103 protein-coding genes, 4 pseudogenes and 1 riboswitch (2 of these 108 cut by a window edge) are annotated in these 115,343 nt (G+C 32.2%); of the genes and pseudogenes, 77 read left to right on the top strand and 30 right to left on the bottom strand.

From position 1 onward, the window contains the following. The 21 genes and pseudogenes from adcA to KA824_RS13000 form a co-directional block, all read left to right on the top strand. Positions 1-748, top strand: partial view of a zinc ABC transporter substrate-binding lipoprotein AdcA gene (gene adcA / locus KA824_RS05560; RefSeq protein WP_210133244.1) — the end only. It extends 785 nt beyond the left edge of the window; 748 of the gene's 1,533 nt are visible here — the last part of the coding sequence; the start codon falls outside the window, past its left edge; the stop codon is at positions 746-748. A gap of 182 nt (positions 749-930) precedes the next feature. Then, a complete protein-coding gene (locus tag KA824_RS05555; protein ID WP_107384359.1) occupies positions 931-1,446 on the top strand; it encodes a YceI family protein in 516 nt (171 codons plus the stop codon). A gap of 123 nt (positions 1,447-1,569) precedes the next feature. Next, positions 1,570-2,148, top strand: coding sequence for a helix-hairpin-helix domain-containing protein (locus tag KA824_RS05550; RefSeq protein ID WP_213014036.1), 579 nt, complete (start codon positions 1,570-1,572; stop codon positions 2,146-2,148). 15 nt (positions 2,149-2,163) lie between these two features. Further along, on the top strand, positions 2,164-2,643 hold the full coding sequence (locus KA824_RS05545) for an SRPBCC family protein (RefSeq protein WP_107384357.1): 480 nt from the start codon (positions 2,164-2,166) through the stop codon (positions 2,641-2,643). A 70-nt stretch (positions 2,644-2,713) separates the two neighbouring features. After that, the gene (locus KA824_RS05540) at positions 2,714-2,896 is read left to right on the top strand and encodes a hypothetical protein (protein WP_107384356.1); all 183 of its coding nucleotides are present in this window, start codon (positions 2,714-2,716) and stop codon (positions 2,894-2,896) included. Between the two features lie 235 nt (positions 2,897-3,131). Continuing rightward, the gene (locus tag KA824_RS05535; protein ID WP_419110015.1) at positions 3,132-3,953 is read left to right on the top strand and encodes a formate/nitrite transporter family protein; all 822 of its coding nucleotides are present in this window, start codon (positions 3,132-3,134) and stop codon (positions 3,951-3,953) included. Between the two features lie 176 nt (positions 3,954-4,129). Continuing rightward, complete coding sequence (locus KA824_RS05530) at positions 4,130-4,666, top strand: GNAT family N-acetyltransferase (protein ID WP_107384355.1); 537 nt, start codon at positions 4,130-4,132, stop codon at positions 4,664-4,666. 135 nt (positions 4,667-4,801) lie between these two features. Next, complete coding sequence (locus KA824_RS05525; protein WP_107386395.1) at positions 4,802-5,542, top strand: sirohydrochlorin chelatase; 741 nt, start codon at positions 4,802-4,804, stop codon at positions 5,540-5,542. After that, entirely contained in the window at positions 5,523-5,987 is a 465-nt protein-coding gene (locus tag KA824_RS05520; RefSeq protein WP_181187369.1) for a precorrin-2 dehydrogenase/sirohydrochlorin ferrochelatase family protein, read from the top strand. The genes KA824_RS05525 and KA824_RS05520 overlap by 20 nt, the downstream gene beginning before the upstream one ends. After that, complete coding sequence (nirB, locus tag KA824_RS05515) at positions 5,980-8,385, top strand: nitrite reductase large subunit NirB (protein ID WP_181187370.1); 2,406 nt, start codon at positions 5,980-5,982, stop codon at positions 8,383-8,385. Before KA824_RS05520 ends, nirB begins: the two co-directional genes overlap by 8 nt. 3 nt (positions 8,386-8,388) lie before the next feature. Next, on the top strand, positions 8,389-8,703 hold the full coding sequence (nirD, locus tag KA824_RS05510; RefSeq protein WP_107384351.1) for a nitrite reductase small subunit NirD: 315 nt from the start codon (positions 8,389-8,391) through the stop codon (positions 8,701-8,703). Beyond that, positions 8,694-9,635 (top strand): uroporphyrinogen-III C-methyltransferase, encoded by a 942-nt coding sequence (gene cobA / locus KA824_RS05505; protein WP_107384350.1) that lies wholly within the window; start codon positions 8,694-8,696, stop codon positions 9,633-9,635. The genes nirD and cobA overlap by 10 nt, the downstream gene beginning before the upstream one ends. 397 nt (positions 9,636-10,032) lie before the next feature. Beyond that, positions 10,033-13,716 (top strand): nitrate reductase subunit alpha, encoded by a 3,684-nt coding sequence (locus KA824_RS05500; RefSeq protein WP_107385704.1) that lies wholly within the window; start codon positions 10,033-10,035, stop codon positions 13,714-13,716. Further along, positions 13,706-15,274, top strand: a complete 1,569-nt coding sequence (gene narH, locus KA824_RS05495) for a nitrate reductase subunit beta (RefSeq protein ID WP_107384348.1) — start codon at positions 13,706-13,708, stop codon at positions 15,272-15,274. The genes KA824_RS05500 and narH overlap by 11 nt, the downstream gene beginning before the upstream one ends. Then, positions 15,267-15,842, top strand: a complete 576-nt coding sequence (gene narJ, locus KA824_RS05490) for a nitrate reductase molybdenum cofactor assembly chaperone (RefSeq protein ID WP_107384347.1) — start codon at positions 15,267-15,269, stop codon at positions 15,840-15,842. The genes narH and narJ overlap by 8 nt, the downstream gene beginning before the upstream one ends. Next, positions 15,835-16,512, top strand: a complete 678-nt coding sequence (narI, locus tag KA824_RS05485; protein ID WP_107384346.1) for a respiratory nitrate reductase subunit gamma — start codon at positions 15,835-15,837, stop codon at positions 16,510-16,512. Before narJ ends, narI begins: the two co-directional genes overlap by 8 nt. Positions 16,513-16,526: 14 nt before the next feature. Further along, entirely contained in the window at positions 16,527-16,979 is a 453-nt protein-coding gene (gene nreA, locus KA824_RS05480) for a nitrate respiration regulation accessory nitrate sensor NreA (RefSeq protein WP_107384345.1), read from the top strand. A gap of 3 nt (positions 16,980-16,982) precedes the next feature. Beyond that, positions 16,983-18,023 carry a sensor histidine kinase gene (locus tag KA824_RS05475; protein ID WP_181187372.1) on the top strand — a complete coding sequence of 347 codons (1,041 nt, stop codon included), beginning with the start codon at positions 16,983-16,985 and terminating at the stop codon, positions 18,021-18,023. A gap of 20 nt (positions 18,024-18,043) precedes the next feature. Next, positions 18,044-18,697 carry a nitrate respiration regulation response regulator NreC gene (gene nreC, locus KA824_RS05470; protein ID WP_107384344.1) on the top strand — a complete coding sequence of 218 codons (654 nt, stop codon included), beginning with the start codon at positions 18,044-18,046 and terminating at the stop codon, positions 18,695-18,697. Positions 18,698-19,423: 726 nt separating this feature from the next. Further along, positions 19,424-20,575 (top strand): nitrate/nitrite transporter, encoded by a 1,152-nt coding sequence (locus tag KA824_RS05465; protein ID WP_107384343.1) that lies wholly within the window; start codon positions 19,424-19,426, stop codon positions 20,573-20,575. A 200-nt stretch (positions 20,576-20,775) separates the two neighbouring features. Continuing rightward, a pseudogene (locus tag KA824_RS13000) lies at positions 20,776-20,916 on the top strand (IS5/IS1182 family transposase); the annotation flags it as partial. 115 nt (positions 20,917-21,031) lie between these two features. Here the strand turns inward: KA824_RS13000 and KA824_RS05460 are convergent. The 3 genes from KA824_RS05460 to KA824_RS05450 form a co-directional block, all read right to left on the bottom strand. Beyond that, entirely contained in the window at positions 21,032-21,466 is a 435-nt protein-coding gene (locus KA824_RS05460; RefSeq protein ID WP_107385345.1) for an Hsp20/alpha crystallin family protein, read from the bottom strand. Positions 21,467-21,506: 40 nt separating this feature from the next. Continuing rightward, positions 21,507-21,878 (bottom strand): Hsp20 family protein, encoded by a 372-nt coding sequence (locus KA824_RS05455; RefSeq protein ID WP_107385346.1) that lies wholly within the window; start codon positions 21,876-21,878, stop codon positions 21,507-21,509. Positions 21,879-22,116: 238 nt separating this feature from the next. Continuing rightward, positions 22,117-22,557: a MarR family winged helix-turn-helix transcriptional regulator gene (locus KA824_RS05450; RefSeq protein WP_107385347.1), complete on the bottom strand. Its 441-nt coding sequence runs from the start codon at positions 22,555-22,557 to the stop codon at positions 22,117-22,119. A 279-nt stretch (positions 22,558-22,836) separates the two neighbouring features. On the opposite strand from KA824_RS05450, the gene KA824_RS05445 reads away from it, so the two are divergent. Then, on the top strand, positions 22,837-23,193 hold the full coding sequence (locus tag KA824_RS05445; RefSeq protein WP_107385348.1) for a DUF3139 domain-containing protein: 357 nt from the start codon (positions 22,837-22,839) through the stop codon (positions 23,191-23,193). A 543-nt stretch (positions 23,194-23,736) separates the two neighbouring features. Further along, a pseudogene (locus KA824_RS05440) lies at positions 23,737-25,010 on the top strand (cation:dicarboxylate symporter family transporter). Between the two features lie 166 nt (positions 25,011-25,176). Here the strand turns inward: KA824_RS05440 and KA824_RS05435 are convergent. Together KA824_RS05435 and rsp are read right to left on the bottom strand one after the other, a co-directional pair. Beyond that, entirely contained in the window at positions 25,177-25,518 is a 342-nt protein-coding gene (locus KA824_RS05435; protein WP_107384834.1) for a DUF4889 domain-containing protein, read from the bottom strand. Positions 25,519-25,665: 147 nt separating this feature from the next. Beyond that, positions 25,666-27,765 (bottom strand): AraC family transcriptional regulator Rsp, encoded by a 2,100-nt coding sequence (gene rsp, locus KA824_RS05430; RefSeq protein WP_107384833.1) that lies wholly within the window; start codon positions 27,763-27,765, stop codon positions 25,666-25,668. A 213-nt stretch (positions 27,766-27,978) separates the two neighbouring features. On the opposite strand from rsp, the gene KA824_RS05425 reads away from it, so the two are divergent. Beyond that, positions 27,979-28,554 (top strand): peptidoglycan recognition protein family protein, encoded by a 576-nt coding sequence (locus tag KA824_RS05425; RefSeq protein WP_107385703.1) that lies wholly within the window; start codon positions 27,979-27,981, stop codon positions 28,552-28,554. Positions 28,555-28,720: 166 nt separating this feature from the next. Here KA824_RS05425 and KA824_RS05420 read toward each other — a convergent pair whose 3' ends face one another. Further along, entirely contained in the window at positions 28,721-29,659 is a 939-nt protein-coding gene (locus KA824_RS05420) for a magnesium transporter CorA family protein (RefSeq protein ID WP_107384832.1), read from the bottom strand. A gap of 297 nt (positions 29,660-29,956) precedes the next feature. Here KA824_RS05420 and KA824_RS05415 point away from each other — a divergent pair, with 297 nt between their 5' ends. The 4 genes from KA824_RS05415 (at position 29,957) to KA824_RS05400 (ending at position 35,806) form a co-directional block, all read left to right on the top strand. Next, positions 29,957-31,624, top strand: coding sequence for a Na/Pi cotransporter family protein (locus tag KA824_RS05415; RefSeq protein ID WP_181187374.1), 1,668 nt, complete (start codon positions 29,957-29,959; stop codon positions 31,622-31,624). A 341-nt stretch (positions 31,625-31,965) separates the two neighbouring features. Next, complete coding sequence (locus KA824_RS05410) at positions 31,966-32,982, top strand: MsnO8 family LLM class oxidoreductase (RefSeq protein ID WP_107384830.1); 1,017 nt, start codon at positions 31,966-31,968, stop codon at positions 32,980-32,982. Continuing rightward, on the top strand, positions 32,979-34,310 hold the full coding sequence (locus KA824_RS05405; RefSeq protein ID WP_107384829.1) for an LLM class flavin-dependent oxidoreductase: 1,332 nt from the start codon (positions 32,979-32,981) through the stop codon (positions 34,308-34,310). The genes KA824_RS05410 and KA824_RS05405 overlap by 4 nt, the downstream gene beginning before the upstream one ends. Before the next feature lie 29 nt (positions 34,311-34,339). Then, positions 34,340-35,806 carry a Na+/H+ antiporter NhaC family protein gene (locus tag KA824_RS05400; protein WP_107384828.1) on the top strand — a complete coding sequence of 489 codons (1,467 nt, stop codon included), beginning with the start codon at positions 34,340-34,342 and terminating at the stop codon, positions 35,804-35,806. 101 nt (positions 35,807-35,907) lie between these two features. On the opposite strand, the gene KA824_RS05395 is transcribed toward KA824_RS05400, so the two are convergent. Then, positions 35,908-36,669 carry a DeoR/GlpR family DNA-binding transcription regulator gene (locus KA824_RS05395; protein WP_107384827.1) on the bottom strand — a complete coding sequence of 254 codons (762 nt, stop codon included), beginning with the start codon at positions 36,667-36,669 and terminating at the stop codon, positions 35,908-35,910. A gap of 174 nt (positions 36,670-36,843) precedes the next feature. Between KA824_RS05395 and KA824_RS05390 the strand changes: the two genes are divergently transcribed. The 11 genes from KA824_RS05390 to KA824_RS05340 all read left to right on the top strand — a co-directional run bounded on the left by KA824_RS05390 (position 36,844) and on the right by KA824_RS05340 (position 46,994). Further along, positions 36,844-37,926, top strand: a complete 1,083-nt coding sequence (locus KA824_RS05390) for an MDR/zinc-dependent alcohol dehydrogenase-like family protein (RefSeq protein ID WP_107385701.1) — start codon at positions 36,844-36,846, stop codon at positions 37,924-37,926. Between the two features lie 49 nt (positions 37,927-37,975). Beyond that, positions 37,976-38,974 carry a dihydroxyacetone kinase subunit DhaK gene (locus tag KA824_RS05385; protein WP_107384825.1) on the top strand — a complete coding sequence of 333 codons (999 nt, stop codon included), beginning with the start codon at positions 37,976-37,978 and terminating at the stop codon, positions 38,972-38,974. Between the two features lie 12 nt (positions 38,975-38,986). Next, complete coding sequence (gene dhaL, locus KA824_RS05380; RefSeq protein ID WP_210133243.1) at positions 38,987-39,619, top strand: dihydroxyacetone kinase subunit DhaL; 633 nt, start codon at positions 38,987-38,989, stop codon at positions 39,617-39,619. Between the two features lie 36 nt (positions 39,620-39,655). Next, the gene (rpiB, locus tag KA824_RS05375; protein WP_107384823.1) at positions 39,656-40,102 is read left to right on the top strand and encodes a ribose 5-phosphate isomerase B; all 447 of its coding nucleotides are present in this window, start codon (positions 39,656-39,658) and stop codon (positions 40,100-40,102) included. A gap of 302 nt (positions 40,103-40,404) precedes the next feature. After that, positions 40,405-41,655: a copper resistance CopC/CopD family protein gene (locus tag KA824_RS05370; RefSeq protein ID WP_107384991.1), complete on the top strand. Its 1,251-nt coding sequence runs from the start codon at positions 40,405-40,407 to the stop codon at positions 41,653-41,655. 11 nt (positions 41,656-41,666) lie between these two features. Beyond that, entirely contained in the window at positions 41,667-42,251 is a 585-nt protein-coding gene (locus tag KA824_RS05365; protein ID WP_107384990.1) for a YcnI family copper-binding membrane protein, read from the top strand. A gap of 117 nt (positions 42,252-42,368) precedes the next feature. After that, positions 42,369-42,782 carry a DUF2871 domain-containing protein gene (locus tag KA824_RS05360; RefSeq protein WP_107384989.1) on the top strand — a complete coding sequence of 138 codons (414 nt, stop codon included), beginning with the start codon at positions 42,369-42,371 and terminating at the stop codon, positions 42,780-42,782. A 193-nt stretch (positions 42,783-42,975) separates the two neighbouring features. Further along, the gene (locus KA824_RS05355) at positions 42,976-44,007 is read left to right on the top strand and encodes an NAD(P)/FAD-dependent oxidoreductase (protein WP_107385700.1); all 1,032 of its coding nucleotides are present in this window, start codon (positions 42,976-42,978) and stop codon (positions 44,005-44,007) included. A gap of 58 nt (positions 44,008-44,065) precedes the next feature. After that, on the top strand, positions 44,066-44,467 hold the full coding sequence (locus KA824_RS05350) for a GNAT family N-acetyltransferase (protein WP_107384987.1): 402 nt from the start codon (positions 44,066-44,068) through the stop codon (positions 44,465-44,467). A 331-nt stretch (positions 44,468-44,798) separates the two neighbouring features. Continuing rightward, on the top strand, positions 44,799-45,035 hold the full coding sequence (locus tag KA824_RS05345; protein ID WP_001159903.1) for a hypothetical protein: 237 nt from the start codon (positions 44,799-44,801) through the stop codon (positions 45,033-45,035). A gap of 6 nt (positions 45,036-45,041) precedes the next feature. After that, complete coding sequence (locus tag KA824_RS05340) at positions 45,042-46,994, top strand: hypothetical protein (protein ID WP_000163792.1); 1,953 nt, start codon at positions 45,042-45,044, stop codon at positions 46,992-46,994. Positions 46,995-47,065: 71 nt separating this feature from the next. Here the strand turns inward: KA824_RS05340 and dfrG are convergent, their stop codons facing one another. The 3 genes from dfrG to KA824_RS05325 all read right to left on the bottom strand — a co-directional run bounded on the left by dfrG (position 47,066) and on the right by KA824_RS05325 (position 51,000). Further along, positions 47,066-47,563: a trimethoprim-resistant dihydrofolate reductase DfrG gene (gene dfrG / locus KA824_RS05335; RefSeq protein ID WP_000868795.1), complete on the bottom strand. Its 498-nt coding sequence runs from the start codon at positions 47,561-47,563 to the stop codon at positions 47,066-47,068. 868 nt (positions 47,564-48,431) lie between these two features. After that, positions 48,432-49,796 carry a glucose transporter GlcP gene (gene glcP, locus KA824_RS05330; protein ID WP_154409439.1) on the bottom strand — a complete coding sequence of 455 codons (1,365 nt, stop codon included), beginning with the start codon at positions 49,794-49,796 and terminating at the stop codon, positions 48,432-48,434. A gap of 214 nt (positions 49,797-50,010) precedes the next feature. Further along, positions 50,011-51,000: an acrylyl-CoA reductase family protein gene (locus KA824_RS05325; protein ID WP_107384986.1), complete on the bottom strand. Its 990-nt coding sequence runs from the start codon at positions 50,998-51,000 to the stop codon at positions 50,011-50,013. Between the two features lie 253 nt (positions 51,001-51,253). Between KA824_RS05325 and KA824_RS05320 the strand changes: the two genes are divergently transcribed. Next, positions 51,254-51,772 carry a GNAT family N-acetyltransferase gene (locus KA824_RS05320; RefSeq protein ID WP_107384985.1) on the top strand — a complete coding sequence of 173 codons (519 nt, stop codon included), beginning with the start codon at positions 51,254-51,256 and terminating at the stop codon, positions 51,770-51,772. A gap of 269 nt (positions 51,773-52,041) precedes the next feature. Next, positions 52,042-52,896, top strand: coding sequence for a hypothetical protein (locus KA824_RS05315; protein WP_107385699.1), 855 nt, complete (start codon positions 52,042-52,044; stop codon positions 52,894-52,896). A 255-nt stretch (positions 52,897-53,151) separates the two neighbouring features. Here the strand turns inward: KA824_RS05315 and KA824_RS05310 are convergent, their stop codons facing one another. Next, positions 53,152-54,849 carry a CDP-glycerol glycerophosphotransferase family protein gene (locus KA824_RS05310; protein ID WP_107384983.1) on the bottom strand — a complete coding sequence of 566 codons (1,698 nt, stop codon included), beginning with the start codon at positions 54,847-54,849 and terminating at the stop codon, positions 53,152-53,154. A gap of 275 nt (positions 54,850-55,124) precedes the next feature. Here KA824_RS05310 and KA824_RS05305 point away from each other — a divergent pair, with 275 nt between their 5' ends. Then, complete coding sequence (locus tag KA824_RS05305) at positions 55,125-56,729, top strand: L-lactate permease (protein WP_107385698.1); 1,605 nt, start codon at positions 55,125-55,127, stop codon at positions 56,727-56,729. A gap of 380 nt (positions 56,730-57,109) precedes the next feature. Here the strand turns inward: KA824_RS05305 and KA824_RS05300 are convergent, their stop codons facing one another. After that, complete coding sequence (locus KA824_RS05300; RefSeq protein ID WP_107385697.1) at positions 57,110-58,261, bottom strand: glycosyltransferase family 4 protein; 1,152 nt, start codon at positions 58,259-58,261, stop codon at positions 57,110-57,112. Between the two features lie 394 nt (positions 58,262-58,655). Between KA824_RS05300 and mqo the strand changes: the two genes are divergently transcribed. Beyond that, the gene (gene mqo / locus KA824_RS05295; protein ID WP_107385138.1) at positions 58,656-60,134 is read left to right on the top strand and encodes a malate dehydrogenase (quinone); all 1,479 of its coding nucleotides are present in this window, start codon (positions 58,656-58,658) and stop codon (positions 60,132-60,134) included. A 215-nt stretch (positions 60,135-60,349) separates the two neighbouring features. Here the strand turns inward: mqo and KA824_RS05290 are convergent, their stop codons facing one another. Together KA824_RS05290 and KA824_RS05285 are read right to left on the bottom strand one after the other, a co-directional pair. Beyond that, positions 60,350-61,714, bottom strand: a complete 1,365-nt coding sequence (locus KA824_RS05290; protein ID WP_107385137.1) for a sensor histidine kinase — start codon at positions 61,712-61,714, stop codon at positions 60,350-60,352. Next, positions 61,707-62,381, bottom strand: coding sequence for a response regulator transcription factor (locus KA824_RS05285; RefSeq protein ID WP_107385696.1), 675 nt, complete (start codon positions 62,379-62,381; stop codon positions 61,707-61,709). Before KA824_RS05285 ends, KA824_RS05290 begins: the two co-directional genes overlap by 8 nt. A 155-nt stretch (positions 62,382-62,536) precedes the next feature. On the opposite strand from KA824_RS05285, the gene KA824_RS05280 reads away from it, so the two are divergent. Both KA824_RS05280 and KA824_RS05275 read left to right on the top strand, forming a co-directional pair. Continuing rightward, positions 62,537-63,589, top strand: a complete 1,053-nt coding sequence (locus KA824_RS05280; RefSeq protein WP_107385695.1) for an ABC transporter permease — start codon at positions 62,537-62,539, stop codon at positions 63,587-63,589. Further along, the gene (locus KA824_RS05275; protein ID WP_107385134.1) at positions 63,589-64,257 is read left to right on the top strand and encodes an ABC transporter ATP-binding protein; all 669 of its coding nucleotides are present in this window, start codon (positions 63,589-63,591) and stop codon (positions 64,255-64,257) included. Before KA824_RS05280 ends, KA824_RS05275 begins: the two co-directional genes overlap by 1 nt. Before the next feature lie 164 nt (positions 64,258-64,421). Here the strand turns inward: KA824_RS05275 and KA824_RS05270 are convergent, their stop codons facing one another. Beyond that, positions 64,422-65,393, bottom strand: a complete 972-nt coding sequence (locus KA824_RS05270) for a YdcF family protein (RefSeq protein ID WP_107385133.1) — start codon at positions 65,391-65,393, stop codon at positions 64,422-64,424. A 223-nt stretch (positions 65,394-65,616) separates the two neighbouring features. Here KA824_RS05270 and KA824_RS05265 point away from each other — a divergent pair, with 223 nt between their 5' ends. From KA824_RS05265 to KA824_RS05255, 3 genes are all read left to right on the top strand, one after another. Next, entirely contained in the window at positions 65,617-66,081 is a 465-nt protein-coding gene (locus tag KA824_RS05265) for a MarR family transcriptional regulator TcaR (RefSeq protein ID WP_107385132.1), read from the top strand. 363 nt (positions 66,082-66,444) lie between these two features. Next, positions 66,445-67,833, top strand: coding sequence for a membrane-associated protein TcaA (locus tag KA824_RS05260; RefSeq protein ID WP_181187375.1), 1,389 nt, complete (start codon positions 66,445-66,447; stop codon positions 67,831-67,833). A gap of 268 nt (positions 67,834-68,101) precedes the next feature. Then, positions 68,102-69,310, top strand: coding sequence for a putative multidrug effflux MFS transporter TcaB (locus KA824_RS05255; RefSeq protein WP_107385106.1), 1,209 nt, complete (start codon positions 68,102-68,104; stop codon positions 69,308-69,310). 351 nt (positions 69,311-69,661) lie between these two features. On the opposite strand, the gene KA824_RS05250 is transcribed toward KA824_RS05255, so the two are convergent. Continuing rightward, on the bottom strand, positions 69,662-70,210 hold the full coding sequence (locus KA824_RS05250; RefSeq protein WP_107505327.1) for a TetR/AcrR family transcriptional regulator: 549 nt from the start codon (positions 70,208-70,210) through the stop codon (positions 69,662-69,664). 126 nt (positions 70,211-70,336) lie between these two features. Here KA824_RS05250 and KA824_RS05245 point away from each other — a divergent pair, with 126 nt between their 5' ends. Both KA824_RS05245 and KA824_RS05240 read left to right on the top strand, forming a co-directional pair. Next, on the top strand, positions 70,337-70,984 hold the full coding sequence (locus KA824_RS05245; protein ID WP_107385104.1) for an HlyD family secretion protein: 648 nt from the start codon (positions 70,337-70,339) through the stop codon (positions 70,982-70,984). Positions 70,985-70,996: 12 nt separating this feature from the next. Next, a complete protein-coding gene (locus KA824_RS05240) occupies positions 70,997-72,871 on the top strand; it encodes a DHA2 family efflux MFS transporter permease subunit (RefSeq protein ID WP_107385692.1) in 1,875 nt (624 codons plus the stop codon). A gap of 394 nt (positions 72,872-73,265) precedes the next feature. Here KA824_RS05240 and KA824_RS05235 read toward each other — a convergent pair whose 3' ends face one another. Then, the gene (locus KA824_RS05235) at positions 73,266-73,901 is read right to left on the bottom strand and encodes a hypothetical protein (protein WP_107385102.1); all 636 of its coding nucleotides are present in this window, start codon (positions 73,899-73,901) and stop codon (positions 73,266-73,268) included. 272 nt (positions 73,902-74,173) lie between these two features. On the opposite strand from KA824_RS05235, the gene KA824_RS05230 reads away from it, so the two are divergent. Then, positions 74,174-75,079 carry an alpha/beta hydrolase fold domain-containing protein gene (locus tag KA824_RS05230; RefSeq protein ID WP_107524484.1) on the top strand — a complete coding sequence of 302 codons (906 nt, stop codon included), beginning with the start codon at positions 74,174-74,176 and terminating at the stop codon, positions 75,077-75,079. A 136-nt stretch (positions 75,080-75,215) separates the two neighbouring features. On the opposite strand, the gene KA824_RS05225 is transcribed toward KA824_RS05230, so the two are convergent. Together KA824_RS05225 and KA824_RS05220 are read right to left on the bottom strand one after the other, a co-directional pair. Then, a complete protein-coding gene (locus KA824_RS05225; protein WP_107384612.1) occupies positions 75,216-75,623 on the bottom strand; it encodes a hypothetical protein in 408 nt (135 codons plus the stop codon). A 12-nt stretch (positions 75,624-75,635) separates the two neighbouring features. Next, positions 75,636-76,103, bottom strand: coding sequence for a thioesterase family protein (locus KA824_RS05220; RefSeq protein WP_107384613.1), 468 nt, complete (start codon positions 76,101-76,103; stop codon positions 75,636-75,638). A 143-nt stretch (positions 76,104-76,246) separates the two neighbouring features. Here KA824_RS05220 and corA point away from each other — a divergent pair, with 143 nt between their 5' ends. Together corA and fni are read left to right on the top strand one after the other, a co-directional pair. Next, complete coding sequence (gene corA / locus KA824_RS05215; protein ID WP_107384614.1) at positions 76,247-77,194, top strand: magnesium/cobalt transporter CorA; 948 nt, start codon at positions 76,247-76,249, stop codon at positions 77,192-77,194. A 74-nt stretch (positions 77,195-77,268) separates the two neighbouring features. After that, positions 77,269-78,315, top strand: a complete 1,047-nt coding sequence (gene fni / locus KA824_RS05210; protein WP_107384615.1) for a type 2 isopentenyl-diphosphate Delta-isomerase — start codon at positions 77,269-77,271, stop codon at positions 78,313-78,315. Positions 78,316-78,448: 133 nt separating this feature from the next. On the opposite strand, the gene gltS is transcribed toward fni, so the two are convergent. Continuing rightward, the gene (gene gltS / locus KA824_RS05205; RefSeq protein ID WP_107384616.1) at positions 78,449-79,654 is read right to left on the bottom strand and encodes a sodium/glutamate symporter; all 1,206 of its coding nucleotides are present in this window, start codon (positions 79,652-79,654) and stop codon (positions 78,449-78,451) included. Positions 79,655-80,011: 357 nt separating this feature from the next. On the opposite strand from gltS, the gene KA824_RS05200 reads away from it, so the two are divergent. The 4 genes from KA824_RS05200 to KA824_RS05185 all read left to right on the top strand — a co-directional run bounded on the left by KA824_RS05200 (position 80,012) and on the right by KA824_RS05185 (position 83,275). Continuing rightward, a complete protein-coding gene (locus KA824_RS05200; RefSeq protein ID WP_107384617.1) occupies positions 80,012-80,335 on the top strand; it encodes a PadR family transcriptional regulator in 324 nt (107 codons plus the stop codon). Beyond that, the gene (locus KA824_RS05195) at positions 80,328-80,888 is read left to right on the top strand and encodes an HAAS signaling domain-containing protein (RefSeq protein WP_107384618.1); all 561 of its coding nucleotides are present in this window, start codon (positions 80,328-80,330) and stop codon (positions 80,886-80,888) included. The genes KA824_RS05200 and KA824_RS05195 overlap by 8 nt, the downstream gene beginning before the upstream one ends. Next, positions 80,885-81,685, top strand: coding sequence for a DUF4097 family beta strand repeat-containing protein (locus KA824_RS05190; protein ID WP_107384619.1), 801 nt, complete (start codon positions 80,885-80,887; stop codon positions 81,683-81,685). The genes KA824_RS05195 and KA824_RS05190 overlap by 4 nt, the downstream gene beginning before the upstream one ends. Positions 81,686-81,946: 261 nt before the next feature. Beyond that, positions 81,947-83,275 carry a Na+/H+ antiporter NhaC family protein gene (locus KA824_RS05185; protein ID WP_181187376.1) on the top strand — a complete coding sequence of 443 codons (1,329 nt, stop codon included), beginning with the start codon at positions 81,947-81,949 and terminating at the stop codon, positions 83,273-83,275. A gap of 148 nt (positions 83,276-83,423) precedes the next feature. Here KA824_RS05185 and KA824_RS05180 read toward each other — a convergent pair whose 3' ends face one another. Continuing rightward, entirely contained in the window at positions 83,424-84,032 is a 609-nt protein-coding gene (locus KA824_RS05180) for a DNA-3-methyladenine glycosylase (RefSeq protein ID WP_107505086.1), read from the bottom strand. Between the two features lie 210 nt (positions 84,033-84,242). Here KA824_RS05180 and KA824_RS05175 point away from each other — a divergent pair, with 210 nt between their 5' ends. Continuing rightward, positions 84,243-84,821 (top strand): DUF805 domain-containing protein, encoded by a 579-nt coding sequence (locus KA824_RS05175; RefSeq protein WP_107384622.1) that lies wholly within the window; start codon positions 84,243-84,245, stop codon positions 84,819-84,821. A 71-nt stretch (positions 84,822-84,892) separates the two neighbouring features. Here the strand turns inward: KA824_RS05175 and KA824_RS05170 are convergent, their stop codons facing one another. Next, complete coding sequence (locus tag KA824_RS05170) at positions 84,893-86,512, bottom strand: ribulokinase (RefSeq protein ID WP_107505084.1); 1,620 nt, start codon at positions 86,510-86,512, stop codon at positions 84,893-84,895. Between the two features lie 243 nt (positions 86,513-86,755). On the opposite strand from KA824_RS05170, the gene KA824_RS05165 reads away from it, so the two are divergent. The 3 genes from KA824_RS05165 (at position 86,756) to KA824_RS05155 (ending at position 90,489) form a co-directional block, all read left to right on the top strand. Continuing rightward, the gene (locus KA824_RS05165) at positions 86,756-87,655 is read left to right on the top strand and encodes an ABC transporter ATP-binding protein (RefSeq protein WP_107384623.1); all 900 of its coding nucleotides are present in this window, start codon (positions 86,756-86,758) and stop codon (positions 87,653-87,655) included. After that, positions 87,648-88,886 carry an ABC transporter permease gene (locus KA824_RS05160; protein ID WP_107384624.1) on the top strand — a complete coding sequence of 413 codons (1,239 nt, stop codon included), beginning with the start codon at positions 87,648-87,650 and terminating at the stop codon, positions 88,884-88,886. The genes KA824_RS05165 and KA824_RS05160 overlap by 8 nt, the downstream gene beginning before the upstream one ends. Positions 88,887-89,460: 574 nt before the next feature. After that, the gene (locus KA824_RS05155; RefSeq protein WP_181187377.1) at positions 89,461-90,489 is read left to right on the top strand and encodes an aldose epimerase family protein; all 1,029 of its coding nucleotides are present in this window, start codon (positions 89,461-89,463) and stop codon (positions 90,487-90,489) included. 275 nt (positions 90,490-90,764) lie between these two features. On the opposite strand, the pseudogene KA824_RS05150 reads toward KA824_RS05155, so the two are convergent. Further along, a pseudogene (locus KA824_RS05150) lies at positions 90,765-91,420 on the bottom strand (MOSC domain-containing protein). Between the two features lie 158 nt (positions 91,421-91,578). On the opposite strand from KA824_RS05150, the gene KA824_RS05145 reads away from it, so the two are divergent. Further along, the gene (locus KA824_RS05145; protein ID WP_181187394.1) at positions 91,579-92,265 is read left to right on the top strand and encodes a ribose 5-phosphate isomerase A; all 687 of its coding nucleotides are present in this window, start codon (positions 91,579-91,581) and stop codon (positions 92,263-92,265) included. A gap of 117 nt (positions 92,266-92,382) precedes the next feature. Here the strand turns inward: KA824_RS05145 and sdpC are convergent, their stop codons facing one another. After that, on the bottom strand, positions 92,383-93,693 hold the full coding sequence (gene sdpC, locus KA824_RS05140) for a peptidoglycan release complex CPBP-like subunit SdpC (protein WP_107386227.1): 1,311 nt from the start codon (positions 93,691-93,693) through the stop codon (positions 92,383-92,385). Positions 93,694-93,948: 255 nt separating this feature from the next. Between sdpC and hutG the strand changes: the two genes are divergently transcribed. After that, positions 93,949-94,878: a formimidoylglutamase gene (hutG, locus tag KA824_RS05135; RefSeq protein WP_107384914.1), complete on the top strand. Its 930-nt coding sequence runs from the start codon at positions 93,949-93,951 to the stop codon at positions 94,876-94,878. Here hutG and KA824_RS05130 read toward each other — a convergent pair. Further along, the gene (locus KA824_RS05130) at positions 94,868-95,743 is read right to left on the bottom strand and encodes a LysR family transcriptional regulator (protein ID WP_107384915.1); all 876 of its coding nucleotides are present in this window, start codon (positions 95,741-95,743) and stop codon (positions 94,868-94,870) included. The genes hutG and KA824_RS05130 overlap by 11 nt on opposite strands. A gap of 144 nt (positions 95,744-95,887) precedes the next feature. Between KA824_RS05130 and KA824_RS05125 the strand changes: the two are divergent. From KA824_RS05125 to KA824_RS05085, 9 genes and pseudogenes are all read left to right on the top strand, one after another. Continuing rightward, positions 95,888-97,161: pseudogene (locus KA824_RS05125) on the top strand (YjiH family protein). Between the two features lie 47 nt (positions 97,162-97,208). Next, a complete protein-coding gene (hutU, locus tag KA824_RS05120) occupies positions 97,209-98,873 on the top strand; it encodes a urocanate hydratase (protein ID WP_107386225.1) in 1,665 nt (554 codons plus the stop codon). After that, positions 98,870-100,102 carry an imidazolonepropionase gene (hutI, locus tag KA824_RS05115; RefSeq protein ID WP_107384918.1) on the top strand — a complete coding sequence of 411 codons (1,233 nt, stop codon included), beginning with the start codon at positions 98,870-98,872 and terminating at the stop codon, positions 100,100-100,102. Before hutU ends, hutI begins: the two co-directional genes overlap by 4 nt. Before the next feature lie 228 nt (positions 100,103-100,330). After that, complete coding sequence (locus KA824_RS05110) at positions 100,331-101,497, top strand: SulP family inorganic anion transporter (protein ID WP_233422648.1); 1,167 nt, start codon at positions 100,331-100,333, stop codon at positions 101,495-101,497. 6 nt (positions 101,498-101,503) lie between these two features. Next, positions 101,504-102,628, top strand: a complete 1,125-nt coding sequence (locus KA824_RS05105) for an amidohydrolase (protein ID WP_107384919.1) — start codon at positions 101,504-101,506, stop codon at positions 102,626-102,628. 77 nt (positions 102,629-102,705) lie between these two features. Next, positions 102,706-103,587 (top strand): SDR family oxidoreductase, encoded by an 882-nt coding sequence (locus KA824_RS05100; RefSeq protein WP_107384920.1) that lies wholly within the window; start codon positions 102,706-102,708, stop codon positions 103,585-103,587. Positions 103,588-103,691: 104 nt separating this feature from the next. Further along, positions 103,692-104,303 (top strand): flavin reductase family protein, encoded by a 612-nt coding sequence (locus KA824_RS05095; RefSeq protein WP_107384921.1) that lies wholly within the window; start codon positions 103,692-103,694, stop codon positions 104,301-104,303. An 86-nt stretch (positions 104,304-104,389) separates the two neighbouring features. Beyond that, positions 104,390-104,490: riboswitch (SAM riboswitch) on the top strand. Positions 104,491-104,603: 113 nt separating this feature from the next. Then, the gene (locus KA824_RS05090) at positions 104,604-105,899 is read left to right on the top strand and encodes a Na+/H+ antiporter NhaC family protein (protein ID WP_107384922.1); all 1,296 of its coding nucleotides are present in this window, start codon (positions 104,604-104,606) and stop codon (positions 105,897-105,899) included. A 260-nt stretch (positions 105,900-106,159) separates the two neighbouring features. Then, positions 106,160-106,666, top strand: coding sequence for an SRPBCC family protein (locus KA824_RS05085; RefSeq protein WP_107384923.1), 507 nt, complete (start codon positions 106,160-106,162; stop codon positions 106,664-106,666). A 94-nt stretch (positions 106,667-106,760) separates the two neighbouring features. Here KA824_RS05085 and KA824_RS05080 read toward each other — a convergent pair whose 3' ends face one another. After that, positions 106,761-107,531, bottom strand: a complete 771-nt coding sequence (locus KA824_RS05080) for a MurR/RpiR family transcriptional regulator (protein ID WP_181187378.1) — start codon at positions 107,529-107,531, stop codon at positions 106,761-106,763. Positions 107,532-107,743: 212 nt separating this feature from the next. Here KA824_RS05080 and KA824_RS05075 point away from each other — a divergent pair, with 212 nt between their 5' ends. Beyond that, complete coding sequence (locus KA824_RS05075; protein WP_107386222.1) at positions 107,744-109,342, top strand: alpha-glucoside-specific PTS transporter subunit IIBC; 1,599 nt, start codon at positions 107,744-107,746, stop codon at positions 109,340-109,342. Between the two features lie 636 nt (positions 109,343-109,978). Here the strand turns inward: KA824_RS05075 and KA824_RS05070 are convergent. Then, complete coding sequence (locus tag KA824_RS05070) at positions 109,979-110,509, bottom strand: hypothetical protein (RefSeq protein WP_181187379.1); 531 nt, start codon at positions 110,507-110,509, stop codon at positions 109,979-109,981. Between the two features lie 256 nt (positions 110,510-110,765). Between KA824_RS05070 and KA824_RS05065 the strand changes: the two genes are divergently transcribed. From KA824_RS05065 to KA824_RS05055, 3 genes are all read left to right on the top strand, one after another. Then, on the top strand, positions 110,766-111,680 hold the full coding sequence (locus KA824_RS05065) for a bile acid:sodium symporter family protein (RefSeq protein ID WP_107385270.1): 915 nt from the start codon (positions 110,766-110,768) through the stop codon (positions 111,678-111,680). Between the two features lie 180 nt (positions 111,681-111,860). After that, positions 111,861-112,505 (top strand): HAD family hydrolase, encoded by a 645-nt coding sequence (locus KA824_RS05060; protein WP_107385269.1) that lies wholly within the window; start codon positions 111,861-111,863, stop codon positions 112,503-112,505. Between the two features lie 3 nt (positions 112,506-112,508). Continuing rightward, positions 112,509-112,700, top strand: a complete 192-nt coding sequence (locus KA824_RS05055; RefSeq protein WP_107385268.1) for a hypothetical protein — start codon at positions 112,509-112,511, stop codon at positions 112,698-112,700. Between the two features lie 75 nt (positions 112,701-112,775). On the opposite strand, the gene KA824_RS05050 is transcribed toward KA824_RS05055, so the two are convergent. From KA824_RS05050 to KA824_RS05040, 3 genes are all read right to left on the bottom strand, one after another. Next, positions 112,776-112,961, bottom strand: a complete 186-nt coding sequence (locus tag KA824_RS05050; protein ID WP_107385267.1) for a hypothetical protein — start codon at positions 112,959-112,961, stop codon at positions 112,776-112,778. Next, positions 112,958-113,317: an SND2/TMEM208 family protein gene (locus KA824_RS05045; protein WP_107385266.1), complete on the bottom strand. Its 360-nt coding sequence runs from the start codon at positions 113,315-113,317 to the stop codon at positions 112,958-112,960. Before KA824_RS05045 ends, KA824_RS05050 begins: the two co-directional genes overlap by 4 nt. Positions 113,318-113,428: 111 nt before the next feature. Then, a complete protein-coding gene (locus KA824_RS05040; RefSeq protein WP_107385265.1) occupies positions 113,429-114,259 on the bottom strand; it encodes a formate/nitrite transporter family protein in 831 nt (276 codons plus the stop codon). 309 nt (positions 114,260-114,568) lie between these two features. Between KA824_RS05040 and KA824_RS05035 the strand changes: the two genes are divergently transcribed. Beyond that, positions 114,569-115,343: the 5' portion of an amino acid permease gene (locus KA824_RS05035; RefSeq protein ID WP_107385091.1), read on the top strand. The gene runs 614 nt beyond the window's last position; the window shows 775 of its 1,389 coding nt (coding positions 1-775); its start codon is at positions 114,569-114,571; its stop codon lies off the right edge, out of view.

Raw genomic sequence — 115,343 nt, 5'->3', positions numbered from 1 at the left:
AAATGTTTCTAATAAAGTCACTGATACGATTCGTAAAGAAACAAAAGCAAAACCGTTGAAGTTTAATAATATGGAGTCGTTATCAAAAGAACAAGCACAAGATAAAACATTGACATATCAATCCCTAATGGAAAAAAATATAAAACATCTTGATATGGCATTAAATGACAATATTAAAACAGATGATGAAAAAACGCATAACAAGCATGAAAAGGCAATCGCTGATGGCTATTTTAAAGATAATCAAGTGAAAGATAGAAAATTAACTGATTATCAAGGACATTGGCAATCAGTTTATCCATTTTTAAAAGATGGTACTTTAGATGACGTCATGAAACACAAAGCAAACGAAGATAATCAAATGACTGAAAAAGAATATAAAGATTATTATCAAAAAGGATATCAGACAAATATTAGTAATATTAATATTACACAGGATACGATTACTTTTAAAAAGGATGACAAAACATTAAAAGGTCAATACAAATACGATGGTAAAGATATCTTGAAATATGAAAAAGGTAATAGAGGCGTCAGATATTCATTTAAATTAGTAGGTGGAAATAAAGAGTTACCAAAATATGTACAATTTAGCGATCATAATATAGCACCTAAAAAAGCAGAACATTTCCAAATATTTATGGGAGATAATAAACAAAAAGTATTGAAAGAATTAGATCATTGGCCAACATATTATCCAAAAGATTTAACTAAAGAACAAATAAAAAAAGAAATGTTGGCACATTAAAAGTTGAATCCATGTATTGTTTTAAATGATATAAATATTTTACATCGAAATGAGTAAAATTTTGTTTTACGGGAATATTTTTCATAGAAACACAAATATGAGCTTTTTCATTGATATATAAAATATACCTGATATAATAAATGTATCAATAGAAAGTTACAAATTTGGAGGTATGAATTTTTATGACAAAGTTTAATTTTGATCCAGCACATTCAGTAGTAGAATTTTCAGTTAAACACCTAGTGATTTCAAATATAAGAGGTAGATTTAATGACTTCGAAGCATCACTTGAAGGTGATTTAAATGATTTAAGCACAATTAAAGGTGGATTAACAATCAAAGCAGATTCAATTGACACTCGAGTTGGTGATCGTGATAACCACTTAAGAAGTGCTGATTTCTTAGATGTTGAAAACTATCCTGAAATTAAATTTGATGTAACAAAAGTAGATGGAAAATCAGTTACTGGTAATTTAACAATTAAAGATGTAACAGAAGAAGAAACTTTTGAATTATCATATGAAGGTCAAAGTAAGAACCCATTAAATGGTGCTACAACAGCAGGTTTCATTGCTAATGGTACAATTAACCGTGAAAAATATGGTGTTACGTTTAACCAACCACTTGAAACTGGTGGCGTAATGATTGGTAAGGATATAAACTTCCAAGTAAGCCTTGAATTTGCGTTAGAAGATTAATAATAAAAGCTATAAAAAAGGTCCAAGACATATAATTGTCTTGGGCCTTTTTCTAGTTATATAAAATTTAAAATATTTTTATGTGGGTATATAGTATTAAAAAGGGGGATTACAGTGGCAACAATGTTACCCAAAATAGGTCGTCCAGCAACGAATGCATTAGCATCGATTGGCATAAATTCTTTAGAACAATTATCAAAATATGAACGAACTACGATACTAGATACTCATGGCGTAGGACCTAAAGCGATAGGTATATTAGAGAATGCGTTGACAGAAGCAGGTCTATCATTTAAAAATGAAACAGCTTCAGAATTTCCATTTGAAATGGTTGGAGATTTAGGGTGTGATAATGCGCCCAAACGACGAATCATGTTAGATTTTCTAATAGGATCTGCATTAGCTGATAAAAACAAGTTATCACAAACAGTTGTGTCAAATTTTAAATGGCAAGTGCCCGGTGCTTTTGAATTGAACAGTTTAGATGAATTTTATAATGAAATTGAAGCACATAAAGTAGACATTAAAAGAATAGAAGTGACGCATAATTTAACACATGGAAAGTTTGGTGCAATGCATGGCACTCAGTTAAATAGTGATGGCACAGAAGTTTACTTCGCGGATTTTATTGAGTTTGAAAGCAATCGTAAAAATGCCAAAATTAAAACAGTTACATCTTATGTAATTATGAATGATGAATAAAAAGGAGCGTTTTAAGTGAGTATAGAAGTGAATGAAAACAAAATTATATTTAAAAGAGATTTTGAAGCAACTGTAGAAGAAATATTTAAAGCATATACTGAACAATCTTTATTTGAAAAATGGTTCCACCCTCAAGGCGCAACAACTGAAGTGTTCGAATTTAATATTGTGACTGGAGGTCAAGCGTTTTTTGCAATATATACTGACCAAGGTACGAGTTATACATTAACAAAGTATAATGAAGTAAAAGCACCTTATTTGATTGATTATAACGATTACTTTACTGATAAAGAAGGTAATATTGATAAAAATATGGCAAGTATGCGTAATGTGATTCAATTAGAACAAATAGATGAAGACTCAACGCGTATTATTTCTACTGCGGAACTGCCAGATCCTAAATCAGCACAACAACTACTTGATATGGGTGTAGAAGCGGGTATGAATAGCACATTTGATAATTTAGAAACGCTTTTAAAGAACAAAAAGTCATAGATATGTAAGAATTGAAACACTTGCACACTTTAGCTTTTAGTTATAATAAAAGTGAAGAGAGGTGAGTGTATTGAATAAACGCTATATTAAAGTATTAAGTTTATATACGATAAGTACGCTTGTACCAGCTATGATCTTAAATGAAAAATGTTTGAGTAGCAGTATATTTAAATGGTTATTACGTACTTTAACGGGCTATGGTATTTTTGCATATGGCCTACACATTTTAACAAAATTCAAAAAACAACAGTGAGCAGTGCGCTTAAGCTATCAGAATCGATGTTCAAATAAAAGCGTTAATCCACTATGAACTGCGCCTAAATATTTGGAGTAAAATAAAGACACTTTCGTTGAATTCATTTTAAAAAGAATTTATACGAAAGTGTTTTTTTATGTAAAATAGACGTATAACCTATTAAATTTGAATAAAAAACAATATAATTAATCTATAATTTTGTGATCCAAACATTTTAAAGGGAAGGGTGTCGATGTTGATAGAGAATAATAAAGCCATAAAAGATACATATATGTCAGATGAAACAATTAAAAACATTAATAATCAAGTTCAAATGAAGGATGTCATGTTTAACCAAACACCCGGACGTTATGCATTAAAATCAATCATGTCTGGATTTTTATTAGCCATTGTGACTGTTTTTATGCTTGCAATAAAAACACAATTTGTTGGTGCAAATGAAGGACTAATTAACTTATTAGGTGCCATTTCATTCAGTTTGGCCTTGGTATTGATCGTATTGACACATTCAGAATTATTAACGAGTAATTTTATGTATTTGACAGTTGGATGGTACTATAAGCTAATTGGCATGAATAAGGCTTTGATCATCATGTTAGTATGTTTCTTTTTTAATATTATTGGAGGATTTATTTTATTTGGTTTAATGAAATTTACTCCTATAATGACAACGGAAATGGTGACCAGTTTAACAACGCTTGTAAATGGTAAGACCATAGATTCGACATGGTATGCAGTATTAGTAAAAGCCATTTTCTGTAATTTTTTTATAAACATTGGTATTTACGTATCAATTCAATTTAAAGATAGTTTATCTAAAGCTTTTTTCATTGCATGTGGTGTTATTGTCTTTGTATTTATGGGCTATGAACACGTAGTATTTAATGCAGGTTTATATGCTGGTATGGTCTTTTATAATTTTGATGCTGTCGTGTGGGTGCATGTATTAAAAAATATTGTCTTTGCTTTTATAGGTAACTATATTGGTGGAGGTATATTTGTAGGATTAGTTTATGCTTATTTAAACGGCAAACGTGATAGTTTGCGAAACTAATATTAAGATAAAGTAAAAGACAATTCGGTTTCTACTATGAAATCAAATTGTCTTTTATTTTTATATATAAAACAAAAAAATTGACTCATTTATCAAGAAACCATATTGTATTACTGTAAATAATCTTTTAAATTTAATCAAATAATGCTATAAAAGATACGCTGAGGAGTGACAAAATGTCTGATTATAATATTAGAATCGCTGAAATAGATGATGCTGAAGCATTGCAAAAATTAATGTATGAAGCCTTTACACCTTTAAGAGAATTAGGTATTGATTGGCCATCCGTCAACGCTAGTGTTGAAATGGTCGAAAAGAATTTACAAACTGGTACGACTTTTGTCTTGGAAAATAACGCAGAAATCATTTCGACAATAACTGTACGTTATCCATGGGAGACGCAACGACGCATTTCTATTTACCCATTTGTATGGTGGTTTGCTACGAAACCATCATATGATGGACAAGGATTGGGTGGCAAGTTATTAAAATATGTTGAAGAAACATATCTTAGAGACACACTTAAGGTACCTGCCGTTACGCTAGGTACATCTGCGCGTAAGCATCCATGGCTATTAGATATATACAAAAGAAGGGGTTATGAAGTATACGCAGAACATGAAAGTAACGATGGTGATTTAGGTGTTATTATGAGAAAAGTATTAATTCCAGAACGTTTTGATGAAGAAGTATTAGGACAACCACCATTTTAGTTGATTATATATAAAATAGGGAATTCCTTTAGGTTATATCTAAGGGAATTCCCTATTTTTATAGTTTTATGTGAAAATATTCACAAAAACTAATGGAAATATATTACAATGCAAGGGTAAAGGGAGGGCGTCATTATGGGAGAAAATGTTCTCGTTGTACATGGTATGAGACGAGGTGTTCAGAATAAAGCTTTGAAATATTTTATATCTCAACTTTTTAAAAATAGTAATATCAACTATCAAATCGCATTTTTAGAAAGTGATACGAACGATTTCTATAACGTGATTTCGACTTTAGTAAAGCAAGGTAAATTTGAATTTAATATTGTACCGTTATTATTATTTTCAGCAAAACATTATTTAAAAGATATCCCAGAAATCTTACAGCATATTAAAGAAATGTTTCCACATATGAGATACCGTATTACACCACCACTAAGTACGCATCCTCATTTAATTAACATTATTGACGAAAAAATTAATGCGGCAATGTTCAATAGACCATCAATAAATAAAGTGATTTTTATTGCACATGGTAGTGAAAACTATGAACAACCTATTGTTCAACTTAAGCAACTAATTCAGCAATGTAATATTGTAAATAAATCAATTGATATGTTGACGCTATATGGTGAATATAATTATCAAAAAATATTGCCTAAGATATTAGAAGAAACACAGAACATATTGATTGTTCCTATCTTTTTATATGATGGTTATTTAGTTAATAAAATGAAAAGTAAAATTTCAAAAATGCGTATGGCGAATCATATTGAATATACTGAATCATTAAATTTTCATCCAATATTAGAAATGATAATCAAGGATCAAATTACACAATTGGAGGTGTATCGCAATGTATCCAGTCCAACTTAATTTAGCGAATAAACATCTTGTAATTATAGGTGGAGGTAAGGTTGCCTATCGAAAATTCCAACAGTTAAAGACTGAATCAATAGCTTCATTAACTATCGTAAGTCAGACATTTTTGCCAGAGTTTTTTCAAGCCAAACAATCAAATTTGAAATTAATAACAAAATGTTATGAACGAAATGATATTGAAAAGGCAGATATTATTATTATTGCTACGAATGACCCACATGTTAATAACCAAATAAAAAAGGATTCACGACCAACACAGCTTGTTAATCACACAGGAGATAAAACACAATCAGATTTTTATAATATGCCTGAAATTCAATATAAAAATATAAATATTTTATTCAGGTCAGATGGCAATGATTATAACAAAGTTAAAAAAATATCTCATGCAGTGGAAAATTTTTTGATAGAGGTATATAAGGAGGATTATCATGTCTAAAAAAAGGTTAGTTATGATTGGAAATGGAATGGCAGGTCTACGAACGATAGAAGAAATATTAGAAAGAGATACTGAACGTTATGAATTTACGATTATCGGTAAGGAACCTTATCCTAATTACAATAGAATTATGCTTTCGAATATTTTACAGAAAAAAATGACTGTTGATGAAACGATTATGAATAGTTATGAATGGTATGAGTCATATGGTATTAAGCTTATTGTAAATGATCCTGTCGTATCAGTGAATCGTGAGAACAATGAAATTGTAACAGAAAAAGGAAAGCATCTTAACTATGATATTTGTATTTTTGCAACAGGTTCAAGTGCATTTGTGTTACCAATACCGGGAGCTCAATTTAATAGTGTAATAGGTTGGAGAACAATAGAAGATACTGAACGCATGATTGAGATTGCACAGACTAAAAAACATGCCATCGTTATAGGTGGTGGATTATTAGGTTTAGAATGTGCACGTGGACTGATGGATCAAGGTATGGACGTAACTGTAATTCACCTTGCAAAATGGTTGATGGAAATGCAGTTAGATAAAAAAGCTGGTGAATTGCTTAAAGCAGATTTAGAAAAACAAGGTATGCACTTTAGGATGCAAGCACGTACTGAAGAAATCTTAGGTGAACAAGATGTAACAGGCATCAAATTGTCAGACGGTTCGATTTTAAAAGCAGACTTAGTGGTTATGGCTGTAGGTATTCGTCCATACACGCAAGTGGCACAAGCATCTGGACTTGAAGTCAATAAGGGGATCGTTGTAAATGATTTTATGCAGACAAGTGATAAGCATGTTTATGCAGTAGGAGAATGTGCTGAACATAAAGGGAAAACTTATGGGTTAGTAGCACCATTGTATGAACAAGGCAAAGTACTTGCAGATTATTTAACTGATAATCCTACTGAAGGATACCAAGGTTCTACTACATTTACGTCATTAAAAGTTTCGGGATGCGATTTATATAGTGCTGGTCTGATACATGAGAGTGATGAAGTAAAAGGTGTCGCAATCTTTGATAGCATGCATAAACATTATAAAAAAGTATTTCTTAAAGAAGGTCATATCGTTGGTGCGGTGTTATATGGGGATATAGAAGAAGGTTCTAGATTTTTTAATATGATGAAGAAAAAAGAAACCATACAAGACTACACGATCGCATCATTGCTGCACAAAGGTGGAGAATCAAGTGGTTTTGATGTCGCAGAAATGGCTGATGACGAAACTATTTGTGGCTGTAATGGTGTAAATAAAGGCACTATTGTTGAAGCGATAAAGCAAAATGGTTTAACGCGTATTGACGAAGTGACACAACTAACAAAAGCTGGTAATTCTTGTGGGAAATGTAAGGGACAAATAGGGCAAATCCTTGAACATACACTGGGTGATGATTTTATTGCAGCTAAACCTACAGGCATATGTGCATGTACAGATTTAACACGAGATCAAATTGTAACTCAAATTAGAGCGAAATCACTTAAAACTTCTAAAGAAGTTCGTCATGTTCTAAACTTTAAGGATAAAAATGGTTGTCCTAAATGTCGTCCTGCCATTAATTATTATCTTAATATGATTTATCCGTTCGAACATATTGATGAAATTGAATCAAGATTTGCGAATGAACGTTATCATGCTAATATCCAAAATGATGGCACCTTCTCTGTCATTCCTCAAATGAGAGGTGGCGTAACTGATGCAGAGCAACTTATAAAACTAGGTGAAGTAGCTAAAAAATATAACGTACCCCTAGTCAAAGTGACTGGTTCACAACGTATTGGATTTTATGGCATTGAGAAAGAATTATTGCCACAAATCTGGTCAGAATTGGGTATGCGTTCAGCATCAGCATATGGTAAAAAGACTCGATCCGTGAAGAGTTGTGTTGGTAAAGCTTTTTGTAGATTTGGAACACAAAATACGACAAGATTAGGAATCCGTTTAGAAGAAACATTTGAATATATTGATACACCACACAAGTTTAAGATGGGAGTTTCAGGATGTCCTAGAAGCTGTGTCGAATCAGGTGTTAAAGATTTTGGTGTTATTGGAGTAGAAAATGGATATCAAATTTATATTGGTGGTAACGGCGGTACAGAAGTTACAATTGGACAATATTTAACAACTGTAGAAACTGAAGCGGAAGTATTAAAACTTTGTGGCGCATTGATGCAATATTATAGAGAAACAGGTAACTATGCAGAACGTACTGCACCATGGTTAAATCGATTAGGATTTGAACATGTGAGTAGTATTTTGTTTGATAAAGCAAAACAAGATGTACTTTATGCACGAATTTTAGAAGCTAAATGCGCAGTGGAAAAAGAGCCATGGTCTGAGATTGTAAATAGTAAAAAAGAACAAAAAATATTTGAAGTGGAGAAGGTGTAAAATATGAGCGCTAAAAATAGGATTAAAGTAACGTCAATAGACACACTTACACCATTAGTCGGTAAAAAAATTAAATTACACAATAAAGAAATTGGTATTTTTTTAACGGAAGAAGGTAGTATTCATGCCATTCAAAATCGATGTCCTCACAAAGATGGTCCACTTTCAGAAGGGACAATGAGTGGTGATTATGTTTTTTGTCCATTACATGATCAAAAAATAGACTTGAATAGTGGTTTAGTACAAGCGCCAGATGAAGGTTGCGTTGAGGTGTTCAGAACAGAGGTACAGGATGGGGATGTGTATGTATGGGTTTGAATAAGGTTGGAAAAGTATACCTTATCGGTGCGGGTCCCGGCAATCCGGAATTATTAACGAGAAAAGCTGAACGTTTAATTCGAAAAGCAGATGTTATATTATATGATCGCCTTGTGAATCCATTTATCATTCAGATGGTTAGTCCAGGTGTAGAAATAATTGATGTTGGAAAAAAACCTTACCATAAACATATTCAACAAGAGGAAATCAATAAATTGCTTGTTGATGCAGCTTATTCACATCACTGCGTTGTACGGTTGAAGGGCGGAGATCCAGCTATTTTTGGAAGAACACATGAAGAAGTCTCAGCGCTAAATAAACAGAACATTGAGTGCGAAATCGTACCAGGTATTACTTCTGCTAGTGCAGCTGTTGCAAGCATGAAACAAGGGCTTACCGCTCGTCAGATTGCTACACATGTTACTTATACGACAGGACATTTTTGTAAAATGCATACTGATAAAGTAGAATTGGACAAATTATTATCAGGAGGCACATTAGCCATTTATATGGGTATTAGAAATTTAAAAACGATTATGCATGAAATATATCAACAAACCAAGAAAGATTATCCAGTTGTAGTGATATATAATGTATCTACTTATAAAGAGAAATTAATCCAAGGTACAGTAACAACGATTGACCAATTGATTGAAACACAAAGTTGTTCGTTTATGCCAGGTGTCGTTTTGGTAGGAGATTTAATGGCTGAATTACCTTGTGTTACTAGTTTAAGTCAGTCTCAAACTAAAAGCTATTTGATTACTGGTGAACATCAATCAGCTTTAGAAAAGGCATTATCGCTCTATAGTGAAGGTCATTTTTGTTTGATTGATGTTATAGATACATCTATTTATCATAAAACACAGATTGAATTTATGAACGATATTAAAGAACAATATTTATTTGATGAACATATTAAATTAATGTAATAATTTAATTTGCTGTACTAGAAAGTTTTTTCTTAATATGATTCAGAATCATTGATATCTTGACTATATAATGAGACTCGAACCATAATTTTAAGCAGCACGCCAATACCTTTAAAATTTTAATATTTTTATAAATAAAGGAACTAATCCGTTAAATATTTTTAATGGATTAGTTCTTTTTTGTATTAACAAAAATCTACCATAAACTGTGGCATATTACATATTTAAAATGAATTTTAGAAATAATTAGGGCTTTTTGATATTCAATTAGGTAAATCCCTAATATATAGAAAGGTTTAATAAACGTACAATTTAAGTAAGAAATGAAAAGTAATTACGACAAAGATGTTCATAGAATATATTTCTTATTTGTAATGATGTTGAGAGGATGTATAAAATGAAGAAATTTGGTATGAAATTTTTTAAACCAACTGAAAAATTCAATGGTAATTGGTCAGTGCTTGAAAGTAAAAGTAGAGAATGGGAAAAGATGTATCGCGAACGTTGGAGTCATGACAAAGTAGTGAGAACAACACATGGTGTTAACTGTACAGGGTCTTGTTCATGGAAAGTGTTTGTTAAAAATGGAGTGATTACTTGGGAAAATCAACAAATTGATTATCCAAGTTGTGGCCCAGATATGCCTGAATTTGAGCCGAGAGGTTGTCCGCGTGGTGCGTCATTTTCTTGGTATGAATACAGTCCCTTGAGAATTCGATATCCATATATTCGTGGTAAGTTATGGGAACTATGGATAGATGCATTAGAAAAGCATGATGACAATACTGTTGCAGCATGGGCATCTATAGTAGAAGACGAAGAAAAAGCTAAGATATACAAACAGGCTCGAGGAAAGGGTGGGCTTGTAAGAACGAACTGGAAAGATGTTTCCAAACTAATTTCGGCTCAAATTATATATACGATTAAAAAATTTGGTCCTGATAGAATAGCAGGATTCACACCAATTCCTGCTATGTCTATGCTGAGTTATGCTTCTGGTGCCCGTTTCATTAGCTTATTGGGAGGAGAAATGCTCAGTTTCTATGATTGGTACGCAGATTTACCACCAGCATCTCCGCAGATTTGGGGAGAACAAACAGACGTACCAGAATCAAGTGATTGGTATAATGCTTCATACATTATGATGTGGGGATCTAACGTGCCATTAACTAGAACACCAGATGCTCATTTTATGACAGAAGTACGTTATAAAGGTACGAAAGTCATTTCTGTTGCGCCTGATTATGCAGAAAATGTAAAGTTTGCAGATCATTGGTTGGCACCACATCCTGGGACAGATGCAGCAGTTGCGCAAGCAATGACACATGTGATTTTGCAAGAATATTATGTGAATCAGCCTAACGCTTATTTTATCAACTATTCTAAACAATATACAGATATGCCATTCATTATTATGTTAGATGAGGATGCTAATGGTTTGAAAGCAGGTCGCTTTTTAAGAGCAGAAGATTTAGGGGTAGATACACCAAATGGTGACTGGAAACCTGTTATTTTCGATAAAATACAACAACATTTAACCGTCCCTAATGGGACAATGGGTCAACGCTGGGAAGAAGGTAAACAATGGAATCTTAAACTAGAAGATGAACAAGGATTTAAAGTTGATCCAGCGCTAAGCCTTGCAGAAGATGAATATGAAATCAAACAAATTCAATTTCCTTATTTCAATAATGAAGGGAATGGCGTTTTTGAAAGACCTATTGCTGCTAAGAAAATTGAATTAGCTAACGGTGAACAAAAATATGTTGCGACTGTGTATGATTTGATGACGAGTCAATATGGTATACGACGTTTTGAACATAAATTAGAAGCACAAGGATACAACGATGCGTCCTCGTATTATACACCTGCTTGGCAAGAAAAAGTGACAAGTGTGAATGCCAATGTGGTGGTACAAGTTGCCAGAGAATTTGCACAGAATGCTATCGATACACAAGGTAAATCAATGATTATTATGGGTGCAGGCATAAATCATTGGTTTAACTCAGATACGATATATCGCGCTATTTTGAATCTTGTATTACTCTGCGGATGCCAAGGTGTTAATGGTGGCGGTTGGGCGCACTACGTAGGTCAAGAGAAATGTAGACCAATTGAAGGATGGAATACCATAGCTTTTGCTAAAGATTGGCAAGGACCACCACGCTTACAAAATGGTACAAGCTGGTTTTATTTTGCTACGGATCAATGGAAATATGAAGAATCAAACGTAGATAGTATTAAGTCACCTTTAGCAGAAAATATCAAGCATCAACATCCTGCAGATTATAACGTATTAGCAGCCAAATTAGGTTGGCTACCATCTTATCCACAATTTGATAAAAATAGTTTGTTATTTGGAGAAGAAGCAAAAGATGATGGCGCATTTAATAACGATGAAATTTTAAAACGAGCAATAGCATCTGTAAAATCAAGAGAAACTAAATTTGCAATTGAAGACCCAGACGCTAAGGAAAATCATCCAAAAACTTTGTTTTTATGGCGCTCTAATTTAATTTCAAGCTCAGCAAAAGGGCAAGAATATTTTATGAAACATTTACTAGGTGCTAAATCTGGTTTGATGGCCGAAGCAAATGAAGATACAAAACCAGAAGAAATCAAATGGAGAGATGATACAGAAGGCAAACTAGATTTACTCGTATCATTGGATTTCAGAATGACTTCTACTCCGTTATATTCGGATATTATCTTGCCTGCAGCAACTTGGTATGAAAAACACGATTTATCTTCGACAGATATGCATCCTTTTGTACATCCGTTTAATCCAGCCATTGATCCTTTATGGGAGTCTCGTTCAGATTGGGATATCTTTAAAACATTAAGTAAAACCTTATCCGAAACTGCTAAAACACACTTAAACGGCCTCTATAAAGATATTGTAACTACACCGCTAGCACATGATACTTCACAAGAAATCTCTAATGTGAATGGTCAAGTGAAAGATTGGACTAAAAATGAAATAGAGGCAATTCCCGGAAAGACTATGCCAGGATTTGCTGTGGTTGATAGGGATTATACAAAAATCTACGACAAGTTTGTTACGGTAGGACCTTTATTAGAAAAAGCTGAGATAGGTGCACATGGTGTGAGCTATACTGTGGCAGAGCAATATGAAGAACTTAAAAGCATGGTAGGTACGTGGCATGATGAAGATGAACATTCAATTAGAAATGAGCTTCCTAGAATAGATACCGCAAGACGTGCTGCAGATGTCGTATTAAATCTATCTTCAGCTACAAATGGTAAATTATCACAAAAATCTTATGCAGATTTGGAACGACAAACAGGAATGAAACTTAAAGATATTTCTAGTGAACGTGCATCTGAAAAAATAACATTTTTAAATATTACCGCACAACCGAGGGAAGTTATTCCAACAGCTGTTTTTCCTGGTTCTAATAAAAATGGTCAAAGGTATTCTCCGTTTACTACGAATATAGAACGTTTAGTGCCTTTTAGAACACTAACTGGGAGACAAAGTTATTATATTGATCATGAAATTTTTCAGCAATTTGGTGAAAATCTACCCGTTTATAAGCCGACTTTACCGCCGATGGTTTTTGGTTCACGTGATAAGAAAGTGCAGTTAGACGAAAGTACGCTTGTCTTACGGTACTTAACGCCACACGGTAAATGGAATATTCACTCTACTTATCAAGATAATCAACATATGTTGACATTATTCAGAGGTGGTCCGACGGTATGGATTTCATCTGAGGATGCAGCAGCACATGATATTCAAGATAATGAATGGCTAGAAGTTTATAATCGTAATGGTGTAGTTACAGCTAGAGCTGTAGTATCACATCGTATGCCTAGGGGAACGATGTTTATGTATCATGCTCAGGATAAGCACATTGAGACACCTGGGTCTCAACTGACAGACACACGTGGTGGTTCTCATAATGCACCTACACGCATTCATTTGAAACCAACACAACTTGTTGGAGGTTATGGTCAGATCAGTTATCACTTTAATTATTATGGACCAATAGGAAATCAAAGAGATGTTTATGTCGCAGTGAGAAAACTGAAGGAGGTTGACTGGCTTGAAGATTAAAGCACAAGTTGCAATGGTATTGAATTTAGATAAATGTATAGGATGTCATACGTGCAGTGTGACTTGTAAAAGTACCTGGACAAACCGTCCAGGTGCAGAATATATGTGGTTTAATAATGTTGAAACAAAACCAGGCATTGGTTATCCAAAAAGATGGGAGGACCAAGAACATTACAAAGGTGGCTGGTTTTTAAACAAAAAAGGTAAATTAGAACTAAAGTCTGGTAGTAAATGGTCAAAAATTGCTCTTGGTAAAATTTTCTATAATCCAGATATGCCTGTAATTAAAGATTATTATGAACCATGGACATATAATTATGAACACTTAACTCAGGCTAAAGCAGGAAATCATTTACCAGTAGCAAAAGCACATTCCATTATTTCTGGTGATAAATTAGATTTAAAGTGGGGGCCAAATTGGGAAGATGATTTGGCAGGTGGTCATGTTACAGGGCCTGAAGACCCAAATATTCAACGTATTGAAGAGGACATTAAGTTTAAATTCGATCAAACTTTTATGATGTATTTACCAAGATTATGTGAGCATTGTTTGAATCCAAGCTGTGTTGCCTCATGTCCCTCAGGAGCGATGTATAAACGCGACGAAGATGGCATTGTGTTAGTTGACCAAGAAGCGTGTAGAGGTTGGAGGTACTGCATGACAGGTTGTCCATACAAAAAAGTATACTTTAATTGGAAGACAAATAAAGCAGAGAAATGTACTTTTTGTTTCCCAAGAATTGAAGCGGGATTACCGACAGTATGTTCTGAAACATGTACTGGACGTATGAGATATTTGGGTGTTCTGTTATATGACGCGGATAGAGTTGAAGAAGCTGCTACAGCCGAAAACGAACAAGATTTATATGAAAAACAGTTAGATTTATTTTTAAATCCATATGATGAAAGTGTCATTGAACAAGCACAAAAAGATGGTGTATCTATGGAATGGATAGAAGCAGCTCAAAATTCACCTATATATAAATTAGCCATTGAATATAAACTTGCATTTCCGTTACATCCAGAATATCGTACAATGCCTATGGTATGGTATTGCCCACCTTTGAGTCCAATCATGAGTTATTTCGAAGGTAAAACCGCTATAGATGCTAATAGAAATCCAGATATGATATTCCCTGCAATAGAAGAAATGCGTTTGCCAATACAGTATTTAGCTAGCTTATTTACTGCTGGAAAGACAGAACCGGTCAAAGCAGCATTGCAAAAAATGGCTATGATGCGAAGCTATATGAGGGCTCAAGTGACAAATAAACCTTTTGATGAAGATAAATTAGCGAGATTGAGTCTGACTGAACGTCAAACAAAAGATATGTATCGTTTATTAGCAATTGCAAAACATGAAGACAGATTTGTAATTCCAACTTCGCATAAGGAAGCGTATATGGATACGTATCGTGCACAAGGTAGTCAAGGCTACGGTGGAGAGTATTTTGGTGCAAATTGTGAAGGATGTGGGGTTCCAGTAGGAACGACTTCTGAAAAGTCAGGGCAAGCAATATACAATGATAATTTCTATGGAGGGATATTCCGTGATTAACATAGAACAGTTTAAATCATTTCAAGAAACACTGGGATATTTTGCGCAACAATTGGAATTTCCAAAAAAGATGACTTTGCATTCTAATATTTTTGAAAGCATCATTCATAATCAACACCCAGCTTATAAGGATCTTATGACATATCGTCAGCAGGTACATGAGTATACATTTTTAGAATTTCAACAATTATATTCTAATACATTTGATTTTAATAAAAATGCCCCCTTGTATATGACTTATAACAAATTTGATACACAAAAAGAACGAGGACAATTATTAGCGAAATTGAAAGTTTTATATGAAATGTTTGGACTTAAAATGGCAGACAATGAACTATCTGATTTTTTACCATTGATGCTAGAGTTTTTATATGTTGCACAATGGCAAAATGATCCAAGAGCAAAAGGAAACATTGAATTTGTCATCATGATTATTGAAGACGGTACTTATGCTATGGCAAATCATTTAGCAGAACGAAATAGTCCTTATTATTATTTAATTAAAGCGTTAAGAGAGACATTAAAAGTATGTATTGAGCCAACAAATGAGGTGAAAGCGAATGTTTAACCAATTTTTATGGGTCATATTCCCTTATTTATGTGTTGCAATATTTTTCCTAGGACATATTGCAAGATTTAAATTCGATAAATTTTCATGGACTGCAAAATCAAGTGAATTCATAGAGAAAAAAAGATTACAATGGGGAAGTTTAATGTTTCACCTGGGAATTATTCCAGTAGCAATGGGACATTTTGTTGGTTTAGTCATACCTGCTTCTTGGTTACGAACGTTAGGTGTTAATGACCACTTATATCACATTGGTGCAGTGTATATTGGTAGCATATTTGGTATAATAACATTGATAGGTATGCTGTTGTTAACCACACGACGCATTACACAGAAAAACATTAGAAAACTAAGCTCAGCCTCAGATATTATTGTGAATTTTTTATTGTTAATCATTGTTTGCATGGGTTGTTATGCGACTTTAGTGACCAATGCAGTTACACCAGATTTTGATTATCGGACATCAATATCTATTTGGTTTAGAGATTTATTTGTCTTTTCACCTGACGCAACATTAATGGCTAATGTACCTATAACATTTAAAATTCACGTGTTGTTAGGCTTTACCATTATGGCATTGTGGCCATTTACGCGACTGGTTCACGTGTGGAGCGTACCGTTAACATATGTGAGTAGAAGTTATATCATTTATCGTAAACATAAGGTGTGAAAGGAGGTCATGCATTGGGTTCATTGCCTTTAAATAAAAAAATTGATTATCAAGCAGCTTTAAATTTAATACGTACAAGAGAAGGTTTTGACTTTGCAGGTTTAGCATTTTATGAGCAAGAAAATCAAGTATCACCGATTAAATGGCATTATGTTTCTGGCAATTTAAATAATAGATATAAGTTAATAGTCTTAAGAAAAGGTAAAGGACTCGCGGGCAATGTTATGAAAACGGGTAAACGCATGATCATTGAAGATGTAAATCAAATTTTATTACCCTCAGAAAAACATAAATATCCTATTGTTTTAACTGAATTACTAACTGCCATGGTGGCTATACCTTTGTGGTATAACAGACAAGTTTACGGTGTTTTGTTATTAGGTCAGAGGGATGGAAATCCATTACCTTTAGCACATGGTGACATTTCGATAGCTGATGTTTTAGGAATTTTTAAAGAAGAAGATTAGGTGATGATCGTGCAAGTAAATCAAATGGAAGATATGACTGAATTATTATTGCAGTATTTCAATAATACAAGAGAAAAAATAGTGTTTGTTGATAATAAGGGGAAAGTTATTGCTAAGAATCAAGCTGCAAAAGATATCATTTCCAATGATGAGGACTATCGAGATATGACTAATGTGATTTGTAATCGATGTGATGGATATACTAATGAGTTTGATTTACAATCTTGCAAAAATTGTTTTCTTGAAGCAGAAGAAGTTGGTAATACAAGCTTTCAAGTATTTATGAAAACTAATCGAGGTACGATTGAACCATTTACTGCAACGTATCAAACGATTGATCCGGTAAATGATATCAAAGTATTTACATTGCAAAATGTATCTCCACAAATTGAACGTCATGATAAGATGTATCAACGTAAAATGATGCAAAAAACAATTTCTGCTCAAGAAAATGAAAGAAAACGTATTTCAAGAGAGCTACATGATAGCGTTGTTCAAGAAATGCTGAATATTGATGTTGAGTTAAGGTTGTTAAAGTATCAGCAAGAAATACAAGATTTAGTTGCTGATTCGAAACACATAGAAGGACTTATGTCCAAACTCATTGATGATATACGTAACCTTTCTGTTGAATTGAGGCCTTCATCTTTGGATGATTTAGGATTAGATGCAGCATTCAAAACATATTTCAAACAAGTTGAATCTAATTACGGCATGGAGATTATTTATCATTCAAGTCTAGATGCACAACGCTTTGACAATGAAATAGAAACGGTTGTTTATCGAGTAGTACAAGAAGCATTATTTAATGCAATTAAGTATGCCAATGTGGACAAAGTTGAAATTGACTTACATTATAATCGTAATAGGTTAATAGCTGAAGTCGTTGATAGAGGCATAGGATTTATTAAAACTGATCAGCCACAAGGTACTGGATTAGGTATTTATGGTATGTATGAACGCGCAGAATTAGTAAATGCTGAAGTAAATGTCGATAGTCAAATTGGAAGAGGTACGATAGTGACTTTAGAAGTTCCAATTTAAGGGAGTAAGGAGAATAAATTTTGAGAATAGTTATTGCAGATGATCATGCTGTTGTCAGAACAGGATTTTCTATGATTCTAAATTACCAAGATGATATGGAAGTTGTCGGTACAGCTGCTGATGGCTTAGAAGCTTATCAAAAAGTAATGGAACATAAACCTGATGTATTAATTATGGATTTGAGTATGCCTCCAGGAGAGTCAGGACTGATTGCTACTAGTAAAATAGCAGAAAGTTTTCCTGAAACAAAGATCTTAATATTAACAATGTACGATGACGAAGAGTACTTATTTCATGTATTAAAAAATGGCGCAAAAGGTTATATCTTGAAAAACGCGCCAGATGAACAACTCATTTTAGCAATAAGAACTGTATATCAGGGTGAAACATATGTAGATATGAAATTAACGACTTCTTTAGTGAATGAATTTATTAGTAATAGTTCCAAAGACGAAACGGCTACATCAGACCCTTTTAAAATTTTATCTAAAAGAGAAATAGAAATATTGCCTTTAATTGCAAAAGGTTATGGTAATAAAGAGATAGCAGAAAAATTATTTGTATCTGTAAAAACAGTAGAAGCACATAAAACACATATTATGCAAAAATTAGACTTAAAATCAAAACCGGAATTAGTAGAATATGCGATGAAGAAAAAACTTGTGGACTTTTAATCGAGTTACTTCTGACAACAAATAATATGGTAATGTCATAATTTATTAATAAGTCTATGCAAATTTTTACGATATAATGTATTGTTAAACAACAGATAACTGAGGATAAGATATAAATTTCATGCTCAAGATAAAGGACTAATCCATTTGCATATGGATTAGTCCTTTTTATATTAAAATGTAGTGAATTTGAGCGTGTATACTTGTTTGGGATATGATTTACATTGTCTGAGCTTGTAGCCCATCTATCATATTATTCCCAAGGCATCCACACGTTATTAAATCGTTGCAAATCATGTGTTCAGTATAAAAGAAAAATTGATATAGAACAGTATTTTAATGATGAAGTAAAAGTTACTTTGCTCCTCATTTGCATGCCATCTTAGGCATGAATCAAGATGATTGAAAACTCATTTCCGCTTTAAGCTCCTCACATAGTTTCTTCTTTTACACAAATTAAAATTTAAATTGAATTTATTATTGAAAAAAGAATAGGGGAAATTTTAGAGAACTTAAGGGATAATCCTTATGTTTATTATTTCACAAAGATTTTACAATAGCCATATAGCCAGTATTCTACAAATATTAATATTCCAAAAAATTCGTATATTACACCGGTTTTACCTTTCATAATTTAGTCCTTAATACTTCATAATAAATAATATTATTGTAGGCGCTTGTAGAATACTAGGCTTAATTATAAAAAATTAAATGTAGGTGAATGTAATGAACAAAGCTAGTGGTGGATTTCAATTAACTTTACAATCTTTAAGTTTAGTTGTGGGTTTTATGGCGTGGAGCATTATTGCACCGCTAATCCCTTTTATATCTCAAGATATTAATATAACAGGAAATCAGCTTTCAATTATATTAGCCATACCTGTAATATTAGGTTCTGTTTTAAGAGTGCCTTTTGGCTATTTAACGAACATAATAGGCGCTAAATGGGTGTTTTTCTGTAGTTTTATCATTTTATTATTTCCAATTTATTTTTTGAGTCAGGCTCAAGGGACAGGGATGCTCATGGCATCAGGATTCTTTTTAGGCGTTGGAGGTGCGGTGTTTTCTGTTGGTGTAACATCAATCCCTAAATATTTTCCTAAAGAACGCGTTGGTTTAGCAAATGGTATTTATGGCATGGGTAATATCGGAACTGCAATTTCTTCTTTTTTAGCGCCCCCAATCGCATCAATTATTGGATGGCAAACGACGGTCAGAAGTTATTTAGTAGTGATTGCTTTATTTGCTATTTTTATGTTCTTTTTTGGTGATCCGAAAGAGAAAAAAGTAAAAGTGCCTTTAGTTGAACAATCTAAGCGTTTATTTAAAGATTTGAAATTATATTATTTATCACTTTGGTATTTCATTACTTTTGGTGCATTTGTAGCATTTGGTTTGTTTTTGCCGAATTATTTAGTGCAACAATTTGGTATTAGTGAAGTAGATGCAGGTATACGTTCAGGTGTATTCATTGCACTTGCAACATTTTTGAGACCTTTAGGTGGTATATTAGGCGATAAATTTAATGCGGTGATGTTATTAATGATAGATTTTACATTGATGATTGTTGGCGCAATTATTTTAGGATCTTCAAATCATATTTTACTATTTACGATAGGTTGTTTATTAATTAGTGTTTGCGCTGGTTTGGGGAATGGACTTATTTTTAAACTTGTGCCTTTCTATTTCAGTAAAGAGGCAGGGACTGCAAATGGTATTGTTTCTATGATGGGCGGATTGGGTGGATTCTTTCCACCGATTGTTATTTCATATGTCACAATGCTATCAGGTAGCAGTCACTTAGCATTTTTATTATTAGCGTTATTTGGAATCATAGCATTAGTAACAATGGGGCAAATGTTAAAAAAAGTAAGTTAAAACTATAAATTTCACAAAAAAATGAAGTGTTACTTCAGACTGTCGACAAAATCTCCGACTTTGTTGGCAGCTTTTTATACACGCTTTCCGCGGGCACTGCCTTAGCCTGTAGTCTTCGGCTAGTGCTATTCCCGCAGGAGTCGGCATAAATCACTGCCAATATTATAATATATGTAAATTAAGCAGTGGTCGTGATTATTCTGATGAATAAATCAATTGATAAAAGAGATCAATATGAAATGATTTCTATCTCTGAATTAGTCCTTAATAATCATTGATTACGTAAAGTCGATGCGATATTAGATTTAAATTTTGTATATGAACTTGTCGAAGACAAATATTTGAAAAAACTATATAAATAAAAAATAGATAAACCCTTCGCAAATTAATGCGAAAGGTTTATCTACTTTCTGAAGCAACATTTCAAAAATGAAGTGTTGTTTTTCAAATTGATTGTTAATCAATTTGAATGTTAGAAGAGGAAGACTCTTTTTTCTCTTTTTTAGGCAAAGTGACATTTAACATGCCATTTTCATAAGATGCTTTAATGCCGTTTTCATCGACATTATCAAATTGATATTGACGTTTTACATCACTAAAGCTACGTTCTTGATGGATAATGCGTCCATTTTCATCTTCTTTATTATTTTCAAATGACTGTTTACCTTCTATTGTTAAAATATTATCTTCAAACTGTAGATTAATATTTTCTTTTTCCATACCTGGTAACTCTGCTTCCACAATGTAAGCATCTTCTAATTCTTTAACATCTGTTTTAATACTATTAGCACCTGGAAATTGATCAAAAAATTGACGTCCGAAATCTTTAAATAAATTACTAGGATTTACATCGAAAAATGAATTATCGAATGGTTTCATATTGAATGCCATAAAGCATCTCTCCTTATATTATGATTTGTTTTGTTACGATTTAATCAATATTAATTTGTTTTTTTGTATGATGAATAGGTAAAGTAACATTTAATATACCATGGTTCAGCGTAGCTTTAATATTTGGTTCATCTACGTTTTTAAATATAAATTGTCTATTTTGGTTGTTAGAATTGCGCTCTTTAATCAAGTAATTATCTTGGTTTTGAGTTATTGTAGAAGTATTTTTAACACTGATCGTCAATGTCTTTTCATCAAATTGAATATCTATATTGTCTTTACTGTAACCTGGTAGTTCAGCAATGACTTGATATGCATCACTTGATTCATATACATCTACTTTAAAATCATGATGCTCAGTTAATAAATTTTCTAGTATATCTGTAGAAAGATTTTGTGTATTTTGCATCATTTTTCACCTCTCCTTTAACCTTATATTTATATTATAATATATTAGTCAAAGAAAGTCAAAGTCAAACTATAGTATTTAACACTTTATGTGTACAGTTCTACCAAAAGCTGATGATAAAAGGGTGATTATTACTTTTATCATCATTACTTTAAATAAAATAAAAAAATAGAGGCAAGTTTAAGTTTAAATTAGCATAAATAAATTACACACTTTAAACGTAGCTTTACCTCTTAATATATTAAATTTCTTTAGTGAAATGTTTATTTACAAAATTTTGTAGTGTTTCTTTTAAGTGAATGGCTTCATCGATATCCATATCAAATTCACTAAAAACTTTTTTGGACACATGGGATAATGAATCCTGAACTTTTGCACCTTGTTCTGTAAGCGCAATTTGTAAATTACGTTCATCATCAATTTCACGTGTTCTACTAACATAACCTTTTTTTTCTAATTTTTTAAGTAAAGGTGTTAGTGTCCCGGAATCAAGATAAACACGTTGTCCAAGTGTTTTAATGTTTATCTTTTCATTTTTTTTAATGGCGAGCATAACTATATAACCAGTGTATGTTAGGTCATGCTCTTTTAAATATGAAGTATATTTTTTTATAATTTCTTTTGAAGAAACGTAAAATAGAAAGCACAGTTGTTCTTCTAAGTAACTTACTTTGTCCTCCATTTAATCACCCCTTTTGAAATTTAACCTTATTATGAACAAAGTACATTGTCAAGGAACTGTTGTGTCCATATTCATAATATTTTTATAATATATATCATTGTGAATAAGTGGAAATTTAAGAACATTTTGTTACAAAAGGTATTAATACTTTATAATTTATTTGTTATCGTTCATAATACTAATATTATGAATTTTAATAAGTAGTCTAGAAATTTAAGAGTATGAGGATTAACAATAGAGTATTTATTATGATTGTTTTTACTTAAAAGGAGATAAATAATGAAGACGTTTTTGAAAATACTGGGACTATTAATCATTTCGTTAATTTTGGCCGTAGCTTTTTTCTTTGGTTTAAGAACATATCAAGGTCACAAAAATTTAGAATTAGTTGATAATTACATGGATGAAAACCATTTAACTGAGAAAATTAAAACAGAGAAAACATTATATAGTGCTAAAAAAGGGTTATATTATAAAGAAATTAAGTTTAAAGATGATTCGGAACATACTTATGTTGTGCAACCAATTAGTACATATAAAGGTATATTAGTGCAAGGTTTTGATCCAGAAACTAAGAAAAATGTAAAAGATGCAAAACATAATGCTTTTAAAGAGAAATATAAACCTAAAGATTAAATAACTCATTATTTAGTGATGTTATCATTTTATAAACTAAAGCAAATCAATATCATGTTGGCTGATTCCGTATATACATATGGCATCAGCCATTTTTGTATTAAATATATTTTAATGTATGTGTTTTAACATATGCTTTACTATATTAAAACTCAAAAACAATAGCATAGTGTCTTACTTATTATCACATGTGAATTAATGACAGTATAATATAATAATTCATACACAATTGAAGTAAAATGAATATAAAAATTAATAGCGATTGTTGATGTTACTCAAATATAAAATTAGTTAAAAGAGTAGTGATTTTATATCCTATTACAACATTATATCAGGCTTGTAGTAAGGTTTAATAACGCCATATCATAGTCTTTAACTGCAATTTTGTGTATTTGTCAAAATAATTATGTTACTTATATATATATAAAATGAGTAAAAATAAAAATTAAGTGTAATAACAACTATTTTTGCTGAAAAAATTTATATCTATATAAAAATTATTTTGATATAATTAAGCAATGTCAGAAGAAGGGGAGAAACATCATGGCAATTATAAGAAGAATCAGTTTACCAATGCAAGTTATTATCGCGTTGGTATTAGGTGTTATCGTAGGTCTATTACTTTATGGACACGACGAAATTGCAAATTACATTAAGCCTTTTGGCGATGTCTTCTTGAATTTAATAAAAATGATTGTAATTCCAGTTGTTTTTTGTTCACTAGCATTATCTATATCAAATGTAGGTGAATCTAAAACAGTGGGGCGTTACGGTTTTAAAACAATTTTATATTTTGAAATTATAACAACAATAGCTATAGGACTAGGCATACTTTTTGCAAATATATTTAAACCAGGGAAAGGTTTAGATCCAGATAAATTACCCAAAGGTGATATTTCAACATATGAATCATCAGCAAAAGCTGCTGAATCATCTACATATGGAAATCACTTTATCGATACAATTGTAAACATAGTGCCTCAAAATCTTTTTGAGGCATTGACTTCAGGTGAATTACTACCAATCATATTCTTTGCAGTATTCTTTGGTGTTGCTTTATCAGCAATTGGCAAAAAAGCAGAACCTGTGAAAGCTGTTTTAAGTGGTTCATTAGAAGCTGTATTTTGGATGATTAATAAAATATTGAAATTAGCACCTATTGGTGTATTCGCATTTATTTGTACGACAATTATGACTTTTGGTGCTTCAGCATTAATACCGTTATTAAAATTACTATTAGTAGTTATCGGCGCAATGATATTCTTTATTATCGTGGTATTAGGTATTGTAGCAAGATTATGTGGAATTAGTATTTTTTCTATTATTAAAATATTGAAAAATGAACTCGTATTAGCATTTTCAACGTCAAGTTCAGAATCCGTGCTACCAATAATAATGAAAAAATGGAAAACTTTGGTTCTCCAAAGGACATTACATCATTTGTAGTACCTATTGGATATACATTTAACCTCGATGGATCTGCATTATATCAATCAATAGCTGCTTTATTCGTTGCACAGATGTATGGCATCGATATGTCAATTGGGCAACAAATTATGTTAATGGTTACTTTAATGGTTGCTTCAAAAGGTATGGCAGGTGTACCAGGGGTATCAATTGTAGTACTTATTACAACATTGACAACAATGGGATTACCGGCTGAAGGTTTAGCACTGATTATCGGTGTGGATAGACTATTAGACATGGTACGAACTTGTGTGAATGTATTAGGTAACGCATTATCTACCATTGTTATCGCAAAATGGGAAAATGCGTATGACAAAGAGAAAGGTCAAGCATACCTGAAATCTATATAAACTAAATTGAAATTCTGACATTTTTGCACTGAATAGAAAATAAATCTATTCAGTGCTTTTTTATAAATAATGTTAGATTAGGGTAATAATATAAGACGAAAAAAAGCCCCACAAGCATTTCCTATAAAAGCTTGTGGGACTGAATTTTTATTCGAAGTTACTTATTTTACATACCTTTCATGTCCATATCATGAATCTTCATCATTAGACCATGAGGAATGTCATCGTGATCAACGACTTCCATTTTACTATAAGTGTCTTCACCTTCAGATTTAATTAGTTTTACAAAATCACCCTTTTTAGGGTTGAAACCTGATTTAGAAGGTATTTTGACATTTTCTTCTACTTTATGGTCTTTTTCACTGACTACTTTTTCAGCAGTTGTACTATTCTTCATGTAGCCGAAGTATGTCTCTTTTTGGCCGCCTGAAACCATCATAATAACTAAGATAATAGCTACGATAACCATTACGGCACTAATAACAATTGCAAACATTTTATTTTTCAAAATTAGATTCTCCTTTATATACCCTTTTATTCAGTTATATCTGAAATTTTAGCATAATGCAATTGAAGTATAAGCGATGACAAAACTTTTAAATTAAATTGTGCTAATATGTACTTATTTTTTAAATAACGTGGATGAGCTACATGATTATTTACATGCGGGTGATAAACGAATGTATTTTACTTCATCACGGTCAATATCAAATTCTATAGGTGTGTGAGGATAGGTAGTATGTCGTAATTCTGACTTTGGCATATTTGATCGTTCAATATTTTTTAAAAGCGTTTGTTCAATAAAAATATTATTAAATATAGGTGGTAATGCATAATCTATAAAACCATGTTCTCTATTTAACGTGCGTATAAATAAAATTAATTTTGAAGTAATTGTTTGTTGTTTTAATGTAAACTTTCGCTTGTTTGACATTGTATGTGTATTGGAATTGAATAAAAGTAAATGTGTGCATTGTTTTTCTTTTGCAATTAAATAATTGGGTTGTATTAGTATTGTTTTTCCATAAAATGGCTTTAAGAATTGGAATATATAAACAATGGGTTCATATATTCCATGTTGGTTCATTAACGCAACATCGGATATACTTTTGTCCATTAGTTCATAGCCAACAGCAGAACCATTTTTAATCAATTGTATTGTATGTTGCATAATTTCTGTTATTCCTAAAGGTGCTTTTTGATTATATTGAGTGAAGTGATTTTTAGTAAGTTTTGAATATACACATTTATTGGGTTGTAGCTTAGAGAGTGTGATGAATTTATTATAATAATCACTATAACTTGATACGTTATTGAATTGATGGCTATGCTTTAACAACATTGCGCGTAATTCATTACGTTCTACATCAATAAAATTAAAGTCGAAATTAAATCTATGTAAAAGCGTAAAAGTGTGTTTAAGACTTTGAGTTTGGGTTAATACCCCCTCAACGTTGATTGCTAATTTGATATTTATATTTAAACTTCTAGCTTTGATGTATAAGCGGTTAATATCATTTAACTTTAAGTATTCTGAATCAAAGAGAATCATAAAGTTATACATATTATCATGAGTATAATATTTAGGTTTGAATATTATAAATTGAGAAATAGCCTGTTCTATTTGTTCATATTCTTGCTTGGATTTAATTCTAATAACCACACCCATACAGTTTGAAAAAATTGCGTCGATAAAATTGACAATACCATTTAAATTAAGTGAAGTTGATGCTAGATTACTCACATTATTTATAAGTAAATAGCAGTTTGTAAGATCACTAAAATTAAGTTTTTGGTTTAAATTTGTTTGAATAATATCCATAAGGTTATCAATATGAATAAAGATGGTAGGTTGTTTTGCCAAGTCATTGTACTCTAAGTGATCTAAATTGATAATTTCATTATCAATCGTTTGAGTATGGTTGTTTAAGTGAGTTTTGAAATAGTGTGAGTATCCACTTATATCAGTAGTTAATAACGTAATTGGCTTGTTCTGCATTATATTAAGTTTCTTTCTATACGCAAGCGGTGTTAAACAGAGATATGACTTAAATTGATGCGTATAATTAGCATAATGATTGAAACCCATATTTTCAGAAATAAGATAAATTGTGTTGTTACTATTAATAAGTTCATCAAGTGAAAGCGCAATTTTTAAACTTGTAATATAATGTTTAAAACTAATACCTAAATATTTTTTAAATAAAATTGATATGTATGAACTAGATATATAAAAAATTGAAGAAATTTCTTTGGACATGATATGTTGTGTAATGTGAGTTTGGATATATTCTGATATTTTATTTAAAAGTTCATTTTCACAATGAATTGTTGGTATATATACATGTTCAGATATTTTTTTAGCTTCATGCTCTAAGGTAGAAATAAGCTCAGTTAATTGAGGTAATTCTGTTGAATTTATGGTGTTTAACTTTTCAATCATGCTTAAAATTATTTGCTTTAAATACGCCTGAGCGTTCAATGCTTTTGCATCATAGTAACAATTAAAAAATAATTGGTTAAGCGGGATGATTTGTTGTATTGGTATTTTTAGTTCAACAAGTTGTTCTGCGTGAGTGATACAAAATAGATCACTGTGATTGATGATAGCGATATTGTTTTCAATCGAAGTTTGTTTACCATTGATATTGATATTCAATTTACTATTTAAAGAAAATAATAGTATGACTTGGTTGATACAACGTTGAGTATCTGTAGTTAAAAAATCGTGGATACATAATGTGGCATGTTCCATTCTATCTAGCAACTCCTGATAACGTATTGTTATATTGACTAAATTACATTATATAATAAATAGTTGTGAATATTAATATATTAAATATAACTATTTTCTTATTTTAAGCCCTAATTCAACTAAGAAAATTAAATTGTGCACATCATTAAATTTAAAGCAGATAAATTAAACGAACTTCTGACACAAAAATTTAAGTATTAAAGAAGGGAATTTATGAAACATATATACTCTAATTATTACAAAATAGACGATAAAATCACTGAACTAAAAAAGGATATTTTAGGTGTCGTTCTACACGATGATGCCGAAAATTATACAGCCCAAAATTATATTGCATGGTTAAATAATCGAATTAAAAAAAATGAATTAGAAAAAGGATGGGCGAGCGTCTACATTGATCAAGACACTTGCTACTGGTTTCACCCGACACAATATACTGAATGGCACTGTGGAAATACATTCGCCAATACGCATTATATTGGTATCGAAAGATGTCAGTCTAAAATAAATGGCGTCTTAACGGATAGTGCATTTATGAAGGTGGAAGAAGTTAGTTTCTGGTTAGCTGCTGCAATTTTAAAGAAATATCAATTACCTGTTAATAGAGAAACAGTGAGAATTCATAAAGAATTTTATGATACTGAGTGTCCAGCTAGATCATGGTTAATTCATTTGCAACAAGCCTCAAACACTTTGTCAAACGTAAATAGGTTAAAAGATTATTTTATCTATAAAATAAAATATTATTATGATGATATTACTAAAGAAGATATGAAGTCTATAGGTTAGTGTCATTAGCAAATTAAAGTAAGTTAGTATTCATTTTTAGATGTCGTTAAAACAATTTGAAAAAACAAAGGACGCTACCATATCAAATGGTAGCGTCCTTTGTTTTAAGCATAATGATCATGCATTCTCATTTTTAATATATGGTGACTTGCGTGTACGTCTTATTTCAAAACTTTTGCTTTCTCCATAGAAATGCGCCCACAAATGAAACGATAACTAATGAAATACCGATTACAATAACCCAAGAGATATAACTATGTTCATCAATAGGTAGTGGTACATTCATACCAAAAAAACTGAATACTAAAGTTGGCAATGTTAAAAAGACGGTAAATAGCGTCAATGTTTTCATTGTATTATTCATTTCATTTGAAAGTAGTGATGCATAAGAAGTAGTAATACTTTCTAATATGTCAGTATATAATCTTGTGGTTTCTAGTGCTTGATTATTTTCTATGACTAAGTCTTCCAGTAAATCTTCATCCTCTTCAAAACGTTTGATTGCAGGCAATCTAAAGAGTTTTTTTACTATAGTTTCATTACCTTTTAAAGCAGCTAAGAAATAAACTAAGCTCTTTTCAACTTCCATTAAATTATATAGTTGCTTGTTTGTCACATTATTTTTTAAATCACGTTCTATACGTAACCTCGTCTTATTTAATAACCTAAGGTTTCTATTATAATGATTTGCAATCGTTAATAATATATTAAGCGCAAATCGGCTATGAAAATGTAAATTTAGATTTTGATGGCTAAATTTTTCAAGAAACTCATTTTCAACATTACATACAGTAAATATTTTCTTATTACCAATTATTATACCTAAAGGAATTGTTATAAATGAGAGTACATTAAGATTTGTATCATTAACAACTGGCAGGTCAAGGATTATAAGGGAATAGCCCGTTTCTTCATCGTATTCAACACGAGAACTTTCCTCAGTATCTAGAGGGTCTCTAATAAAATCTTCAGGTAAATGGTATAAATCTATTAAATGTTCTATTTCTTCCCAATTTGGGTCTACAACATTGATCCATGAAGCATCATCATCTAATGTTGATGCTATTATTTCTTGTGTTTGAGTATGTTTATAAGCAGTGATCACAATACAAATCTTCCCTTCATTAAATTCTTAATTATATTAGCGAAGATTAGAGCGGTTGACAAGTATCTTTCTGCATTAATTTTAATATATGCTAAAGGTAGAAATTTGTGTAATTTATAAATAGCATATTTTAAATCAGCGTAGATATAGGATTTGGAAAGGTTTGCATATTTCAGTGAAATATGATTACAGAAATGTTGAGAAAATCCTTTGCAATTTTAATGATAAATTAACATTAACTTAACAAAAATCAGTTATAATTCACATAGTTTACAAATATTTTAAAGAGGTGTAACGATGGATTCTTCTGTAATGGAGATAATTTTTACCTTTATCGGTGGATTAGGTATTTTTCTATATGGTATTAAACAAATGGGTGACGGTTTGCAAGCCGCAGCTGGTGATAGATTAAGAAGCATTTTAAATACTTTTACAAGTAACCCTTTAATGGGTGTCTTGGCTGGTATGATTGTAACGATATTAATTCAAAGTAGCTCAGGCACAACAGTAATTACTATAGGACTTGTTAGTGCAGGGTTTATGACTATGCGCCAAGCAATTGGAGTAGTTATGGGAGCGAATATTGGTACTACAGTTACTGCATTTATTATAGGTATTGATATCGGTGAATATTCGCTACCAATTTTAGCAATTGGTGCATTTTTAATTTTCTTTATTCAAAAACGTAAAGTGAAAAATGTTGGTATGATTTTATTTGGTTTTGGTGCATTATTCTATGGTTTAGAATTAATGAGTGGTGCGGTTAAACCTTTAGCAAACTTAGATTCGTTCAAGCAAATTATGTTAGATATGTCTTCTAACCCAATATATGGTGTGTTAGCAGGAACATTATTAACAGTTATTATACAAAGTTCAAGTGCTACAATTGGTATTTTACAAGGATTCTTCGCTAATGATTTAATTAGTTTACATGGTGCACTTCCTGTACTTTTAGGTGATAATATTGGTACGACAATCACTGCGGTGCTGGCCAGTCTAGCAGGTTCATTGGCTGCCAAACGTGTTGCAGCTGTCCATGTACTATTCAATGTGATAGGTGCTATTATTTTCTTAGTAATTATGCCACTCTATCAACTAGTTATTGAATGGATGCAAGGGGTTATGAATTTAAAACCTGAAATGGTTATTGCATTTGCACATGGTACATTTAATGTGACGAACACAATCATACAATTACCGTTTATTTTCGTCTTAGCATGGATTGTGACGAAGTTAGTACCAGGTGAAGATTTGAATGAAAAATATAAACCAAGAATGTTAGATAAAAATTTAATAAACAGAGCACCTAATATTGCGTTACAAGAAGCACAAGATGAAATTCAAAATATAGGGCGTATGACATTTGATATGTTCAGACATGCTAAGCATTATGACTATAAAACAGAAAAAGATATACTTCAAAAATATGCTGCTGTCGAAAGTATGTATGACAATGTAAGGCAATATTTAACAAAAATCTCAGAGAAGAAGATATCCAAACAAGATGCAGAAAGAATGTCTGTGTTATTCGATGTTAATCGAACTTTTATTAAAGTAGCAAGTTTAACAGAAGCGTATTTATTAGATTTAAAGAAAAAAGAAACAGAATCAATTCAGATATCTGCAAAAGCAGAACAAAGTATTGAAAGGCTATATAACCATGTCGATGCGTCACTTGAAAAAACAATTGACATGTTTAACGTATATGACAGAGTTAAAAAAGATGAAATCGTTCGCTTGAGTAATTATTCGTATGCATTAGAACATGATTTAAGAAAAAAACACATCAAGCGTTTAAGTTCGGGAGAATGTTCTTTAGAAGGCGGCTTACTTTATTTAGATATGATTGCTATCTTAGAACGTATTGGTTACCATTCTAGAAATATTTCAGAATCTATGATTGATATAGACAATATTGAAAATGAAGATGATGAAGTGGAACATACTTTAGGTTGGTCGTATTAAAATATGATTGTAACCACAATTTATGCAAAAATTAATATTATTTAATTAGGCATGTCATAACAAGAATCACTTTTATGACGAGTCTTTCAAATTAGAGCAGGATAATATCACTTTACTAAAGAGTGATATTATCCTGCTCTTTTTTATTAAATAAGAGGTATTTAGATAGCACTTTTCAGTACGATTGATAAATGATTTGTCAAAAGTTTGGAATACAATGGCATATCAAAATGAACACATTTTTAATCCTTAGTAAATCGATAAGGATACTTGACAAAATGATAGAGTGAGCCTAAGATTGTAACTAATATAATTTTCAGAAATCGATTGGGGGATTGTTTATGACATCTATTAGCATACTTGATCAAAGTCCAATAGATCACAATGAAACAGTTAGTGAAGGGATAAATAGAACTGTTGAACTAGCGCAATTAGCAGAAGGCCTGAATTATACAAGATATTTTGTTGCAGAGCATCATAATATACAAGAGGTCGTTGGTACGAGCCCTGAAATATTAGTTACACATTTATTAAACCAAACAAGTCGAATAAATGTTGGTTCTGGTGGGGTTATGTTACAGCATTATAGTCCATTCAAAGTGATTGAACAGTTTCATTTTATGAGCCAAATTGCTCCGGGAAGAGTAGATTTAGGTATAGGCAAAGCACCTGGTGGTTTTCCTTTAGCGACACAAGCTTTGCAAGAAGATATTAAAAATGCACCTATGTCTTTCAATGATAAATTTCATCTTTTAAATCAATTTAATAATGAAAACTTTCCTGAAGAAAATCCGTATTCAAATTTAAAAACAACGATTCGTAATAAAGAGATTGAGAAACCGCATGTTTTTCTTTTGGGAGGAAGTGAACGGTCAGCACGCTTTGCAGCAGAAGAAAAAGTCGGTTTTATTTATGCATATTTTTTGAATTCTAATAATGATCTTTTACACAAAGCAATTCGTACATATAAAGCATTTTATCCTGAAGGGAAAATAATTATAGCCTTAGCTGCTGTTGTATCGAATAGTGAAGCAGAAAGCGCGTTAATTGAAGAGGGACGCACAAATTATGTTTTGCACTTTGATGACGGTCAAAAATTAACGGTGTCAAGCGAACATCAAATAGATGATTTTAAAAAGCAAAGTTCAAGAACCTTTGAAATTGAAGAACAACAAATAGAAGTATTTAATGGTACAGCTGAGTCCATAAAACAACAAATTCATGAATTAGATATAGATGATCAAGTTGATGAATTTATGTTTCATATGCCAGTACAAAACCACTCATTAAGATTAAAAACAGTAGAGCAACTAGCACGTGTATATGAGAAAACGAATTTGAAAGCAGGGGTAAAATGACAAATAAAAAAATAGATTTTGGAATTATGTTGAATGGTCCTGGTAGCCATATGCATGCTTGGAAATCAAATGACGTCCCAAGTGATGCAAGTACAAATTTTGATTTTCAACTTGATATTGCTCGTAAAGCAGAAAAAGCTGGCTTTAGTTTCGTTTTTGTAGCAGACGGATTATATATCAATGAAAAATCAATACCACATTTTTTAGATAGACATGAACCATTAACATTTTTAGCAGCACTTGCGCCAATAACACGTCAAATTGGATTAGTAGGTACGATTTCAACTTCATATAGTGAGCCGTTCACAGTGGCCAGACAACTTTCAACCATTGATAAAATCAGTAAAGGCCGTGCAGGTTGGAATGTAGTAACTTCACCTTTAGCTGGAAGTGCTGACAATTATAGCAAAGGAGACCATCCAGAACATGATATTCGATATGATATTGCTGAAGAACATATCCAGGTAGTACAAGGCTTATGGGATTCATATGAAGATGATGCATTTACATTTGATGTTGAGTCAGGCGAATATGTGGATAAAAGTAAGATGCATACATTAGATTACAAAGGTCAATATTTCCAAGTCAAAGGTCCTTTGAATGCAAGTCGTTCTGAACAAGGTCAACCTGTTATATTTCAAGCTGGAGCTTCTCCTAAGGGACAAGCTTATGCAGCTAAATATGCTGATGCTGTCTTTACACTAGGTGAGTCACTTGAGATTGCGAAAAGTAATTATGACAGTATTAAAAACCAAGCCCAAGCATTTGAGCGTGACCCTGATCATGTTAAAGTTTACCCAATGTTAGCACCAGTCATTGGCAAAGATAAAGACGAAGTAGAAAGACGACTAAATGAGCTTAAATCACTAGCGACAATTGAGGAAGCTTTAGATTACTTAGGAAGATATTATGATCATCATGACTTTAGTCAATATGAGTTAGATGCACCATTTCCAGAATTAGGTGATGTAGGGAAAAATAGTTTTCGTGCTACGACTGATGCGATTGCTGAGCGAGCAAAATCACAAAATTTAACGTTAAGAGAAGTTGCTCTAGAAGAAACAGTAAGACAGTCACCATTTACAGGTACTTATGAAGAAGTAGCAGCATTGATAATTGAATGGTTTGAACAAGGTGCAGCAGATGGCTTTATCTTTGGTCCACATGTTTATGGTGAAATATATGATGAATTTTTAAATGAAGTGTTACCAATATTAGAGTCAAAAGGTTATTATTCAAAATCTTATGAAGGTAGTACATTACGTGATCATCTTGGTATTCCTTTTAAAGAAAATAGATATAGTCGAACAAAAGTAGAGCATAACTAATTTAATTGAATTTTAAGGAGTGAAATAGAATGTCTGAATATAGTGCAACTTCACATCATTCGCAAGTAGATGTTGAACAAGAGCAAATAAAAGAAAAAAGAAAATTCCAATTACCACACGTGTTATTAATGATGTTGATGATGATGATGTTTGCATGTTTATTGACATATATCATTCCGGCTGGCGAATTTGATACTACAAAAAGTGGTGAGATTGTACAAGGAACTTATCATGCTATTTCACAAAATCCAGTTAATCCGTTTTATGCGATTACCTTAATATTAAATGGCGGTATACAATCTGCTCAAACTGTAACTTTACTGTTGTTTGTTGGTGGGGCAATTGGTGGTATGTTGCAATTGGACTCAGTGACGAAGTTAACAAATTATATGATATATAGATTTGAACATGCAGGTGCTTTACCTCTTATTATTGGATTATTTTCTTTAATGGCATTTATAGGATTTTTTGTAGGTGGCGATCAGATGATTGTCTTTGTCACGCTCGGTGTAATTTTAGCGAATAGGTTAAAATTAGATCCAATTATTGCCCTTGGTATGACCTTCCTACCTTTGTATATGGCCTTTTCAGTTTCTCCTTCAGGTATGGCTAAAATTGGTCAAATCGTTTATCCGGAGGTCACTTTATATTCTGGATACGGCGGTAGAGCAATTATGTACATAGTGTTTTTATTGGTCACTTTATTATATGTTATCTGGTATGCGAGAAGGGTTATTAAATCACCCAATAAAAGTTTAATGAACACAACATCTTGGCAACAAAATGATACACAAACAACAACTGCAGAAATTGATTTAAAAGATAGAACAATTAATTGGAGAGATTTGGTTGTAGTAGGATTAGTGATTTTTACACCCATAGTATTAGCGATAGGCAATGGTATGTTAAGTTGGACTGAGAAATATGGCAATGGTGTATTTATAACTGTTTTTGGTATTAGTTTTGTGCTTGCTTATCTAGTCAAAAGTAAACGATCTAGTGAAATGGTGGATGGATTTTTAGCAGGAGCAAAACCAATGTTAGTTGTAGCTTTTGCCATTATCATGGCAAATACTATCAGTGTCATACTTGAAAAGGGTAAAATTTTAAGTACGATTGTCAATGGATTGACGACACAACTTGATGGCTCTTCATCAGGTGTCGTTTCAATATTAATATTTTTAGTAGCAACAGTATTTAACTTTTTAGTACCATCGGGTTCAGGTTTAATGAGTGTGATGATTCCAATATTACAACCTGTTACACATACGCTTGGTGTGAATGATCAAATACTGTTAACTTCACTATCTTTTGGTGGGGGATTAGGCAATTTAATCACACCAACTTTAGGTGCGACAGTTGGTGCGATTGCTATTGCAAAAGCTAATTTTAGTTCTTGGTTTAAGTTTATGGCGCCATTATTTTTAATCTGGATTATCGTAGGTTCAATTGTGTTGTATATCTTCACTACTGTTGGATGGACAGGTGGTATATAAAATGATTGGATAAGTATTTTAAGTAAAAAATAAGCTGTACCAATTAGGTGAGTAATGTTTTTCCTAATTGGTACAGCTTTTTATTTTGTGAAATTTTGTTATTAAACAACAGTTAATTTAAATGGTGTGTGTTGTAACCATTTTTTATTGGGTGCTTCATCTGTTATAACTTCAGAAATGTCAGTGATTTTAGCGAATGATAAAGTAGATGAGATATCAAACTTACTGTGGTCTATCAAAGCAATTACTTTTTCACTTTCTTGAACCATCTGCTTTTTGAGTTGAACTTCAGGTAATGAAAAATCAGTTAAACCATTTTCTAAGGTAAAACCATTTGCAGATAAAAAGAAGTAATCAATATGGTACATTTCTAAAATTTGTGAATCAATGTTTCCGGTAATCGCGTTTGAATCTTGAGAAACAAACCCTCCAACTACGAGCACTGTTAAGTTAGGATTTTCTTTTAAAAGTACTGCATTTTCCAACCCATTTGTAATAATAGTAAGTTCCATGGTAGTTTCAGATATTAATTTTGCAAGTTCATACGTTGTTGAACTTGCGTCTATGAGTATGCATTGTTGTGGTTCTATTTTATTTAGTGCAAACTCACTTATCTTATGTTTTTCACGATGTTTTTGTGTTAAGCGGTAAGAAAAGTTTAACTTTGAAGTCATCGTATCATTTACTTTTGCACCGCCATGTGTGCGTGTAACCTTATTTTCACTTTCTAAAAGTCTTAAATCACTTCGAACTGTTGCTTCTGTCACGCTTAAGTAATCTGAAAGCTGTTTTACAGTAGCTCTTTTATGTGACTTTATATAAGTATATATGTGCTCTCGTCGTTCATCTGCATACATTTTCATATGATTCGCAACCTCCTTATGCTCATGATTTAGTTTAACACAATTTTTTATAAAAATAACAAAACAAAAGCAAAACGGAAATAAACGAAAAAATATTTGAAAGAAATGAAAATATATATTAGAATTGTAGTTATAAATGAAAGCGTTTTCTAATAAAAGAAGGGGTTGTTGAAAATGACAAATAAAAATTATCCAGACAAAATGAATGCAGTTGTAGCATATGCGCCAGGGGATTATAAATATGAAACAGTAGATACACCGATAATTGAGAATTCAAAAGAAATTATTGTAAAAGTTGAAGCATGTGGCATTTGTGCAGGAGATATTAAAGCATATGGTGGCGCACCAAGTTTTTGGGGCGATGAAACACAACCTTCTTATATTAAAGCACCGATGATACCTGGACATGAGTTTATTGCACGTATTGTTGAAAAAGGCGAAGATGTGACTGATTTTGAAATAGGTGATCGTGTTATTTCCGAACAGATTGTACCTTGTTGGGAATGTAGATTTTGTAAGCGTGGCGAGTATTGGATGTGTGAAAAACACGACTTATATGGTTTCCAAAATAATGTAAATGGCGGTATGGCTGAATACATGAAATTCACTAAGGAAGCAATAAATTATAAAGTTCCTGAAGACTTACCGATAGAAAAAGCAATTCTTATTGAACCATATGCTTGTAGTTTACATGCAGTACAACGTGCAAACATCAAATTAGGGGATTTCGTTGTATTATCAGGTGCTGGAACATTGGGTCTAGGTATGATAGGAGCAGCTAAAAAATCAGGAGCTGAAACTCTGGTTGTACTAGATATGAAAGATGACCGTTTAGAATTAGCGAAACAATTTGGTGCAGACATTGTGATGAATCCAGCTAAAGTTGATGTGGTAAAAGAAATCAAAGATATGACGGAAGGTTATGGTTGTGATACTTATATTGAAGCGACAGGTCATCCTAAATCTGTTGAACAAGGTTTAAGTGCCATTAGGAAGTTAGGTAGATTTGTAGAGTTTTCTGTATTTGGCGATCCAGTAACTGTTGACTGGAGCATCATTTCTGATCGTAAAGAACTAGATTTAATGGGAAGTCACTTAGGACCTTATTGTTATCCTCTTGTGATAAATGGTATACAGAATGGCGACTACCCTACTGATGGTGTAGTGACCCATCAATTACCACTTCAAGAATTTGAAGAAGGATTCGAATTAATGAAAAAAGGCGATAAGTCACTGAAAATTGTACTTGTACCTTAAAACAGCGAAATGATAGATAAGCATAGATAGTTAAAAGGAGAGACTATAAATGAAAAAGATGATTAATAATCCTGATAATGTCATAGATGAACTAATGGCTGGATATTTAATTGCTTATCCCGAATATATTAAACGTTCAAACTTACATCAAAGAGCACTAATTGGTAAAAAACGCCACCCCAATCGTAAAGTGAGTGTCTTAATTGGTGGAGGGTCAGGACATGAGCCGGCTTTTATCGGCTATGTTGGCCAAGGTATGGCTGATGGTGTGGCAATAGGTAATATATTTGCTTCACCTTCACCAATTCCTATACAAGCTGTTACCAGAGAAATTCATGATAGTCATGGCGTGTTATATATTTATGGAAACTACGCAGGAGATTTAATGAATTTTGAGATGGCCAGCGAAATGACAGAAGTTGAAGATGATATTGAAACTGCAGTTGTTATAGGAAACGATGATGTCGCTTCAGCGAAGGAAATTGAAGAGAGACGTGGTATAGCAGGTGAATTACTGGTTTATAAAGCAGCAGGCGCTGCTGCAGATTTTGGATACAATTTAGAGGAAGTCCGTCGTATTGCGCAACTGGCTAATGATCACACACGCTCTATGGGTATTGGATTAAGCCCTTGTTATTTACCTCAAACAGGCAAACCAAGTTTTGATCTTGAAGATAATGAGATGGAAATTGGATTAGGACATCATGGTGAACCAGGTATTGAAAAAACGACGATACGTACAGCACAAGAAACCGTCCAAGTGATTATGAAAAATATTTTGAAAGAGGGACTTTATCAACCAGACGACGAAGTAGTTGTCCTAGTAAATGGTTTAGGCGCGACTTCACAAATGGAGTTATATATTATCAATAAAGAAGTTGATGCAATATTAAGTGAAAACAATATTAAGACATATAAATCATATGTGGGTAATTTTATTACATCAATGGAAATGGGTGGTTTCTCAGTGACGTTGATGAAATTGGACGAGACATTAAAGTCATGCATAGATCATCCTGTCGATTGTCCAAACTTTAAGGAAGTCTAGGGGGAATTTATTATGACATTAACAAGTGAAACATATAAATCATTCATCCTAGCGTTAGCTGAGTTGTTTGAAGAACAAAAGGATAACCTATGTGAATTAGATAGAAAAATTGGTGATGGCGATCATGGTGTGACGATGAATATTGGTTATCAAGCTGTAAAAGATACAATTCACAACGAATTACAGGCACAAAATGATATTGCAAAAATTAGTGTTGCTGTGGGTAAAAGTTTTTTAGATGCTGTAGGTTCATCTGTTGGCCCTTTATATGCTTCAGGTTATTTAAAGGCAGCAGTTACAGTAAAAAATAAAACTGAACTGAATGATACAGACTTATACCAATTTTGGATTGCATTCAGTAAAGGAATTAAGGCTAGAGGTAAAGCTGAAATAGGTGATAAAACGATGATTGATACACTTGAACCATTTTATCTCTCATTAGAATCATCTAAATCTCAAAATATTAATTTCAAGGAAGCATTTGCGCTTGCACTTCTAGAAGCTAAGAAAGGTATGGAAAGCACAAAGGATATTGTTTCTAATAAGGGTCGTTCCAAAAGGCTAGGCTATCGTTCGCAAGGCCATGTAGATCCTGGTGCGATGTCAGCGTATCTGATGTTAAATACATTTAAATCATATGTATAAGCTAAGTGATAAATATATAAGGAGGAGTGAGTTAGCATGAAAATAGCAATAGGTGCAGATCATAATGGTTACAATTTAAAAGAGGCAGTGAAAGCTCATATAGAAAAACTCGGTCATGAAGTAGAAGATTTTGGTTGTCATCATTGTGCAGAAACGGATTATCCAGATGTTGCTGCTGAAGTTGGTAAAAGTATTCAACAAGGGGATAATGAACGTGGCGTTCTTATTTGTGGAACTGGCATCGGCGTGGCAATAACTGCCAACAAATTAAAAGGAATTCGTGCTGCTTTGGCGCATGACTATTATTCTGCAGAGCGTGCCCAGTTAAGTAACAATGCACAAATACTTACAATGGGTGCACAAATAATCGGTATAGAAGTTGCTAAAAAGAATGTTGAAGCTTACTTGAATGTAAGTTGGGAAGGCGGCTCTCAACGAAAAGTAGATAAAATTGTACAAGTTGAGCAAGATGAATTTCAATGAGTTATACTCTAGTTTAATTCATTGGTTTCTTGGTAAGAATATGAGATTTAAAGCCCGTTCATAAAACAAAGGACTAGTCCGTATCAGACAGACGGATTAGTCCTTTGTTATTTTAATAACGATACATTATAAATATTTTTAATAATGGAATATAAACTAATATTTTGTTTTTAATTAATTAAAACAATAATATTTAAATTGTAATTATTTGTCCAAAAAATGACAAAATCAAATTTATATTGTGAATGTATATTTCATTTAATATTATTGATAATATAAACTTTTTGAAAAGGGGGATGAAAGTGCAATTAACATTTAAAATCCATAAGTTTTCTTATGTTATATTTATAATTTCGTTGATAATTGGGGTTGTTATCTTTTCTCAGCAAGTATCAGCACATGCAACTTTAGAAAAAGTCACACCAACGCAAAACAGTGTGGTTGATAACGCACCAAATGAAATAACATTACAATTTAATGAACCAGTCCATGCAAAATATTCAAGTATACAAATCTATGATGATAAAGGTTCTGAAATTACAGAAGTAAAGCCAAGTACAACAGGGTCTTCACAAACATTGACGTTTCCAATTGAAAATTTAAATAAAGGAACACATAGCATTCATTGGCATACAATGTCTGCAGATGGGCATGAAATCAATGATAGTTTTGAATTTTCAGTTGGAAAACAAACAGCAAATGGCATCGACACGGCACCACCATTTTATGAACAAGCAGACTTTTGGTTTGGAGTTACGCGCTTTATATTAGAAGGACTATTGATTACACTTACAGGTTTTTATTTAGTTAACGCCTTAGCTAAAAGACAAAGATTACCTCATTTAAATTTAAAAACGTATACACTGCCAACCGTTTTAATATTGGTTATGACTTCCGTTATCACAGTGTTAATTTATATGATGACTTTATCTTCTGATATTGTGTCAGATGTGTTAAGTCTGCAAAAAACCACCTTATTGCAAACACCATTCATATTAACGATGGTTGCAGTAATCATATTACTATTACTTTTCACTTTGAAAAATATGGCAACAAGTTGGTACATATTTATCCCTAGTCTAATATTAATTACACTTAGTATGTCAGGACATGCTTGGTCTCAGTCTATACCAATATGGTCGATTTTCATCAGAGTAATACACATTGTAGGTATATCATTTTGGTTAGGTGCACTGATTTATTTGACCATTATGGTATTAGGTAAAAAGCAATTTGAAGTAATTCAAATGAGACCTTTTTTATTAAAAGTAAATATTAGCGCTGTCATGTTAATTGTCATATCAGGTGTCCTGATGTCAATAGATCAAACGAATGTCTTGTCACTATGGCAAAACATTCAGACATGGACCGTATTATTACTTGTTAAGGTTCTGCTAACAATTGTGATGATGACGCTAGGATTTTATCAAACAACTAGAGCGCTTGGTAAGCATCGTCAGACAAATAGATATGCATTAATCATAGAATTAAGTATAGGTATCTTACTTATATTAGCAGGTGTAATGATGAGTCAATTAAATATTCCAGGATAGGAGCTTAAAAGATGAAAAAACAATTTATTTTAGCCCTCGTAGTTTGTTTTACTGTTTTAGTATTTTCAAAAAGTGCAGATGCCCATGTGACAATGAACCCTGATACGAGTGAACCAGGTTCTTATGAAAAATATGATGTAAGAGTTCCAGTAGAAAAAGAAGCAAATACAACAAAAATAGAGTTAAAGGTACCTGAGGGTGTAAACGTTGTAGGTGTAGCACCACAGGAAACATTTGACCATAAATTAACTAAAGATGATGATGGTAATATTACAAAAATAACTTGGATAGCTAAAGAAAAAGGTATTGGACCTAATGAATTCGTTGATTTGCCTATACAAGTAGCAAATCCAGATAAAGAAGGCGAATTTAAGTGGGATGCTTATCAAACTTATGATGATGGAGAAACCGTTAAATGGGATGGAGATGAAGACGCGGAAAAACCTTCACCTGTAACTAAAGTATCAAAAAATGCTGATGTTGATTCTGAAAACAGTCAACCTGCTAATGATTCTATCGCTTTATGGGTTGTGTCTATCGTAGCCATTATTTTAGCGCTAATAGCAATTTTTAAAAAATCTCGTAAAGAAAGATAAAGTATAAGTGATTGAGCTAGTAATCAGATTCTGATTACTAGCTTTTTTTGAAGTTTGATGAATTGTCACTGTAATTTAAGAAGATTTATTTTATAATATTTTTAAGGAGGATTTTGAATGCGCAGAATATTATACGCTTTTTTAATTTATACAATCTTAGGATTGCTTAGTGGTTTTTATTATCGTGAATTAACACTTGCCTATGACTTTACAGGTGATACACAATTGGTTGTAGTACATACGCATACGTTAATATTAGGAATGTTTATGCATCTCATTTTATTACCGGTAACGAAGGTATTTAATTTGAGTAGTTACTATTTATTTAATTGGTTCTTTATTGTGTATAATATAGGTGTATTATTGACGATTGGCATGATGTTTACAAAAGGGACATACCAAGTTATTGGACTTAAAGTTCCAGAATCATTTGCCGGCTATGCTGGTATTGGACATACAGTAATTACAGCTGGTTTTATTTTATTATTTTTCTTGCTTAAAAACGCCATTGTCAAAAAAACAGAAAAATAATTTGTATAAATAAATTTTTCTAAATAAATATAATTATATATATAGCAGACGATCGTTATGAATTTGATCGTCTTTTTTTATATCATTTTACATATAAAGTAATTATTTATTAAAAAGTTGCCTTTTTAATTGATAAGCATTATCAATAATAGGATAATAGGTATTAAGAAGAAGTACATGTAGGAGGATTATTATGGATGATGTAATCATTATCGGTGGTGGACCAGCCGGTTTGTTCGCGAGCTTTTATTCTGGATTAAGAGGGATGAATGTAAGAATTATTGATATTCAAGATAAGCTAGGTGGTAAAATGCACGTTTATCCCGAAAAGATTATTTGGGATATCGGGGGATTGGCACCGAAGCCTTGTTATGAAATTATTCAAGATACTGTTAGTCAAGGTTTACATTTTAATCCTAAAGTAAATTTAGAGGAACGCGTTATAGATATTAGAAAAATGGCTGAACGCCATTTTGAAGTAGAGACCAATAAAGGAAATGTATATGAATCAAAATCTGTCATCATCGCCATTGGTGGTGGTATCATTAATCCAAAACAACTTGATATCAAGGGAGCAGAAAGATATCAATTAACAAATTTACATTATGTAGTTCAGTCCTTAAAACATTTTAAAGACAAAGATGTGTTGATTTCAGGTGCAGGTAATTCTGCGCTAGACTGGGCGAATGATTTAAGTGGTTATGCTAATAGTGTGACATTAATTTATCGAAAAGCGGATATCAAAGGTTATGAAGCAATGAAAGATATATTAAATAAACTTGCAGTGGAAAAGTTAGCCAACACACATATTTATCAATTAATAGGTGACGAAACCCAGTCACGTATAGAACAAGTAATATTAGAAAACATTGAAACAGGAGAACAAGAGGTACGATCTTTCGACGAAGTTATTGTCAGTCATGGATTTGATAGAGAAAATACATTGTTAGAACAGTCTACAACTCAAGTTGATATGCATAGTGAATATAATATTAAAGGATTTGGTAACACGGCAACGAGTATTGAAGGTTTATATGCTTGTGGTGATATTATTTATCATGAAGCAAAAGCACATTTAATCGCGAGTGCTTTTAGTGATGCAGCAAACGCAGCTAATCTAGCTAAACTTTATGTTGAACCTGAAGCGGATCCTGAAGGTTATGTATCTAGTCATAATGATGCATTTAAAGAGTCTAATAAAGTAGTGATGAAAAAATATTTATAAACACATTTATATGATTATGCTATAAATGTTTGCTTTGTAGTTTGGGGGATGACACAACATGGTTAAAGTAAAATATGAGGCACCAACGGTACAAGATTATAGAAATATGAGGAAAAAAGCTGGATTGAGTGAAAAATCACAAAAGGCGGCAGAAAAAGGGATATCAAATGCATGCTTTGACGTCACAATATATGATGACGACTTATTAATAGCGATGGGAAGAGTAATTGGTGATGGAGGTACTGCTTTTCAAATTATTGACATAGCAGTAGAACCACGTTATCAAGGTCAGGGTTATGGTAAACAGGTAATGACAGATATTATGAAATATATCTCATCTGTTTCAGAAGATGGTACTTATGTGAGTTTAATGGCAGATTATCCGGCAGATAAATTATATGAACAATTCGGATTTACGACTACGGAACCTCATTCTTGTGGTATGTATATCAAATACTAAATATTTTTAAAAATATTAAGATGCAAAGAAGTGACATGGAGATAGATATATCTGAAAGTACACGTCAATTTCTATATCATCATTATAGTAACTGTAAGTAGTTCAGTTTTGGAGTACAAAAAGTGAAAATGTAAACCTAAATGAGTATCAAATTGCAACTGAATTTGATACTCGTTTTTTATTGTTAAATCAACGTTTGTTGTTAATTTACACCACAAAATGTAAGTTAAAATGTATATAAAAATGCGAACGTGAAATAATTATTGTAGGAATGCAAATTGGTGTGTTAAAATGGTTACAATTTACTAAGCAAAAAGGGGTGCATTTTCCTATGCAATTTCTTGAGCCAAAAAATAAGAACGCTAAGTCTGTGGATTGGGAAATATCAGAGCAAGTAAGGGTGATAGTTAAGCAATACGCTGAATATGCAGAGCGTACTGAAAGCGAAGCAGTGGATGAATTCTTATTGAACATTTTAGACGATAAGAAGTTTATTGAATGGATTGCCAACAAGCGAAGTAATAAGCGGATTGTTGAAAAAATGGGTATCAAAGATAGAGTGGGTTGATAGACAATGACCAAGCTTAAAAGATTAGCCACGAAGGAAGATGAAATTGTAGATGTTAAAATTCCGATTTCAAACGAAGAATTAAAAGATAGGGCTAAACAATATGATTTATTAACTCCAAAACGATTTGCAACAAGGTATAACAAAATGTTGTTCTTGCCAACGTCTTTTAAATGGAACGGTTCTGAATATCCCATTCAATATAATTACTGCATCAATCCGTTTTGTTGTAATTTTGGGAAAGAACAGCACAAATTCAAAGATGTAAAAGGGAAACCAAGTCGATATAAAATGACTGGTAGTTCCAAAGATAAAGGTCATAAAGGTATGTACTGCAATGACAATCCTATTGGCAGAGGTGTATCGCAAAACTGTACAGTAACCCCTTTATCTAATTGGTCTGTTGTTGAAGAAATTAAACGCCTTATAGAAATCAATAGCATCCAAGATGTTGAGCCAGATTATCAATTTCATAAAGAAGGCTGCTCGGAAGAAGAATCAACCCCATTCAATGAGCCGAAGCAATTTTACAAAAGGGGGAAAAGTAGGGGCAAATCTCAACGCTATCAATGTAAGGCGTGTAAGAAGTTCACTAATGTTCTACCAAAAAGAGAAGAAACCACTACTTATCACCAACAAAAGAACACCATTCTTCCAATGTTCGCTAAGATGGTTGTTGGAAGGGTTTCAGTCAGTCGTACTTGTGATATTTTAGGAATTGGAGTTGGAACCTACTATCATAAGCTGGAGTGGCTGTATAGGCGTTGTTTGGAGTTTTTAGAACGATATGAGACACAACCCCTTCAAACAAAGAAATTTAACGAGATGTGGCTTAATACGGACAAGATGCACTACTACCTAAATAACGTCCGTAAGAAAGGACAAGGTTCAAAGAAATATACGGGGTTTGAAGACCTTAATATGCAAACGTATATAGTTGTATCTGCTGAGGTCTTATCAAGATATGTGTTCCGTTCTGATGTTGCCTATGATTGGAATATTTCAATGGATGAATTAAATGAAGATACAAGAAAATTCAAAGAAGACCATCTCAATACTTTTAGTCGTAAAAATGATAGGTTAGATTGGTCTTATTATCCACAAGAACCATCCGCTAACGATAGCGAAAATAGGAATGCTTATCTTCACGAATTAGGGAAAATTACTAATAGGAGTAGATTTGTCGATGGTTTAAATGTTGATGCTCCTTATACTACAACTGCTCACTATTGGTTAATTAAACAAATGGTTAATGCCGACGAATGGCGAATGATTAGTGATGATGACTTCTCTATTAGAAACGCCTTTTATAGAGTATTCACGAAAGAATTAAGGTTGAGCGATGCACATCATTTTATTTGCCAAGTTAACAAGACGAAAAGCAGAAAACAATGCTTAAAAGAATTCGGACAAGCAAAAGCAGAACTGCTCGATTGGGGAGATATCAGAGGATTCAAAACAAAGTTTCTACGGACTTTGGCATCTCATTATCTAACTGAATTACTAACAAGTCATCAATTCCACGAAGAGGCTATTAGTAAAGATGGAGAAAGATATCGCAAATATGCCGATAACCCTATCAAACATCCATTAGCCACTAAGGATAAAGGATTTTATTCAGTTGATTGTAGAACGGATTTATCTGCTCTGGAACCAAACGAAATCGCAAAGATGCTATTAAATGTTAATGACCATTCGACCAATAGCTTTATTCAACAGATAAGACGTTATATATCATCTCTTGAAAGACCATTAACAACAGCTCGTGGTGATAAGAAGAGCTATATTTACGCTAACTTCAATCCGAAGTATGCTCAATTTGCGATTACAATTCTAAGAACTTACTACAACTTTTGTCGCCCTTTTAAATCAGCGGATAAAAAGGTTTTGACACCTGCTCAAAGATTAGGGATTACAGATAAACAATTTGATTGGAAAGATATAATTTATTTCAAATGACAAAAAGAGCTTGGAGTAATCCCAAGCTCTTGTGCTTTATCTTTACTGTTCTTCTTCAATTAACGCACCCGTTAACTCAATAAGTTTTTTCTTTCATATACATGAAAATAGTAGTTATACGGATTTTTATCATTCTTTATCCCTTTTTGGGCAAATACCTCATTCCATTCCTCATAATTCACTTCTGGAAAAAAAGTATCTCCTTCGAATTCATGATGTATTTTTGTGATGTACATTTTCTCAACATAAGGGAAAAACAAATTATAAATCTGTTCTCCTCCGAAAATAAAAATTTCTTCTTCGTTTTTACATAACTCAAAAACATCTTCTATTGAATGAACAATTTCACAACCATTAAAGGTAAACCCCTTATCTCTCGTCAGAATAATATTTCTTCTGTCAGGTAAGGCTCTTCCGATTGATTCAAGGTTCTTCCTACCTAATATTATCGGATGTCCCTTTGTAGTATTTTTAACATATTCCCAGTCCTTGGGAATCCTCCAAGGAATGTCATTCTCTTTGCCAATCACTCTATTCTTATCCATCGCAGCAATCAAAGAAACTTTCATTTATAACACAGCCTTTTTAACTAATTTACCATCTAATTTCTTATTTCTATCAAAAAACCTTTTCTCATTATCCTGCCCGTTAGTTGAATAAGCAATTTTTTCTATAAGTTATATTATCATAATACCACAAAATCACAAATTTTCATTCAATTATCATTTTCAATTGCATTTTATAAATCATTTTGTATGTAATTTGGTATGTAAGTTAAAATGAAAAAAGTAGTCCATTTTGAAGTACATTTTGTCATTTTGTACTCCAAAACTGAACTACTTAATAGTAACTGACGTGTTTTTATTTTATATTAAATGTTTTCATTTTTTAGCGATAATTATACGCGTTAGCACTCAGGGGAATGATACGAGTAGAACCATATCCCAAGGAAGCATGCACGATTAATTTGCAAGATACAAAAAGAGTAATCCAAGGTGGATTAGCTCAGAACGTAAACAAACCCTTCGCATTAATTTGCGAAGGGTTTGTCTAATGTTTATTTATATAGCTTTTTCTTGTGTTAATCTTCATTTATTTGTTTCAATCCCCAATGCTTCTTGGGAGTGAAAAGTATCTACTTTTCACAACTTCTTTGATTGTTTGTCTCATTGATTTGAGACAAAATAGTCTCTGAATTAATAATATTTTTAGTGTGATATTGGCAGTATTTGGGCCGACTCCTGCGGGAAGCGCACTAGCCGAAGACTACAGGCTAAGGCAGTGCCCGCGGAAAGCGTGCACAAAAAAACTGCCAACAAAGTCGGAGACTTTGTTGACAGTCTGAGCAAATCCAAGATGGATTAGCTCTCTTATTTTGAGAATGGATTTTTTAATATCATAAAAACTCATTTTAGTTGTGATTTAGAAATATAGTGTTTATTTTGACTCTTTAACATTGACATCTGTTGCATTTGTTCTAGAACGCAAATCAGCTTCAATTTCTTCTAAACTGCGTCCACGTGTTTCTGGTAAGTATTTAATGACAAAGATTAAAGCGAAGACACCAACAGCTGCGAAGATCAAGAATACTTGTTCTACTGATAAAACATCAGTCAAAATAGGGAATAATTGCGCAACTAGTAAACTACCAATCGATAGTACTAAAGCAGCGATTCCTGTTGCAGCACCACGTGCACGCATTGGGAATAATTCTGGTAACATAACCCAAAGTACTGGTCCCCAAGTGAATCCAAAGAATATGATGAAAAGTGTTAGACAAGCGACCATAATCCAAGCAGAAGATTGAATACCGATTGTCCAAACTAATATTGCCATGATTAATAGTGATGCCACCATACCAATATTACCAATTACTAATAATCGCTTACGATCTATTTTATCAATAATCATAATCGCTACAATCGTAATAAGGACGTTTACAGTACCAATACCAACCGTACCTAATATAGAAGTTGCATCACCAAGACCAGCTTTACTAAATATCGTTGGTGCATAATAAATAATAGCGTTAATACCTATAATTTGTTGTAATAAAGCAAATACACTACCAATGATAAGTGTTGGTCGTAACCAAGGTGATTTTAAAACATTCCAAGTGCTTTCAGAAATAGCATTTATTTCTTTCATATCGGCAATTTCTTTATCGATTTCGCTTTCTTTAAACGTTAATTTCATAACATCACGAGCAGCTTTTTCACTTTTATGTTCAAGTAGCCATCTAGGGCTTTCAGGCATAAATGCCACACCGATTAAAAGAATGAGTGAAGGTAATACTGCTAGACCGAGCATCCATCTCCATCCTTCGATTGGTGTAAAAGCATAGTTAATTAAATATGAAGATAAAATACCAATTGTAATCATTAATTGGTTTAATGAACTTAACGAACCACGTTGTTCGGTAGGTGCCATTTCAGATAAATATACTGGTACGATTGCTGTTGAACCACCGACAGCTAATCCGATAACAAGTCTACCGATTACTAATACTGGCATTGATGGTGCCAAGGCTAAAATTAATGCACCGACAATATAAATAATAGCGATAATAAATACAACGCGTCTACGACCTAACCTATCAGACATAGGTCCACTCGCACCGGAGCCAAATATAGCGCCGACTAACATAGACGCAACGACAAGACCTTCAGTAAAACTATTTAACGGTATATCATCTTTTATAAATAATAGTGCACCTGATATAACTCCCATGTCATAACCATAGAGTAATCCTCCCAATGCACCAAGGAAAAAGATGAGCTTTTTATTCACTTTGATTCCCATATAAACCCTCCTGATAATATTCAATAATAATAAGTATACGCTTTCATATTTTGATTGTAAATGTTAAAGTATAATAAATTTATCTATTGATATATAGTTATATGAATTATAATATTTTTGTAGTTTAAATAAAAATGTATAGTTATATAAGTTGATATCAAATAAAACTCCGCACATCCATTTTTGCTTGATGTGCGGAGTTTATAGAATCATCTTATGAGTCAAATTCGATAACAATTCTACCAGAATTATTATGTTGAATCACTTCATCTATGCTTTTTTTAATATCTTTAAATTTTATATTATGTTTTATATCATGTAATTGGTCTGGTTTTAAATCTTTAGATAGACGACGCCAAATGTGTTTTCGTTGTCTCATTTCTGTATATACCGAGTCAATACCTATAACGTTTACGCCTCTTAATATGAAAGGAAAGACTGAACTGTCGAATGTAGCGCCTCCTGTCATGCCGATGAGTGCAACACTACCATTATAATTAAGTTGTTTAATAACTTGTGAAAAACTGTCGCCACCAACTGGATCGATAACAGCTTGCCATGTGCGTTTACCTAGAGGTTTATTATCTTCTTTGGTAATTCTAGATATAACATCTTTTGCACCTATCGTTTTGAGTGCTTCAGTAGCTTCGGTTTTACCTGTACTAGCGATTACATCGTATCCAATTCCATTTAACATCATTATCGCTAATGTTCCTACACCACCTGTTGCACCTCTCACAAGTACTTGATCTTTTTCTACTGATAGCCCATTATGTTCTAATCTTTCAATTGCTAAACCAGCTGTGTAACCTGCTGTCCCATATATCATAGCTTCTTCAAGTGTGAGATCTTTAGGTAAAGGTACAATCCATTCTTCTTTTACGCGCACATATTCACTAAAACCTCCGAAATGGTCTGTCCCTAAACCGTAACCAGTAACGATGACCTCATCTCCTGGCTCAAAAGCATGTGTGTCAGAGTGAGCCACAACACCTGCCAAATCTATGCCAGGCACCATCGGATAACTGCTAACAATTTTTGAATTGTCCAATGTAGCTAGTGCATCTTTATAATTAATTCCAGAATATTTTGTTTTAATCAATACTTCACCTTCTGGAAGCTCATCTATTGTCATATCTTTAAATTCGCTTGTTACTTTGCCGTCTTGTTCATTGACCACAAAAGCTTTAAATGTTTTAGTCATTGCCTTATGGCACTCCCTTATGTATATATTTATGAACAATTAAAAAACTAGAACTACTTTATCATGTTATTGTTAATTTCACAATAAGCGTAAAAGCACTGATTTAAAAGTAAGCGTTTTAATTTTAGGGGACTTGAATTTTATGTCATAACGCTATACTTTAAGTTGTCAAATAAATATATTAAGTCGTATAGTAACATATTTAACATTTTAGTATACTAATTGACAAGATGATAAAAAGGGGCGATGAAGTATGACTGATAATATTGAATTAGTAAAAGAATCGGAAGTACACCAATTAAGAGAAATTAGTATTGCGACATTCAAACATACATTTAGAGATGGTGGATATACAGAGGAAGATTTTGAAATCTATTTTAAACAGGCATATAATGTGGAAACGTTACAAGAAGAGTTACGTAATAAACATTCATTCACATATTTTTATCTCAGTAATAATGAAATTGTAGGTTATTTTAAATTGAATATAGATGATGCACAAACTGAAGCAATGGGGGAAGACTACTTAGAAATACAAAGAATATACTTTTTACCTCAATCGCAAGGTGGAGGTAAAGGGAAAAAAGTTTTTGATTTTGCAATTAAGAAAGCACGCGAGTTGTACAAGACAAAAATTTGGTTAGGCGTATGGGAATATAATGACAAAGCATTAAATTTCTATAAAAATCAAGGATTGCGTATAACAGGTTCTCATGAATTTTATACTGGTAACGTGGTAGATACAGATTTAATTATGGAAAAAAACATATAGTAGCTTTTGAAAAAGTCATTTTTTCTTTAATCTGTTTAATTATTTTGAATCGCTGTTTGTCTATTATAAAAGCTAATTATTTAATTAAAGTTCTAAAGTTTTAAGTTTTTGTAAAAATTATATTTATTTCAAAAAAAGTTTTGATAAAAGGTGTTTATTTTAATAATAATAGTGAATAACATAATAATTCTCATTCATCCTAATTGCTAAATACATTACATAACTTTTAATTAGGCAATGAGAAAGACACAACTAAGGAGGCTTATTATATGAAAAAGTTATTAGCAGGTTTTCTTACACTTACATTAGCGCTTGCTGCTTGTTCTAATGGTAGTGATGACAATGGTGGTAATAAAGATGATAGCTCGAAAGACAAACAGTCTTCCGATGACAAATCAAAAGACTCAAAAGATTCTAAGAGTGATGACAAAAAAGACAATGATAGTTCCGATGAAAATTCGGATAGCAAATCAGACAGCAACTCAGATAGTGATGCTGATAAAAATGGTTCTGACTCTAGTTCTAGCTCTGACTCTAATTCTGACTCTAGTTCTAGCTCTGACTCTAATTCTGACTCTAGTTCTAGCTCTGATGACAGTAGCAATTCTGGAAATAGTGACAATGCCAATGATAGTTCGACTAATGGTTCCAATGAAAGTGCTAACAATAGCGGTACTTCAAATAATGGTGATAATTCAAGCAATACGAGTAACAATGATAGTACAGCAAGTAATGCAAATAGTAATGCAGACCAAGCTTCTAATAGTGCAAGCAGTTCGAATGAGGGTAACACAAATAACAGTGGAACTTCTCAATATGTGGCACCTTATCAAGGTCAAAATGCAGTACCTGTTGCACAAAACATTACTTCAGGTAGTACTGACCCACAAACAGCTTTACAGTCATTGCCTAATTTCCAAAATTCATTAGATAATGCAACTGCAGAAGTTAATGCGTTAAATGGCCAATCTAATCCTTATAATGATTACGCTATTGAAGGTAGTGAAGGCAATTATAGCTATATTTTTAGTTTCCAAAATCAAGCACAACCGGGTAGTTATTCAATTGTAACAGTTGACCAACAAGGTACTGTTAGAGTAGTTGACCCAGCATATCAACAATAAAGAATCATAAAATAGTGCAAGTTTTATACTTAATATGATAAAGAGGCAAGTAGATGAAATGAATTTGAAAAAAATTGATTTCTAACTTGCTTCTTTTTATTTTTGCTTAACTTTGCAGTATATACTCATGTTACTATTGTTATCACTTAAAACACATTTTATATTTAAAAAAACTCCAAAGTTAACATTGGAATATGAAAACTTTGAAGTTTAAAGTCGGCAACAAATCGTTGATTGTATTTTTGATTATTAAGTTTATGTGTTGGAATTAATAGACTTTTGAATAATATGGGAAATCGTTTCAAAAGCATGATTGTCTTTGTTTATAAATGGATTATCGTGTATATCTTTCATTTGATGACTGATTAAATCATTTAAAAGTGCTTTTGAATCACTATATCGAACTGTAGAAAGAGAATGCATAACATCTTCATAAACACCACGTTCGCAAACATATTTTTCGTGATCAGGCGTATATTGGCAGACAGTTTTATCAATCGTGAGTGCATCAAAAATAATTGAAGAATAGTCTGTCAATACTGTATCTGATACTAACAACAAATCTTGAATTTCTATATGTGAAGGTGCAATGATAGCATTTTCAGGCATATAGTTAGATTGATCGTTGACATGTCCTTTAAAGATAACGTTATATTTATTTAATAAACCATCACTAATTGGTAATAAATCGGTTGTTTCATTTGCTGCTTTCCATGTAGGAACGTAAAGTAATGTTTGTTTTTGAGGGTCTAGCTTTAATTCTTTCTTAATGAATGAGATATAAGGTTGATCAGATTGTTTATCTAATAAATATCTAATTCTTGGATAACCACAATTTAATAAATGAGTATGTTGTTGTGGAAATGCAGATTTAAAATGTTCCATAATGGCTCCGGAATCACTGATGAAATAGTCTTGTTGTAACCATTTATTATATTTGCGTGCGCGATAATTATAAATATTGAGATTTTCATTTGGTTCATGACTATCTAAAAATAGTTTTTTTATAGGTGTGCCATGCCACAGTTGTATAATTGTACCATTTGGTTTGATATCGTCGGGGATATCGTTTTCTAAAATGACCACACTTGCTGTTTCGATAAGACTTTTTGCTTTCGCATCATTTGGATCAATAAAATTAGGTCCATTTACATCATTAGTTATAAAAAATATAGGTAATTTAGAAAAATATTTTGCAAAATGATTAAATAAATAGCGAGAATTACCTCGGAACCCATAATCAAAACCTAAAAAGACAATATGATTTTTAACTTTCGATTTATCTTTTTTGTAAATATAACTGATTTCATCATGTTTTTTTTCGTAATGATGTTGAATTAAATTATAAAGCCAATGTGGAAGTTTGAATTTAGTATTTTTAAGCACTTTATCTGTAAATCGAATATCATCATTATTAGGTGCTAATGTTTCACTATTTTTAAATGGTAACGTGTGTTTATGTTCAAAGGCTAATTTGTTTAAATTAAATTTAGTAGTGTTTAATGGCGTGAACGCTTGAATGCAATTCCAAACAGCATCACTAGTTGTATACGTATGTTTGAAATTAAAAACAACATGGCTATCTGTAGCAACATCATCTTGTAAAAGTGATAATAATGCTAAATCAAATATATTATTAACTGTATATTTGTTTATTATTTTTTGAGCAGTTTCTATATGAAAAATAATATTTGGAAAATGATTTAGATTATCCATCCAATCATTAAAAGTGATTTCTGATTTACCGAAATATCGGCAATCATTTAAATATTGCTGATTGATTGTATAATCTGCAACGATAGTGACGGGTCTTAGTGTAACTGCCTCTAACATTGATTGATAAATCTCACTATTTTGATCTATATATACAAAATGAGAATATCCTTCCGCTGTAGCTTTCTCAAGATGCTGAGCTAAAAGGTCCCACGTTGAAAATTCTATTTGCTTTATCATTTATAATCCCTCTATTTAAATATTATTATCCCTATTTTATCATTTAATATGTCATAGATAAAAGAAACATTGATATTCATATCATTACTGACGTACAGCGCCTGAATTGATATATATTCAATTGGAGTTTATTAGAAAATTAAAAAACTTTAATTTTGGGCTTTTAATTTTTTGAAAATTATTGTATTTTACTTAAAGTAGATGTTATAATTTATGTGAAATAATTCACAAATAAAAGGATGATTAATTATTTTAAGTATAGGAAGTGAGTATATATGTTTGTAGAAAGTATTAACCCCTTTAACAATGTATTATTATCCAGTATTGTGGCTGCTATCCCTATCATTTTATTTTTATTATGTTTAACCATTTTTAAAATGAAAGGGATATACGCTTCAATTACGACATTAGTCGTTACGTTGATACTTGCCATAACGATATTCAAATTGCCTATGAATATCGCTACAGGTGCATCAATTGAAGGATTTTTCCAAGGTGTAATTCCAATTGGTTATATTGTAATTATGGCAGTTTTGTTATATAAAGTTACAAATGAAACTGGGCAATTTGATAAGATTCAAGATAGTATTGCGAGTGTATCTCAAGACCATCGTATCCAATTATTGCTCATAGGTTTTGCATTTAATGGATTTTTAGAAGGTGCAGCAGGTTTTGGTGTACCGATTGCGATATGTGCTTTATTATTAACTCAGTTGGGCTTTAAGCCTTTAGAAGCTGCAATGTTATGTTTAATTGCCAACGCTTCAGCTGGTGCTTTTGGAGCTATTGGTTTACCTGTCACTGTAATTGATACACTTGGTTTGCCAGGTGATGTTACAGGTTTTGCGGTTTCTCAAATGTCGGCTTTAACTTTATCGGTTATGAATATGTTTATACCATTTTTATTAGTATGGATTATTGATGGTTTTAAAGGTATTAAAGAAACATTACCAGCAATCCTTATTGTTGGTGGGACTTTTACCATACTACAAGCTTTGATCACGGTGTTTATTGGACCAGAACTAGCTGATATTATCCCACCGTTAGTATCAATGTTAGCTTTAGCAGTATATTCTAAAAAACATCAACCAAAAAATATATTTAGATTGAAAGATAGCGGAGAACCTAAGACTATTGTAAAACATAATTTTAAAACTTTAATATATGCGTGGAGTCCATTTGTGATTTTAACAGTATTGGTTATGGTTTGGAGCGCACCACAATTTAAAGGACTGTTCACATCTAATGGTGCATTGAGTGCATTAGTATTTAATATTCAACTTCCAGGTACGTATAGCGCTATTGCTGATAAAGCAATTACATTGCCACTCAATATCATTGGACAAACTGGTACAGCAATTTTATTAGTAATTTTAATAACTATATTGATGTCAAAACAAGTGAATATGCTTGATGCAACACGTTTGTTAAAATTAACTTTTAAAGAATTATGGTTGCCTATTATTACAATTTGTATTATTTTAATTATTTCTAAATTAATGACTTATGCAGGTTTAAGTAATGCTTTAGGTGAAGGTATTGCTAAGGCAGGATCAGTCTTCCCTCTATTATCACCTGTTTTAGGTTGGATCGGCGTATTTTTAACTGGTTCTGTGACAAATAATAATACGTTATTTGCTCCGATACAGGCAGCAGTAGCTAATAATATTGGTACAAGTGGTGCATTACTTGTATCAGCCAATACTGCTGGTGGTGTAGCAGCTAAATTGATTTCACCTCAGTCCATTGCTATTGCAACTGCATCTGTACAACAGGTAGGTAAGGAATCGGAATTATTAAAAATGACATTGCGTTATAGTTTTGCATTTATTATCTTTGTATGTTTATGGACATTTATGTTGAGCTTTATCATTCATTAAAACAACAGCATTGATATGTTTGCTAGTCAGTTATCTGTAAATACGCAGAATTAAGGCTGCTTTGATTTGGTATTATATCGAAACACGAAGTTAAATATAAAGATAGAAAAAAAGAAGCCATATGGCTTCATTCAGGCTGTCGACAAAGTTTCCGACTTTGTTGACAGTTTTTTTGTGCCCACTATCCGTGGGCACTGCCTTAGCTTGTAGTCTTCGGCTAGTGATATTCCCACAGGAGACGGACAAATCACTACCAATATTTAATATATAATAATTAACAGTGGCGTTGTTTGTTATGGTGAATAAATCAATTGATAAATGGAATCATAGTGAAATAATGTACTAAAGCTGGCATATGGAAAAAACTAAAAGTTTCTTTTTTATTTCGACGCTATCATCATTTGAAAGTAATGGTAGACAGAATCTGATGAAAATGATTGAACAGTTTGGTATCCATTTTCTATGATCGCTTGTTTATTAAATTCTTGGTTTATAAGTCGTAGTAGTTTATTAGAAAGATCTTCTACATTTCCATGTGCTACTAAATATCCATTGACGTTATTTTGTATCAGTGCATCTGGGCCAGCGTTACCATTAAAGCTAACCACAACATTACTTTGATTCATTGCTTCTAAAATCACCATTCCGAAACCTTCATTACGAGAGGGGATGACTGTAATATCACTTTTAGCTAATTTTTCGTTTAATTGTTGAGTTGAACCATAAAGCTTTATGATATCTGCCAGTTGATGCTCTATGATTAATTGTTGTAAGAGTTCGTGTTCTTTTCCATCACCATAGATGTGTATTTGATATTTAAAACGTCTGACCTCTTGTTGAATAGGTATGATACTTTGAATTAATAGATCGAATCCTTTCTCGTATTCTAATCGTCCTGCAGCAGTGATGATTTTATCTTTTGATACTGAGAGGCGAGGTTCATTTAAAATATTGGGTATGACATAAACAGGAGTTTGAATGAAAGCTTCATATTTACTTTTATCACTTTCTGTTAGTGTGGTTACTTTATCTAAATATTGATAAGCATCTGCAATTTCTCTTTGTAAAGCAATGTTGTGTGCTTCAAAATTCATATGCTCCATACCAATCTTCTCTACATTTTGTGAACCATAGTGAGCAATTAATATATTGAAACTCGCGCGTGTACCTATGAGTATATCAGTAGAAACATTACGTATTGCTTTAATCATTTTGTTTTCAATATAATGTGAAAACTGATATAGTCCTGGTTCATATTGAGAAATTAATTTTGGTTTAGAAAAAGAGGTATATTTGTGGATTCTATTGAAAAAAATATCCTTAATATTAAAAAATTGTAATTGATAGTCTGTTAAAGCACGCACTTTAATAGATTTATGTAGCTTGAAATAAGGTTTAGAAGCCCCTTTGAAAACGGAAATGATTTCAACTTGATGGCCTTTTTCAGCTAAAACATTAGCTAATTGAGAAATAGATTTAACGGTACCACCCATAGCATATAAGTTATGCGTAAAAAAAGTGATAGATTTCATTGGAATACCTCCAAAAGTATAAGAATTAAATTAGAATTTATTATAGCATGAAATTTAGGTGATTGATAAAGTAATGAAGGTTATATGAGACACAATGTAATTTGCTCAATATATTTAAATTTAAAATAGTAATTTAAGTCGTATCATAGCAATGATAGTTAACAGGTATTAACATAATTTAAGTAGAATTACTGAAAGCCCTTTTTTCATAGGGCAATAACGTATATAATTAGAAGTGTACCAAAAGATTCTGCTATTTTTTAAGTACTTCGTATAATTATAGTAGATTAAGATTTAAATCATTTACTATAGAAAACGCTTTATCATGGTTGAGACTTTCCTAGATAAAGATAACGTGTCTATAAACATATATAAAAGGGGGACTGTGTTTGTTATGAGTAAACAACATAGCAAAACAGATGTCATATTAATTGGCGGCGGTATCATGAGCGCAACACTAGGAACTTTATTAAAAGAACTTGCACCTGAGAAAGACATTAAAATGTTTGAAAGATTATCTACACCAGCAGAAGAAAGTTCGAATGCATGGAATAATGCAGGAACAGGGCATTCTGCATTATGCGAACTAAATTATACAAACGAAAACAAAGATGGATCAATTGATATTACTAAAGCTGTTAAAATTAATGAACAGTTTCAAATTACAAAACAATTTTGGAATTACCTTGTTAAGCAAGGTCAATTATCAAAACCAGAAGCTTTTATTAAACCTGTGCCACATATGAGCTTTGTACAGGGCGTACGTAATGTAGATTTTTTAAGAAGACGTGTTGAAAGATTAAATAAAAATATTTTGTTTAGTAATATGGAAATTACGGATGACAAAGATCAAATTTTAGAATGGGCACCGTTGATTATGGAAGGGCGCACATCAAATATACCAATGGCTATTACATATGACAAAACGGGGACTGATGTAAATTTTAGCGCGCTAACAAAAAAACTATTCTCTAATTTAGAAGATAAAAACGTAGAACTTAATTACGAACATGAAGTAGAAAATCTGAGTCAACGTAAAGATGGAACTTGGGAAGTTAAAGTGAAAGATTTGAAAACGGATGAAGTTACAATAGTAGATAGCGACTTTGTATTTATAGGTGCCGGTGGAGCGAGTTTACCTTTATTACAAAAAACAGGCATTAAGGAGTCTAAACATATTGGTGGATTCCCAGTAAGTGGTCTGTTCTTAGTTTGTAGAGACGAGGCTATTACTTCAAAACATCTTGCGAAAGTTTATGGAAAAGCAGCTGTTGGTGCGCCACCGATGTCAGTACCACATTTAGACACACGTTATATTGATGGCAAGCGTACCTTATTGTTTGGACCATTTGCTGGCTTTTCACCAAAATTCCTAAAGACAGGTTCAAATATGGATTTAATAAAATCAGTGAAACCAAACAACCTTATAACAATGTTATCGGCAGGAATTAAAGAAATGAACTTAACTAAATATTTAATTTCTCAACTAACACTGTCAAACGAGGAGAGAATGGAAGATTTACGTCAATTTGTGCCAAATGCTAAAAGTGAAAATTGGGAAATTGTAGTTGCAGGACAACGTGTACAAGTCATTAAAGATACTGATAAAGGAAAAGGTACTTTACAATTTGGTACTGAGGTTATTACTTCTGAAGATGGTTCTTTAGCAGCACTTTTAGGCGCTTCTCCAGGCGCTTCGACTGCAGTTGACATCATGTTTGATGTACTTCAACGTTGTTACAAAGATGAATTTAACAATTGGGAAGAAAAAATTAAAGAAATAGTGCCTTCATTTGGTATGAAATTATCAGAAAATGAAGCTTTATACACTCAAATTAATAAAGAAATAACTAAAAACTTAAAAATTAATTAATAAGTATGATGTACTCATTTTATTAAATGAAGTTCTTGCGAGATAAATTTCCATACTTAAAATAGAAGCGCTAATCCATTACGGGTTAGCGCTTCTTTATATTTAAATCTTGAAATTTTGATCGTGCATGTATACCACAAGTATGTTGTATGATGGTTCGAGCATCGAACCCGTGGCCTCTGAAACATATGGTTTTCTAGGCGTTTACACGCTTGTTATTTATTGATATTAACAGTGAAAGTAGTACCTTCATATTTCTTACTTGATACTTCAATTGTGCCATTGTGTAATTCAAAAATAGCTTTAGCAATTGCTAAGCCTAAGCCATTACTATTATCATGATTGCTTGCTTTATAAAAACGTTCAAATAGACGAGATTGAGTTTCTGGTGTCATACCTTGACCATCATCAGTTATATTAAAACGAATGTGATCAGTATCATGTGTGAGTGTAATGTCAATTGTACCACCTTGTTCTGAATATTTAATCGCATTAGTTATTAAATTTTGAAATGCTTGATTTAATAGTCGCTCATTTCCTATTAATGATATATTAGCTAAATCAGACATAATAATTAACTCTTTTTCGTTCGTCGCAAATTGTTCATGACGTATAATCTGTTTAATGAGCTTATTGAGTTCGATATGATCAGTTAATTCTAGATGCTCCCCATTATCAATTTCTGATAACAATAAAAGTTCTTTTGTTAATTCACTTAGTTGCGTTGTAATTTGGTATATTTCGTCTATATACTGTTCTCGTTCTGTGGCACTTTTTGTAAATTTTAATTGATCAAGTAAATGATGAATATGCGTTAAGGGTGTTTTAATCTCATGTGAAACATTTTGAACAAAGTGTTGTCTCATGTCATCTACTTGTTTTAAAGAAAGTCTCATTTTATCAAAACGGTATTGCAACGTGCCGAATTCATCATTACGCTTAATATCTATTGGCACATCAAAATTGCCTTCCATTAATCTTTCAGTCGCTTGTTTTAACTGTTGTATTGGTTTAATAATCATGTAAGTTGAAGAAATAACCCAAATGATTGAGATGACTAATAATAGTGTAATTAATATGACTAAGAAAATTCTAAATTCACTAAATGTTTTTCCAATGTCTGGTCTCATAAATACTGCATAGTTATGACCATTGGATTGAAATTGCACACCAACAGTATTTTGAGTAGTATTTTCAAAGAATCCAGTGATGAAAGGATTGTATGGTAAATTGCTTATCCCGTGATAGTCATTTCCCTTTAAGACAGATTTAATATTTTTCGAGTCAACATTGTCTTTTCTAAATGCAGTACCATAATAAGCTTTTTTACCATTTTCTGATACGGTCATAACTTGATAATTCATCTGTCCAAGGTGTTCGAAAAAGGGTTTTGGCAATTGTATTTTAGATTGCTTTTCATAAGAAATTGCATCTTTTAATGTTCTCATGATTTTAGCATCATTATTCTCTTTTAAATGATTATGATAAATGACGTTAGTTAATAGGAAACTAAGCACAGCGCTTGATAGTAAGATGACGATTGTATATATAGCAATACGTGAATATAGTGATTTAAACATTGTCATCAACCTTGTAACCTAAGCCACGCACTGTATGAATTGTAATAGTAGCTCCTAGTTTCGATAAACGTTTTCTCAAACGTTTAATGTGTACGTCAACTGTTCGTTCATCACCTTCATAATCAAACCCCCAAATTTTTTCAATCAAATCATCACGGTTAAATACTTGTTTTGGATGCGAGGCAAGTAAGAATAAGAGTTGAAACTCTTTATTTGGCAAGTTCATTGATTTAGTAGAAGATTGAAGCTCTAAATAAGCTTGATTAAGCGTAAGATTTCCAACTTTCAACTCATTATTAGCATTTATATTATAGCGTTTTAATACGGCCTTTATTCTAAAGATAAGTTCTTTCACTTCAAATGGCTTGGTAACATAATCGTCTGTGCCAGTTAAATAAGCTTGTTCTTTATCACTAAGTGCGTCTCTAGCTGTTAACATAATAACTGGCATTTCAAAATCTTCTTTTAAAATTTTACATAATTCAAAACCACTCATGCCAGACATCATTACATCTACGATAGCAATATCAACTTGATGTGTATCTAAATATGACAATGCGTTTTCAGCACTTGATTGTGTTACTACATCTAATCCTTCTCGTGAAATATAATTTGAAACATATTCTAAAATTTTACTGTCATCATCGACAATTAAACAAGTTGTCATGCTCAAAATCTCCTTAATCATTTTACAGACATTATATATGGAAAAATTTAACTTAACAAATAGGAAATATTTCAAAAAGTTAATCATAGTTCATATTGAGTTCATATACAGAGACTAAACTTTAAATATAAGTTCTTGAAAGGGAGTGAATCACTATGAAATTAGCATGGCAAGAAATAAAATATTATAAATTTCGTTATATATTAATCATGTTAATTATATTATTATTAGGCGTTATGGTTCTATTTATTAGTGGGTTGGCACAAGGTTTAGCAAGAGAAAATATTTCTATGTTAGACAATATGAAAGCTGAAAAATATGTGATGCAAAATAACAAAACACCACAAATTGAAAAATCAATTATTAAACCAGAACAGCAAGAGAAGATTGAAGATATTAGCGGGCAGTCACCTTTAAAAATAGCATCTCAAACTTTGAAAATTGATAAAGATGAAGAAGATGTTGTTATGACGAATACAGTGAAAAATGAAAAACCCAAATTGTCAGAAGGGCATTATCCTAAAAAAGACAATGAAATTGCAATTAATAGTAAATTAACTGCAAGTGGGGTAGATGTTGGAGACAACATTAAAATTAAAGACGGTAAAACGTTAAAAGTTTCAGGTGTTTTGGATGACACAATGTATTCTCATAGTTCAGTGGTTATGATGAATAATAATGGATTTGATGAATTGAATAAAAATGTGAGTACTGTTTATCCAATTAAAGATATGTCACAAAAACAGATGAATAAATTAGAAGATATTAATGGTATAGATGTATTTACAGAAGATGATATCACAAGTGAAATACCAAGTTATCAAGCAGAACAAGCACCACTTAATATGATGATAGTTAGCTTGTTTGTTATTTCTGCTATAGTCCTTAGTGCATTCTTCTATGTTATGACGATACAAAAAATTCCTGAAATCGGTATTTTAAAAGCAATTGGAATTAAGACAAGACATTTATTAAGTGCATTAATCATTCAAATATTAATAACTACAATGATTGCAGTTATTATTTCTGTGGCGTTAATCAGTGGATTGTCATTAGTAATGCCAATTTCTATGCCTTTCCATGTAACTGTTACAAATATATTATTAGTCGTGGGTATTTTCATAGTTGTTGCAATTGTCGGTGCAGCACTATCATTTATTAAATTATTTAAAGTAGACCCTATTGAAGCTATAGGAGGTGGAGAATAATGAGTTTACAAGTTAAAGATATTAAAAAATCTTTTGGTAAAGGCTCTTCCGAAACTAAAGTACTAAAAGGGATCAATTTTGAAGTGAATGAAGGAGAATTTATAATTTTAAATGGAGCCTCAGGTTCTGGTAAAACGACGCTTTTAACTATTTTAGGTGGATTATTGTCACAAAGTAGTGGAGAAATATTATATAATGGTGAACATTTATACGATAGTGATAAAAAAGCTTCTGAACTAAGATTAAATGAAATTGGATTTATATTTCAATCTTCACACTTAGTACCGTATTTAAAAGTTAAAGATCAGTTAATAACTATAGGTAAAGAAGCGGGAATGGCTAAAAAAGAAGCCACTGATAGAGCAGAAAAATTATTAACACAAATCGGTTTAGCAGACCAGTTAAACGTATTTCCACACACACTTTCAGGTGGACAAAAGCAACGTGTTGCCATCATGAGATCATTAATGAATAATCCTAAAATAATATTAGCTGACGAGCCAACTGCAAGCTTAGATGCCGAACGTGCTACAGAAGTGATAGATATGATTAAAAATCAAATTCAAAGTAAAAATATGATAGGTATTATGATTACACATGATAAAAGACTATTTGATTATGCTGACAGAGTAATCGAATTAGATGATGGTGTCATTGTTAATCGATAGTATATTTAAAAGAGACATGATAAAAGTCGTGTTTTCAAATTAAATGGGAGTAGGATAGAAATCTTTTTAATAAAATTAGATTTCTGTCCCACTCCCTTTTTTATGAATAGCATTGCACATTCAATCGAATGTAGTATCCACATATTATTTCGTAGTTAATGACTTTAAATGGTTGGTATATGCCACAGTGCCATTATACATGCCCAAAATAACACTGCAAAAAAACAAGTTAGTAAAAGCTTATATTGATACATGATGGCTAAAAAGTCCCTGATTAATGCAATTTCAAAAAAATGATAAGGTGTATGACTGCCGACACCTTTTAAATTGAGATTTAATTTTTGTCCAAACCTTAAAGCGCGCATAATATGAAATTGACTAGTGACACATATGATATTTGGTTCATATTTAAATAATTGCTGAATGAGCACTTTCGTATATTTAAGGTTCTCATAAGTGCTCGTCGATTGGTCTTCAAGTATGATTGCTGAAGGATTAATATTTCTTTGCACTAAATATCGATACATAGCCAAGGCTTCTGAAATTGGTTCGTCAGGTCCTTGCCCACCACTAACAATGATATGTGCGCCTGGATGTAAATGGTATAACGTTATAGCTTTGTCCAATCTTTTAGCAAGCATAGGTGTTACTTGTTCTGTAAAAATACCTGCGCCCAACACCAATATGACGTCAAAATCTTGTTTATACGTAACATTTGAAAAGGCAGAGGCACAAAGTGCATAACAAATGAAGGTGAAACATGCACTAAAGGCAATAGCGGCTAACCAATAAAAAATCACATTGATGCCCACAGGAATTAGACTAATATAAGCACAAGCAATCATGAACAGTAATACCTTATATGCTATAGCGTATAAACGGCGCAAAAAAAGTGTGCTTACACTATGTTTAAATAGATGATGATGTTTGATGTGTAAAAGCAATACACCAACAAACATCGTTATGATTAGAGGGATCGGCAAAGATGACTTACCTACATGTAAGATGATAACAATGTAGCCTAAAATGATTTGAATTACAAAAAAAGTTAAATTAGTAGTAAATTTTAAATTCTTATACATAGCAATAAAACCACATAAAATAAATAAACTTATAATTAAAGACAACGTATACATGGTTCACCCCGAAAATTTATAATATTTTAAATGTAGAGCAATTCTTAAAATTAATCAAATTTTATAGGTATTGTTGATTGTAATTTAGATAGGTTTAAAAATTAAAAACGCAGCGGTTAGAAATTTCTGCTTTTATACCGTCTCGAATATTGATATTATTAACATAATATAAAAAAAATAACGTTTACTTATGTGAGCTAGAATAGTAGAGGTGCGAGAAGTTATGGTTAAAAATTTAAGTAGTCATATTGATTTTATGGGTGAGTTTATAAATGATGTGAATACTTTATTAGCTAAATTGTTAAAAGAACTAAGAGAAGACTATAACGTATCAAAAGAGCAAGCCAATGTTATATTAATGTTAGAAAACGAAAAAGCAATGACATTAACAGAAATAACTGAAAGACAAGGCGTAAATAAAGCTGCCGTTAGCCGGAGAATAAAAAAATTAATACAAGCAGAAGTAGTGCAATGGGAGAAAGCTGAAGAAAATGCAGATCAAAGGTTAAAATATATTAAATTAACAGCAAAAGGTAAACAATTTAATAAACAAAGTAAGGAAATTATCAATACAATTGTCAGTGATATATTACACGACTTATCGGATGAACAAATCGAACAAGCAAGATATGTTTTAGAGATTATTGATCAAAGATTAAAAAATTTCAATTTGAAACACAGTGTTTAATAGTAAAAACAATGATAATATTTTTAAGTAAAGCAAAATGCGTTTAATTAAAACATATTTCAATAACTAGAATGATGTGTTCATGTAAAAATGATTTATTTGAAGTGCCTCATTAAAAGAACAACTATATAAGATTGAAGAAAAAATTAAAGGAATTGTAAAAAGACATTGGACTAATGATGTATATCTTTTACTTATTCATGTACATATAATAGAAATAAAGTAGCGTAAAAATGAATTTTACTTAATTAAAAAACTACAAAAAATTGGTGAAAATGGCTTGATAAAGCCGTATAGTTTATGAATATATTATGTTAAAATAACGGGATAATGTAAAAAATAAGGACTAAGCGTGGTGATAAAATGCAAAAGTGCCCTAAATGTGGGGGAAACATAAGGATAGGACAACGAAGATGTAGTCATTGTGGCTATCGTTTAGAGTCGACTAGTAACGAAAAAATGACTCGAACTTCAAAAGAAAATAAAAAAACTGTTAATAGCAAAGCAAGGAAAATTATTCCCTGGGGTATTGCAGCTTTTATCATTATCCTGCTGGTTATTATATTTATCTTATTGAAAAATTTTAATTCGCCGGAAGCACAATCGGAAATATTAATTAACGCAGTAGATAATAATGATACTCAAAAATTATCAACCTTATTAAGCACGCAAAATAATAGTGTAGATGAAAATGAGGCAAAAGCTTATATTAAATATATAAAAAAAGAAGTTGGCATGAAAGAATATACGAAAGATATTAAGCAAAAAATAAAATCATTAAATAAAAATGAGACTAGTGAAGAAGACTTTGTAACAGCAAAAAATGGTGAAAAAGTTTTGCGTATCAGCAAAAATGGGCAACGTTACTTGATATTTGATAATATGAGTTTTACAGCGCCTACAAAAGAAGCGATTGTAAAGCCTAAGTACGATACAACTTACAAATTCAAAGCAAATGATAAACAAAGAACAGTACATGCACAGAAGAATAAGACGACAGTACTCGGTGAATTTATACCAGGTGATTACGTCATAGAGTCTAAAAAAGAGATGGCTAACGGACAGTTTAGCGGTGAACTCAAATTTAATTTTAATAATAGTAATCATGAGACAGTTGATGTATCAGAAGATTTTAATGAAGCTTATATCGTCTTAGATTTGAAAGGTGCATCTGAAATAGATAAAGATACTGTTAAAGTGAAAGTGAATGATAAAACATATGACTATGCTGATAATAAAGAAATAGGACCATATCCAAAAACACAAGAGTTAACAGTTTCTGCTGAAGGAGAAGCGAAGAAAAAGACATTTAAATCAGCTGAAACGACTGTTAAAACGGATAACTTGAAGGATAAAACATATGTAACATTGAACTTTGATGGTGATGAAATTCAAGACTATGTAGATAAAAAAGAAAAAGAAGAAAATAGCTTCAGAAATAAGGTGGCTCGTTTTTTCGGTAATTATACTGCTGCAATGAATAATGCACATAGTCAAAGTAACTTTAAATTAGTTTCATCTTATTTGAAAAAAAATACTGATAACTATAAATCTATAAAAAATAATGTGAAAGAAAATGCTGTATTTTATTTACCTCAGCCACAAATCACTGAAATTGTGAGACAAGGTGAAACATTTTATATTACAGCTCAAACCGTCAAAGAAAATGGTCAATATGGCGAAGTGGATTACCAACTTGAAGGCGATGATGATGCCAGTAACCTTAAAGTTGTGAAATATTCGGAAGAGTAATATAAAGATATGCTTGCTGATAATAATATAATATATGGAGTAGTGGATAAGCAGAGGAATCTGGAAACAAGCCAACACTGACTCATGAATAAGTGTCAATTTCTATAATAGTTAATAGAAATTGACACTTTCTTTGTTTTTAAGCTAAAGCTATAATAGTAATAATGCTTATTAATTAATAATTTGTAATAAGTTAGTTAACAATACATAAACAAGTGTAAATATCGTCGAATTGGATATTTCAAGTAATTTTTGAAGGAGTTATAAAATGGTAGATAATCAACAACAAAAGCAATCATTCATTTTTATTTTAATTCTAGGTGCGTTAACTGCGATTGGTGCCTTATCGATTGATATGTTTTTACCTGGTTTACCTCAAATTCAGTCTGATTTTAATACGACAACTTCAACTTCACAATTAACTTTATCTTTATTTATGATTGGTTTAGCCGTTGGGAATTTATTCACGGGTCCTTTTTCTGATTCAATCGGGCGTAAGCAACCACTTATGATTGCGATGTTGTTATTTACATTAGCAAGTTTAGGTATTATTTTTGTAAACAATATATGGTGGATGATTATTTTAAGGTTTGTACAAGGTTTTTGTGGAGGCGCAGGCGCAGTTATTTCTAGGGCGATTTCTAGCGATTTGTACAGTGGCAAACAATTAACAAAATTTTTAGCTTTACTTATGTTAGTCAATGGTGTGGCACCTGTGTTAGCACCTGCTTTAGGTGGCGTGATCTTATCATTTTCCACTTGGCATATGGTTTTTGTCATACTAACTTTATTTGGGATACTTATGTTTTTGGGGACTATGTTTAAAGTACCAGAATCATTATCTATCGAACATAGAGACAGTCCTCATATAGCAATTATATTTAAGAATTTTAAACAATTATTAGTAACGCCACGTTTTGTATTACCAATGTTGATTCAAGGTGTCACATTTATCATCTTGTTTAGTTATATTTCAGCTTCTCCATTTATCACGCAACATATATATGGTATGTCTCCACAGCAATTTAGTATTATGTTTGCAGTTATTGGTATTAGTCTCATTATTTCAAGTCAATTGACTGGTAAGTTCGTTGATTATATAAATCGACAAACATTATTACGGATTTTGACGTTGATTCAATTAGTAGGAATTTTAAGTGTAACGATTACTTTATTAAACCATTTTTCAATATGGATTTTATTCTTAGGTTTTATCATTCTTGTTGCACCAGTTACTGGTGTAGCAACGCTTGGTTTTTCTATTGCGATGGATGAACGTACTGGAGGTAATGGGAGTGCATCAAGTTTACTTGGACTTGTGCAATACTTATTAGGAGGGGTGGTTTCACCGCTCGTAGGTTTAATGGGAGAAGGGAATTATGTGCCTTATATCACAATTATCATAATCGCGGGTCTGTTATTAATATTGCTGCAAGTGATGAGTTACTTTGTGTTTAGAACAAGGAAAAGAGCATAAGTGCATATGTGTAAAATCTTGGTGTTACATTGGCAGTAACTGATGCATGAGCTTCAGCTCAAATACTTAAAGTTAATTCAACTTTAATCCACAGAGCAGAAGGTGTGGCAATGACATCCGTTTAAATAAATTAAATTGCTGTCTTACTTTGATTTATTTTGCATGAGTGATTGAGGTTGGTGAAAATCTATTTGCTTTTGGTATACCATGTTGATCTACAGATACTAGATTATGTCGCACTATTATAGTATCAATTTTTATATATATGTGTTCGAATTAGTTAATATAATGAGACTATTAAATTTCTATTATTTTGTAGAAATTTAGTAGTCTTTTTAATTAGATAATTTATTAACGATTCAACTTAATTGTGTTAGCTAATAAAATTTGAGCTAAATCTTTAACCGATTGATTACATCCTTCTTTAATCCAAGTATAAACAAGGCCCATTTGACCACCTAGTGCGTAAATTACAAATTGTTTTTTGTTTAATACATCGGTATAGTCGTCCAAAATTTTAATATAAGTGTCCCGCGTTGCATGCATATACTCAAAAAATAAATTACGATTAGGATATGTGACTAAAATAGCATGGAAATAGCCATAATGACGTTTGATATAACGCAAAATGATTTTGAAAAATTGATATAGTTTAGAGTGATTATCTGCAATTTCTTCTGAACTTTTATATAGATTTTCTAATAGTGTTTTATATTTTTGAATATGGTGTGATTGTATTGTAGCTAAAAGGTCATATTTATCTACGAAGTAATCATAAAATGTAGTCCTATTTATACCACTATATGCGCATAACATTTTGATAGTTATATTTTCAAATGGATGTAACTCGAGTAATGCAATCATATTACGGATGATTTTTCGTTTTGCATTTTGTTTCATAATAACTCCTTCATAGAACATAAATAATGTACCCAACACATTTTATTTAAGTGTCGGTATAATTTTAAATTTCATCTCTTTATAATATACAAGGTGAATTTTAAATGCAAATAGGAGGAAAGTATCATGAAGAAAATGGTATTAATCAATGTCATTACCATTGTTGTGCTTGTAATTATTGGTGTCGTAGGATTCCATTTTTATAATCAAGCAACATCTTTTGTAAGTACAGATAATGCTAAAGTGGATGGAGAACAAATTAAGGTGTCAGCTCCAGCTTCTGGCGAAATCAAGTCACTTGATGTTAAAAATAATGAAAAATTAAGCAAAGGTGATAAAGTTGCAGAGGTTGCTGCTAAAGGTGAAGGTGGTCAATCTCAAGATATGAGTATTAAAATGCCTAAAGATGGCACAATTGTAAAAGTTGATGGCATGGAAGGCTCAATGGCTCAAGCTGGCACACCAATCGCTTACGCTTATAATTTAGATGATTCTTATATAACTGCTAATGTGGATGAAAAAGATATTGCAGACGTTGAAGAAGGTAAAGATGTAAATATTAAATTAGATGGTGAAGACGCTGAATTAAAAGGTAAAGTAGAAGAAGTAGGTAAAGCAACTGCTTCAAGCTTTTCAATGATGCCTTCATCAAATAGTGATGGCAACTATACAAAAGTATCACAAGTGGTACCAGTGAAAATTTCACTAGATTCAAAACCATCTAAAAATGTTGTTCCAGGAATGAACGCTGAAGTAAAAATTCATAAAAATTAAGGAGGTCTTAAAATGACAATGACCTTCATTATTGTTTACGTAGTCATAGCGCTCATTCTTGTCGGTGGACTTAATCTCTTTATCGTGAAAAGAAATAAGCAAAAATCTACCCGAAAAATGGAACAATCTAAGTATGAAAGCATTGCTTCTAACGAAAGTTATCAATCTAAATTTAAAGTTAAAGACGATAAAACAACAACAGAAAACCAAGAGCAAAACAAAGGTGAAACTACAGAAGAAAAGGCAGAGAATGCAAGTCACGCTAATAGTGACACTTCTGAATCATCAACACAACATGATTCGGATCATGAACAAATCAATCCGAATTCTGAAGAAGCACAAGTAAATGAAAAGCTGAAAGCTAAACATAGTTCATTTATGTTTGGAAAAGGCACTTCTCAAGGCAAAGTTTTAATAGCGATGATTTTCGGTATGTTTATAGCTATTTTGAATCAAACGTTATTAAATGTTGCATTGCCTAAAATAAATACTGATTTTAATATTTCAGCAAATACAGGTCAATGGCTTATGACAGGATTTATGCTTGTGAATGGTATTCTGATACCAATCAGTGCTTATTTATTTAATAAATATTCGTATCGTAAATTATTCTTAATAGCGATGGCATTGTTCACAATAGGTTCCTTAGTATGTGGTATGTCAGGTTCATTTACAATAATGATGGTAGGCCGTGTACTGCAAGCAATTGGTGCAGGTATCTTAATGCCACTTGGTACAAATGTATTTATGACTATATTTCCACCTGAAAAACGTGGCGCAGCAATGGGGACACTCGGTATAGCAATGATTTTAGCACCCGCTATAGGTCCGACATTGTCAGGTTATATTGTAGAAAATTATCATTGGAACGTGATGTTCTATGGTATGTTCATCATAGGACTTATTTCATTAGCTATCGCATATATATGGTTCAGAGTTTATCAAGTTACTACAAATCCTAAAGCAGATATTCCAGGTATCATATTTAGTACAATAGGTTTTGGTGCGCTATTATATGGCTTCAGTGAAGCAGGAAATAATAGTTGGAGTTCTCCAATTGTTGTAGTATCTCTTATCCTTGGTGTCATTTTTATTACTGCTTTTGTAATTAGAGAGCTTACAATGCGTGTGCCAATGCTAAGTATGGAAGTTTTAAAATATTCAGGTTTTACATTAACAACCGTTATTAACATGATTGTAACGATGAGTTTATTTGGTGGCATGATTTTATTACCACTTTATTTACAAGACTTAAGAGGCTTTACACCAGTACAATCAGGTTTATTATTATTACCAGGTGCTTTAATAATGGGTGTCATGGGTCCAATCGCAGGAAAATTATTAGATACGATTGGTATTAAACCACTAGCTTTAGTAGGGACAGCAATTATGACCTATGCTACGTGGGAATTAACAAAATTAAACATGAATACAACGTATGGTCACTTAATGGTTATTTATATCATTCGATCATTTGGTATGAGTTTTATCATGATGCCAATAATGACTGCTGGTATGAACGCGTTGCCACAACGACTCATAGCACATGGCAATGCTTTATCTAATACATTGAGACAATTGGCAGGTTCAATTGGTACGGCTTTACTAGTTACAGTAATGTCTACACAAACAACACAACATATCGCCTCATATACACAAGATTTAGATAAAACAAATCCATTTATTAAAGACCGTTTACAAGAAATGGCTCAAGCAATGGGTGGAGAACAAATGGCAACTTCTCAAGTTTTAGAATTTGTGCAAAAGCTTGCTTCTATTAATGGTGTAAATAGTGCTTTCTTAATAGCCACTTTATTAAGTGCTTTGGCATTTATTTTGAGTTTGTTCTTAAAAGGCAAGTCACATTATATTTCAAATGAAGAATAAGTGAAAAAACAGTGATGTAACATCACTGATTAATGAATAAGCGTCAATTTCTATAATAGTTACGTAGAAATTGACGCTTATTTTGTTATTAATACAGTCTGAGTTAATATTTTCATATAGTTAAAGCGATTGGGATAAAAACTTGTGCTAAGTTGATTTTATGTACATTATAAGTGAAAGCTAAATCGTTTTTATAAATTCGCAAGTTAATTAGATAATATATATGATATTGATTATAGTCTTGAAAAATTGCTTGTTTTAAAATCCTTTTACCGATTGGTGTATCGATTAAGTGGAGAAAAAAAGCCCGCAAATGAATTTTTTTCAGTCATTCATTTACGGGTGTAATCTATGATAGTATATGTATCGGCTTTTTGGTAAAGTTTAAATGAAGTTATATTCTAGGTTTTCGATTTCTAAAAAATAAACTAATTAATAGTAAAGCGATACTACAACTTAATAAAATAAAAGCGTTATGGATTGCATTTGACTCTGTTAATATTTGAGCTGAATCAACAGTGATATAATACTGATTCATTGAATTGGCAATTCTTGTTGCAATATTTTTAATCAATGCAGAAAAACCGAAAGTAATTGCAAGCATGATCGCTATGATAAACATGTTAACTATTTTCAATATAGTTTTGTTAAAAAACAACGTAAAAAAGGTTAAGATTAAACTTAATATACAAGCGATAAAAAATACATAAAATACAAGTATCAAGCGATCAATGCTTGTTTGTAAGTTATCGATACTTTCAACGTTGATATTTAAATTCGTTAAGTTATTGATAGTTTCTTGAAAATTTGTTAATTCTTTAAAATTAACCGTTTTATCTACAAAAACTAAATTGAATATAGGTTCCTTAAACATACTATAACCTGAAATAGCAACTAGGATTAAAACGATAACTTGTATAATAAGGCTAACCCAAGATTTTTTCTTTTTTCCATAACGAGCGCCTCGTTGCATTGTTTCACTCGTTAAAGTATGTTCAAAATCTTTAAATTGCTGATTATTTGCGGTCATAACTTACTCCTTTCATTACATTAGATGGGGATCTAGTTATTTTATGACTTTTATTTTGTTATAATATGTAATAACTGTTACATTTTAACCAATGAAGTTGAATAATTTAATTTTTAGTATGAATGGTCATATTTTTTAACTTCAATATCTATTATAACTTCGTTTTTATGTCATTATTTTTATTTTATCATATAATTTATTTTAAATACTGAATTGAAACAAAAATTCTATAATTCTAAAATTTGTTACAAAAAAGATAGGGATGATTATGAATGAAATCAAGACTAACAACAAAATTTGTTAATAAATATTTATTACCACATCGTTCAATTATATTTGATGACCAACAAAGCTTTGAAAAATTTTTACAAAAAAGATTAACGATGAATGAAAAAAAGCACAAGCAACCTGAAACTTTAAATGTAAAATCAGACTTAGAAAAACAAATGATGGATGATATGCAGGTGTTCAGATTTCGCTTTAGACACAGTCAACAAAAGAAAATATTATATATTCACGGTGGATATAATATTTTACAACCTTCTGCATTTCACTGGAGATTTATGGATAAACTTGCGTTAAGTACTTTAAATGAAGTTATTTTGCCAATTTATCCAAAAGCACCCAAATATCATGTTGAGGATACTTATGCTGCGATTCATAAAGTGTACCAACAATTATTAACAGAATGTAGTAATGAAGATATTATTGTGATGGGAGATGGAACTGGAGGCGCATTGGCGTTGAGTTTTGTGCAACAGTTAAAATCAAATAATCAACCTTTACCAGCTAAATTGTATTTGTTTTCACCGATGCTAGATGCTCAATTGGATAATGAAAATATTACAGATGATTTAATCGATAAAGATGTCATCATAAATATAGAAGGTTTACAAAAAATTATGAAAGTATGGTCTGGAAATCTTCCATTAAACGATAGTAGGTTATCACCAATTAATGGAGAATTATTTGGTTTACCACCCATATATATATTTGGTGGCGGAAGAGAGATTTACTTACCAGATATGAAAAAATTGGCTTATATGTTAGAAGATATGCGTCAGCCAGTTCAACTGTATACTTTTAAAAAAATGGTGAATGCATTCGCATTATTACCTATTAGAGAATCGCATAAAGTTGTTAAAGAAATCGTCAATACAATTCACGATAAACGTTAATGTGGAAGCATACACTCGATTTTTAAAATGATGATAAGGCTACGAAAAATTAAAAACAGAGGCGGGGCAGACACCAAATATAATTTTGTTGATATCGCCTTGCTTCTGTTTTTATATGCTCAAACATTTCGGTCAATTAATGGTGTTCATTAATTGTTGTATCAAGGACAGTTAATATAGATTGTGTCCCTTTTAGCTTATAGTATTGCGCTATAAAGTCGTTAAAATCTTGCGTTGGTATATCCATATTGTTGAATTTCGAGAGATATTTTTCATATAGTTGTGTTTCTTCTTGAACAAAAGTTGTGTAACGCTGTATAAAAGCTGCTTCTACATCAATTTGTTCCACTAATGAAGTAATAGTATCTATAGCTTGTTTTTGACCTTGGTAGTAACTAATATCAAAACCGCGTTTAATCAATTGACTATCAGGTCCATTAATGACTAGCTGTTTGTTTTGATTGAGTTCACTAAGTGCAGCTTTCATATCATCATTTAAATCATAAAGTTGCACTTTGATTGTGTCGATTAATCCTTGTGACATATTTATCACTCCTTATCTTGAGATACCGATTTTATGACCTAATTGTTTTGGCCATTCGATTAATTGTTGGTTATCATAATAATTGCTAATTTGGTCAGCAAATGATTGAGGGAATGGCGCTGTTTTGTTGATTGTGCGATCAATCCCTAACATCATTGCTTCATTTGTTGCTATATTGCTGCCGTCTTGGTTCGTCATAACGGAAAAGAAATGTAAGCTTTTTTCATTATAATCATAGATGTAAATTGTAATGGTAAATGTGTCATCTTCAGTTAGTTCAGATAAATAAGCTGTTTGTTCTTCAACAGTGAATAGTGTGTAATTTAACTTGGTACGTTCTTCTAAAGATAAACCATGTGTATAATTAAATTGATTGATAGCTTCGCTGAAGACCATATTGTAATTCGCATCATGTACATGACCGTTATGGTCAATCATATCGGGTGTCACATTGTTGGAAATTGTGAAAGGATTTTTCATTGTTACATCTCCTTTAAAACTTTAATTGTTAAAATAGACATATTTATATTATTTAAGCTAACCTAAGTTTACTAAAAATTGTATATAACATACACAAATAGTATTTCATGATAAAATAAAGAAAATGATTATAGGGGTGAGCTATGGCTATAACAATTAGATACTTATCTTCTGGAAATACATTAGCAAGCGTTAATTGTTTAGAAGACATTCCTGAAACAGCGCAGTTTATATGGTGTGATTTTAACCAACCAACCGAGGCTGAAAATACATTTTTAAAAACACGTTTTAACTTTAATAAACTTGAAATTGATGATACAGTGAACGGGACACCGAGAGCTAAATATAAAGCATATGACACATATCAGTATATAGTTGTTCATGATGTGGATACCGAGAATTTTAATGCAAAAGCATTAAATATTTTTATAAAAGATCGTTTACTTATTACATACCATCATCAACCATTTGATATTTTAAAGAAGATAGAAACTACTTTCAAAACGCAAACAATACGTAATATTCTCCCAACATATATATTTATCTTGGTGTTAGATTGTTTAGTAGATCGTTATTTTGAATTCGTTTATGCCATCGAAGATAAGGTATATGACTTCGAAGACAGTGAAAATATGAATGGTTCTATGAAATTTGCGATGGATAATGTATTTAAAATACGTTCTGAGCTAATTAAATTAAAGCGTGTGATTTATCCAATGACAGAATTAGTTAATCAATTAAAAGAAAGTAACCTATTATTATTAGATGACAAGGATAAACTTTATCTTCAACATATTGATGATCATATGATTAAACAACAAAATATTTTGAAAATATGCCAAGAAATGACAAATGAAATAAAAGATAATTTGACATCATATGCTTCATATAAAATGAATCGGATTATGCAGGTCCTTACCTTGGTGTCAGTTGTTTTTTTACCATTGACATTAATTACAGGTATTTATGGTATGAATTTTATAAATATGCCAGAATTAAAATGGCAATATGGTTATTATTTTGTTTTAGCACTTATGCTATGTATTAGTATAGGTTGTGTGATTTATTTTAAAAAAGAAAAATGGTTTTAATATCATAGTATTATATTAATGATGCAGTTTTAAACTGACTTGAGTAAAATAACTATTGAGGATTGGAGTAAACAATGAGCGATTTAAAAAGAGAACAAAGAAAAAATGAACACGTTGAGATTGCAATGGCACAAACGGATGCTACAATCTCAGATTTTGATGAAATTAGATTTGTACATGATTCTATTCCGAGTATAGATGTAAGTGATGTTAATCTTGAGCATTCGCTAAAAGATTTTACACTTAGTCAACCACTTTATATTAATGCGATGACTGGTGGCAGTGAATGGACGAAACAAATTAATGAAAAATTGGCAATTGTGGCTCGGGAAAGCGGTATTGCAATGGCAGTTGGTTCTACACATGCAGCGTTACGTAATAGTGATATGGCATCATCTTTTACAGTCGTGCGTGACACAAACCCAGAGGGGATTATATTTAGTAACGTAGGTGCCGATGTACCTGTTGATAAAGCTGTCGAATCAGTAAAATTGCTAGATGCTCAAGCATTACAAGTACATGTCAATGCACCACAAGAATTAGTCATGCCTGAAGGTAATAGAACCTTTTCTACATGGATGGACAATCTTGCGCAAATTGTAGAACGGGTAAATGTCCCAGTAATTGTCAAAGAAGTAGGGTTTGGCATGAGTAAAGAAACAATCAAAAACTTATATGAAATTGGCATTAGATATGTAGATGTGAGTGGACGTGGTGGTACGAACTTTGTAGATATTGAAAATGAAAGACGTGCATACAAGGACATGGACTATTTAAGTATGTGGGGACAAACGACTGTGGAATCATTATTAGAAAGTACTTCTTATCAAAAAGATATGGATATACTTGCTAGTGGTGGCGTGCGCTCTCCTTTAGATGCTGTGAAATGTTTAGCGCTTGGAGCGAGTGCGGTTGGTATGTCGCGACCATTTTTAAATCAAGTTGAACAATATGGTATTACAGAAACACTAAACTATACAGAACAATTTACTGAACATATGAAAAAAATTATGACGATGTTAAATGCGCCTACAATAAATGATTTAAAAGGTTCGAAAATGATCTTTGGTCCTAAATTACAATCTTGGATAGATCAGCGAAATATTGATATTTCTAATTAATATCTCATAAAGAAATCATTTTTGTAGGTTAGGTCATTAACTACTGTGTTGATTTTCGTATATGAAATTATTATAGAAAAAACCTGAGACATTATGTCTCAGGTTTTCTTATGTTAAAAATCAAATTATATCATTAGAATAGATTGATAAATGTAGTAACGATTGGGACACCAAGCAAATCAATTAAAAATGCGCCCACAATTGGTACGACAAGATATGATTTTGGTGAAGCTCCGAATTTCTTGGTAATTACATCTAGGTTTGCCATAGCATTTGGGGTTGCACCAAGACCATGACCAATAAAGCCACCAATCATTACAGCAGCATCGTAATTTTTTCCTAAACCGCGGAACACGATAAATATAGAGAATAGCACGATAAACACGACTTGTATTAAAACGATAATAATTAAAGGTAAAGCCAATTGATATATTTCTGTAAGTTGTATACTCATCAAAGCGATAGATAAGAATAGGCTTAGTGATATGTCACTAATTTTATCCACGAATTTCATATCAATAAGATTTAAATTATTATATTCAGAAATATTTCGAATAATTACCGCAACAAACATTGCACCAACATATATAGGAATGTTAATACCTGTTAAATCAGAGAATGTATTTCCTAAATATGAACCAATAGCCATACAAATGGTTACAATCGTAAATTGTAAGAAAAAGATGGTAGTAGGGTTCATGCGATTATGTAAGTATTCATTAGATTTTACGTTACCATAGTCTGTCGTAGTTTCTTCTGCATGTTCAGATTTTAAATTATATTTAGTGATTAAAAATTTCACTACTGGACCACCTACTAAACCACCAGCTACAAGACCTAATGTTGCTGCTGCTAAAGCTGCGGTTAATGCAGAATCAAAGCCCATGTCGCGTATGGTTTGACCATAGGCGGCAGCATTACCATGACCACCTTCCATAGACATAGAACCTGCTGTCAAGCCTAATAATGGTGGTATGTTTAATACTTTTGCTAATGAAATACTAATAAGGTTTTGGAAGACTGCAAGAAAACCACAAAATATAAAATATAAAATAAGTACTTTTCCACCCAAGCGTAATAACTTTAAAGAAGCGCCTAATCCAATTGTTGTAAAGAACGCAAGCATAAAGAAGTTTTGTATAAATTCAGAATCCAGTTTGATTGTTATGATATTTGTAGATTGTAATATTGCAACTAAAATCGAGAAGATTAAACCACCGATAACAGGTGCAGGAATACAAAGCCTTCTTAATATTGAAATATGATTAACAATATATATACCTAAAAGGTATAACAAACTTGCGATTGCTAAAGTAGTAATTGCATCTAGCTCTAGCATTTTCAATCCCCCTTAAATTTCAAATGAAACTCTCCTGTGTGTCTGGTTATATAGATGGAGTCATGTGCAAAATGACAATAAAGAAAGTGCTTACAAAACTCCATGCTATCTATTATACATATTTAAATAGTATAAATCTAGTTTGGAATTAAATATTAAATAGAATAAATAGAGATTGTTTTATTTGTAATTTTCAGATAATCATTCTCTTGTCTAATACGCAAAAATAGATGTTAGAAGAATGAATACACTACTTATCTATAACACAGTACCTTGCAATGTATAGTAGTCTGTGTTATATTCTTTTCGACAGCTACTGTGTAATGTATAGTACTGGATTTACATAGGAGGTAACATATGAATAGCCAATTTAAAAAGGGCGCGCTAGAGCTTATAGTGCTACTTATTATCAAAAGAGATGATCAGTACGGTTACTCGCTCGTTCAAAATATTTCGAGACATATGAGTATTGCAGAAGGAACAGTGTACCCATTGCTACGAAGATTAGTGAAAAATGGAGAACTCACGACATATTACCAACCTTCTTCAGAGGGTCCAGCAAGGAAATATTACAAAGTGACTGACCAAGGTAATGACAGATTAGTTGACTTATTACATGAATGGCGATCGTTTTCGAATATTGTAGAAGTATTTATAAAGGAGAGTGAATGGAATGACTAAAAATGAATTTTTAAAACAGTTGCATAAACATTTGAAACATGATTCTGATGCAGAACGACAAGATATTTTAAATGAGTACGAAACACATTTTTATAGCGGATTAAAAGAAGGTAAAACAGAAGCACAAATTTCAAAAGAACTAGGTGATCCTAGAACTTTAGCTAAAGAAATGAATGCGACAGCTGCTGTAGAAAAAGCTGCTGACAGTAAAAAATTTGGCGACGTTGGGAACGCCATTTTTGCAGTGATGGGTTTAAGTATATTAAATTTCTTTGTAATTTTAGTACCGTTTATTTTCGTTTTAAGTATCGTTGTTTCATTAATTGTAACGACAATTTCATTCGTTTTAAGTCCAATATTATTATTGGTAAAAGGATTTTTAAGTGGATTTGAAAATGTATTACTTTTTGATGTATATGCAGTAGGTGCACTGTTTGGAATGGGATTAATGTTATTTGTGATTACGTATTTAATTTCTAAAGCATTTTATTTAATTTGTGTGAAGTATCTCAAGTGGAATATAAGTGTTGTGAAAAGGAGTGGGATTTCATGAAGAAAACATTGATTAGTCTTTTTGTAATTGGATTAATTGTAACGATTGTTTGTGGCATTGGTGTAGTAAACCAATTTCAAGTAGAAAGTAAAAAGTCGAAAGAAGTCACAGAGAATTATCATAAAGAATATGATGAAAATAAAGTAAAAAATCTCAATATAGATTTGAACAATAGTAATTTAAAACTTAAAAAAGGTGATCAACTTAAAGTTGAATCACGAGGTTCTAACGACAAAATAAATATGGATACTACTATAAAAAACGGTACGTTATATGTGAAAGATAAATCATTAGATAGCAATGTCGATATTACATTTATGGACTTTAAAAATAATGATGTCATTATCACATTACCTAAATCATTGAGCCATTTAAATGTTAATACTGAATCTGGTTCGATTATGATTGATCAAATAAAAGCGGATTATGCTAAGTTATACGCAGATGTTGGAAAATTAAATATCACGCATGCTAAATTTGATCGTTTAATTGCTGAAGTTGATGTTGCAGATATGTATATGGCAACGACTCAATTTAATTCAGGTGAGTTCGAAGCTGATACTGGATCAATCAATATCAAAGACACGCCTATTGATATACCAATTAAAGTGAAAACGGATGTAGGCAACATAGCAATGGCATATACGAATAATCAGCCTGAAAACACACGCATAGAATTTGATAGCGACGTAGGAGAACTGGACATTAATAATCACTTGTTTAAAAACAAACAAGTAGGTAATGGCTCTAACCTCATTCATATTGAAACGGACACAGGTAATGCAGAAATCAACTAAAATTGAAAATATGAGTAAATAACATCGTATGCATTAAGCTACATTGTGTGAGTATAAGCATATCAAAGTCAATTCACTAAAACGATTTTGACTTATGCTCATATTTTAGTTCTCGTATTAAAATTATAGTGATATTGAAAATAATTTATAATTATTTTGTTATTAGCCTGAGAATTGATGAAATTTTAAATTTCTGTGTTTGCTTCTTTTTTGATATACTATAAGCCATATAAAATTACTAGGTTTATAAGGAGGAGTGTTATGCAGGAATTGAATAGAAGTGATAAGCAATATGGTGTTTTAGCACTTCTACCATTAATCATATTTTTAGGGTTATATATTGGTGTAGGACTCACTTTTACCATAATGGGTAAAGAAGACGCGTTTGATCAATTACCAAGACATGTTGCTATTTTTATCGGCATCGTTATCGCTTGGACATGCTATGATAGAAAAACGAAGTTTTCTAAAAAAGTAGAAATATTTACAGCGCATGCAGGCAATTCAGGTATTGTTAATCTAGGCTTGATACTGTTATTAGCAGGCGCTTTTTCTACCGTTACCTCGGAAATGGGTGGTAAGACAGCAATGGTGAATATGGGGCTTACTGTCATCCCACCAAGTCTACTCATACCTGGTATTTTCATTATGAGTGGTTTTGCTGCGCTAACGTTAGGTACTTCTACGGGGGCGCAAGCTGCTTTTATTCCAGTAGGTGTTGCTGTAGCTCAAGCTGCTGATTTAAGTGTCGCAGCAGCAGGTGCCGCTGTTATTGCAGGTGCATATTTTGGTGATAACTTATCCATTATTTCAGATACGACGATTGCAGCTACAAATGGCGTCGGTACTAAGATGAAAGATAAATTTAAGATGAATGTGTTGATTGCGCTACCTGCTGCACTTATTACTGCAGTTATATATGCAGTTGTGGGTGGAACAGGTAAAGTGGAAGGTGACTTAAGTTTTAATTTTATAAATATACTGCCATATCTATTTGTACTTATAGCAGCAATCGCAGGTTTGGATGTGATTTTAGTGTTGATTATCGGTATCATAATGGCAGGTGTCATTGGTTTGCTTCAAGGCAATTTGGGCATATTCCAGTTTACAAAAGCTATTGGTGAAGGTATGGAAAGCATGTTCCTTATTTTTCTTGTGGCGTTTTTAGTTTCTGGACTTGTGGCATTAATTCGCTATTATGGCGGTGTTGATTGGATTATTAAAACAATGAAAGAAAAAGCAAAAGGCCGAAAAAGTGCAGAATATGTGATTAGTTTAATGTCCGGTGTACTTTCTGCTGCTTTATCACACAATACGTTAGCAATTTTAATTTCTGCGCCTATCGCTAAAGAAATTGGAGATGAATATAAGGTACCTCCTAAACGTATGGCAAGCTTATTAGATATATTCGCATGTTGTGCCTTAATGGTACTGCCGCATGATAGTGGTATGTTAATGGTTGAACAATATGGAGATGTTTCTTATATAGAAGTTTTACAATACACATTTTATCCTGTGATATTTGTCATTTGTACGGTTATTACGATACAATTTGGTTTACTTGATAAAGAAAAAAACCTTTCTAAATAATTTCTATTTTAATTAAGCTAATTATTAGAAAGTGAAAATGATATATCACAGACTAGCCATTCAAAGTGAGCGTTTATAATTCAAATAATTTAATAATATTATAGGGAAGCAGAGATTATATTAAATTTTAATCTCTGTTTCCCTTTTATTAACGCCATGTATCTTGTGGTGGTATGGTAGTACGTTTTGAAATTCTTGAAACGTAGGGATTGCCTTTAACAATAAAGCGAAGCGGTTTTTGCGTCCATTCACCTTTATTAGGAATACCAATTCTCGGTGTTTCCTCAATATGTTTAGGATGTTTACGGTTTTTAGTATCTATTTTTAGATTGCCTTCATTTAATCGTGAACCATCCAAATGTCTCGGTATATTAAATGCTTTAGTCCATTTTCCTGGGCCATTTGTTAATTCAAAGCCATCTTTGTTTCTATTTGAACGCATAGCTTCAATATTCTCTTCTGGTTCAACAGCACGTATCAGGACACCTTCAGGTACACCTTCTAATTGTGTTACAAAGTTGATGAGTAAATGCGTATGCATCACATGGGCATAAATAGTGCCACCAAGTTTATATAATGATTCTACTTTGGGTGTGCGTTTGCCATTAAATCCGTGAGCGGCTTGATCCTTTTCACCAACATAGGCTTCAGTTTCAACGATGTATCCAGTAAATGTATGTAAATCATCTTCGAAAATGACACGCACACCTAATAAATCTTTGGCGATAGTGACTGTATCACGTTGTAAAAAATCCATTTATTAATCCTCCATATAATAGTTTTTGAAATTAAATGTTTTTAAAAATTTTTTATTAAATTGTAAAATTGTGTTACAAGCATGTGAGAATTTTGGTAGAATAACCTTATAAGTTTACTAAAAATTAAAAACTCATAAGTTAAAGTATCAATGACTATATTAAAGTTAAATGAACATTATATCAAATGTACTTGAAACGGGGGGAGCAATTTGGAAAGAAAAATTGGATTTGGAGAAGCATTAAAACTATTTTGGAAAAATTATTTTAACTTCAAAGGCCGTGCACGCAGAAGTGAATATTGGTATATGGTTTTATGGCATATGATTTTTCTAGTACCAGCGTTTGTTGTATATTTCATTGGTTTGATTGCATTAATTAGCGCTGCTGCTTCTCAATCTGAAACGGCCATTATGATAAGCGTAATCTTTCTTATTATCAGTGTGATATATATAGCTGTGTACGGATTAGCTACTTTAATACCTAATTGGGCGATATTTATTAGAAGATTTCATGATACAGGTAGATCGATGTTACTACCACTTATTTATTTAGGTATTTCAGTGTTTTCATATATCATATTTACAGTAATAGCTATACTAGATTCAGATTTCAATCATATGGCAAGTGTGATTTTCATCGTATTGATATACGCATTCTATATAGGTTTTGGTATTTATGCGCTAGTCGTTAGTTGCTTGGATAGTGAACGAAAAACAAATAAATATGGTCCAAGCCATAAATATGCAAACCAATATACTAAAATTGATGACATGTATAGAGAGCAATAGTTAAAATAAACCCAATTATGACAAGTCAAACTGTTAGACTGTTTTTTGTCATAATTGGGTTTTTATAAAGTTTAATTATTAATATATGATAAATTTGGATAATGTTTTCCTAATACGTCATGCAAAGCTTTGTAGCGTTGAAAAAGTACTTCATATTGTTTTACCTTTTTTGGATCAGGCTGTAAACGGTAATAAACAGGTTGTTTCATATGATGTACTGTTTCTTCAAGTGTTTGATAAGCACCACCTACATTTGCACCTAACATTGCTGCACCTAATGCTGTAGCATTGGAAGAATCCATAACGACGACTTCTTTATTTAAGACATTAGTATATATATCTACGAGTAATTCGCTTTTAATTGGTATACCACCAGCAGCATAAACAGTATTAACCGGTATTTGGTTATCTTCAAATTGTTGCATAATTAACTTAGTCCCAAAAGCCGTTGCTTCAATATAAGCACGATGAATCATTTCGAATGGTGTTTGTAACGTTAAGCCAAAGATACTACCAGTAAGGTTACTGTTGCTTAATATACTACGATTACCATTATGCCAATCTAAAACGGTTACGTGCTGTTGATGAATTGGTATCTCAGAAGCTAAATTTTCTAAGTGTTCTAATATAGTAATACCTTCTTTTTCAGCTTGTTTTACTATGGACGCTGGGGCCTGACTAGCTGAATAACTAAATAAATCACCAACTGCAGCTTGACCAGCTTCATAAGCATATAAACCTGGGATAATTGCATCTTTGACTGATCCTGTAATCGCAGGAATTGCAACTTGCTTAGCGTCGAGCATGAGATGACAAGTGCTAGTACCTATAACAGGTGTGAATTCACCCTGTTCGATTGCACCAACGCCGAGTACTCCTGAATGAGCATCTATAATATAAGGAGAAATTTGAACTTTATCTGATAGCCCCCATAATTTTTGATAATAAGTAGTTAAAGCCCCTGCACTTTCACCAATATTTATCACTGGTGCCTCACATTTATTTTTTACAATTGAAGGTAAGTCTTTATCTACCGCTTCAAAAAACGAATAATTAAAGCCATCTTTTTCGTTGTAAAAACCTTTGAACCCTATGCCACAATTTGAACGAATATTGCGATTGGTTAATAAACTAACAATATAATCTCCAGCCTCCATAATATATGCACTCTGCGCTAAAATTTCTGGCGCTTTGTGTTTAACCTCTAATATTTTTGGAATCATCCATTCACTATTAACACTATGACCATAAAAGTCTAACCAATTTGCGTTATATGTGTCATTTATTTTTTTCATAAATGTCGCTTCTTCATGAGCACCATGGTGTTTCCAAAGCTTAACATAAGCATGTGGTTCATCTTTTAATGATTCATGTGTATGTAATGGTTTGAAATGTTCATCTAAAAAGACAATCGTACAACTTGTGAAATCGATTCCCATACCAATTACATTTGATGGATCAATTTTACTTTCTGATAAAACGTGTTGAACACCTTTTTCTAATATATTTGTGTAATCTTCAGCGTTTTGTAAAAAATAATTATGCGGTAAATCATGGCCGTTCAATGAACCTGAAATTGTACCATGAGGATATGCTTCTATGTAGCTAGAAATAATCTCACCATTGGAGGTATCTACGAGAAATACACGACCAGATGCTGTACCAAAATCGATCCCAATACTGTAACTCATGCGGCATTGCCTCCCAATAATCATTTTAATAAGTTCTGATTACTTATTTAATCTAATAATAGTGCTTGCAAAAAACATTGTAAAGATAACAACGTTTTTAGATGATAATGGAAGGTAAGAGTTGATATGAATCATCATACAAATAGGTTAAAAAGCTAAAATACAATTTGAAATGTATATTTAAGGTGCGAAATGTTATTATCAATATATATTCATTCGACTTTAAGGGAGGGAAATCTTATCATGTCCTTAAAAATAGCAAATGTTACAAAAAAATATAAGGATTTTACAGCAGTTAATGACATATCGATAATTTTAGAATCAGGAAAGATGCTAGGATTTTTAGGACGTAATGGTGCAGGAAAGACGACAACTTTTAGAATGATACTTGGTTTGACGCCGATTACAGAAGGACAAATTTTATATAAAGATAAGGCGATTGACCAATCAATATATGATAAAATAGGATATTTGCCTGAAGAACGAGGGTTACATCCGAAAATGAAAGTAGAAGATGAATTGAGATATCTAGCTACATTAAAAGGGATGAAATCAAAAGAGATAAGCAAATCTATTGATTATTGGTTAAATCGTTTTGATATTGAAGAAAATAGAGAAAAGAAAATAGAAGCGTTATCTAAAGGAAATCAGCAAAAAATTCAACTCTTAGCAAGTATGTTACATAATCCAGAATTATTAATCTTGGATGAACCTTTTAGTGGTTTAGATCCAGTTAATGTTGAATTATTAAAATCAGCCGTAAAAGATTTAAATGATGCAGGAACGACGATTATATATAGTTCTCATAGAATGGAACATGTAGAAGAACTATGTGATGATGTTTGCATTTTGAATAAAGGTGAACTTGTTGTTTCTGGGCCAATTGATGAGGTGAAAGCAAATCATGGCAATAAAAGCGTTATAATTGAAACAAATCATGCGATGTCAGAAATAGATGATATTACTGGTGTTATCCAGGTTGAACGTAATAAAAGGGAAATAAGAGCGTTGATAGAAGACGAAGTGATTGCTGAAGAAATATATAATATTGTAGTTCAGTATGGTTTTGTCAAAAGGTTTCAAGTTATAGAACCAACGTTAAATGAGATTTTTATAGATAAAGTAGGTGATGCAAATGGATAAATTTTGGGCTACTTTTTCACTTACGTATAAAAGTAAAGTAAAAACAAAATCATTTATGATTTTCACTGCGATTGTAGTTGTATTAATGTTGGCAGCCGCTAATATTAATAAAATCGTCGATCTATTTGATAATGGCCCTGATAAGATTGGTATTGTAGTTAATCAGGACCAAGTATATAAAGTGATTAAAGCACAAAGTAATCACCTTGATAGTGATGCGAAATTTAAAAAAGTGACTAAATCACAAGCACATCAACAAGTAAAAAATGAAAAGTTAGATAAAGCGTATGTCATTGATTTGCATGATAATCACAAACTGACTGGTAAAATTTTAAGTAAAGATACCGTGTCAAAAACAGATGAACAAAAATTACAAACTACTTTGTCAGCCATTCAAACCAAACTTGTGGCATCTAGTTTAAATCTATCTGAAGATGAGCTAAAACAATTGCAATCTCAAAGTGAAGTAAGCTCACAAGTGCTTTCAGATAGTGCGAACGAGACAAATTTAAGTGAGTCACAAAAAACATTTAATACGATTATCGTTTATGCAGGCATTATGCTCATGTTTTTCATAATCATAAATTATGCCAATCAAGTGGCAATGGAAATTGCAACTGAGAAGACCTCACGTGTCATTGAAATGATTATCACAAGCATATCTCCAGTAACACACATACTTGCAAAATTGTGTGGCGTCATCGCTGTGGCATTAACACAAATTAGTATTTTCATTATTGTAGGCATCATAAGTGTGTTGCTATTTGATATTGGAGATATGCTTAAAGGATTTGATGTTGAGCCTAATGATCTAACAGTACAATTAATTATCGTAGGTATACTTTCTCTTATTTTAGGTATACTTTCTTATATTATATTGGCCGCTATATTGGGTTCGATTACTGCACGAATCGAAGATATTAACCAATCACTTATGCCGATGACTTTGATTAGTATCATTGCATTATATATGGCAATGTTTGGTGTTATAAATCCTGACACGACGCTCATAAAAGTTGCAAGTTTTATTCCTTTATTATCTCCCTTTATCATGTTTTTACGTGCATCAACACCTGACGTAGCTACTTGGGAAATTGTAGTAAGTATGAGTTTATCAATATTAACAATATTTATCTTACTTTATATTGCAGTAAGAAGTTATAAAGATACAATATTAAGTTTTGATAAAGGCTTGTTAAAGTCTATGAAACGTGTCTTCAGTAAAAATTAAAGTGTGTTAACAATCATTAAGATAAGTTATAGATAAACCAATAACTTTTTGAAGTGTATTTAAATATATGAGTAGGGGAGTGAAACTAAAACAACATAATGGTTTCATCCCTACTTTTTTATAAAAAATACTTGGAAGCGTGATTTGCAAGTGCATTAAATATGCTAAATAAATCATATCTATAAAAAAACTAGAAAAAACATCACAATTTTAAATAATATTTGATAGAATTAATAATTAGTATAGATAATGATTTGGTTAAGTTGTTACACTATAGGAAAGTAAGATAACTACCTAGGGAAGTAGTAAACTGTTTTAAAATTTTAAATATTAGTGAATGAGGTATTTTGCTCAGTAAATGGGGACATATTGAGCGCATAATTATCTAAGCTAATTTAAAATGCTGTGCAATTCACTTTAAAAGTAATGCATTATTAAACTGATGAGAATATTGTATCTTGTTTAATAAAGCAAGAATGATGTTCGTTACAGTTGTGATTGAAGTTTTATTCAAGATAAAGCTGAAAGTTAAAGTGAATAATAATATGTTTGGTTCGAAAGGGAGTAATTGATGATGTTTGCAAAAGTAGAAAGACAAAGTAATGGTATTGACTTAATTAAAATAGACAATGAAGCAACTAAGATTGTTTTCACGAACTATGGCGCCCGTATCGTGTCATGGAAATATGATGATAACAATATTGTATTAGGTAATGTGGTAGAAGCGGATGAATTCTATCAACAAAACCCTTTTTATTTTGGTGCTACTGTAGGTCGTTATGGCGGACGTATAGCAAATGCTGAGTTTCATTTAGATGGTACAACGTACCGATTAGATACAAACGATGGTGAAAATAATATTCACGGTGGCTTTAAAGGTATAGATAAATGTTATTTCGATTATGAAATATTTGAGCAAGTAGGCCAAGTGAAAATTGTATTTTCTACCACAATTCAGCAGTCAGATGATCATTTCCCAGGAAATATCAATTTAGAGGTGATACATACTTATGATGTTGACCACAAATGGACAATTGAGTATAAAGCTGTAGCTACCGAAAAAACAATTTTTAATCCTATGAATCATGTATACTTTAATTTGAACAGAGACAATAACGTCATCGATAATCATAGCATCTCAAGTTCAGTATTAAAAATGCACTTATTAGACAATAATCATTTTGTAACAAAACAAGAACCATTAAATTTAGAAAGTGTGTTTGAGCGTAGTCAAATTCAATTTAAAGATATTTTTAATAGTGAACACCATGATATTCAAACACAAATGAAACGATATGGTGGTCTGGATCATCCGTTTCAAATTGGAGAGCAAGGTATGAAAGTTGAAAATAAGCATTTTCAACTTTCTGTTGAGACAGATATGCCTAATGTCGTGATTTTTACTTTTAATGATACTACGGAATGGGAAAGTGACTTTAATATTTATAAAGCACATTCAGGATTTACATTAGAAACGCAATGCATCCCCAATGATATTAATTTGTATGGAGAAAATGCGCCATCAATATTAGAAGCGAATCGACCTTTTTATTCTAAGACTTCATATAAAATTGCTGAAAAAACAGGTGGGGAAGCAGAATAATATTACTGTGGTTGAATCAAGTACATTGAAGTGATTTAAAGTAATGCAAAATAATCAAGTGATACTTGTGAATAAGCAACCGACGTTTTATAATATCGTGCTATAGAAGATAGGTTTAAAAGAAATACTCAGGTTAGTGAATCTGTATGAATATCATATTTTGTCAGTTACTTAACCTGAGTTTAATAAATGTATAATATTTACAGATGCTTGTTGTACAGGGGTCTGTTTTTTTATTGCGCATTAGAATATGGCATTTTAGTATATTGTGATATTTATTTTTGTGCGCGTTTTAGATACTTTTCTAATTTGCGTCGTCTTTCTTCAGTTAAATAAGGATTTTTTAAGGCATAGGCTAAGCGCGCAACATTTTTATTATCATTGTAATAAATATCATTGAGTTCAAATACAGTTAAAAGGGAATCTTGCTCTCCGTATTTTATGAGCTGAAGATGAGATGAGTCGCTAACAAAACCTTCTTTAATTACTCTAAGGTAACAACCAGTTCTACATGTACTAGACATACGTTTAATAAGGTTAGGAATTTTATACTTTTCTTGTATTTTCCAACAAGGTTCTCTAATCTCTGAAACTTCGATAATCGCTTCACCTAATTGAAATTGATCACCAAAATGTAAGTCTTTTTCATCCAAATCTTTGACAGTTAAATTTTCGCCAAACATTGCATACTCTGGTAAAACCGAGACATCATCTTTCCATAAATTATAATTTTTTCACTATATAAACACACAGCTTTATTGGGACCGCCATGTCCTTTGTATTCTTGCTCATCTTCAGAAAAACCTGTTTTTGAAAGCCACATTCTACCGGTGAATGGCTGTTTGTTAAGTGCTGAACGCATCGGTCTTTTAGAACTATAAGGTAAATCTTCTATTTTTCCTGTAGCAATCGCTTTTAAATCATAAATCATGACAATCCCCCTTGTTGGTTATGTATTATTATTGTAAAGCACATATTTGATTATGCAAGAAGATATATTAATTTAAAATTTATACATATTTTTTAGCTATGTATTTTTTTCAATCTCATGTACAATAAAGGTGAGAGTAAGTTATGTAAAGGGGACGCATTATGGATACGAAACAGTTGAAAATTAGTACATTTAATGACGCGTTAAGCCAAATCAGCGACGGTATGGTAGTTGGAATTGGTTCTGGTTCAACAATAGAGTTGCTTGTCCCAAAATTAGCTGAGAAATTGAACCATGAACAGATTGATATTACAGGTGTATGCACTTCTAATAAAACCGCTTATATCGCCAAAGAATTAGGTATTCGAGTAGTGGATGTCAATGATATTGAGAAAATAGACGTTGCAATTGATGGTGCAGACGAAGTGGACAACAATTTGAATTTAATTAAAGGTGGCGGTGGCGCATTATTTAGAGAAAAAGTGATTGACGCCATGGCGGAAAAATTTATTGTTTTAGTCGATGAATCTAAGTGTGTATCATATTTAGGTGAAACGTTTAATTTACCTGTAGAAGTAGATAAATTTAATTGGTTATTAGTTTCTAAAAAAATTGCAGCTTACGATAATTTGCAAGTGATACGTCGGATGGTGGATGATGTCCCATTTATAACTGATAATGGAAATTATATTCTTGATGTTACATTGAATTCATCTATCGATCCTTATGCTATGCATGAATTTTTAATTCATTTAGTAGGTGTCTTAGAAACTGGTTATTTTATCGATGTTACAGATCAAGTCATTATAGGTACACAAAAAGGTGTTAAAATTTTAAATAAATAATAATTTGGTATATTAAAATATAATAAAAGCAGGTTAACTACCGGTATAAATTAAGATAATCATGAGGTTTAGTCATTGTATCTGAATATACGGTAAGTGTAACCTGCTTTTTGTTAATTAGCGACGATGATCACGTTTGTTTTTTAGTTTAAAAGGTGAGCGTTGTCGTTTTTTATTTTGTTGTGTGATTGTCTCAGAAGTATTTTGATCATTATCATGTTCTGTTGATGTTGCTTCTGTTTGTGCTCTCTCAGTAGAATTTTCAACAGCACCGTTTACCTGTGTTTTAACATGGTTGTGTTCTCCTTGAACGTCGTTGTTCTCAGGTGTTTGTGGTGTGTTTTCATCTATAATATTGTTTCGACTGTCATCATGATTTGTTTGTTGGTGATTATTTTGAGTGTCAGTATCATCCATAAGTTCAGTTGATGTTTTTGAGTCAGCATCATCTGAATTTATATGTTTGTCTGTTGCCTCTTCAGTTTGAGAAGTAGTAGATTCACTGTGCTCGTCATCTTCTGTATGAACTTGTGCTTTTGTTGTTGCATCATCGGGTGTTTCACTGCTGTCTTCTTCTTGAGGTGCTTCTGAATATTCATTAACGTGGTCCAAATAATTATTATTATCGACTTCATCTAAACTGCGCTTTGTAAAGAAATAGAGTATCGCGCGAATAATAATACTTAATAAAATGTAAACGACTGCTACAGCTGATGTAGATAGTGCAATTACTTTCATTGCGAAAACACTGCCGAGCTCTTCATTGAATAAGAAAACAAGACCAAATGACATTGCTGCATGGAATATCGTTGCGATATAAATCGTGCGTCCTTTTGTAGCACGAATCAATTCACCTATAATCATAGAGAATGCAAATGTATATAATAAACCATATAAAGTATATTCAAGACTAAATACCATGTTTATATTCCAAATGGAATATAATATACCAACAATAATTGATGCAAAAAATGTATTCATTTTCGTTTCTATAATGTTTTGCAAGTAAGAACGGAAACCGAACTCTATTAAGAATGCCATCACTAGCTGTCCGAGTATAATTGCAGTTATAGAAACTGATAAATCTTCTGCTTGTAATAATACAAAACTATCTGCAAAGATGTTGAAGCTTACCATAGCAATCAAGAAAATGACTAAAGGTAATATAAATGCAAGTAGAATTCGTTCAATCACTTTTAAATCTATTGTTAGTTTTAAACCAGATAACTGCGCTTTGCGATTACTAAAAACAATAATACAAATAAGCGCAGCAATAAATGGTGCTATAGCACTTAAGTCAAAGACAAAAGTTTTAAGTGAAATAGTACTTTGTAAATCTTTTAGTATAATAGGAGCTGCATAAGCAATAATAAAGAAAATAAAAATCATTATTGCCCATTGAAAACCTGATATACGTTGTTTATTCATTATGTAACCTCCAATAGGGTTCAGAAAATCATTTATCACTAATTATACATATTTATTAATCAGAAATAAATTAAATTTAGATATTTATCATTGAAATGTAATAGTAATGCCAAAACTAACATCTAAATGAAATAATTAATTGTAATTTGAAAAATTAAGCAGCTGAATATTGGGTAAATAAAAGCATAAATTGAATTGAATTCAATGTAAGCGTATACTTTTATATGAGGATATTGTTTTAAAAGGAGGAGAATTATGTATAAATTAGCACAGCGCGATTTATGGACAGGTAGAGTCGATAGTGAAACAGATTCATCTCAATTTAGACATTTTCAAACTGTAAATTTTAGGAATATCAAAGATGACTATCGTGAGAAACGCCAAGGTGTGGGGTTATTAGGTTACGCAGTAGACAAGGGTGTTGAATTGAACAAAGGAAGATTAGGTGCAAAAGAAGGTCCCGACGCAATTAAGAAAGCATTTGCCAATCTACCTGTGTTGAGTGACTGCAAGATATATGATTATGGTAATGTAGAACATGATCACAATCACTTAGAAGATACCCAAAAAGAATTCGCACAATATGTTGCAACCTCAATCCAAAGACATAAACAGACGTTCTTATTGGGAGGCGGACATGATATCGCTTATGCCCAGTATTTAGGCATAAAAGAAGTTTATCCTGATGCTTCTTTAGGTATTATTAATATTGATGCGCATTTTGATACCAGAGCAGAAGCACAGTCCACTTCTGGAACGAGTTTTAGGCAGATTTTAGATCAAGATAATCAAGCAGACTATTTAGTATTAGGCATACAACAAGGTGGTAATACACAAGGCCTATTTGATTATGCAAACGAAAAAGATATCGGCTTTGTTTATGCCGAGGAATTATTACATCAAATATCTCCTCCTGTAAAAGATAAGGTAGAACGTTTTATACACAACCATGACGTTATTATGTTCACAATATGTATGGATGTTATCGATAGCGCATACGCACCAGGCGTAAGTGCTAATGCAGTATTAGGCCTATTTCCGCATATTGTACTTGAACTTGCCAAACGTATTATCCCAAATGAAAAAGTCTCAACGATTAGCATTGCTGAAACCAACCCTAAATATGATGTCGATAATCGTACAGCAAAGCTCTCAGCTAATTTTTTACATCATTTTATTCTTTAATATTCCAATAATAAAGACATAAATCTATAAAGGAAAGTACTCGTTCAGGGTGCTTTCTTTTTTTTAAGTAATTGATGTAAATCGTACGACTGAGTGTTGGCTTAATTTCAATTGCATCTAAATCTCGTGCATTAAAAGATTGGTAATAGACACGTGGTATGACTGCATAACCTAATCCTCGATGAACGAAATTAGTTGAAGCTTCAAAGCGGTCGGCTTCAATAATAATATTTGGATGAATATTTAGACGGTTAAAATAGTCATCTAAATGCTTGCGTACTTGTGAACCTTTTGTAGGTAAAATTAGTGGTAAAGATTTAATAGAAACTTTTTTGCTATTCGGGAATGTATTTTTAGGCGTTATGAGTACATAAGATTCTTTATATAGTGGGACAGAGTGTATATCGTCATGGACAATCTGCTCATTTGTTAGGCCTAGATGATTTTCAAAATTTAAAAGTCGCTCTAATATGGTGCTCTGATCATGTACTTCTGAAGCATGATATGTTTGGTCTGCATATTCCTTTTGATGCATAGCAACTACTTGTGAGATCCATTGATTTGAAGATTCAAGAATAGAAAATTTTATTTTAGGTGCATGCCCCATTTTTAAATCATACATTTTTTCCAGCGTTTGATGATAACTTTGCACGAGTTGAACGGCATAGTTATAAAAATGGATACCTTTTTCTGTAATTTTAATATCCTTTGTAGTTCTTAAAAATAAATCATAACCTAAATCTGCTTCTATTTTTTTAATTGTATTCGTTAAAGACGGTTGGCTTATATGTAAAAAATCTGCAGCCTTTGTAAAACTATTATATTTAACGACGGCAATAAAATATTCTAATTGAACAATTTTCAAATGAATGTCACTCCTAAATGATTCGTGTATTTATAGTTTAAAACTATTAATAATTAGTTTATTGATATTGGTAGTCTATATAATAACATATTATACTTTTAGATATAGAGGGAGTCGTACTTTCATGTTAGGGGCGTGAAGTACATGTGGAGATTTTTTATTTATAGCTTGATTGGCATTATATTTTTCTTTGTTCCTGTGACTATACATGGTCAATCAACAATTATGATTGATCATATTGTGCAATGGATCACACTAATCGTGAAACCTGTTTTACCATATTATGTATTGATTTTAATTATTATAGGTGCAATTCATCCATTTCTCAATCAACGGTGGAATGAATCGAAAACAAACATAATCTTTAGTTTATTTAAAGTGGTAGGGGTATTCATTGCTTTCATGGTTGTTTTCAATATAGGGCCTGCTTTTGTTTTAAAAGAAAGTATCGGACCATTTTTATACGAAAAGCTAGCAATACCATTAAGTGTTTTAATTCCTATAGGAGCGATATTTTTATCATTTTTAGTAGGTTTCGGCTTGTTAGAGTTTATCGGTGTGATTTGTCGGCCGATAATGCGACCAATATTTAAGACGCCAGGAAAATCAGCGGTCGATGCAGTAGCATCATTTGTTGGTAGTTATTCAATAGGCTTACTGATAACAAACAAAGTCTACAAGAGTGGTAGTTACACACATAAAGAAGCAGTAGTTGTAGCAACAGGATTTTCTACGGTTTCCGCTACGTTTATGATTATTGTAGCTAATACATTAGGAATTATTCAGTATTGGAATTTATATTTTTGGTTTACACTCGTAGTGACATTTATTGTTACTGCTATTACCGTACAACTCCCACCTATCAGATTTGAACAGCATACGACATATAAAGACCAGCCATATAAAAAAGAGATTCGTAGAAATATGCCATTATTAAAAGAATCTTGGTTAGAAGCAAAATTAGCTGTGAAACAGTCAAAGTCATTAATGGAGCATGTATTTGAAAATTTAAGAGATGGTGTCGTAATGACTATAGCTATTTTACCTTCTATCATGTCAATAGGTTTTCTAGGGTTAGTAATCGCAGAATTTACACCAGTTATCGAATATATTTCTTACATCTTTTATCCATTCATTAGCATTTTTCCAGTAGAAAATGTGGGGTATTAGCACAGGCTTCAACGATTTCAATTGTTGAAATGTTATTACCAGCTGCAATTGCACAATCAGCAGATTTAGCAACAAGATTTACAGTAGCAGTAATGAGTGTTTCAGCGATTATCTTTTTTTCAAGCGTTGTTCCAGTCATATTATCTACAGAAATTAAAATTTCAGTAGGAAAACTTGTGCTTATTTGGTTTGAAAGAGTAGTACTAACACTACTGATTACAATTCCATTTGCATTATGGATATTTTAAATATCAAAACAAAGGTTGAATTAAAATCGATGAAGGAGAGATTTTTCATGAAAAAAATTAAAGCAAAAAAAGGTTTAGAGATTGAATGTAAAGGTTGGGAACAAGAAGCAGTATTACGAATGCTATATAATAATTTAGATCCTGAAGTTGCAGAAAGACCTGAAGATTTGGTTGTCTATGGTGGCATAGGTAAAGCAGCTCGGAACTGGGAGGCATTTGAAGCAATCGAATCCACACTGCGTTCATTAGAAGCTGATGAAACAATGTTAGTCCAATCAGGTAAACCGGTTGCTGTATTTAAAACGCATGAAGAAGCACCACGTGTGTTACTTTCTAATTCTGTATTAGTACCTGAATGGGCAAACTGGGATCATTTTAATGAATTAGATCAAAAAGGATTAATGATGTACGGACAAATGACTGCGGGTAGTTGGATTTATATAGGATCACAAGGCATCGTTCAAGGTACATATGAGACATTTGGTGAACTCGCTAATCAACATTTTAATGGCAAATTAAATGGGACGATTACACTAACTGCTGGTCTTGGCGGTATGGGTGGTGCACAACCATTAGCAGTTACAATGAATGGCGGTGTTGTCATTGGAGTTGATGTAGATGAAACCCGCATTGATAAGCGTATTGATACACGTTATTGTGACGTGAAGACACGAGATTTAGATGAAGCATTAAGTTTAGCGGAAGACGCACGCAAACAGGGTAAACCATTATCTATTGGATTGGTTGGTAATGCGGTCGATGTACATCAAGCAATTTTAGATAAAGGATTTAGAATTGATATTATTACGGATCAAACGAGTGCACACGATCCTTTAAATGGATATGTGCCACAAGGGTATTCATTACAAGAAGCAAGTGCACTACGCAATAAAGACCCAAAACAATACGTAAAAGAATCTCAAGCATCAATGCATAAACATGTCTCGTTGATGTTAGAATTTCAAAAACAAGGTGCAGTCGCTTTTGATTATGGCAATAATATAAGACAAGTCGCATATAATGACGGCTTAAAAAATGCTTTTGATTTTCCTGGGTTCGTGCCAGCATATATCAGACCATTATTCTGTGAAGGTAAGGGGCCATTTAGATTTGCAGCATTAAGCGGAGATCCTAAAGACATTGAGCGTGCAGATGAAGAAATGAGAAAGCTATTTCCTGAAAATGAAAAACTTATCCGTTGGCTAGATTTAGCACAAGAGAAAATTGCATTTCAAGGATTGCCTTCAAGAATTGCATGGTTAGGTTATGGAGAACGTGCAAAAATGGGATTGGCATTAAATAGACTTGTACGTGAAGGTGAAATTTCTGCACCAATTGTAATTGGCCGAGATCATTTGGATTCGGGTTCAGTAGCTAGTCCTAATCGTGAGACTGAAGGCATGAAGGATGGCTCAGATGCTGTAGGAGACTGGGCAATATTAAATGCGTTAATCAATACTGCAGCAGGTGGATCTTGGATTTCATTCCATCATGGTGGAGGTGTTGGTATGGGTTATTCATTACATGCCGGCATGGTAGTTGTTGCTGATGGTTCAGAAAGGGCAGACAAACGGTTAGGACGAGTACTAACTACAGATCCGGGTATGGGAGTAGTAAGACATGCTGATGCAGGTTATGAATCAGCGATTAATGTAGCAAATGAAAAAAGTATTCACATTCCAATGATTACGGGAAAAGGAGATAAAAAATGAACGACTTAATTATTCAAAACATTAAACAACTAATTTTACCAAAGGCTACCGATCGTCCTTTAAAAGGCAAAGAATTAGATGATTTAAACATTATTGAAAATGGAACAGTAGTTGTGCAAGATGGCAAGATTGTTTATGCTGGTGAACATTCTGAGGCTTATGAAGCAAATGAGACAATAGATGCCTCAGGAAAAGTCGTTTCACCTGCATTAGTAGAAGCACATACGCATCTTGTGCATGGTGGCTCACGTGAACATGAGATGTCACTCAAACGTCAAGGTGTCTCTTATTTAGAAATACTTGAACAAGGTGGCGGCATATTATCTACTGTAGAAGCTACACGTCAAGCGACAGAAGACGAACTTTTTGAAAAAGCGGAAAAAAACCTATTAACCATGTTACAACACGGTGTCTTAGCAGTTGAAAGTAAGAGTGGTTATGGATTAGATAAAGAAAATGAACTTAAACAATTGAGCGTTTCGAATCGATTAGCAAAAAAATATAATTTAGACATGAAACATACATTCCTTGGGCCACATGCTGTACCAAAAGATGCGAAGTCTAACCAAGCTTTCTTACAAGAAATGATAGATTTATTGCCAGAAGTTAAACCGTACGCTGACTTTGCTGATATTTTCTGTGAAACAGGTGTGTTCACTGTAGAAGAATCTAAAGCTTATATGGAAGCGGCTAAAAAACAAGGCTTTGATGTTAAAATTCATGCGGATGAAATTGATCCATTAGGTGGTTTAGAACTTGCAATTGATGAAAATGCAATCTCTGCAGATCATTTAGTAGCATCTAGTGAAAAAGGCAAACAAAAATTGAAAGATAGTGATACGGTTGCGGTATTACTTCCAGGTACAACTTTTTACCTTGATAAGGAATCATATGCAGATGCGAGAGGTATGTTAGATAACGACGGTGCTATTGCCATAGCTACTGACTTCAATCCAGGTAGCTGTGTGACTAATAATTTACAATTAGTGATGTCTATTGCAGCATTAAAATTAAAATTATCCCCAAATGAAATTTGGAATGCAGTGACAGTGAATGCAGCTAAAGCGATTAATGTTGATGCAGGTACCATCAATAAGGGTGATAAAGCAAATATTGTAATTTGGGATGCACCGAACCATGAATATATTCCTTATCATTATGGTATTAATCACGCAGAAAGAGTGATTAAAGATGGCAAGGTACTATTTGATAATCGCGTAAAACTTTAAAAGTGAAACTGTAATTAAAATGAATCATTAAGACTTTTGACACTAGATAGAGTGAGGAATGAAATCAACAATATTGATTTGTTCCTTGCTCTATTCTTATTTTAGTTATTTTTGTAATATACATACTTTCTAAACGTAAAATCTAAAAGTACATAAAACGCAAGTTAATAAAATATTTTGACAATTATGATAGTATAATAATTAAAGGGGTTGGGGGTGAAGTATAGTGTGAGTAACGCTGGATATATTGATCAATGGAAAGGCGACATAGTACAGAATATGCTTACAGGTATATTACTTGCACTTGCATTGTTGCCTGGAGCAATTGCTTTTTCATTTATAGCAGGCGTGACCCCAACAATCGGTATGTTAAGTACTGGTTTGATGATGCTCGTACTCAGCTTGACTGGAAATAGAACCTTGATGGTTTCAGCACCAAGTAGTGGTGTATCATTAGTCGTAGCACCTTTAGCAGCAAGTCACGGGATGCAAGCAGTCATTTTAGCTACATTATTTATGGGAATCATTCAAGTTATATTGGGATATTTTCAAATTAATAAATGGTTAGAATTGATACCAGTAGGTGTAGTAATTGGATTTATGAATGCTTTAGGAATACTATTATTCACATCTCAGCTAAAGAATATCTTGGGGATTTCTATGCCAACGTATATTGTTGCAATCGTATCATTTTTAATTATTTGGTTGGGCAATCGATATATCAAAATTATCCCTGCACCGTTAATATCAATCATAATATTGACTATATTTTCGTGGATATTAAAGCCTGATATTAAATATGTGCATGATTTATCTTCAATACATATTAAACTACCTTATCCAAGTATTCCTACTGAAATATTAAATGTTAATTTCTTCTTAACTGCGTTGTTATATGGATTGATGATGGCTATTGTTGCAATTGTTCAAACGACTTTAACAGCAAGTATGATGGATGAAGTAACCGCTACAACAAGTGATAAAAATCGTGAGTCGATAGGTCAAGGTATAGCCAATTTTGTAGTAGGGTTATTTGGTGGTTATGGTGGAAGTGCGCTTGTTGGGCAATCACGTTTTAATGTGACAATGGGTGCGAATTCTAGAATTTCGACGTTTGTTACCGGTAGTTTTTTACTGGTAAGTTTATTTGTTTTTGGTGAAATTATAGGACATATTCCAATGGCTGTTTTAGCTACTGTACTCATTACCATTTCACTGAACACATTTGATCGACGTACAATACCTTTTATACGCCAATCGCCATTAATAAATGCTTTCATTGTAATACTAACGATGGTGCTTATCCTAATTTCTAATAATTTAGCGCTCGGAGTAGTGGTTGTAACAATACTATATTATTTTTTAAAACGTTTTATAAATTTAGAAAGGACGTGACATGTAATGCCACAATATGAAGATTATGTAAAGTGGAGACGTACATTTCATCAGTTTCCTGAATTGTCGGATGATGAATATGAAACAACGAAACGATTAAGACGTATTTTAGAGAGTTATGAAATTAAAATTTTAGATATACCTTTGGAAACTGGATTGATTGCAGAAGTAGGACAAGGAGATTCATTTGTTGCTGTTAGATCGGATATTGATGCATTACCAATTAATGAAGAAGTTGTACATGAATTCACTTCAACTAATAAAGGCATTATGCATGCTTGTGGGCATGATATCCATATGGCAAGTATTTTAGCAGTAGCTACAAGATTAAAAGAAATTGAAGGGCAATTAAAAGGTAGGGTACGTTTTATTTTTCAACCTGCCGAAGAGCTAGGCTATGGTGCTGTTAAATTAGCTGAGTCAGGTGCCATTGATGGTACAAAAGCTGTGCTAGGTTATCATAATTATCCTACGATGGATATAGGATCATTAGCAGTGAAATCCGGTGCTGTGACATCTTCTGTAGATCGTTTTGAATTTAAAATTAAAGGTAAAGGTGCGCATGCAGCAAAACCTGAACAAGGTAATGATCCAGTCGTCGTGTTAGGTCAATTAATCAATAGCGTTCAATCCATCGTCAGCAGAAATTTATCTGCTTTTGATAATGCTGTGGTAACGATAGGAGAAGTCTCTTGTGGTAACACATGGAATGTTATTGCAGATCAAGCTTATGTACAAGGTACAGTGAGAAGTTTTGATGAACGTATTCGTACATTCATTGAAAAAAGGTTGAGAGAAATTGGTAATGGACTGGCAGAAGTATTTGATGTTGAAATTGAAACAGAATATATCCGTTTACCAGGTGCGGTTATCAATGACGAAAAATTAACGGATGATGCAATCAACATTGCTAAGCAAGTGGGTTATAATGTGAATATAATGGAACAGCCATTAACCATTGGTGAAGATTTTTCTGGTTTTGCTAATAAGTACCCAAGTGTATTTGTCTTTATTGGCTCGAATAGTGATTATGATTTACATCATCCAAAATACGATCCCGATGAACGTATTTTAGAAAAAGTACCAGATTACTTTGTAACATTTGTACAGAAATTATTAAATGAATCTTAAAGTAATAGCTTATGTTATGGACGATTTAATTTGGGTAAAAAATAATTATAATCATTATTTTTGAGGAGGATTAAGCCATGGTGTCTCAAGATCCTAGAACGAAATTTTCAAATGCAGATTTTCCAAAACAAGAGCAAGCCGTTCCAGGTTTACAAAAAAATCTAAACCCTAAACCAGATTGTGGAGAAACTTCATATATTGGTTACGGTAGATTGAAAGGTTTAAAGATGTTGGTAACAGGTGGAGATTCAGCTATAGGTAGGGCTGCTGCGATAGCTTATGCTAAAGAAGGTGCTGATGTTGCGATTAATTACTTGCCATCAGAACAAGAGGATGCTGAAGAGGTAAAAGAAGTTATTGCATCGGCTGGACAAAAAGCTGTGCTAATACCGGGTGATTTACGCAATGAACAATTCAATTATGAGTTAGTAGAGCGAGCATATCATGCGTTAGGCGGATTAGATAATGTTACACTCGTAGCTGGTCATCAGCAATACAGAGATACGCTTAAAGACTTTGATACAGCATCATTTGCTGAAACTTTTGAAACGAATGTGTATCCAATATTTTGGACAGTACAAAAAGCAATCGATTATCTGGAACCAGGTGCTACAATTACGACAACATCATCTGTACAAGGTTATAATCCTAATCCTATTTTACATGATTATGCAGCGTCAAAAGCTGCAATCATATCGTTGACTAAAAGCTTGTCTGAAGAATTAGGTGCTAAAGGTATCCGTGTTAATTGTGTCGCGCCAGGACCATTTTGGTCACCACTTCAAATATCAGGTGGACAACCACAATCGAAAATTCCGGCATTTGGCCAAAAAGAAGTGCTTGGTAGAGCAGGTCAACCTGTAGAATTAGCTGGTGTGTATGTTCATTTAGCAGCTGATGAATCAAGTTACACAACTGGCCAAGTATATGGCGTTACGGGTGGTACACAATTAGATTAATTTGATAGATGGCTATTTCAAAGTGATTAGTGCTTAAATGAACGGTTTACGCACTGACATTTTGACATAGCCACTTTTTATTTACGAAAGGAAAGTGAATTTCAGTGAAGCATTTTAAAGCAAGTCAATTGTCTAAAAGGCAAAACTATAAATTATTGAGTGGCAGTATCATACCTAGACCTATAGCATTTGTTACGTCTCAAGATAAAAATGGCAAGTTAAATGCGGCGCCGTTCAGTTTCTTTAACGTAGTGAATAGTGCACCACCGATGATTATGATTTCTACAGGACGTTCGGAAGGCAAACGTAAAGACACTTCGCTTAATATTGAAGAGACTGAAAATTTTGTAGTGCATATTACTGATGAAACAAATGTTGAACAAATTAATCGCACAGCCGCACCATTGGAGCGTAGAGAAAATGAATTAGAACGCACAGAATTAACCCTTGTCGACTCGGAACTTATATCTGTACCTGGCATTGAGCAAGCGAAGATACGTATGGAATGTAAATTAGAGCGGATTATTCCTTTAGGAGATACTGAAGAGGGGTCAGATCTAATTATTGGTGAGGTATTGATGTTTCATATTAATGAAGATGTGTATTTTGAGGACAGTAAGATAAATGCGCAAGCACTAGAAGCCGTGTGCCGGTTAGCCGGAAATGATTATGCATCAATCGGTGATACATTTACAATTGTTAGGCCAACGGAATAATATTTGAGTTAAAGTATCATTTCATACTGCAAATATATAATTGACGAAGTCGCATGAATAGTGTACTGTTATAAAATAAATAAAATAGCTTATCTAGAGAAGTGGAGGGACTGGCCCATTGAAACTTCGGCAACATGGTGATGCGTGTGCCAATTCCAGTAGCATAAATTGTGCTAGAAGATAAGATTAAAGATGTAACGATTTACTCTTTTCTTCTACAAGAAAAGAGTTTTTTATTTTTTATGGTAAGTAAATAAAACGATTGATTATAAAAGTAATGATAAAGAAAGTTGGTTTTGTATGGCGGAAAATAAAAAAGGTAATGCATGGGCGCTTGTACCGCTTATCATATTTGTTGGTATATTTTTAGGTGTGGGCGTTATTACTGGTGACTTTTCAATAATGCCACTTAATGTTGCAATCATTATTGCATCTATCGTGGGTTTATTGATGAATAGAAAAGAAACATTTCATAAAAAAGTAGATGTGTTTACAAAAGGTGCAGGACATTCAAATATTATTTTGATGATGTTAATATTTCTACTTGCGGGTGCATTTTCTCAAACCACAGAAGATATGGGTGGAGTCAAGTCAACTGTTAATTTAGGACTATCTTTCATACCAGAGAACTTAATTATCGTCGGTTTATTTATCATTTGTATGTTTGTATCACTTTCAATGGGTACTTCAGTAGGTACAGTTGCAGCCATAGCACCGGTTGGCTTTGGTTTAAGTCAGGCGACGGATGTCTCTGCAGCGATTACAATGGCTACTGTAGTAGGTGGTGCAATGTTTGGTGATAATTTATCAATGATCTCTGATACGACAATTGCTGCAGTACGTACTCAAAAGACTAAAATGAGTGATAAGTTTAAAGTGAACATAAAAATTGTATTACCTGGTGCGATATTTACTGTTATAGCGCTCTGGTTTTTAACTCATGGTGCTCAGATAGATACGACAAAATCATATGATTATAATTTTATTAAAGTTATTCCATACTTATTGGTGTTAATTTTAGCGCTAGCAGGCATCAATGTAATTATAGTATTGATAGGTGGTACCGTATTATCTGCTATTATTGGACTAGTTGATGGGTCATTTAATTGGTCAGGATTGCTTAGTTCGATTTCAAAAGGAATTGTTGGTATGGAAGATATTGCAATTATTGCGCTATTAATTGGCGGACTTGTAGCATTGATACAACATAATGGTGGTATAACTTGGTTATTAAATTTTGTACGCAATAGGGTTAAATCAAAGCGTGGTGCAGAATTAGGTATAGCAGGACTTGTAAGTGCTGCTGATATCTCAACTGCCAATAATACAATTTCGATATTAATGGCAGGTCCCTTGGCTAAAGATATAGCGGACGAATACGATATTGATCCAAGAAAATCTGCAAGTATTTTAGATATGTTTGCAAGTTGTTTCCAAGGCTTATTACCTTATAGCCCGCAAGTTATAGCAGCGGCAGGTGTGGCGTCTATTTCGCCAGTTTCATTAATGCCGTATTCAATTTATCCTATAATTCTAGGTATTTGTGGATTAATTGCAATCTTCTTTAGATTACCAAAATTGAATAAAAAAAATTAATTATAAGGAGGGGCGTCGGTTTATACCAATTGAATATAGACTGACTCCCCTGTTTTTAATAAATAATACGATATTTAAAAATAAACATTTTAAATAAAAAAAAGGTAAAATTTTGACGTTTACTGACTAATAACGATAAAATAAATAGGCTGTCACTTTTATAGTGAAAATAAAGGGAAGTTGGATTTCATAGTATTATTGTTTAGAAGTCTAGTATAATGAGTTAGAATAGTAATAAGAGTGAAAGTAGGTGAACAATCATGGCTAGATACAATGTGGAAAATGAAAATGTAGAAATTCAATTGGAACGACTTTTTAAAGTTGAACCTGAATTAGTATATCAAGCTTGGACCGAGCAACGATTTCTTAAACAATGGTTTATGACAACAGAACGAACGAATAAAGCAATAGAAATAGATGCTGTACAAAACGGTGGCTATGAAATTATTGATGTACGTAAGGGAAAAGAAAATATAGTAAAGGGTTCATATGTTACATTGAACCCAAATGAATATATTGTTATGACTATAGGTATGCCTGAATTAAGTGACTCTGAAGATACTATTGAAGTTGAGATGTTTGAAAGAGAACCAGGTATTACACAAATGATTTTTAGTTACACGGCTTATGTGCCTAGAGAACGTAGACTGACATCGTTAGAGTATAAGCAAAAGAAAAAGGAATATCATGATTCCACTGCGCATGGTTTTGAAATGCTATTTGATAAGCTTCAAACAACGCTAGAAGAATATGAAGAAGAACAATAAAATCATTATATCAATTCAACCGAACTCAATAAAAAAGTAGTTGGACTAAGAGGCTGAGACAATTAATTTGTCCAGCCTTCTTTTATTTTATAGATTAATTATTATGGGTAAATTGACCATATTGTTTACGCTCATTAAACTTACGCAGTACCGTTTCAAAAAATATATGATAACTGATAAAACTGGAATAATCGATGCCATTTGTTAAATAAAAAGTATTACTTGAAACGTAAATATTATAATTTGCTTTTTGAGCTAATGTGTTATCTTGGAGCGTAGTAATAGAAATAAAATATTTTTGACGCAGTTGCAATAAATTCGTTATGTCAGATAAATGATATGTCTCTCCGGATAAAGAAATAATAAAAAATAAATCATTATCAGAAGCTTTATTTAATACCATTTTAAATTCATGTACATCGTGTAGCACAATAATATTCTTATGTATGGTTAATAAAATTCTTTGAGCTTCTTGCGCAACGTTCATTTGTGCTAAACCTGTGCCATATAAGTATACCGTTTCAGCTTGATATATTTTGTCTGTAACTAGGTCGTAATCAATACGCTCTAAATAAGTGAAGGTATTTTCAATTTCTTGCTTAAAAGCATTCATAGAGTCAGAAGGCAATTGATGAACTTGTTCAGATTCGAATTTTAAATATGATTTAAAATCACTATAGCCATCAAATCCTAACTTACGAGTGAAACGATGGATACTTGCATTTGATGCATGTGTATAAGCCGCTAGATCTTGTAATTTCATTGTTTTACATTCTGATATATGTGTGTTTATAAAATGAGCGATTTGTAGGTCATTTTCATTTAATTTATTAAAATTATTGTTAATACGTTCATCTAAAAGCAATGGTCTCACCTCAAATTTTTGAAAATATTTTCACGTTTTGAAAATATAATCTTATTGTACAAAATTGTTCGTAATAGCGTCAAACTATTGTTTGTATGTAAGCGTTTACTATAAAATCGAAGATAAATTGATATTTAATCATTCGAATTGATAAGCACTTTATAATTATAAATGGATAATTTCAGAAATTTAGAAAGAAGGGGAAATTTTATATGAACGCAATAAAGAGATTTGGGAGTGCAATGATTGTACCTGTATTAATGTTTGCATTTTTTGGTATTGTACTCGGTTTAGCGACGCTATTTAAAAATCCTTCAATAATGGGGAGTATTGCAGATGAAGGTACGAATTGGTTCAAAATATGGTCAGTGATAGAGTCTGGTGGTTGGACAATATTTAATCACATGGAAGTGGTGTTTGTTGTTGGACTACCTTTATCCTTGGCCAAGAAAGCACCTGGACATGCAGCATTAGCAGCATTAATGGGATATTTAATGTTTAATACTTTTATCAATGCCATATTAACGCAATGGCCACATACATTCGGAGCAAATTTGGAAAAAGGTGTGGAAAATGTAACGGGGTTAAAAGCGATTGCTGGTATAGAAACATTAGACACTAATATTCTAGGCGGTATTATTATTTCAAGCATTGTGACATGGATACATAATCGATTTTATAGTAAAAAATTACCTGAAATGCTTGGTGTATTTCAAGGTTTGACATTTGTAGTAACGATTTCATTTTTTGTCATGTTACCGATTGCTTTAATTACTTGTATTGTATGGCCAACGGTACAAAACGGTATTTCTTCATTGCAAGGTTTTATTATTGGTTCTGGTTATATAGGTGTTTGGTTGTATCATTTCTTAGAAAGAGTATTAATACCAACAGGATTACACCACTTTATTTATGCACCAATAGAAGTAGGTCCTGTTGTTGTGAATCATGGGTTAAAAGCAGAATGGTTTGAACATGTAAATGAATTTGCTAAAAGTAAAGAGCCATTAAAAGAATTGTTCCCGTATGGTTTTATGTTACAAGGTAACGGGAAAGTCTTCGGTTCAATTGGTATTGCTTTAGCAATGTATGCAACAACACCGAAAGAAAATAGAAAGAAAATTGCGGCATTGTTAATTCCAGCAACATTGACAGCGATTGTTGTTGGCATTACTGAACCATTAGAGTTTACGTTTTTATTTATAGCACCTTATTTATTCGTTTTACATGCAATCTTAGCAGCAACAATGGATACGTTAATGTATGGTTTTGGCTTAGTAGGTAACTTTGGCGGAGGGTTATTAGATTTCTTTGCTACGAATTGGATACCTTTGGCACAGAATCATTGGTTAACTTATGTGATTCAAATTGCAATTGGTTTAGGTTTTACAGCAATTTATTTCTTTTTATTCAAGTTTTTAATTATAAAATTTAATATTCCTCTTCCTGGGCGTAAAAAAGACGACAAGGATATGAAATTATATAGTAAAGATGATTATAAAAACAAGGATGGTAAAGGAGCAGTTACTAAAAAAACTGGTTCAACAAATGAGTTTGAAGATAAAGCAATATATTATTTAGAAGGTCTGGGTGGAAAAGAAAATATTAAAGATGTTACAAATTGTACGACGCGTCTAAGATTAACAGTGAATGATGTCAATAAAGTTGAAGATAGTGATTACTTTACGCATAGACAAATGGCACATGGTTTAGTAAAAAGTGGGAAAAATGTGCAAGTCGTAGTAGGTATGTCTGTACCTCAAGTAAGAGAAGCATTTGAAAATTTAGTATTTGAAGAAAAAAATAATTAATAAAAAGGTTGCATATAAGATTATGCTCAAAAAAGGACTAATCCATATGAAAAAAATGGATTAGTCCTTTTTTATATGAATAAATTGCGATTTTGATCGTGCATGCTTGCCTGGGAATATGGCTCGAGCCTGTAGTCTCTCACTCATATCATTACCCTGGGCGTCAGCACGATGCAAAATCGTTTGAAATATTTCTCAAGATATAAAAGAAAAAGCTCAATTAAAACAATTCATTAACCCTGATAAATTGATGAAGTGCTTATTTTATAAAATTAATAACATGAATTACTTTGAAATAATAAGTAATAAAGAATTGTCCTTTTTATATGGATAAATTGCGATTTTGATCGTGCATGCTTGCCTGGGAATATGGCTCGAGCCTGTAGTCTCTCTCTCATATCATTCCCCCCGGAGTCAGCACGATGCAAAATCGTTTGAAATATTTCTCAAGATACAAAAGAAAAGGTTCATTACAGAACACAAAAAAAGTCAATTTCTATATAATTACAATAAAAATTGACGTTTATGATTGAGTCTTAGATGTTGATACTTTAGACTCATGTTTATTAATTCTCAGTGGAAAAGAAACAAATCGAGTTTGTTGTTTATATTAATGATATCGTGCATGAGTGTGCTTTAAGAAATTCTAGTTTTATGCATTAAACGTGGTTGATAGGTCGCACTATAAATATCAATGTTGTGTGTTGCGATAGCGTGAATTAATTTAGAGAATACTGTAGGTGAACAAGAAACGTTGATGGTATTTCGATTGAAGGTATAAACAATAGTTTCAGTGTGATTGAGTAAATTCATAATATCGATAACTTTATCTTTAATAAAAGCATCGTGAAGGCCGTCAACAGCGATTTCGAAACGTTTAGATGATAATAGTAAATGATCTAAGTCTAATAGTTCATGTGCATGATTATTTTCTAAAATTTGATAGATTAAATAATTGTGGAAACTGAGAAAACTAATTAAATAAGGTAGTTGTTGCTTAGGTAAATTCACTTCTAAAGCATATAAATGATTATTTTTGAAAATAGTAAACTTGAAGGATTTACAAAAGTGTACTTGTTTCAAAAGTTTTAACAAATTTTTGCGGATATGACGTTTATTTAAACCACTGATGTTTAATACAAACGTTTCAGTTTTATCTGAAAACATATTATACCTCCATATCTATATAAAGTGACATACGTATATTAAAAATAATATTCTACTGCACTTAAAATTGTACATGTTTTAAATTCTATTAAATTGTACCACTCTTTTTAAAAGAAGACACTAGGTCTTTAGAACGAAGTATAAAATTTTTTAAAAGTTGCAAATTTAGAATTCATAATATTTAGAAAATTCTGTTGTTTCAAGGCTTAAAGTATGATACATTCTTCTTTATTAATACAGAGAGGGAAGTGTTTAGATGTTATCAAAAGTAAGTAAGTTTGCAACGAATACGTTCTTAGTATGGATGCTTATTGCAGCTATCATTGGTTTTATATTTCCAACGCAACTTGCTACTTTAAGTAGTTGGGTACCTTATTTACTAGGGATTGTTATGCTAGGTATGGGATTAACTATAGATCCTAAAGATTTTAAAATTATATTTCAAGCACCTAGATCAGTAATTGTCGGTGTGATATTGCAGTATACAATTATGCCTTTAAGTGCATTTTTAATTGTCAAACTGTTTCATTTGCCTCCAGAAATTGCTATTGGTGTGATTTTAGTTGGATGTTGTCCGGGTGGTACATCTAGTAATGTTATGAGTTACTTAGCAAATGCAAATGTTGCTTTGTCAGTAGCTATTACTAGTGTTTCAACATTGCTAGCTCCATTTTTAACACCAGCTTTAATATATTTATTTGCGCATGAATGGTTGCAAGTTTCATTTATTAGTATGTTTTGGTCAGTAGTTCAAGTCATTTTAATACCAATAATCATTGGTTTTGTACTTCAAAAAGTATTTAAGAAATTTGCTGATACGACTGCCACTGCATTGCCAATTGTTTCTGTTGTTGCTATTTCATTAATACTTGCGTCTGTAGTTGGTAGTAGTAAAGCACAAATTTTGGCCACTGGTTTACTTATTTTTGCGGTTGTCATTCTTCATAATTTGATTGGATATGTATTGGGTTATACATTTGCCAAAATCTTAAAATTAGATCGACCGGATAAAAAAGCAGTATCAATAGAAGTAGGTATGCAAAACTCAGGATTAGCAGTTTCTTTAGCCACAGTACATTTTAATCCATTGTCTGCAGTGCCAGGGGCGGTATTTAGCTTAATACATAATATTACAGGACCAATTCTTGCAAAATACTGGAACAAAAGGTAAATATAACTGATTTTAGGTTGAAATTAATAAGGAATTCATAACTAAGATGAAAACATTAATATTTTTGTGTTTTCATCTTAGTTTATTTTATCTGAGGCGATGGCAGGCTAGAGGGACGGAAAGTATGATACACTGACAATAATTTGATTTTATCTTGTTTATTTTAGAGGAGGGTACTGTATGTATCGCGCAGTGATATTTGATTTTGATGGAACAATTATTGATACAGAAAAACACTTGTTTGAAATAATAAATAAACATCTAAATCATTATGGTTTGGAGGAAGTTAGTTTAGATTTTTATCGACAATCCATCGGGGGATTGGCTTCAGATTTGCACCAGTACTTGGAGGCTCAACTCGGACAAGAACGCAAGGAAGCAATTTATCAAGAGCATAATGAAACAAGTATACATTTACCGATTGTTACGCATATGAAACAACTTATGGATTATTGTAAAGTGCGCCATATACCAATGGCTATTGCGACAAGTAGTTTTAGAAACGATATTCAACCCACATTCGAGCAATTGGGGTTAGATACGTATATCGATGTTGTTGTTGGAAGAGAAGATGTAGAAGAAATAAAGCCAAGTCCTGAACTATATTTAACAGCAGTTCAAAGATTAAATTATAACCCAGTTAATTGTTTAGCCATAGAAGACTCAGTCAATGGGGCAACCGCTGCGGTAAATGCTGGTTTAGATGTGATTGTAAACACGAATGATATGACGGAAAAACAAGATTTTAGTAACATAGCCTATGTAGGTAAAGATTTATCAGGTACAGCTATCATTGAAAAATATTTTGAAAAAAGTAGAGGCTAGTGTATGAATGGATATTTAATTCTATTTTTTTTAGGCGGTCCAATTGTTTTAGCAATAGGAAATTTAGTTTTAGGTCCAATCTTTAATAAAAAAGTTCCGTTAAAGATACAATTTCGCTCATTTATGGTTGGAAGTCTTGTTTACTTATTGGGAGCTTTGGTTTTATATTTTCTTGTTTTACAAAATCAATTTTAATTTAAAACCCCTTATTTTGACATTGAAAAAATGTGTCGATAAGGGGTTTTTGTAATATAAGATGAAAATGATAGCCTATTTTAAAAATTGAAGTATTAGTGTCACAATAACTAACACGAGTAAAATAGAATCAATACCTACCATAATTGCAAAACGTGGATTTTTTTCTCCAGTAGCTTTAGATTTTTTTACAGCTTTTAAATTAGGAATTAAACTTACGCTTAATAAAATGATAACAATAATACCAATGACAATGCTCACGATTTATCACCACCGTTTTTATGATTATCTATAAATTCCCATAGATAACCTGCTATTATACCAATGATTAGGCCGGTTATAATACCGATTTTCAGAGCAGAAAACATAGCACTGATAATGATTGCAATTAGTAGAGAAATAGGTAAAGTAATACCAAATTTATATTTTCGTTCTGGTGAATTTACAATAGTAAAAATTAAGTAATATAGTATCCCGAATACAACAATCGTAAGTAAACTTTTTAGCACTAAATTTCCGGCAGAAACATCACTATCACTAAAATAATTGATCAGGAAAAATAATATGCCAAATATAATTGAAACTGTGATTGTTCGTTTCAATAGATGTTTATTCATATTGAACTCCTTTATAATAAAATCTATTGAGCATTATATCATATAAAATTAGGAACTATAACTTCATAAATACTAGACTTCAACTTTTAATTACAATAACTCAAGCTGCAGTTAATGAATTTTGTTGTTTTGATATTGCTTATGATCATTTAAATAAGCATAGAACAAGCCTATAACTAAGCCACCACCGATATAATTACCAATACCTGCACCAAGCAAATTGATTAAAGCTGGTATGACTGAAAGGACATCACTTTGATATACGAGGCCGCCTGCGAATAATACAGTATTATAAACAACGTGCTCATAACCCATAAATGCAAAAATTGATACACCAAACATCATGACGAACATTTTTGCTAGAACATCGTCTATTTGCATAGCTATTACAAGGGAGATGTTTATAAAGAAATTAGCAAAAATACCTTTTATTAGAATGGCGACAAAACCTGCAGTTAGTGTTTTATGGTCGATTGTAGCTTCTAATTGTTGCATCATCTCAGGAGTCATTATATCTGAGGAACGTATCAATAAAAAGAATATTAATCCACCTAGAGCATTACCAATAAAACAAAGTGTAAAAATTTTAAAAACGCGGAATGGCGAAATGACTCGATAATAAAGTCCTACTGTAAAATACATGAAGTTACTTGTTAATAATTCGGAATTTGTAAAAAGTATTAATACTAAAGCAAAACTGAATGCAATCGCACCGACTAAATTTGTAACACCCATTGGAACATCAGATGCTAATGAACCTTTAATGAGTAAGACAAAAACTGTTATCACGCCTAAGATAAATCCAGCCATAATGGCACGTAGCAGATAGCGTTTTAAATAAAAACTTTGCAATATATCTTTGGCTCGAATTGTCTCTACGACATGATGGACCCAAGCTTTACCATAAAAAACTTTATCCCATTTTATGTTTTTTTCGTTCAAAACTTTATCCTCACTTTCTATTAATTAAAAATATTATACTATGTAACTGCATTTTTGTGAAATAATTCACAAAATAATCATAATTAAAAACTGCTGATTAATTAACTAATATGAATATTTAATTGTCCGCTATAATATCAAAAATAAAATTTACATTGCGTTTTCTCACAAAATAATCTAAAATAAAAACATATGTAAGGGCTTACATAAATGAAAAATAATTGTTTTAATTTTTAGAATTTATAGTATAATAGCGTCATAATAAGTGAATTATTATCACTTATATTTGAATGAGATGGGGTTTGAATGATGAATGAGAATAACGAATTACAAAGGGGACTAGGTGCACGTCAAATGCGGATGATAGCACTTGGTGGAACAATTGGTGTCGGACTCTTCATGGGGGCGACAAGTACAATCAAGTGGACAGGACCTTCAGTAATATTTGCATATTTAATAGCAGGTCTGTTTTTATTTTTAGTGATGAGAGCTATGGGGGAAATGGTATATTTACATCCGACCTCAGGTTCATTTGCAAACTTTGCAAGTGATTACATAAATCCAGTTGCTGGTTATCTGACAGCATGGAGCAATATTTTCCAATGGGTTGTTGTAGGTATGAGTGAAGTTATCGCCGTTGGAGAATATATGAATTATTGGTTCCCTGATTTACCACAGTGGATACCAGGTATTATTGTAGTATTATTGTTGGCAGGTGCTAACTTAGTATCAGTTAAAGCATTTGGTGAATTTGAATTTTGGTTTGCAATGATCAAAGTAGTAACAATTATTTTAATGATTATCGCGGGATTCGGTTTGATATTCTTTGGCCTTGGTAATGGAGGAGAAGCTATTGGACTCTCTAATTTATGGTCACATGGTGGCTTTATGCCTAATGGTTGGATAGGATTCTTCTTTGCACTTTCTATTGTAATTGGTTCTTATCAAGGTGTTGAATTAATTGGTATCACTGCTGGTGAAACTAAAGACCCGCAAAAAAATATTAAAAGTGCGGTTAATGGTGTTATATGGCGTATATTAATATTCTATATCGGAGCTATCTTCGTTATTGTAACTGTTTATC

Source organism: Staphylococcus sp. GDY8P198P, assembly GCF_017891615.1.
Lineage (GTDB): Bacteria > Bacillota > Bacilli > Staphylococcales > Staphylococcaceae > Staphylococcus > Staphylococcus cohnii.
The sequence above is the reverse complement of the archived record's forward strand: the minus strand, read 5'-3'. Positions and strand labels throughout refer to the sequence as shown.

What these genes read in the sequence shown, in the direction of transcription:
- KA824_RS05555 (WP_107384359.1), top strand. Translation starts at nt 931, where the DNA reads ATGACAAAGTTTAATTTTGATCCAGCACATTCAGTAGTAGAATTTTCA.
- KA824_RS05550 (WP_213014036.1), top strand. Translation starts at nt 1,570, where the DNA reads ATGTTACCCAAAATAGGTCGTCCAGCAACGAATGCATTAGCATCGATT.
- KA824_RS05535 (WP_419110015.1), top strand. Translation starts at nt 3,132, where the DNA reads ATGTTGATAGAGAATAATAAAGCCATAAAAGATACATATATGTCAGAT.
- KA824_RS05530 (WP_107384355.1), top strand. Translation starts at nt 4,130, where the DNA reads ATGTCTGATTATAATATTAGAATCGCTGAAATAGATGATGCTGAAGCA.
- KA824_RS05525 (WP_107386395.1), top strand. Translation starts at nt 4,802, where the DNA reads ATGGGAGAAAATGTTCTCGTTGTACATGGTATGAGACGAGGTGTTCAG.
- KA824_RS05520 (WP_181187369.1), top strand. Translation starts at nt 5,523, where the DNA reads ATGTATCCAGTCCAACTTAATTTAGCGAATAAACATCTTGTAATTATA.
- nirB (WP_181187370.1), top strand. Translation starts at nt 5,980, where the DNA reads ATGTCTAAAAAAAGGTTAGTTATGATTGGAAATGGAATGGCAGGTCTA.
- nirD (WP_107384351.1), top strand. Translation starts at nt 8,389, where the DNA reads ATGAGCGCTAAAAATAGGATTAAAGTAACGTCAATAGACACACTTACA.
- cobA (WP_107384350.1), top strand. Translation starts at nt 8,694, where the DNA reads ATGGGTTTGAATAAGGTTGGAAAAGTATACCTTATCGGTGCGGGTCCC.
- KA824_RS05500 (WP_107385704.1), top strand. Translation starts at nt 10,033, where the DNA reads ATGAAGAAATTTGGTATGAAATTTTTTAAACCAACTGAAAAATTCAAT.
- narI (WP_107384346.1), top strand. Translation starts at nt 15,835, where the DNA reads ATGTTTAACCAATTTTTATGGGTCATATTCCCTTATTTATGTGTTGCA.
- KA824_RS05475 (WP_181187372.1), top strand. Translation starts at nt 16,983, where the DNA reads ATGATCGTGCAAGTAAATCAAATGGAAGATATGACTGAATTATTATTG.
- KA824_RS05465 (WP_107384343.1), top strand. Translation starts at nt 19,424, where the DNA reads ATGAACAAAGCTAGTGGTGGATTTCAATTAACTTTACAATCTTTAAGT.
- KA824_RS05460 (WP_107385345.1), bottom strand. Translation starts at nt 21,466, where the DNA reads ATGGCATTCAATATGAAACCATTCGATAATTCATTTTTCGATGTAAAT.
- KA824_RS05455 (WP_107385346.1), bottom strand. Translation starts at nt 21,878, where the DNA reads ATGATGCAAAATACACAAAATCTTTCTACAGATATACTAGAAAATTTA.
- KA824_RS05450 (WP_107385347.1), bottom strand. Translation starts at nt 22,557, where the DNA reads ATGGAGGACAAAGTAAGTTACTTAGAAGAACAACTGTGCTTTCTATTT.
- KA824_RS05445 (WP_107385348.1), top strand. Translation starts at nt 22,837, where the DNA reads ATGAAGACGTTTTTGAAAATACTGGGACTATTAATCATTTCGTTAATT.
- rsp (WP_107384833.1), bottom strand. Translation starts at nt 27,765, where the DNA reads ATGGAACATGCCACATTATGTATCCACGATTTTTTAACTACAGATACT.
- KA824_RS05425 (WP_107385703.1), top strand. Translation starts at nt 27,979, where the DNA reads ATGAAACATATATACTCTAATTATTACAAAATAGACGATAAAATCACT.
- KA824_RS05415 (WP_181187374.1), top strand. Translation starts at nt 29,957, where the DNA reads ATGGATTCTTCTGTAATGGAGATAATTTTTACCTTTATCGGTGGATTA.
- KA824_RS05410 (WP_107384830.1), top strand. Translation starts at nt 31,966, where the DNA reads ATGACATCTATTAGCATACTTGATCAAAGTCCAATAGATCACAATGAA.
- KA824_RS05405 (WP_107384829.1), top strand. Translation starts at nt 32,979, where the DNA reads ATGACAAATAAAAAAATAGATTTTGGAATTATGTTGAATGGTCCTGGT.
- KA824_RS05400 (WP_107384828.1), top strand. Translation starts at nt 34,340, where the DNA reads ATGTCTGAATATAGTGCAACTTCACATCATTCGCAAGTAGATGTTGAA.
- KA824_RS05395 (WP_107384827.1), bottom strand. Translation starts at nt 36,669, where the DNA reads ATGAAAATGTATGCAGATGAACGACGAGAGCACATATATACTTATATA.
- KA824_RS05390 (WP_107385701.1), top strand. Translation starts at nt 36,844, where the DNA reads ATGACAAATAAAAATTATCCAGACAAAATGAATGCAGTTGTAGCATAT.
- KA824_RS05385 (WP_107384825.1), top strand. Translation starts at nt 37,976, where the DNA reads ATGAAAAAGATGATTAATAATCCTGATAATGTCATAGATGAACTAATG.
- dhaL (WP_210133243.1), top strand. Translation starts at nt 38,987, where the DNA reads ATGACATTAACAAGTGAAACATATAAATCATTCATCCTAGCGTTAGCT.
- rpiB (WP_107384823.1), top strand. Translation starts at nt 39,656, where the DNA reads ATGAAAATAGCAATAGGTGCAGATCATAATGGTTACAATTTAAAAGAG.
- KA824_RS05365 (WP_107384990.1), top strand. Translation starts at nt 41,667, where the DNA reads ATGAAAAAACAATTTATTTTAGCCCTCGTAGTTTGTTTTACTGTTTTA.
- KA824_RS05360 (WP_107384989.1), top strand. Translation starts at nt 42,369, where the DNA reads ATGCGCAGAATATTATACGCTTTTTTAATTTATACAATCTTAGGATTG.
- KA824_RS05355 (WP_107385700.1), top strand. Translation starts at nt 42,976, where the DNA reads ATGGATGATGTAATCATTATCGGTGGTGGACCAGCCGGTTTGTTCGCG.
- KA824_RS05350 (WP_107384987.1), top strand. Translation starts at nt 44,066, where the DNA reads ATGGTTAAAGTAAAATATGAGGCACCAACGGTACAAGATTATAGAAAT.
- KA824_RS05345 (WP_001159903.1), top strand. Translation starts at nt 44,799, where the DNA reads ATGCAATTTCTTGAGCCAAAAAATAAGAACGCTAAGTCTGTGGATTGG.
- KA824_RS05340 (WP_000163792.1), top strand. Translation starts at nt 45,042, where the DNA reads ATGACCAAGCTTAAAAGATTAGCCACGAAGGAAGATGAAATTGTAGAT.
- dfrG (WP_000868795.1), bottom strand. Translation starts at nt 47,563, where the DNA reads ATGAAAGTTTCTTTGATTGCTGCGATGGATAAGAATAGAGTGATTGGC.
- glcP (WP_154409439.1), bottom strand. Translation starts at nt 49,796, where the DNA reads ATGGGAATCAAAGTGAATAAAAAGCTCATCTTTTTCCTTGGTGCATTG.
- KA824_RS05325 (WP_107384986.1), bottom strand. Translation starts at nt 51,000, where the DNA reads ATGACTAAAACATTTAAAGCTTTTGTGGTCAATGAACAAGACGGCAAA.
- KA824_RS05320 (WP_107384985.1), top strand. Translation starts at nt 51,254, where the DNA reads ATGACTGATAATATTGAATTAGTAAAAGAATCGGAAGTACACCAATTA.
- KA824_RS05315 (WP_107385699.1), top strand. Translation starts at nt 52,042, where the DNA reads ATGAAAAAGTTATTAGCAGGTTTTCTTACACTTACATTAGCGCTTGCT.
- KA824_RS05310 (WP_107384983.1), bottom strand. Translation starts at nt 54,849, where the DNA reads ATGATAAAGCAAATAGAATTTTCAACGTGGGACCTTTTAGCTCAGCAT.
- KA824_RS05305 (WP_107385698.1), top strand. Translation starts at nt 55,125, where the DNA reads ATGTTTGTAGAAAGTATTAACCCCTTTAACAATGTATTATTATCCAGT.
- KA824_RS05300 (WP_107385697.1), bottom strand. Translation starts at nt 58,261, where the DNA reads ATGAAATCTATCACTTTTTTTACGCATAACTTATATGCTATGGGTGGT.
- mqo (WP_107385138.1), top strand. Translation starts at nt 58,656, where the DNA reads ATGAGTAAACAACATAGCAAAACAGATGTCATATTAATTGGCGGCGGT.
- KA824_RS05290 (WP_107385137.1), bottom strand. Translation starts at nt 61,714, where the DNA reads ATGTTTAAATCACTATATTCACGTATTGCTATATATACAATCGTCATC.
- KA824_RS05285 (WP_107385696.1), bottom strand. Translation starts at nt 62,381, where the DNA reads ATGACAACTTGTTTAATTGTCGATGATGACAGTAAAATTTTAGAATAT.
- KA824_RS05280 (WP_107385695.1), top strand. Translation starts at nt 62,537, where the DNA reads ATGAAATTAGCATGGCAAGAAATAAAATATTATAAATTTCGTTATATA.
- KA824_RS05275 (WP_107385134.1), top strand. Translation starts at nt 63,589, where the DNA reads ATGAGTTTACAAGTTAAAGATATTAAAAAATCTTTTGGTAAAGGCTCT.
- KA824_RS05270 (WP_107385133.1), bottom strand. Translation starts at nt 65,393, where the DNA reads ATGTATACGTTGTCTTTAATTATAAGTTTATTTATTTTATGTGGTTTT.
- KA824_RS05265 (WP_107385132.1), top strand. Translation starts at nt 65,617, where the DNA reads ATGGTTAAAAATTTAAGTAGTCATATTGATTTTATGGGTGAGTTTATA.
- KA824_RS05260 (WP_181187375.1), top strand. Translation starts at nt 66,445, where the DNA reads ATGCAAAAGTGCCCTAAATGTGGGGGAAACATAAGGATAGGACAACGA.
- KA824_RS05255 (WP_107385106.1), top strand. Translation starts at nt 68,102, where the DNA reads ATGGTAGATAATCAACAACAAAAGCAATCATTCATTTTTATTTTAATT.
- KA824_RS05250 (WP_107505327.1), bottom strand. Translation starts at nt 70,210, where the DNA reads ATGAAACAAAATGCAAAACGAAAAATCATCCGTAATATGATTGCATTA.
- KA824_RS05245 (WP_107385104.1), top strand. Translation starts at nt 70,337, where the DNA reads ATGAAGAAAATGGTATTAATCAATGTCATTACCATTGTTGTGCTTGTA.
- KA824_RS05240 (WP_107385692.1), top strand. Translation starts at nt 70,997, where the DNA reads ATGACAATGACCTTCATTATTGTTTACGTAGTCATAGCGCTCATTCTT.
- KA824_RS05235 (WP_107385102.1), bottom strand. Translation starts at nt 73,901, where the DNA reads ATGACCGCAAATAATCAGCAATTTAAAGATTTTGAACATACTTTAACG.
- KA824_RS05230 (WP_107524484.1), top strand. Translation starts at nt 74,174, where the DNA reads ATGAAATCAAGACTAACAACAAAATTTGTTAATAAATATTTATTACCA.
- KA824_RS05225 (WP_107384612.1), bottom strand. Translation starts at nt 75,623, where the DNA reads ATGTCACAAGGATTAATCGACACAATCAAAGTGCAACTTTATGATTTA.
- KA824_RS05220 (WP_107384613.1), bottom strand. Translation starts at nt 76,103, where the DNA reads ATGAAAAATCCTTTCACAATTTCCAACAATGTGACACCCGATATGATT.
- corA (WP_107384614.1), top strand. Translation starts at nt 76,247, where the DNA reads ATGGCTATAACAATTAGATACTTATCTTCTGGAAATACATTAGCAAGC.
- fni (WP_107384615.1), top strand. Translation starts at nt 77,269, where the DNA reads ATGAGCGATTTAAAAAGAGAACAAAGAAAAAATGAACACGTTGAGATT.
- gltS (WP_107384616.1), bottom strand. Translation starts at nt 79,654, where the DNA reads ATGCTAGAGCTAGATGCAATTACTACTTTAGCAATCGCAAGTTTGTTA.
- KA824_RS05200 (WP_107384617.1), top strand. Translation starts at nt 80,012, where the DNA reads ATGAATAGCCAATTTAAAAAGGGCGCGCTAGAGCTTATAGTGCTACTT.
- KA824_RS05195 (WP_107384618.1), top strand. Translation starts at nt 80,328, where the DNA reads ATGACTAAAAATGAATTTTTAAAACAGTTGCATAAACATTTGAAACAT.
- KA824_RS05190 (WP_107384619.1), top strand. Translation starts at nt 80,885, where the DNA reads ATGAAGAAAACATTGATTAGTCTTTTTGTAATTGGATTAATTGTAACG.
- KA824_RS05185 (WP_181187376.1), top strand. Translation starts at nt 81,947, where the DNA reads ATGCAGGAATTGAATAGAAGTGATAAGCAATATGGTGTTTTAGCACTT.
- KA824_RS05180 (WP_107505086.1), bottom strand. Translation starts at nt 84,032, where the DNA reads ATGGATTTTTTACAACGTGATACAGTCACTATCGCCAAAGATTTATTA.
- KA824_RS05170 (WP_107505084.1), bottom strand. Translation starts at nt 86,512, where the DNA reads ATGAGTTACAGTATTGGGATCGATTTTGGTACAGCATCTGGTCGTGTA.
- KA824_RS05165 (WP_107384623.1), top strand. Translation starts at nt 86,756, where the DNA reads ATGTCCTTAAAAATAGCAAATGTTACAAAAAAATATAAGGATTTTACA.
- KA824_RS05160 (WP_107384624.1), top strand. Translation starts at nt 87,648, where the DNA reads ATGGATAAATTTTGGGCTACTTTTTCACTTACGTATAAAAGTAAAGTA.
- KA824_RS05155 (WP_181187377.1), top strand. Translation starts at nt 89,461, where the DNA reads ATGTTTGCAAAAGTAGAAAGACAAAGTAATGGTATTGACTTAATTAAA.
- sdpC (WP_107386227.1), bottom strand. Translation starts at nt 93,693, where the DNA reads ATGAATAAACAACGTATATCAGGTTTTCAATGGGCAATAATGATTTTT.
- hutG (WP_107384914.1), top strand. Translation starts at nt 93,949, where the DNA reads ATGTATAAATTAGCACAGCGCGATTTATGGACAGGTAGAGTCGATAGT.
- hutU (WP_107386225.1), top strand. Translation starts at nt 97,209, where the DNA reads ATGAAAAAAATTAAAGCAAAAAAAGGTTTAGAGATTGAATGTAAAGGT.
- hutI (WP_107384918.1), top strand. Translation starts at nt 98,870, where the DNA reads ATGAACGACTTAATTATTCAAAACATTAAACAACTAATTTTACCAAAG.
- KA824_RS05105 (WP_107384919.1), top strand. Translation starts at nt 101,504, where the DNA reads ATGCCACAATATGAAGATTATGTAAAGTGGAGACGTACATTTCATCAG.
- KA824_RS05100 (WP_107384920.1), top strand. Translation starts at nt 102,706, where the DNA reads ATGGTGTCTCAAGATCCTAGAACGAAATTTTCAAATGCAGATTTTCCA.
- KA824_RS05090 (WP_107384922.1), top strand. Translation starts at nt 104,604, where the DNA reads ATGGCGGAAAATAAAAAAGGTAATGCATGGGCGCTTGTACCGCTTATC.
- KA824_RS05085 (WP_107384923.1), top strand. Translation starts at nt 106,160, where the DNA reads ATGGCTAGATACAATGTGGAAAATGAAAATGTAGAAATTCAATTGGAA.
- KA824_RS05075 (WP_107386222.1), top strand. Translation starts at nt 107,744, where the DNA reads ATGAACGCAATAAAGAGATTTGGGAGTGCAATGATTGTACCTGTATTA.
- KA824_RS05070 (WP_181187379.1), bottom strand. Translation starts at nt 110,509, where the DNA reads ATGTTTTCAGATAAAACTGAAACGTTTGTATTAAACATCAGTGGTTTA.
- KA824_RS05065 (WP_107385270.1), top strand. Translation starts at nt 110,766, where the DNA reads ATGTTATCAAAAGTAAGTAAGTTTGCAACGAATACGTTCTTAGTATGG.
- KA824_RS05060 (WP_107385269.1), top strand. Translation starts at nt 111,861, where the DNA reads ATGTATCGCGCAGTGATATTTGATTTTGATGGAACAATTATTGATACA.
- KA824_RS05055 (WP_107385268.1), top strand. Translation starts at nt 112,509, where the DNA reads ATGAATGGATATTTAATTCTATTTTTTTTAGGCGGTCCAATTGTTTTA.
- KA824_RS05045 (WP_107385266.1), bottom strand. Translation starts at nt 113,317, where the DNA reads ATGAATAAACATCTATTGAAACGAACAATCACAGTTTCAATTATATTT.